Source organism: Lysobacter sp. GCM10012299, assembly GCF_042649405.1.
Classification (GTDB): Bacteria; Pseudomonadota; Gammaproteobacteria; order Xanthomonadales; family Xanthomonadaceae; genus Lysobacter_J.
In genome coordinates this window covers 110029-222143 of the sequence record NZ_JBHRZC010000001.1, presented here as the reverse complement: position 1 = coordinate 222143, position 112115 = coordinate 110029, and the positions used below count along the sequence as shown (strand labels likewise).

Genomic DNA, 112115 nt, shown 5'->3' with positions numbered 1-112115 from the left:
GCAGGCCTCGCCGATATCGCGGGGGGCAAGACCATGTTCGAATCGCAGGTCATCGCCAACAACTCGACGACCTTCAATATCTCCGAGATCGGCCTGCGCGGCTCAAGCGGTCGCTGCTCGTTGATCGACATGGACCCGTCAAACGCAAATGGCTTCATCCGCTGCCGGCTCAAGGGCCACCCGGCAATCAGCGGCAATACCGTGCGACTGAGCCGCAGCAGCTCCGGGGTCTGGACATGCACCGTTGGCGCGGGAATCATCGCGAAATACAGGCCCGTGGGTTGCAGCTAGCCCCGTACAGAGTGCAGGAATTGTGTCGTCGACTCCCCCGCTGAAAGCAACGAACTGGTTCCGTCCCCAGCTGTTTCTGCTCGCTCTGTTGATGGTCACGGCGCTGGTCTACTGGCCAGGCCTGAGTGGTGGCTTCATCTTTGATGACTACCCGACGATCCTGACCAATCCGGCGATCCGCATCGAGGCTTTCAACCTCGAATCGCTTCGAACTGCGGCCAACGGTTTCGCACAAGGCGAATATGGCCGCCCGCTGGCTACGGTCAGTTTTGCTCTCGACTATTCGATCGGCAAGTACAACCCTTGGGGCTACAAGCTGACCAGCCTGCTTGTACATCTGGTCAATGCGCTCCTGGTGTTCGTACTGCTCAAGAACCTGCTCTCACGGGTCTGGCCGCACGCTGTCGGGGCAACGTACACGCTGGCCGCGTTCACTGTCGCGCTGGCATGGGCTACGCATCCACTGCAGGTTTCGACGGTGCTGTACGTCGTGCAGCGCATGGAGACGCTTTCAGCGACCTTCGTCCTGCTCGCCCTGCTTGCCTACTGGCGCGGACGCACCGCTCAATGCAACGGGCAGCGTGGCTGGCCTTGGCTGGTCCTGTCGCCACTGCTGGCTGGCATCGGGATGCTGAGCAAGGAGACTGCGGTTCTCTTCCCGGTTTACGCACTGGCGCTCGAATGGACGATGTTCCGCTTCGAACCACGTGGTTCGCGTGAATCGCGGGGTCTCAAGCTCCTCTACGCGGCAGGCGCTTTCGCGGCATTGCTGGTCTTCGTGGTCTACCTGTTTCCCAAGTACGCAGGTCCGGACGCTTTCATCGGGAGAGAGTTCACCCTGCACGAGCGGCTGCTCACGCAGTTGCGGGTGCTGCCGATGTACATCGGCCAGAGCGTGCTTCCTCTGCCCGGCACCCTGCCCTTCTACTACGACGACTACCTCAAGTCCTCCGGCTGGCTGTCGCCCGTCACCACCTTGCTGGGCGGGGTATTCCTGCTGGCTTTGCTCGTAGCTGCCTGGATGCTGCGCAAGCGCCGGCCGTTGATCACGCTGGGCATTGCCTGGTTCTTCGCCGCGCACCTGCTTACCAGCAACATCTTCAACCTCGAACTCGCATTCGAGCACCGCAACTACCTGGCCCTGCTTGGCCTTCTGCTGGTGTTGGCGGACCTCGTACGCAGCATCCCGACCAGGGATGGCCCTGCCATCAAGCGCGCTGGCATCGCCGCGGTACTGGTCGGCTTCTTCGCGCTGGCCATCATCCGCTCGGCAACCTGGGGCGACCCATTCCTGCTGGCGACCGATCTTGCTGCGAGGAACCCCCGATCTCCGCGTGCGGCCACCGACCTGGGTGAGCAGTACATGATGATGTCGGGGATGGACGCTAACTCGCCCTTCTACGACATGGCCGTCAAGGAGTACGAACGCGCCGCCAGGCTGCCAGGTGCCTCCCCCCTCCCGGAAACCGGCCTGCTGCTCATGGCCGCGGCAAGCAATGCACCTGCCAGGCAGGAGTGGTGGGACAGTCTCATCGAGAAGATCCGCACCCGGCCGCTCGGGCCGCAGGAAAGGACAGCCATGTACGGCCTCCTCCAGCAGCGTTACGACGGCGTCAAACTGGACGACAAACAGCTGACCAGGGCATTGCTGGAGCTGTTCGCAAGGACGAAGGTCCCGCCTCGTGCCTACGCCGATTTTGGCAACTATCTCCTCACATATCCGCATGACGAAGCGCTCGCCGAACAGATGTACGTGCGCGCCATTACTGCCACCCGTGACGCCGACTTCGCTGCGGAGACGTTTGCGACACTGACCGCGGATGGACACACTCGCCAGGCAAAGGCGGTTTACGAGAAAGCGCGCGCGCTTGGACTGATCGGCTCGGCCGGACCGGACCCGAAGACTGTGGGCGCCGACGTGGACAAGACCAGCGCTACCTCGCCGGCTGGCCAGTAAGGAGATCAGGCCATCTGATGGGCCAGGACCATGCACCGCAGAACAGGCGCCGCTCCTTACGCGCGTGGCTGACCTTCGCAGGCGCCTGCCTGCTGGCATGGTTGGCCTGGGCATCGAGACATGAGCTGGCCGGGATGGTCGCGGCCTGCGACCCCGCGCTCCTCTCCATGGCGGTGCTCATGGGCATCGTGTTCACCATCGCCCAGGGCTCCTTGTTAGCGTGGCTGCTGACCAAACAGGGCGCACGGCATTCACGCCGTGAGGCAATTGCGGCATTCCTTGTCTCGCAGCCCGGAAAGTACATCCCCGGCAAGATCTGGTCGCCGCTGATGCAATCGGTCGCACTGAAGGATGGCGCGACTCTCGGCGGGGTCACGATCGCCAACGTGGAACTGGCGGTCATCTCGGTCGTCCAGGTCTTCGCACTGGGACTGGTGTGCCTCCAGGTCAATTCGCCTGCGATCATCGCCACGACCGTGGTCGTCGCGACTGCCGCTTGCGTGCTCATTGGCCTGCTGCCGACGACGAAGGTGGTCAACAGGATTTCGCCCGGGCTGGCGTCGCTTTTGAAGCTGCCCCCCACGGTGGCGCATCAGGCCAGCCCATTGTCTGCAACGCTGATCTGCCTCGCAGGGATGGCAAGCAACTTCGCCGCCTCGTTCCTCGTGCTGAAGGCCGCAGGGACGTCGATTCCCGCCGATGCGCTGCTGCCGGTGCTCGCCGCCCTCTACCTGGGATTCGCCGCCAGCATCCTGGCGATTCCGGTTCCTGCAGGAATCGGCATCCGCGAGTTCGCGGCAGCCGGCCTCGGTCATATCCTCGCACCGGGGATACCGACCACGATGATCGTTTCAGCGGCGCTGCTGTTTCGCTGCTGGCAGATCATCGTCGACCTGGCCTGCCTCGCCGTCGGCCTCATGCTGGCGCGACTGGGTCGAGCCTGATCGACCGGCTTCAGTCCACGTCCGTGCGCAGGATCCTGGCGGGCACACCGCCCACCATCGCCCCGCTGGGGACATCGTCCAGCACGACTGCACCGGCTGCGATGACGGCGCGATCGCCGATGGTTACGCCAGGCCCGATGACGGCATTGGCGAACACAACGACGTCATTGCCGATGACGACTTCCTTGAATACATGGGCGCTTCTCGACCGGTAGTCGGTACGACTGGCAAAGATCCCGACTGCCGGCCCGCAGTCGAAGCGTTCGCCGATCCGGATGCCGCCGGGCCCCGCGCCATAGAGAACGCAGTTGGGTGACAGGACGCTGTCGTCGCCGATCGAAACCGATCCCGCAAATTCGCACCAGGCCATTCCCCCGGCATGGATCACCGTGCCGGACTGGATCACCACCCGCCTGCCCAGTCGCAGGTGCGCCATGCGCCCCTTGAGGATCACGTTACGTTCAATCCGGACGCTGGGGTTGCGCAGCCCGGCAATCAGCGGCCGGAAGTGCGAAAACACATTGTCGAGCAGCCCTGCGAGGAACTGATACGGAATCCAATGCATCTACTGCCTCCCGGGCAGTCAGTCGATCGATGGGACTGGCAGATCAGATCAGTTCTTGCCCGTGCCTTGCAAGCGAGAGTTGCGCCGTACCCAGTACGCCAGCGGACGCCCAAGGAGTCCCCTGCCGACATCATGGGTATTGGTGAACCCCTGGTGGTCGCCCCATTTGCTCTTGTACCGGACAAGGCCTGGCTGGTCCCTCGGCGAGGCCATCAGGCTGAAGCTGAGCGCTCCACCCTTCCTGGCGTTCTCGATCAGCCTGGCGAGCAGGACGTCGCCGTCTCCGCAGGCGCGTGCCGAAGGCTCGACAGCACCGTGCAGATAGTACGCAACCCGTCCGTGCCGGGCGGTCACTGCGAACGCCGATGTCCGCGAGGTTCCGTCCTGCATGGCCGCCGCGGTCAACAACGACGACTGCCCAGCCAGCGCGAGCAGTCGGTGAAAGTATTCGTTCGTGTACCTCAGTCGCCCGCCATGGCCAAGGACGGTCTGCTGGTAGAGCGCGTAAGCCACCGCACCATCGGCGAAGGACTCGACCGGTTGGCGACCACCACCAGCCCTCGCGGCGAAGGCAAGATCCTTGGCGATCCGCTTGCCCCGGCTGCCGGGCCACGCCTGCAGGTCGTCGATCCAGACTTCGGGCAAGGCGCCCGGCCCGGGCTCGAGCGCCTGGGACCTCACGCCACGCACCAGGTCACAGCGCAGATCACCGGCCAGCGCATGCTGCAACGCCTCGAACTGGGCAGCGTTCAGTGCGTCGAAACATTCGCCCGCGATGGGGAAGCCAAGGAAGGCGACCCGCAAGGGACCGCGGCGGAAAACAGGCACCACCACGCCACACTCCAGTTCGTGGTGCCAGGCAAATACTGTCGTGCACCCCAATCCTTCCAGGACATGCGCCCATTGCCGGGACGCAAAGAGGAATTGCCCCTCCTTCGCCCACTGCTCGTGGGCAGCCGAGGGTGTCGTGGAAACCTCCCACGCGCCCATCAGCCCATTCCTCGCCCGCAGTCTTGCGGTTGACGCCCGAAAATGGTCATGCGCTCTTCGAGAGCGCCTTGCGCTGCAGCAGCCAGACGTAGCCGGGGAATGCCCAGTACGCCATTCGCGACATCGCCAGGATCAGCCGTCGCTTCGCTCCCGAACCCACCATGTACCGCACGCCGAAGCGGTCGGGTGCGGCGAGCAGGCGCGCGGTGTAGTCGTCGACTTGGAACTGCGCGACAAGCCGGCGCAGCCCCCACCAGGTCAGGTGCCGCTCGTGGTAGTAGCGGCCCTTGCCGGCAAGTCGCAGGTAAAGATGGGCCAGCGGGACGGGAACGATTGAAAGGAATGGAAGGTGGTAATGCTGCTCCACCACGCACAAGCGGTTGGTCGCGGCGAAATAGCAGACACCGCCGGGGACCAGCACGCGATGGATTTCCGAGATCATCTTCCCGGCGTCCGGGACGTGCTCATAGACCTGCGAACAAATGACCACGTCGAAGCTTTCATCGGCAAAACCGATCGCCATCGCGTCGCCCTGGACGAACCGGCAATTGGCGGGCGTTGGTCGCGCGTTGGCAGCATCGATCGCGACCTGGTCGATATCGATGCCAACGACCTCGGAAGCCTTCTCCGCCAGCACTTCATCGATCAGCCCGGTGGAGCAGCCGAGATTGAGGATGCGCGCGTTCGACAATGCTTCGGCACCCAGGTGTTCGCCCAGGACCGCCAGCATCGTCACGGCTTTTCTTCGACGTCCCTCGGTCGAATGCATCGCTGGATTGTCGACAGAAAAATCGTACTGGTAGCCTCGCTCGCTCATATCGCCACCTCTCCGGGAACGGGCGATTGCCCACCGAGGTTGAAGCGTTCACGCAGGCGCAGCGGATCGACGTTGAACTGTGCGACCGACCCGGCGATGCCGTCGGCATATGCCGTTGGAGGATTGCTGAGTGCCCGTCGCACCGCCGCGGCGAAACTGGCCGCGTCCACTGCCGCCGCCAACTCGCCGGCATGGTGCCTTGCAAGCAATGCCGGCAGATCTCCGACCGGCATCGCCACGACCGGCAGCTGCATCTTCATTGCGTCGGAATATACGACCGGAATGCTCTCGATCCGGGATGGGAGCAACAGGTAATCGGCCTCGGCCAAGGCTTCGCAGGCCGCGGCATTGTCGAGATAGCCGCTCAACCTGACCGGACGACCGTTTCCACGCAGGTCGGCCACCGACGACTTCACTTGCTCGTCCAATGGCCCGCCACCGGCAATGTGCACTTCCGAAATTCGCCCCCAGTCCTCGTCCGGCAGGAGCGACAAGGCCTCGAGGAGGATGTCGGTTCCCTTGTTGGGATGCCAGCGCCCAAGGAAAAGCAGCCGATACGGCGGTCCTGAAGCAAGCGGGCGCTTCCGTCCGATTTCCAGCCGACGCGTGCTGGGCAGGAACTCGAATGGGCGTCCGCCAATTCGTTCCGCATCCTGCCCCAGCTGCAGACCATCGGCGAAGCAATGGGAAGCGTCCTGGATCACGCCCCGCAGCACCGAACGGATCAACGGGAGCCGGCCCAGCGACCAGATGTCGCTACCCAGGGCCCAAACCGAATAGCCGATACCGTACTTGCGCTGCAACTGCCGCGCGGCCCATCCCGAAGGCAACGCCCAGAATGCAAACGTGTGTCCGACCCTGCCATCGCTGGCCGCCGCCATTGCCTGGGCCCGCAGGGAGCGCAGCGTGGCAACGATCGCCGGCCAATCCGCGGGCCTGGAAGGACTCAACAGGGAGAGCGGCCGACCCGGCGCGGCGAAACGGAAAACCGGAATGCCGCGAACAACTTCTTCACCCTCGTTCTGTCCCGGCGCAACGACGCGCACCGGGACGTGCCGGGCCATGGATTCGGCGAAGTCCGCGACGAACGCGCCTGCTGCCTCGCTGCCGTCACCGCGTTGCGGGAACGAGGTCGTGATCAGCAATAGGGAATCCGCGCTCAAGGCTTTGCGACCTCGACTTCGTAGCCGCTGGCGATATGGCTCCAGTCCGGCCAGACCAGGCTTGCCAGGTACGACATCACGTTGACGGCTCCGATCATGACCAGGGCCAATGGCAGCAGGACCACACGCAGCAGGCCCGAGCTGCGGTGCACGCCGCCGGCAATGGCCAGGCTACCCAACAAGCCGGCGGCACGCATGGCGTGCCCACTCTTGCGCAGTTCAAGGACCTTCAGCCCGGCGCGACCGACGTCGCGGCGAAGGCCGTACTCCGTGTAACGCTGGAAGTCGAAAGGCGCGTCATGCAGCGGATACATGAAGGGCATGGACAACCAAGCGCGTCCACCAGGCCGGAGTACGCGCGCCATTTCGGAGATCACGCGCCCCGGATCCGGGACGTGCTCGATCACTTCAAGGCACACGACGCCATCGAAAGTCGCGTCGGCGAAGGGAAGTGCGCCGGCATCGGCGAATACATCCGGCCTTGCTCCGTAAAGGTCGCGCCCGGTCGACGGGTAGTCGAGGGCGACATATACCTGGCCGGCAGAAAGTTCCCGCTCGATCCACCGGTCGCCGGCGCCGATATCAAGAATCTTTCCCGTGACCTCCCGGATCCCGCGCGGCACGACGCGTCCGCCAAGCAACCACTGAGGGTGCAGCGGCGTCTTCGCAAAGAGCGCCGCCAGGCGTCGCAGACGGCTCATGGCTGGGGTTGGCGCGTGTACGTCAACGAAGTGATCTGCTCGGAAATCAGTCCGATCAGGAACACGATTACCGATGCACTGAAGAGCAGCGCGCTCATGTTGGTGAATCGCCCGAACATGGTGAATGTCCAGGCGTAGTAACACATTCCCAACAGGAAGAACGATCCGCCGACTGGTGCAAACAGCTTCAACGGCGAATAGAGCGTCGCGATCTTGAAGATGATCAGCAGGAAGCGGATGCCATCCTTGAGCGGCCGGATATGGCTGCCGCTGCCGACGCGCTTGGCCACTGGTATGGGCACGTATGCCACGGGGTAAGCGCTGCGGAAGAACGCCATGGTGCTGGTCGTCGGATAGCTGAATCCGTTGGGAAGCAGGTGCAGGAACTCCCGGAACCTCTCCGCCCGGACAGCACGGAACCCGGAGGTCAGGTCGAGAATTTCGTGCCCGGTCATCCAGCTGGCAAGGCGGTTGTAGAACGCATTGGCCAGTCCGCGATGGAAGTTCGCCTGGCCCGAGCCGTCGCGGGCACCCACGACCATGTCGTAGCCCTCGCCGAGCTTGTCCAGCAGCTGTCCGATATGGGCTGCGCTGTGTTGCCCGTCGGCGTCCATGAACACGATCACATCGCCAGTGGCGGCCCGGGCACCACGCTTGATGGCCGCCCCATTGCCCATGGAGTACGGGGATGACAGCACCCGGGCCCCGAGGTCGGCGGCAATCGCCGCGGTTCCATCGCTGGACCCGTCATCGACCACGATCAGTTCGGCCTCCGGCCATTGCTCCCGCAGGGCAGGCAGTGTCCTGGCCAGCCCCTCGGCCTCGTTCTTTGCAGGTAGTACTACGGAAACGCGCATCCCCTCCCCCCTTTTGCCTGCACAGAGTAGGCGATAGGGGTTCCCCCCGGAAGGTGCAGGCGTCCCCGTTTTCTTAATGGGGCTGAGGCCACGGGACTGCACAAACGTGCGCCCGGTCCGCTCCCCAGGCAACAGGATTGCGGTACAGTCCGATCGGGGAATTACAGGGGGCTCCATGAGCACCGTTGCCACTGCCAACCTGGTGGGGATCACCGGCATTGCCCGGCGCCTTGTGCTGGACGGCGTGCTGGAAGACACGGTCGCGCGCCAGGCCCTGGCTACCGCCACTGGCTTGAAGCAGCCCATTGCCGCCTACCTGGCGGAAAAGCGCCTGGTGACCCCGGCGCAGATGGCGGCTGCCAACTCGGTCGAGTTTGGCGTGCCGTTGCTTGATGCCTCTGCATTCGACGCCAAGCAGACCGCCATCAAGGTCGTCAGCGAAGCCCTGATCCGCAAGCACTCGGTGCTGCCGCTGTTCAAGCGCGGCAACCGTTTGTTTGTCGGCATCGCCGACCCGACGAACAACCAGGCCCTGGAAGAGATCAAGTTCCAGACCAACTTGGCGATCGAGCCGATCCTGGTCGACGAAGACCGTATCAAGCGCTGCATTGAAACCTGGCTCGAAGCCAGCGATGCCTTGGCAGATTCGGTCGGCGATTCGGAAGGCCTGGAGTCCCTCGACGTCTCCGGCGGCGACGCCGACCTGGCCAACGAAAGCGGCGTGGACGTCAAGACCGACGACACCCCGGTCGTGAAGTTCGTCAACAAGGTACTGGTGGATGCGATCCGCAAGGGTGCCTCGGACATCCACTTCGAGCCCTACGAAACCGAATACCGCGTGCGCCTGCGCATCGACGGCCTGCTCAAGCAGGTCGCCAAGGTGCCGCCGAGCCTGCAGGCCCGCATCGCCGCCCGCGTCAAGGTGATGGCGCAGCTCGACATCGCCGAGAAGCGGGTGCCGCAGGACGGCCGCATCAAGCTCAACATTTCCAAGACCAAGCAGGTCGACTTCCGCGTCAGCACCCTGCCGACCCTGTTCGGCGAAAAGGTGGTGATGCGTATCCTCGACGGCAGCGCGGCCAAGCTGGGCATCGACAAACTCGGCTATGAAGACAACCAGCGCACGCTCTACGAGCAGGCCCTGGCCAAGCCCTACGGCATGGTGCTGGTCACCGGCCCGACCGGCTCGGGCAAGACGGTGTCGCTGTACACCGGCCTGAACATCCTCAACGACGAGCAGCGCAACATCTCCACGGTCGAGGACCCGGTCGAAATCCGCGTACCCGGCATCAACCAGGTGCAGATGAACGTCAAGCGCGGCATGACGTTCGCCGCCGCGCTGCGAAGCTTCCTGCGCCAGGACCCGGACGTGATCATGGTCGGCGAAATCCGCGACCTGGAAACGGCCGAGATCGCCATCAAGGCCGCGCAGACCGGCCACATGGTGCTGTCCACCCTGCACACCAACGACGCGCCGCAGACCATCGCCCGCCTCATGAACATGGGCGTGGCACCGTTCAATATCACCTCGTCGGTGACCCTGGTCATCGCCCAGCGTCTGGCCCGGCGCTTGCACGACTGCAAGCGCGAAGTGCACCTGCCCGAGCATGCGCTGCTGGCCGAAGGCTTCAAGCCCGAGGAGATCGCCGAGGGCCTGAAGATCTACGAGGCGGTCGGCTGTGCCGATTGCACCGAGGGCTACAAGGGCCGTACCGGCATCTACCAGGTCATGCCGATGACCGATGAGATCCAGGCGATCGTGCTGGCCGGCGGCAATGCCATGCAGATCGCCGACGCCGCGCTGCGGTCCGGCGTCAACGACCTTCGCCAGTCGGCGATGCTGAAAGTCAAGAACGGCGTTACCAGCCTCGCCGAAATCAACCGTGTAACCAAGGACTAAACCATGTCCGCGACTCGCATTGCCACCAAGTCCAACCCCGTGCGCCGCGCCGACGCCCTGCCCGTCTTCACCTGGCAGGGCACCGACAAGCGCGGCAAGGTGATGAAGGGCGAGCAGAACGCCAAGAACGCCAATGCCCTGCGCGCCGAATTGCGCAAACAGGGCATCACGCCAAAGGTGGTCAAGCCGAAGGGCACGCCGCTGTTCGGGGCGGCCGGCAAGCGCATCACCCCACTCGACATCGCCGTGTTCAGTCGCCAGATCGCGACCATGATGAAGTCGGGCGTGCCAATCGTCGGAGCGATGGAGATCATCGCCAACGGCAACAAGAACCCGCGCATGGTGAAGCTGGTAAACGCGGTGCGCGCGGACATCGAAAGCGGCTCGTCGCTTTATGAATCCTTGAGCAAGCATCCGGTCCAGTTCGACGAGCTGTATCGCAACCTGGTCAAGGCCGGTGAATCGGCGGGTGTGCTGGAGGTCGTGCTCGACACGGTCGCCACGTACAAGGAAAACCTCGAGGCGCTCAAAGGCAAGATCAAGAAGGCGATGTTCTACCCCGCGATGGTCGTCGCTGTGGCGTTGATCGTCAGCTCGATCCTGCTGGTATTCGTGGTGCCGCAGTTCGAAGAGGTGTTCAAGGGCTTCGGCGCAGACCTTCCGGCGTTCACCAAGCTGATCGTCGCCTTGAGCCGGTTCATGGTCGCCTGGTGGTTCGTCATCCTGATGGGCGTGGTCGGCGCGATAACGGCCTTCATCATGGCCAAGAATCGTTCCGTTGCGTTCTCCCGCCTGCTCGACCGGATGATTCTCAAGATGCCGGTCATCGGCCAGATCATGCACAACTCGGCCATCGCCCGCTTCTCGCGCACCCTGGCGGTCACCTTCAAGGCCGGCGTCCCGCTGGTCGAGGCGCTGGACACGGTCGCCGGTGCCACTGGCAACGTGCTGTACGAGGACGCAGTGCGCAACATCCGCGACGACGTCGCCGTCGGCTACCCGGTCAACGTGGCGATGAAGCAGGTCAACCTGTTCCCGCACATGGTCACCCAGATGACCGCGATCGGCGAAGAGGCCGGCGCGCTCGACACCATGCTGTTCAAGGTCGCCGAGTTCTACGAGCAGGAGGTCAACAACGCGGTGGACGCGCTGGCCAGCCTGCTGGAACCGCTGATCATGGTGTTCCTGGGCGTGATCGTCGGTGGCATGGTGATCGCCATGTACCTGCCGATCTTCAAGCTTGCCGCCACGGTCGGCTGATCGCCACGCGAGCACTACTTAGGCCACAATCCGACGCATGGCATTCCTAGATCAGAACCCCGCCATCGGTTTCCCGCTGGCGGCCGGGCTCGGCCTGTTGGTCGGCAGCTTCCTCAATGTGGTGATCCTGCGCCTGCCCAAGCGGCTGGAATGGCAGTGGCGCCGCGACAGCCGCGAGGTCCTGGGCGAGCCGGAGACCTACGATCCACCGCCCCCGGGCATCGTGATCGAGCGGTCGCATTGCCCGCACTGCAAGCACCAGCTGTCCTGGTACGAGAACATTCCGGTGTTCAGCTACCTGGCGCTGCGGGGCCGTTGCCGCAGTTGCAAGACCCCGATCTCGCCGCAGTACCCGCTGGTCGAGCTGCTGACGATGCTGCTGGTGGTCGCCAGCGTCTGGCGCTTCGGCTTCGGCTGGCAGGGCTTTGGCGCAATCGTCTTCACCTGTTTCCTGATCGTGCTGTCGGGCATCGACCTGCGCACGCAGTTGCTGCCTGACCAGCTGACCCTGCCCTTGATGTGGCTGGGCCTGATCGCCGCGTCGGACAACCTCTATTTCCCGGCCAAGCCGGCCCTGCTCGGCGCGGTGGCGGGTTATTTGAGCCTGTGGATCGTCTGGTGGCTGTTCAAGCAGCTCACGGGCAAGGAAGGCATGGGCCACGGCGACTTCAAGCTGCTGGCGGCCATTGGTGCGTGGACCGGCCTCAAGGGCATCCTGCCGACGATCCTGTTTTCCTCGCTGGTCGGGGCGATCGTCGGTTCGATCTGGTTGGCGATGAAGGGCCGCGACCGCGCCACGCCGATTCCGTTCGGCCCCTACCTGGCCATTGCCGGCTGGACCACCTTCTTCTGGGGTGAGCAGATCGTGGGCACCTACATGCGGATCTCCGGTCTCCGCTGAGTCCTGGCGCCCTGCTCCCGCAGTCGGGACCGGGCCTATATGATCCGCGCATGAGCGATTTCATCATCGGCGTCACCGGCGGTGTCGCCTCCGGCAAGAGCGTCGTCACGCGCCGCTTCGAGGCACTCGGGATCGCCGTGGCCGATGCGGACGTTGCGGCCCGCGCCGCAGTCGCCCCCGAGTCGGAAGGCCTGGCCGAGGTGGTCGCCGCATTCGGCAGCGAGGTCCTTGCGGACGACGGCGGACTGGACCGTGCAGCCATGCGCAAGCGCGTGTTCGGCGACGATGCGGCGCGGCGGCGGCTTGAAGCGATCATCCACCCGCGCGTTCGCATCGCCCTGCACGACGCCTGCCTGGCGGCGGCCGGACCCTACGCGATTGCCGCCATTCCGCTGCTGGCGGAAGGCGGCGGCCGCGAGACCTACCCTTGGCTGGCGCGGATCCTGGTGGTCGATGTGCCCGAAGCTGTGCAGCGCGCGCGCTTGATGGCGCGCGACGGCGCCGATGCGGCGCTGGCGGACAGGATGATCGCGGCACAGGCCACGCGCAGCCAGCGCCTCGCCATTGCCGACGATGTGCTGGTCAACGATGGGGTGCTGGACGCGCTCGAGGCGCCGATCGCGGCGCTGGATCGCAGGTATCGGGCTCTGGCTTCGGTCGGGGTGTAGGGCCTTTCTTCCCGGGTGCGCTTCGCTTACCCGGGCTACGTTCTCAGGTTGGCCAGAGGCTGCGGATGGCGGCGATGCCCTGCGCGCCGTGGGCGCGTGCTTCGTCCAGGTCGCCGGGGGCGAGGCCACCGATCGCGTAGATCGGCAGCGATACCTGCTCGCGCATGGCGGCGAAGGCGTCCCAGCCCATGCCCGCAACGCCGGGGTGGCTCGGCGTCGCCTTCACGCTGCCCAATACGACGAAATCACACGCCAGTGCCTGCGCCGCGGCCAGGTCGTCGACGCCATGGCATGACGCGGCCAGCGGCAACTCCGGCGGTATCGGTCGCTCGCGCTGTGCGTGCAGCAGCACGGACGGCAGGTGCAATCCAATGCCCAGCTCGAGGGCGAGCGCGACGTCGGCGTTGACCAGGACTTCGGCCCCGGCGTGACGGCACAGCTGCACGGCCTGCGCGGCGAGTGCGCGCCAGCGTGCGGGATCCAGGCCCGGGGCTCGCAGCTGCACGCGGCGGACGCCGGCAGCCAGCGCTGCCTCGAGCTCCAGCAGCCATCGCGCATCGTCGTCGGGTGTTGGCGTCACCAGGTAGTGCGGCGGTTGAAGCAGGGCTGCCACCACCGGGCGGTCCGCCGGTGGCATGGCGTAGCTCGCGAGCTTGTGCGGCGGCACCCACACCAGCGCCTGGCCTTCGCGACCGCGAGCGGTGCCGCGCCAGCTGGCGATGATGCGCACGTCCAGGCGCAAACGCTTGTCGGGGTAAACCTGCGGCACCGCGATCAACGGCGCGCCCAGTTCGACGTCGATGCCGAGTTCTTCGTGCAGCTCGCGCGCCAGCGCGGCTTCGGCCGACTCGCCCGGTTCGTGCTTTCCGCCCGGGAACTCCCACAGGCCGGCCAGGTCACGGCCTTCGGTGCGGCGCGTCAGCAGGAAGCGGCCGCGGGCGTCGCGGATCACGCCGGCCACCACTTCAACGATGCGCGCCGGTGTGCCGGCGAGGTGTGCGCCGACGAGGTGCGGTGAGGTTGCTGGCGGAGGGTGACCGGTCATGGTGTCGGCGCAGCAGGTTCGCTGCGGGCTCGCTATTGGCGCCCTGCCCTCATCCGGGCCCTCGCCCGCACGCGGGAGAGGGCTTTCGTGCCATTCGACCAATGGTCAGGCGATCTGCCCATGGCAGTGCTTGTACTTCTTGCCGCTGCCGCACGGGCACGGATCGTTGCGGCCGACATTGGCGAAGGCATCGTTGCCGCCGGCCAGCGCGCGCGCCTGCGCGGCTTCCTCGTCGGCACCGTAGCCGCCGACATCGGCGTGCTGGAACTGCATCTGCCGGGCCTGCGCCTCGGCGGCTGCGCGCTCCTGCGCTTCCAGTGCGGCAACCTCGTCCTCGCTGCGGATGCGCACGCGCGCCAGCAGGATGACGACTTCGCGCTTGACCTTCTCCAGCATCTCGCTGAACAGCTCGAACGCTTCCTTCTTGTACTCCTGCTTGGGCTGCTTCTGCGCGTAACCGCGCAGGTGGATGCCCTGGCGCAGGTAGTCCATGCGCGCGAGATGCTCCTTCCAGTTCTGGTCGAGCACGTTGAGCATGATGTGCTTTTCCAGCATGCGCATCGTCTCGGCGCCGAGCTGCGTCTCGCGCTCGGAGAAGTGGCCGAGCACGGCTTCCTGCACGCGCTCCTCGATGGTCTCGGCGTCGAGCTCTTCGCTCTCCTTCGCCATCGCCACCAGCGGCACGGCCACGCCGAAGTCCTGCTCCAGCGTCGCTTCCAGGCCCGGCAGGTCCCACTGCTCGTCGATCGAGTTGAGCGGCACGTAGCGCGCGACGGTGTCGGCGACCACGTCGCTGCGCAGGCCTTCGATGTTCTCCGAGACGTTCTCGGCTTCGAGCAGCTCGTCGCGCTGGGCGTAGATGACCTTGCGCTGGTCGTTGTTGACGTCGTCGAAGTCGAGCAGGTTCTTGCGGATGTCGAAGTTGTGGGCCTCGACCTTGCGCTGCGCGTTGGCGATCTGCTTGGACACCAGCGGGCTTTCGATGATGTCGTCTTCCTTCAGGCCCATGCGCGCCATCACGCGCTGCACCCAGTCGGCCGCGAAGATGCGCATCAGGTTGTCTTCGAGCGACAGGTAGAAGCGGCTCGAACCCGGGTCGCCCTGGCGACCGGCGCGACCGCGCAGCTGGTTGTCGATGCGGCGGCTCTCGTGGCGCTCGGTGCCGACGATGTGCAGGCCACCGGCGGCCTTGACGGCCTCGTGGCGTGCCTGCCATTCCGACTTCAGGCGCGCGCGGGTGACTTCGTCGAGCTCGCCGCCGTTGCTGGCTTCCAGCTGGGCCACTTCGTTCTCGAGCGAACCGCCGAGCACGATGTCGGTACCGCGGCCGGCCATGTTGGTGGCGATGGTGATCGCGCCCGGGCGACCGGCCTGCGCGACGATGTGCGCTTCGCGCTCGTGCTGCTTGGCGTTGAGCACTTCGTGGTGGATGCCAGCGTCGCGCAGCTGCTGGCTGAGCATTTCCGACACTTCGATCGAGGTGGTGCCGACCAGCACCGGCTGCTTGCGGGCGTTGGCGTCCTTGATCTCGGCCAGTACCGCGCGGTACTTGCCGGCGCGGTTGAGGAACACCGCGTCGGCGTGGTCCTTGCGCTGCACCGGCTTGTGGGTCGGGATCACGATCACTTCCAGGCCGTAGATGCTCTGGAACTCGTAGGCCTCGGTGTCGGCCGTGCCGGTCATGCCGGACAGCTTGTTGTACATGCGGAACAGGTTCTGGAAGGTGATGCTGGCCAGCGTCTGGTTCTCGCGCTGGACCGGCACGCCTTCCTTCGCCTCGACCGCCTGGTGCAGGCCGTCGGACCAGCGACGGCCGGCCAGGGTGCGGCCGGTGAACTCGTCGACGATCACCACTTCGCCGTCGCGGACGATGTAATCGACGTCGCGCTGGTAGATGGCGTGCGCGCGCATGGCGGCATTGAGGTGGTGGACCACGCCCAGGTTCTGCGCGCCGTACAGCGAATCGTCCTCACCCTGCAGGATGCCGGCCTGGCGCAGCAGCGCCTCGGCGTGCTCCTGGCCGGATTCCGACAGGTGCACCTGCTTGCTCTTCTCGTCGACCCAGTAGTCGCCCTCGCCTTCTTCCGTGGCCTGGCGGATCAGGTTCGGGACGAGGCGGTTGACCTTGATGTACAGCTCCGGCGATTCGTCGGCCGGGCCGGAGATGATCAGCGGCGTGCGTGCCTCGTCGATCAGGATCGAGTCGACCTCGTCGACGATCGCGTAGTTCAGGCCGCGCTGGAAACGGTCTTCCTTCGACAGCGCCATGTTGTCGCGCAGGTAGTCGAAGCCGAACTCGTTGTTGGTGCCGTAGGTGATGTCGCTGGCGTAGGCGGCGTGCTTGTCGCTGTGCGGCATGCCCGGGTAGACCACGCCGACGCTCAGGCCGAGCCAGTTGTACACGCGCCCCATCCACGCCGAGTCGCGGCGGGCCAGGTAGTCGTTGACCGTGACCACGTGGACGCCCTTGCCTTCCAGGGCGTTGAGGTAGACCGGCAGCGTTGCCACCAGGGTCTTGCCCTCGCCGGTGCGCATCTCGGCGATCTTGCCCAGGTGCAGGACCATGCCGCCGATCAGCTGGACGTCGTAATGGCGCATGCCCAGGACGCGGCGCGAGGCCTCGCGGCAGACGGCAAACGCCTCGGGCAGCAGCTTGTCGAGCGACTCGCCGTCGGCAATGCGCTTCTGGAATTCGCCGGTCTTGGCCTGCAGCTCAGCATCGCTGAGCTTCTCCATCTGCGGCTCGAGGGCGTTGATCTTGACGACGGAGCGTTGCAGTTGACGCAGCAGGCGATCGTTGCGACTACCGAAAACGCGGGTAAGCAGGCTGTTGAGCATGTACGGGTCCGGAAAGCGGAACAGGGGAACCAGCAGGCGGGACGCACTCAGAGTGCGGGTCCGCCAGCAAGTTCCCCGGAAGGAGGTCGGCTGGAAATGAAATCGGGGCGCCGTGCGCCCCGATCGCATCGAGCCTGAACTGTGGCCAGTCCGATTGTACCGTGGGGGCGAGGTCCGGTGCTTGCAAGGCGCCGGCGGCCCTCATCCCGGCCCACTCCCGCAAGCGGAAGTGGGGGCAGGCGGCATCAGCCCTTGATCTGGACCTTCAGCGGCGACTGCTGGCTGAGGAAGTTGCGCGGATTGACCACACGCCCGTTCTCCCACACCTCGAAGTGCACGTGGGCACCGGTGGAGCGGCCCGTCGAACCGGCCTTGGCGATTTCCTGCCCGGCACGGACCAGCTCGCCGACCTTGTGGGTCAGGCGCGAATTGTGGGCATAGCGGGTGACGTAGCCGTTGCCGTGGTCGACCTCGATCACGTTGCCGTAGCCCGAGCGGACGCCCGAGTAGCTGACCACGCCGTCGGCCACGGCCAGGACCGGGTCGCCGACGTTGGCCTTGAAGTCCAGGCCCTTGTGGTTGGCGTGGCCGCCGTTGAACGGATCGGCGCGACCGCCGAAGCCGGAGGTGATGTAGCTGCCGGCGATCGGCTCGCGGCCCGGGACCGCGTTCATGTCGAGCTGGCGGTTGAACAGCAGCGACTCGAGCACCGAGAGCTGCTCGCCCGAGGCCTTGAACTGCTGGCCCAGGGTGGCCATGCCTTCGTCCAGCTCGGACTTGGTCATGTCGCGGACCGGACCGACACCACCGATGCCGACCGGCTTGTCGAAATCGAACTCGCCGTCCTGGAGCTGGCCGATGCGGGTCAGGCGCTCACCGAGGGCGTTGAGGCGGTTGGCCTCGGCCTGGAGCTCGCCCATGCGGGCGGCCAGGGCATTGATCTCGCGCTGGGCGTCACGGCGGGTGGCCGCGATCAGCGCTTCCTGGTTGTCGGCCTTGCTGCGCAGCAGGGCATTGTCGGCAATGCCGGCGCCTGCACCGATCGCCGCGCCGCCGCCGAGAAGAAGGGCGATGGCCAGGGCGGGTCGCTGCGCTCCCCAGTAACCGGCCTGCTGCAACCAATGCGACAGCTGGGCGCGGGTTTTGTTTACGATGGATGGATAGGTCATGTCTTATGTCTGATTCCAAGCCCAGGAACCCCAAGAGAGGTCCTTCGACTCCGCAAGCCGCGCTGGATGCGCTGCTGGCCGAGCCCGCTGGCGGCCCAATTCGTCGTGCCTTGTGGCTCGAACAACTGGACCTACGGTTACGCCCACACCTGCCTCCGTCACTGGCCGCGCATGCGCGGCTGGCCAATTACGAACGAGGCAGGCTCGTGTTTGTCGTCGACGCCCCGGTATGGCGTGCCAGGTTGCGGCTCGCTGCCCCGGAACTGCTCGACGCGGCCCGTTCCGTCGGGCTGGATGCGGCTGAACTGATCGTCAAAACGACAACTCCGACGACTGCCTCCCCACAATCGGATCGGAAAGCCAAACCCATCTCAGCGACTGCACTGCTAGCATTGCAGGCCGCTTTGGCATCCCTCAAGGATCCGGACGCTGCCGATTCCTAGGGGGTGCCGCCGAACCAGGTGGACCTTGGCAGACTTGTTGCCGGGTCCATCGATTGGCTGCGGTCGGGGCATGCTAAAGGCCCAACCCTTTGAATTTGTTAAAGGGTTAGAAAAAATTTGATAGGTTTCCGTTAAAGAATTGTTAAAGCGTCACGTGATGTTCACGTCTGTGACGCCCTTCCAATTCATGTAAACGTTTGCCGCATCGGGCGGCAAGGCGCAGCCTAGGCGGTGGCGGGCACGCCGTAGGCGACCGGTGCCGGGGTGGCATCGGTTTCACTGAACGTCACTTCATCCCACGCTGAACGCTCGGCGAGCAGCGCGCGGACCAGCTTGTTGTTGAGCGCGTGGCCCGACTTGAAGCCGACGTAGGTGCCAATGACCGGGTGGCCGGCCAGGTAAAGGTCGCCGACCGCGTCGAGGATCTTGTGGCGGACGAACTCGTCGGCGTAGCGCAGGCCGTCGTCGTTGAGGACGCGGAATTCGTCGAGGACGATCGCGTTGTCCATCGAGCCGCCCAGGCCCAGGTTGCGCTCGCGCATGTACTCCAGGTCGCGCATGAAGCCGAAGGTGCGGGCGCGGCTGACTTCCTGGATGTAGTTGGCGGTGGAGAACTCCACCACCGCGCGCGACTGCGAGGCCGGGATGGCCGGGTGGTCGAACTGCACGGTGAAGTCCAGGCGGAAGCCGTCGTACGGCTCGAAACGCGCGACCTTGTCGCCGTCGCGCACTTCCACCGGGCGCTTGATGCGGATGAAACGCTTGGGCGCTTCCTGCTCGGCGATGCCGGCCGACTGCAGCAGGAACACGAACGGGCCCGAGGAGCCGTCCATGATCGGCACTTCGGCCGCGGACAGCTCCACATAGATGTTGTCGATGCCCAGCCCGGCCAGGGCCGACAGCAGGTGCTCGACGGTCTGGATCTTGGCGGGGCCGCAGGTCAGGCCCGTGCACAACGTGGTCTCGGTGACCAGTTCGGCGCTGGCAGGCACTTCCACCACCGGGTCGAGATCGACGCGGCGGAACACGATGCCGGTATCGACGGGAGCCGGACGCAGGGTGAGGAAAACCTTCTCACCGCTGTGCAGGCCGACGCCGGTGGCGCGGATCACGTTCTTGAGGGTGCGCTGGCGCAGCATCTGGGAAAACCTGTCGGGGGCAGACCTGTCAGGGACATCACTGGCAGGGACACAACTTCGCGGACATCGCTATCAGGGACTGGGACGCATGCATCTATGCGCGTCCGGGATATTTAAGGCCACGGGCAGGCAGATGCAATTCATTCCCACCTGAACGGCGCGAAAGAATACCACCGGGCAGCCTGAACCTTAACGGAAATCCGTCACTGTCCGGCCTTGCGGACCGGGCAAGATGGCCGGTCGACCCGCTTTCGCGGAGTCGACCGGCCTAAAGCCTCGATAGAGAGGCCCAAGGGACTGCAGAGACGACGACGTTCTTGCGCCTCCCCCTGCTCGCAGGGGGAGGTTGGGACGGTGTCGCCGGGCTCAGTCCGCCTGGCGGCGCAGGAACGCCGGGATGTCCAGGTAGCTGCTGTCGCTGCCGAAGTCGGCCACGGCCGGCGAGGACGACGGCTCGGCCGAGCGTGCAGACGTGCTGCCGCGCAGGCTGTTGCCGAAGCTCGGACGGACCGGGGCGGCCATGTCTTCCATCGCACCGAATTCCGGCTGGCCGGTGGTGGCATTGCGCACCAGGGTGATCGGGGCGCGCAGGGCTTCCTTCTCGCTGCCGCGGACCGATTGGCGGGAGACGGCGCGGTTGAGGCCGGTGGCGACCACGGTGACCTTGACCTCGTCCTGCATGTCCGGATCGAGCACGGTGCCGATGACGACGGTGGCGTCTTCGGACGCGAAGTTCTCGATGGTGCGACCGACTTCGTCGAACTCGGCCATCGTGAAGTCCGGACCGGCGGTGATGTTGACCAGGATGCCGTTGGCGCCGGACAGGTTGACGTCGTCGAGCAGCGGGTTCTGGATCGCCGACTCGGCGGCGGCCTGCGCGCGGTCGTCGCCGCGTGCCGAGCCGGTGCCCATCATCGCCAGGCCCATCTCGCTCATCACGGTGCGCACGTCGGCGAAGTCGACGTTGATCAGGCCCGGGCGGACGATCAGGTCGGCGATGCCCTGCACGGCGCCGAGCAGCACGTCATTGGCGGCGCGGAAGGCCTGGATCATCGTGGCGTTGCGGCCGAGGACGGTGATCAGCTTTTCGTTGGGAATGGTGATCAGCGAGTCACAGTGGTGGCTCAGTTCCTCGATGCCCTTGAGCGCGACCTGCATGCGGCGGCGACCCTCGAACGGGAACGGCTTGGTGACCACGGCGACGGTCAGGATGCCCATCTCCTTGGCCAGCTGCGCCACCACCGGCGCGGCGCCGGTGCCGGTGCCACCGCCCATGCCGGCGGTGATGAACACCATGTCGGCGCCGGTCAGTGCATCCATGATGCGCTCGCGGTCTTCCAGCGCGGCCTGGCGGCCGACTTCGGGATTGGCGCCAGCACCGAGACCCTTCGTCACGTTGCTGCCGAGCTGCAGCTGCAGCTTGGCGCCGCAGTTCTTGATCGCCTGCGCGTCGGTGTTGGCGGTGATGAATTCAACGCCATCGACATTGCCGCTGACCATGTGCGCAACGGCGTTGCCGCCGCCACCACCCACGCCAACAACCTTGATCACCGCGTTCGGGGCCATCTTTTCAACCAGTTCGAAATGTGCCATGTCGTCGTCCTCGTTATGTGTTGCTAGTTATGTGTCGTGTTGCTTTCGAAATACTGGGTGCTGCCTGCCGCTCTTCGCCTTCGCCTCGCCTGCCCGCTTGTCCAACCCGTGTTTGCCGCGGTCCTGACCATCGTCAGAACTCGCCGCGATACCAGTTCTTGAGCTTGCTGAAGAAGCTGCCGGCGCGACCGGTGGAGATCACCGGGCGACGCGGGTGCTCGATCTGGCTGCCCATCAACAACAGGCCCACGCCGGTGGCATGCACCGGGTTGCCGACCACTTCGCCAAGACCGGTCACGTGCTGCGGGATGCCCACGCGCACCGGCATCTGCAGCATTTCCTCGGCCAGCTCGACCACGCCTTCCATCTTTGCCGCGCCGCCGGTCAGGACCATGCCGGCGCGGACGTGGTGCTCGAAGCCGCTGCGGCGCAGTTCGGCCTGGACCATCTCGAAGATTTCCTCGTAGCGCGCCTGCACCGCCTGCGCCAGCGAGGCGCGCGGCATGCGCCGCGGCGGACGGTCGCCCACGCTGGGCACCTGGATCGACTCCTCGGCGGTCGCCATCTGCGCCAGCGCGCAGGCGTAGCGGACCTTGATCTGCTCCGCCTCCGGCGTCGGCGTGCGCAGCATGTGGGCGATGTCTTCGGTGACCTTGTCGCCGGCGATCGGCAGACTCGCGCTGTGCGCGATCGCACCGCCGACGAACACGGCGATGTCGGTGGTGCCCGCGCCGATGTCGACCAGGATCACGCCGAGCTCGCGCTCGTCGGAGGTCAGCACGGCCTGGCTGGAGGCCAGCACGCTGAGGACGAGGTCATCGATCTGCAGGCCGCAGCGCTGCACGCACTTGCTGATGTTGGCCGCGGCCGACTGCGCGCACACCACCAGGTGCGCATGCACCTCCAGGCGCACGCCGGTCATGCCGACGGGGTTGCGGATGCCGTCCTGCGAATCGTCGAGCACGTAGTCGCGCGGGATCGCGTGCAGGATCTTCTGGTCGGCGGGGATGGCCACGGCCTTGGCGGCTTCGAGCACGCGGTCGAGATCGCCGTAGGTGACCTCGCCGTCGCGGATCGGGGCAATGCCCTGCGAGTTGCGGCACTGCACGTGGTTGCCGGAGATCGAGGCGTAGACCGAGCGGATCTCGCAGCCGGCCATCAGCTCGGCTTCCTCGATCGCGCGCTGGATCGACTGCACGGTCGATTCGATGTCGACGACCACGCCGCGCTTGAGCCCGCGCGACTCGTGCGAACCAATGCCGATCACCTCGATCGGGTTGCCCGGCGAATACTCGCCGACCAGCGCCACCACTTTCGAGGTGCCGATGTCGAGTCCAACGATCAGCGACTTGTCGCCCTTGCGATTCATATTTGTCCTTGCGGTTGCTGCGGCACGGCCGCCGGCGCCGGGACCGGCGCCCACGTCAGTGCAAAACCATTGGTGTAGCGAAGGTCGGCGCGCTTGAGCACCTGCGTCTGCTGCGCCATCAGCTGCGGCATCAGGCGCACGAAGCGTCCGATGCGTGCGCGCGCTTCGCTGCGTCCGACCACGATCTGCGCGCCGTTGTCGAGGCCGAGCGTCCAGCTGCCGCGCGGATCGAGCGCGATTTCCTTCACGTCCAGGCCGATCGGCGCGAACTGCGCGCGCGATTCGTTGTAGAGCTCCACCACTTCCGCCACGCGCGTGTGAGGGCCGCCCAGTTGCGGCAGGCCCGCCGGCACTTCGACGCCCTTGGCCGGGAACAGCTTGCCCTGCTGCGACAGCAACAGGTCCTTGTCCCAGCGCGCGAACGGACGGTGCTCGACCACGATCACTTCCAGCACGTCCGGCCAGCGCTTGCGCACCTGTGCGTGCTCGACCCACGGCAGCTTCGACACCGCGTCCTGCGCCGCGGCTAGGTCGACGGCAAAGAATCCGCGTTGCGCATACGGCATGACCGTGCGGCGCAGCAGCGCCTCGTCGACGCGCTCGAACTGGCCGGTAGCGCGCAGCTTCTGCAGCGGCCACTGGCTCGCACCGATCCAGCCGTTGAGCACGGCCACGATCGGCAGCACGACCAGTGCCAGCGCGAGGATCCAGCCAACGAGGCGAAGCATGGCGTTCACGCCGATGCACCTCCGGCAGCCTGGGCGAGGCTCGACTCGAGCACGCGCCAGCACAGTTCATCGAACTCGATGCCGACCTGGCGCGCAGCCTTGGGCACCAGCGAGTGGCTGGTCATGCCCGGGGCGGTGTTCACTTCGAGCAGATACAGCGCGCCGGTGCCGCGGTCGCGCATGAAGTCGACGCGGCCCCAGCCGTGGCAACCGGCGGAGACGAAGGCCTCCTGCGCCAGGCGGCGGATGGTGTCTTCCTCGGCGCCTTCCAGGCCCGGGCACAGGTACTGCGTGTCGTCGGCGATGTACTTGGCGTGGTAGTCGTACCACTCGCCCTTGGGGACGATGCGGATCGACGGCAGCGCCACGTGGCGGCCACCGATGAGCAGCATCGGCACGGTCAGTTCCTCGCCATCGATCAGCTGCTCCATCAGCAGCTCGCCCGGGTAGTGGGCGGCATGCTCGACGGCGGCATCGAGGTCGGCGTCGGCGAGCACGCGCGACACACCGACGCTGGAGCCTTCGCTCGACGGCTTGATGAACACCGGCAGGCCGAGTTCGCGCGCGGCGGCATGCACGTCGGCACCCGGCGACAGGCGCACGTAGCGCGGCGTCGGCAGGCCTTCGCTCAGCCACACCTGCTTGGTGCGGATCTTGTCCATGGTCAGCGCCGAGCCGAGCACGCTGGAACCGGTGTACGGCACGCCGAGTGCCTCGCACAGGCCCTGCAGGACGCCGTCTTCGCCGCCGCCCTTGTTGCCGTGCAGGATGTTGAACACGCGATCGACACTGCCGGCGCGGATCGCGTCGACCAGGGCCGGAATACCGTCGACCGCGAACGCGTCGATGCCGCGCGAGCGCAGCGCCTCGAGCACGTTGCGACCGGAGTCGAGCGAGACCTCGCGCTCGGCGCTGGTGCCGCCCATGAGCACGGCAACGCGGCCGAACACGGCGGGATCGCTGACCTGGGCCGGACCGATCGGGAACTGCGCGCTCACTTCCTGTCTCCGTTGGTGGATCCATTGGAGGATCCGTTCGAGGTTCCGTTGAATCCGTTGGCTGCGATCTGCTGCGCGGCGTAGCCGATGTCGCCGGCGCCCATCATCAGCAGCAGGTCACCGTCGTTGAGCACGTCCGGCAGCACGCTGGCGAGGGCGCCGGCGCCGCTGACGACGATGGGATCGATGCGGCCGCGCGCGCGGATCGCACGCGCCAGCGACTTGGCATCGGCACCGGCAATCGGTGCTTCGCCGGCCGGATAGACCTCGGTCAGCACCAGCACGTCGACGCTGGACAGCACCGCGGCGAACTCGTCGAACAGGTCGCGGGTGCGGCTATAGCGGTGCGGCTGGAAGGCCACGACCAGGCGCTTGTCGGACCAGCCGCCACGCGCGGCGGCGAACACCGCCTCGAGCTCTTTCGGGTGGTGGCCGTAGTCATCCACCAGTTGCACCTTCGCGCCCTTGGCCGTGGTCGGGCTGCCGAGCAGGTTGAAGCGGCGGCCGACGCCGGCGAACCCGGCCAGCGCGCGCGCGATTGCTTCGGCACTGACGCCCAGCTGCCATGCCACCGAAGCGGCAGCCAGCGCGTTCTGTACGTTGTGCCGGCCCGGCAGCGCCAGCGTCACCGGCGTGCGCGTCGCATCGGGCAGGCACAGGGTGAAGCGCATGTTCGGGCCGTCCTGCTCGACGTCCTCGGCACGCACGTCGGCCACATCGCTGAAGCCGTAGGTCATGACGTGGCGCGGCGTCTTTGCCGCCAGCGCCGCCACTTCCGGGTCGTCGATGCACAGGACCGCCAGGCCGTAGAACGGCAGGCGGTGCATGAATTCCTCGAACGCCGACTGGACGTTGGCGAAGTCGCCGCCGTAGTTCTCCAGATGATCGGCATCGATGTTGGTGACGATGGCGATCTGCGGATTCAGGCGCAGGAAGCTGCCATCGCTTTCATCGGCCTCGGCAACCAGCCAGTCGCCGGTGCCCAGGCGTGCGTTGGCGCCGGCGGCAAGCAGCTGCCCACCGATCACGAAGGTCGGGTCGATGCCGCCCTCGGCGAGCACGCTGGCCGCCAGCGACGTGGTGGTGGTCTTGCCGTGCGTGCCGGCCACCGCGATGCCGCGCTTGAAGCGCATCAGCTCGGCCAGCATCTCCGCGCGCGGCACCACCGGGATGCGCTGTGCGCGCGCTTCCATCAGCTCGGGGTTGTCGGCGCGGATCGCGCTGGACACCACGACGCAGTCGGCACCGAGCACGTTCGCCGCGGCGTGACCGCGCTGCACGTTGATGCCGAGCGCGGCCAGGCGGCGCGTCACGGCGTTGTCGGCGTTGTCCGAACCGGAGACCTGGTAGCCCAGCGTGCCCATCACTTCGGCAATGCCGCTCATGCCGACGCCGCCGATGCCGACGAAGTGCACGCGCGGGAATGCTTTGGCGAGGTCGCCGGTGTGCTGCAGGCGGCGACGCAGGGCGGTACTCATGGCGTGTTTCCGGAGAACTTGATGGGAGTGAACTGAGCCAGTGCGATCACGGCACGACCTCCATGACGGCATCGGCGACGCGCTTGGCGGCGTCGGGCCTGGCGATCGCGTGCGCGCTTTGCGCCAGCTGCAGCAATGCGCCGCGCTCGCCGAGGATTTCGATCGTGGCCGAGATGCGGTCGCCGAGGTCGTTGCCGATGCCCTGCGGCACCAGGAACGCAGCGCCGCGATCGACCAGGTACTGCGCGTTCTTGGTCTGGTGGTCGTCGACCGCCTGCGGGAACGGCACCAGCACGCTGCCGACACCGACCGCGCACAACTCGGCCAGCGTCAGCGCGCCGGCGCGGCAGATCACCAGGTCGGCCCAGCCATAGGCCGCGGCCATGTCGGCGATGAACGGCTCGACCGATGCATTGACGCCGGCCTTGGCGTACGCCTGCTCGGCTTCCTCGCGCATCTTCTCGCCGCTCTGGTGTCGCACTTCGCAGGCCAGGCGCCCGCGCAGGCCGGCGATGGCCTTGGGCATCGCCGTGTTCAATGCGCGCGCACCCTGGCTGCCGCCAAGCACGAGCAGGCGGATCGGGCCAGTGCGCGTGGCGAAGCGACCGCTCGGCGGCATCACCGCGGCGATCTCGCTGCGCACCGGATTGCCGACCACTTCTTCCTTGAGGTTCGGGAACGTGCCCGGGAAACCCGTGAGCACGTGCCGGGCGAAGCGCGCCAGCACGCGGTTGGTCAGGCCGGGCGCGCGGTTCTGTTCGTGCACGAGCAGCGGGATGCCGGCGATGCGCGCGGCGATGCCACCGGGGCCGGCCGCATAGCCGCCAAAGCTGACAACGGCACGCGGCTGGCGCTCGCGCAGCGTCTGCAACGCGGCACGCACGGCGCCGATCAGGCGGAACGGCGTCGCCAGCATCGTGGTGATGCCCTTGCCGCGCATGCCGCTGACCGCGATCGTGTCGATGGCGATGTCGTGCTGCGGCACCAGGCGCGTTTCCATGCCGCCTTCGGCGCCGAGCCACAGCACCGGCACGCCGCGTTCCTTGAGTTCGCGCGCGACGGCCAGGCCCGGGAAGATATGCCCACCGGTGCCGCCGGCGAGGATCATCACCGGATGCAGGTCGGAGTCGGTCGCGGCAACCTTCATGCGATCCTCCCGAGGGTGGGTTCAACGCGCTGGCGCAGGCGGCTGGTGCCGCGCACGTCGCCGCGCTTGGCATGCGCTGCGGCCACGGGCGCCGGAGCAGGCGTCGTCGGCGACGGCGAAGCGACCGGCGGCGGCGTGGTTTCGTTGCGCACGCGGGCGACCTGGCGCTGGGCGCGGTCGAGTTCGTAGGACACGCGCAGCAGCAGGCCCAGTGCGGCGCAGGTCATGATCACGCTCGAGCCGCCGTAGGACACCATCGGCAGCGTCAGGCCCTTGGTCGGCAGCAGGCCGAGGTTGACGCCGATCGAGACGAAGCTCTGCAGGCTCATCCACAGCGCGATGCCGAAAGCGCAGTAGCCAGCGAAATGGCGACGCATCTCGACGCACTTCAGGCCCAGCCAGAACGCGCGGCCGGCCAGGCCGGCGTACAGCGCAACCACCGTGCACACGCCGAGGAAGCCGAACTCTTCGGCGATCACGGCCATGATGAAGTCGGTATGCGCCTCCGGCAGGTACGACAGCTTCTGCACCGATGCGCCGAGGCCGACGCCGATCCATTCGCCGCGACCTACTGCCATCAGGGCGTTGGTCAGCTGGTAGCCGGTCTTGAACGGGTCCTGCCACGGATCGAGGAACGAGGTCAGGCGGGTGACGCGGTAGGGCTCGGCGATGGCCACGATCGCCAGCACCGGCAGGCCGATCAGCACCGGGCCGAACATGCGCGGCATGTTGACGCCACCGAGCACGAGCATGCCGGCGGTGACGGCCAGGATCAGCGACGACGAACCGAAGTCCGGCTGCAGCAGCAACAGCACCACCAGCCCGACGGCGACGCCGATCGGCTTGAGCATCGCGCCCCAGGTAGCGGTGACTTCCTCGCTGTAACGCTTGAGGTAGCTGGCCAGCCAGACGATGTAGAGCAGCTTCACCGCCTCGACCGCCTGGAAGTTCGACACGCCCAGGTTCAACCAGCGGCGCGCGCCGTTGACGCTGCGGCCGATGCCGGGCACGAACACCGCGATCAGCAGCACGAAGCAGACCAGCAGCAGCCACTGGTTGTGCTGCTCGATGGTCTTGAGCTCGGTGCGCATCACCCAAAGCGCCATGACCAGGCCGATGGCGAGGAACACGACGTGGCGGCTCAGGAAGTAGAACGGACCGACGTCGTGACCGTCGGCGACGCCGATCGATGCCGAGCCGACCATGACCACGCCCAGGCAGGCGAGCGCGCACGAGATGCCCAGCAGCCACGGATCGAAGTGGCCGCCGATGGCGTCGAGGCGGGTTGCCTGGCGAGTGGTCGAGAGGTCGGTCATCAGCGCACCTTCAACGTCGCCAGGCCGACCAGGACGAGGACCACCGAGATGATCCAGAAGCGCACGATCACGCGCGGCTCCGGCCAGCCCTTGAGCTCGAAGTGATGGTGGATCGGCGCCATGCGGAACACGCGCTTGCCGGTGAGCTTGAACGAGCCCACCTGGATCATCACCGACAGCGTCTCGATGACGAAGATGCCGCCCATGATCACCAGCACCAGTTCCTGGCGCACGATGACCGCGATCGTGCCGAGTACGGCGCCCAGCGCGAGCGCGCCGATGTCGCCCATGAACACCATGGCCGGGTAGGTGTTGAACCACAGGAAGCCCAGGCCGGCGCCGGCAATGGCCGCGCAGATGATCACCAGCTCACCGGCACCCGGCACCGCCGGAATCTGCAGGTACTTGGAGAACTCGGCATGGCCCGACGCGTAGGCGAAGATGCCCAGCGCGCAGGCGACCAGCACCGTGGGCATGATCGCCAGGCCGTCGAGACCGTCGGTCAGGTTGACCGCGTTGGAGAAGCCGACGATCCAGAAGTAGGCGATGGCCACGAAGCCGATGCCGGCCAGCGGCAGCGCGATCGACTTGAAGAACGGCACATAGAAGGTCGTCGCCGCCGGCACGTCGGCATACAGATAGAGGTACAGGCCGGCGGCAAGGCCGAACACCGACTGCGCCAGGTACTTCCAGCGCGACTTCAGTCCGTTCGGGTCGCGGCGCACGATCTTGATCCAGTCGTCGTACCAGCCGATCGCGCCGAAGGCGAGCATCACCAGCAGCACGGTCCAGACGTACTTGTTGCGCAGGTCGCCCCACAGCAGCACCGAGGCCATCACCGTGATCAGGATCAGCGCACCGCCCATGGTCGGCGTGCCGGCCTTGGAGAAGTGCGACTGCGGGCCGTCCTTGCGGATCGGCTGGCCGCCCTTGAGCTGGCCGAGGCGACGGATCACCGCCGGGCCCCACCACAGCGACAGCGCCAGCGCGGTCAGCGCGCTGAGAATGCCGCGGAAGGTCAGGTAACTGAAAAGACCGAACAGGCTCTGCAGTTGTTCCAGCCAGCGAGTGAGTTCAAGCAGCATCGGGATTCCCCTTCTTGTCCGTGCCGGCCAACGCCGTCACGATCCGATCCATCGCGCTGCCGCGCGAACCCTTCACCAGCACGCGAACTCCTTGGTGCAACTGCGCGCGCAGGGCGTCGGCCAGCGCGTCGTGGCTTTCGAAATGCATGGCGCCCTCGCCGAAGGCCGCGGCGGCGGCCGCGCTGTACGGGCCCAGCGTGAACAGCCGGGCAATGCGCGCGCTCTTGGCGCGGCGGCCGGCTTCGGCATGCATCGCCTCGGCATCGACGCCCAGCTCGCGCATGTCGCCGAGCACCAGCCAGGCTTCGCCACCGCCTTCAGACAACGTGTCGATGGCGGCGGCAAGCGAACCGGGATTGGCGTTGTAGCTGTCGTCGATCAGCACCGCGCCGTTGTCGAGGTGGCGCGTGATCAGGCGACCGGGCACCGACCGGGCGGCGCTGAGGCCATCGATGACGGCCTGCAGCGGCGCACCCACGCCCAGCGCGAGCGCGGCCGCGGCCATCGCATTGCGGACGTTGTGGCGGCCGGGCAGCGCCAGCGTGATCGTGCCCTCGCCTTCCGGCGTCACCAGGGTGAAGCGAGAGCCATCGCCCTGCGGCTGGATGTTGAGTGCGGTGATGTCGGCGCTGGCATCCAGGCCGAAGCGAACCAGCCGGCGACCGTGTGCGCGCTCGGCGAAGTACGGCGCGAAAGCATCGTCGGCGTTGATCACGGCCACGCCAGTGGGCGGCAGTGCGTCGTAGATCGCGGCCTTGGTGTCGGCAACGCCGAGCAGGCTGCCCATGCGCTCCAGATGGCCCGGCGCGACGTTGTTGACCACCGAGACGTCGGGGCGGACGACCGCGGTCAGGTAAGCGATGTCGCCCGGCTGGCCGGCGCCCATCTCGTAGATCGAGAACTGCACGCCCTCGGGCGCATCGAGCACGGCCAGCGGCAGGCCGATCTCGTTGTTGCGGTTGCCCGGCGTGGCGTAGGTCGGGCCGACGCGCTCCAGGATCGCCAGCGTCAGTGCCTTGACGCTGGTCTTGCCGTTGCTGCCGGTGATGGCGACGATCTTCTCGCCGTTGCCGCTCTCGATGCGGGCGCGCTGCACGGCCGCGGCCAGGTCGGCCAGCGCACGCTGGGTATCGGCGACGATCACCTGCGGAATCGCCGTGTCGATCTGGCGCGACACCAGCACCGCGGCGACCTTGTCGGCCGGCAGCGATGCCACGTGGTCGTGCCCATCGAAGCGCTCGCCCTTGAGTGCGATGAACAGCACCGCGCCGCCCTGCGGCAACGCGCGCGTGTCGGTGGCGACAGTCGCCACCACCGCGTCGGCGCCATGCAGGCGGCCACCGGTCATGCGCGCGACCTCGGACAGATGCAGCGGCTTCATGCCCGGGCCTCCAGGGCCGCACGCGCGACCTGGGTATCGTCGAAGGGGTACTGCACGCCCTGGATGTCCTGGTAAGGCTCATGGCCCTTTCCGGCCACCAGCACGATGTCGTTGGGGCCGGCCATGCCGACCGCGCGCGCGATCGCCGCGGCGCGGTCGCGCTGCACGCTGACCAGCGCGGGATTGTCGAAGCCGGCCATGATGTCGTCGACGATGATGTCGCCGTTCTCGAAACGCGGGTTGTCGTCGGTGACGATCACCACGTCGGCATGGCGCTCGGCGATGGCGGCCATCTGCGGGCGCTTGCCGCGATCGCGATCACCACCGCAGCCGAACACGCACAGCAGGCGTTCCTGCACGTGGGCGCGCAAGGAGGTCAGCGCCTGCTCGAGGGCATCGGGCGTGTGCGCGTAATCGATCACCACCAGCGGCAGCACGCCATCGCCGCCGAGGCGGTTCATGCGACCGTGGATCGGCTGCAGCTGCGACAGCACCTGCGCGATCCGTGCCGGCTGCTCGCCCAGTGCCAGCAGCGTGCCGGCGACCGCCAGCAGGTTGTCGACATTGAAACGGCCCAGCAGCGGCGAGCTCACCGGGTGGGCCTCGCCTTCGTGCACCAGTTCGAAACCGATGCCGGCATTGTCGAAGCGCAGCGACTGCGCCAGCAGCGTCGCGTCTTGCGCGCCGCGCGAGCTCAGGCCGATGGCGCGCACGCCTTGCGGCAGTGTCGCGATCAGCTCGCGGCCGAACTCGTCGTCGAGGTTGATCACCGCCGCCGACAGGCCCGGCCACGCGAACAGGCGTGCCTTGGCGGCGCCGTAGCTGGCCATGTCGCCGTGGTAGTCGAGGTGGTCGCGCGTGAGGTTGGTGAACACTGCGACATCGAAGTGCACGCCATCGACGCGGCCCTGGTCGAGCGCGTGCGAGCTGGCTTCCATGGCGATGGCCTGCGCGCCCTGGTCGCGCATCTGCGCCAGCAGCTCGTGCGTCTGCAGCACCAGCGGCGTGGTGAAGCCGGTCGGCACGACCGCGCCGAACAGGCCGGCGCCGAGCGTGCCGACGCTGCCGCTGCGGATGCCGAGCAGGTGCCAGGCCTGCGTGAGCAGCTGCACCGTGGAGGTCTTGCCATTGGTGCCGGTGACGCCGACCACGTCCATGGCGGCAGTAGCGCGGCCGTGGAAGGCATCGCCCATCTCGCCCAGGCGCGAACGCAGGCCCGGCACGGCGATGGTATCGGCAGGCGCCGGCAGGTCTTCCGGCGCCGGCGGCTCGAACAGGATCGCGCTGGCACCGGCCGCGCGCGCCTGGTCGACGAAGCGCAGGCCATGCGCGCCGAAACCGGCGATGGCGACGAATGCGTAACCCGGCAGGACCGCGCGCGAATCCAGCACCAGTCCGCTGATCTGCAGCTGCGGAGGTATGCCGGCGACATCGGGCAGCAGTTCGGCCAGCTTCATCAGGCCGCTCATCGGCCACCTCCCGGCGTGGCCACGACGCCCGTCGAGACGGGCAATGCGGCCACCTGCGCCGGTGCCGGCAGCACCGCGCCGGACGGCTTGCCGCCGTTGGCCTTGGCGCGCTTGGCCTCGGCTTCGGCCTGCGCCGCCATCCAGGTGTCGATGTCGTCGGGTGCGACGTCCATCAGGCGCAGCGCGCCTTCCATGACGTTCTTGAACACCGGGCCGGAGACGAAACCGCCGTAGTAGCCCTTCGCCGGATCGGGATCGTTGACGACCACCACCATCGAGAAGCGCGGGTTGTTGACCGGAACCACGCCGGCGAAGAACGACACGTAGCGGCGCGAATAACCGCCGGTGTCGTTGAACTTGCGCGCGGTGCCGGTCTTGCCTGCGACGTGGTAGCCCAGGATCGCCGCCTGCGTGGCGGTGCCGCCCGGTTCGGTCACGGTCTGCATCATCCGCATGATCTGGCCGGAGATCGCCGGATCGAGCACCTGCACCGGCTCGTGCTGCTCGCCGCCCTTCACGAACGTCGGCGCAATCAGGCGGCCGCCATTGCCGAGCGCCGCATAGGCCTGGGCGATCTGCAGCGGCGTGGCCGACAGGCCGTAACCGTAGGACATGGTCTGCTTGGTCGTACCGCTCCAGCGCGACGGCGGCGCGAGCACGCCCGACGACTCGCCGGGGAAGCCACTGTTGGTCTTGCGGCCGTAGCCGAAGCGGTGCAGGAAGTCGTAGTACCGCTGGCTCGGGATCCGCGCCACGATCTTGGCTGCGCCGATGTTGGAGCTCTTGGTGATCACGCCGGTCGTGTCGAGCACACCGTAGTTGCGGTGGTCGGTGGTGCGATAGCGACCGTTCGGCATCCAGCCCGGGTTGGTGTCGAAGGTCGAATGCGCGGTGATCACGCCGGCCTCGAGCGCGGCGGCGACGGTCAGCGGCTTCATCGTCGAGCCCGGCTCGATCACGTCGGTGACGGCGCGGTTGCGATGCGTGTCGGGGTTGCCGACGCTGAGCGCATTGGGGTTGTAGGTCGGCAGGTTGGCCATCGCCAGCACTTCGCCGGTGGCGATGTCGAGCACCACCACCGAGCCACTGCTCGCGCCGGTGCGCTGCAGCGTGCCGCGCAGCTCGCGGAAGGCCAGGTACTGGATGCGGCGATCGATGGTCAGGGTCAGGTCGTGGCCCGGCTCGGCCGGCTTGACCAGGTCGACGCTCTCGACAATCCGGCCGGCACCGTCGCGGATCACGCGCTTGGCGCCGGGCTTGCCGCGCAGCCAATCGTCGAACGCCAGCTCCAGGCCTTCCTGGCCCAGGTCGTCGATGTTGGTGAAACCCAGGATGTGCGACATCGCCTCACCCTGCGGGTAGAAGCGACGGAACTCGCGCTGCGAGAACACGCCCGGGGTCTTGTGCGCGAGGATCCGACGCGCCTCGTCCGGATTGATCCGGCGCTTGAGGTAGACGAATTCCTTGTCGGCGCGCTGGCTGAGCTTGCGCGTCAGCGCTTCGGTCGAAACGCCCAGCGCCTTGGCCAGCTGCGGGATGCGGGTCGGATTGGCCAGCAGTTCCTGCGGGTTCGCCCAGATCGACTCGACCGGCGTCGACACCGCCAGCGGCTCGCCGTTGCGGTCGGTGATCATGCCGCGCGAGGTCGGGATCGGAATCTCGCGCAGCGAACGGGCATCGCCCTGCTGGCGGTAGAAGTCGTTGCTGATGACCTGCAGGTCGAGCGCACGCGCGACCAGCGCGATCGAGCACACGCCCAGCGCGCTGCCGACGATCAGCAGGCGGTTGCGCAGGTTGAACGAGGCGCGGCCGCGGCCCTTGCCGGCGACACGGTCGCGATCGCCGCCGCCGAACTTCTCGCGCAGCGCGAGCAGCCGCTCGAGCGGGCTGGTGCGGCCGGCGGGCTTGGCGTTGCGACCGGTCATGGGCGGATCACCACGGTTTCGGCGCCTTCCGGAAACTTCATGCCGAGGCGATCGCGCGCGACCTGGTCGATGCGGTTGCTTTCCGCCCAGGTGGCCTGCTCGAGCTGCAACCGGCCGAACTCGATGTTGAGTTCGTCACGCGCACGCTCCAGGCGGCTGAGCTGGACGAACAGCTGGCGGTGCTGGTGACGCGCTTCCACGACCGCCAGGGCCGAGACGACGTTGGCCACCACCAGCACGCTCACCAGCAGGCGGGTGATGCTCATGCCGCCTCCTTGCCATCGACCGGCAGCATCTCGGCCACGCGCAGCACCGCACTGCGGGCGCGCGGATTGACCGAGGTTTCCTCGTCGAAGGCCTTCTGCGCGCCACCGATCGCCATCAGCACCGGCGTGAACGCCACTTCCACCGGCATGCGGCGATTGGCCGGCGGCGCCTTGCTGTGGCGCAGGATGAACTGCTTGACGATGCGGTCTTCGAGCGAGTGGAAGCTGATCACCGCCAGGCGGCCACCGGGCTTGAGGCGCGCCAACGCCGCGTCGAGGCCGATCTCGAGATCGGCCAGCTCGCGGTTGATGAAGATGCGGATCGCCTGGAAGCTGCGCGTGGCCGGATGGATCTTGCTGTCGCCGCGCGGCATCACCGAGGCGATCAGGTCGGCCAGCTGCGCGGTGCGCAGCAGCGGCTGTTCGCTGCGACGAGCGACGATGGTGCGGGCGATCTTGCGGCTCATGCGCTCTTCGCCGTAGGTCCACAGCACGTCGGCGATCTCGCGCTCGTCGGCCTGGGCCAGCCATTGCGCTGCACTGAGCCCGCTGTCGGGATCCATGCGCATGTCGAGCGGGCCGTCCTTGCCGAAGCTGAAGCCGCGCTCGGCGACATCGAGCTGCGGCGACGACACGCCCAGGTCGAACAGGATGCCGTCGAGGCCGGCAGCGGTTTCATTCCACTGCGCCAGTTCGGCGAAGCTGCCACGGTAGATCGCCACGCGCGGGTCCGCGGCGAACTCGCGTTCGGCAACGGCAATCGCTTCGGGATCCTTGTCCATGACCAGCAGCCGGCCTCCGGGGCCGAGTTGTTCCAGCACGCCACGCGCATGGCCGCCGCGCCCGAACGTGCCATCCAGGTACGTTCCGTTCCCGCGCACGTTCAGGCCGTCCAGCACCTGCGCGTACATCACGGGAAGGTGGCCGGAAAGCGCGCCGCGCCCCATGCCACCCACCGTCACAGCTGCAGGTCGAGAAGCTCCTCGCTCAGATCGTCGTCAGAAATGGTCTGACGGATCTGCGCGTGGTGCGCTTGCTCGCTCCACAGTTCGAACTTGTCGCCCATGCCCAGCAGCACGGCCTTCTTCTCGATGCCCACGGCAGCGCGATGGCTGGCGGGAATGCTGATGCGGCCATTGCCGTCGAGCTCGACGAAGGTCGCTGCGCCGACCAGCTTCAACTGCATGCTGCGGTTGACCTTCTTGGCCTTGGGCAGGGCGTTGACCTGGTCGCGGACGCGTTCCCAGATGGCCAGCGGATAGACGTACAGCGAGCCGGACTCGAAGGGGTTGTAGGTGATGACCAGGCGGTTGCCGCATTCGCGCGCGACGGCGTCACGGTAGACGGTGGGCACCGCCAGCCGGCCCTTGTCGTCGATCGTGATGGCGGTCTCACCCTGGAACATTCAGCACCTGGTTGGGGCCACCTCTAAGCGGGCGGCTTGGTCACTGAAAAACCACAAAAAACCCGGTTTTCCCTCAGATGCCCACCTTAGGCACGCCCCACAGGGTTGTCAACAAGTTTGGAGAGACAATTTCGCCAGTCGCATCAAGGGCTTGCAGCGAACTTCACAGTCTTATTCAAGACTTATCCACTAGCCTTTGTTTAGTCTCATTTTTTGAAACTGGAAGGGCCCCAGGCGCCACCCCGCGCAAAGCCGACCCCAGGCACTTTGCCGATGCTGCTCCGCAGCACCACCGGCCCCATTTGCGACACCGATCACATCCCCAGGATGAATCGACGATGTCTATGGGCCCGAAAAGCCATCCCCTCATCCGCCCTTCGGGCACCTTCTCCCACAAGGGGAGAAGGGAGCGATCCGGCCAGCGTCCCGGACACGAGCAGCGAAGCCACAGCCCCCTTTAGTAAAGGGGGCGCCGCGGCAGCGGCAGGGAATTGGAGGCAAAAAGCCCGGGGCCCGAGTTGCGCAGCAACTTGGGGCTCTTTTCGCGCAATGCGCGAAAAGAGCGGCGGAGCCGGCCTGTAAGCCGGGTTCTGTCTAGGACAGTCATTCCTCTAGGCGCAGCGTCGCCGCTACGCTCAAGCAACCTACCCGGAGACACCGCGGGCCGCGGCATTGCCTCCCTATTTGGTCTTGCTCCCGGTGGGGTTTGCCGTGCCGGTCTGTTGCCAGACTCGCGGTGCGCTCTTACCGCACCGTTTCACCCTTACCACGCACGTCTTGCGACGCCGTTCGGCGGTCTGCTCTCTGTTGCACTTTCCGTCGGCTTGCGCCGCCCAGGCGTTACCTGGCACCGTGCCCTGTGGAGCCCGGACTTTCCTCGGCACCCCCGAAAGGATGACGCGACTGCCTGGCCGACTCCGCCGTGCTTATTCTAACGCTTCGCGTTTGAATAAACCCCAAGATTTGCTGCGCAAACCTTGGGCCCCGACTCAGTTGACCTCCAATTCCCTGCCGCTGCCGCGGCGCCCCCTTTACTAAAGGGGGCTGTGGTTTCGTCTTTGGCACCGGCGCATCACTGCACTCACGTCATTCCCGCGAAGGCGGGAATCCATGGACGTTGCCAGTCATCAGCCTTCGTCGGAGTTGTAGAGCGCCTTGCGCGGGGCACCGCTCAGTTCGGCGGCCAGTTTGGCGGCCTGCGAGGGCTTGAGGTGCTCGCTGAGCTTGGCGTACAGGCGCCGGCCCTCGGCGATGCTGGCATCGGCGTCGTCGCCGGCGCCCTCCACGATCACCACGAATTCGCCCTTGCGCTGGTTGGGGTCGGCCGCCACGCGTGCCTTCAATTCGCCCAGGCTGCCGTCGAGGACCGTTTCAAACAGTTTGGTCAGCTCGCGCCCCACCACCGCTGCGCGCGCTTCGCCGAATGCCGCGGCCAGGTCCTCGAGGGACTCCTCGATGCGGTGCGCCGACTCGTAGAAGATCAACGTGCGCGGCTCACCCGCCAGTCGCGACAGCCGCTCGCGCCTCGCCGAACCCTTGGCCGGCAGGAATCCCTCGAAGACGAATCGATCGCTCGGCACGCCGGCAACGCTCAGCGCGGCGATCGCCGCGCAGGCCCCCGGCACCGGCGACACGCGAATCCCGGCCGCGCGCGCGGCACGGACCAGGCGAAAACCGGGGTCGCTCACCAGCGGCGTGCCCGCATCGGACACCAGCGCCAGCGATTCCCCTGCACGCAGGCGCGCCACCAGCTGCTCCACCTGGGCGTCCTCGTTGTGCTGGTGCAAGGCCAGCAATGGGCGCTCCAGGCCGAAATGCGACAACAGCTGGCGGGTGTGGCGGGTGTCCTCGGCGCAGATCGCGCTCACCGTCTTCAGGGTCTCCAGCGCGCGCGCCGAAAGATCGCCAAGGTTGCCGATCGGCGTAGCCACGACATGGAGGATTCCCGGAGGTGGGAGATTTGCTGCTTGGGACGTAGGCATCGTGCGTCTGCGGTGGGGCCGGGTAGAATCCTAACCGGTCCCTCAGGAACGCCGCGTCGCGGCGAAAGCATGCCGATGAGCCTAGCTTCGAATCGATGGGCGATGAAATGGATCTTCGCCGCGGCAATCAGCACCGCACTGCTCGGCGGTTGCGCCACGGTCAGCCACACCGGCACGACGTCGCAGGCCAGCCGCAATGCCACGATCATGCAGGCCGGGGAACTGGCCCGCAGCGGCGCCGCCCTGGCCGGACCGGCGCGCACCGCCAACGACCGCCAGATCGAGCGCCTCTTGGCACAGCTCGACAACCCCACCCTCAGTCGCGAAGCTGCGGCCCTGGCCGCTGGCGACCCGCTCTATAACTATGTCGGCCAGGCGCTGCTGCGCCGCGGCCTGCCGCTGCCGCGCCCGTTCGACCGCAGCGCCTGGCAGTTCGATGCCGCCAACCGCCCGCCGGCCGACAGCGATGGCTACCGTCCGCCGGTGAAGCTCGCGGTGCTGCTGCCGATGTCGGGCACCCTCGCCGTCCCGGCCACGCCGGTGCGCGATGGCCTCCTCGCCGGCTACTACGGCGAAACGCGCCGCCGCCCCGACATCAGCTTCTACGACACCGCCGGCACCACCGGCGGCGCCCTCGCGGCGTACGACCTGGCCGCGTCGCAGGGCAATGATTTTGTCATCGGCCCGCTCGGCCGCGACGAAGTCAATGCATTGTTCGGCAAGGCCGCGCTGCCGGTGCCGGTGCTCGCGCTCAATCGCGGCGATGTCTCGCCGCCTGCGGGCAACGCCAGCTTCTCGCTGTCGCCGGAAGACGAAGGCATTGCCGCAGCCGAATACCTGCTCGGCCGCGGCGCGCGCCGCGTCCTGGTGATCGGCGGCAGCGACGACACCCAGCAGCGTGCCGTCACCAGCCTGCGCGATCGCCTGGTCGAACGCGGCGGCGAAGTCACCGACGTGGTCAGCGAAGGCATCGCCGACCTCACGCCGTATGCACAGAAAGCCGGCGGCGTCGACGCGGTGTTCCTCGCCATCAAGGGCAGCAACGCACGCACGCTGATGCCGAAGCTGGCGCTGGCCGGTCTCGCCGGCAAGCCGCGCGTCGCCACCTCGCAGGTGCTGTCGGGCACGGGCAAGCCGGAAGAAGATCGCATCCTCGACGGCATCGTCTTCCCGAGCGACGTGTGGACCACGCGCGGCGTCGCCGGCCTGCCGCCGGCAAGCAACGTCGGCGCGCAGCTGTCGAGCGCGAAGGGAGCCGCCGCGCGGCTGTTCGCGTTCGGCTTCGATGCCTGGCAGATCACTGCCTACCTGCAGCGACTGGCCACCGGTGCCGACGGCAAGATCGACGGCGCCACCGGCACGCTGCGGCTGGATGGTTTTGGCAACGTGCTGCGCACGCCGGCCTGGTCGACCTTCAGCGCCGGCGTCGCCACGCCACTGCTGAACGCCTCCCAGCGCTGACATGCGCAGCCGTGGCGCAGCGGTGGAAGCCGCCGCGCGCCAGTACCTCATCGATGCCGGACTGCGCGATGTAGCCGCCAACGCCAACTACCGCGTTGGCGAGCTCGACCTGGTGATGCTCGATGGCGCCACGCTGGTGTTCGTCGAGGTCCGCTTCCGGCGCAGTTCGCGCTTCGGCGGCGGCGCCGATTCGATTGACGTGCACAAGCGCCGCAAGCTCGTTCGCGCCGCCATGGCCTTCCTCGCCAGGAACCGGCGCTTTGCCAATGGTGCCTGCCGCTTCGACGTGATCGAAGCCGAGGGCGATCCGGACGCGCCGCGCTTCAACTGGCTGCGCGATGCGTTCCGGGCCGACGATTGCTGAAATGCGTCCTAGTTCTCGAGGGCCGGACGCTCGTGCGCGGCAGCAGCTTCCCGGCACGACGGTGACATCCGCGGTGCCTGCCTGACGGCGTGCAGCAAGCCGGCCACGTCTTCCTTCAAGTGATAGGCCTGCACGCGCAAGGCGGCAGCGCGTGCGGCCACATCGTCTTCATGCGCGCCCGACACCAGCACGAACGGAATCGCCGGATCGAACTCGCGCACGATGGCCAGTGCATCGAAGCCGCTGAACGCCGGCATCGATACGTCGGACACGACCATATCCGCGCCAACCTGCAGCGCCGTGCGCAATTCCGACGGCGACTGCACGTGCACGAACCGGGCACGCAGGCCGGCGTCGGTCAGCTGCAGCGATATCAGCTCGGCGTCGTCGGCATCGTCCTCCACCAGGACGATGCGCATTGCATCCGCATTGGGATCCGCGGCCGATCCCATGTCAGTCCATCACCGGCGGTTCGTTGATCACCGCCCAGAACTTGCCCAGCACCTTCACGGCCTGGAAGAACTGGTCGCCGTCTACCGGCTTGACCACGTAGGCGTTGACGCCAAGGTTCCAGCCGGCCGCGAGGTCGGTTTCCTCGCGCGAGGACGACAGGATCACCACCGGCATGTGCTTGAGCTTCTCGTCGGCACGGATCTGCTGCAGCACTTCCAGGCCGTCCATGCGCGGCATCTTGATGTCCAGCAGCAGCACCGCCGGATGGCCGTCGGCGCGGTCGGCGAAGCGGCCGCGCCGATGCAGGTAGTCCATCGCCTCGACACCGTCTTCGACGTGGACGATGGGATTGACCAGCTTGGCGTCGCGCAGCGCGTCGATGGCCATTTCGGCATCGGCGTGGCTGTCTTCTGCGAGCAGGATGGTGCGGAATTCGGTCATTGCATGTGTCCGGTTGTGGACGGAAGCGCATCGAGCGCGGCCGGCAGGGTGAATCGGAAAATGGCGCCCTGGTCGGGCTCGGATGCCGCACTGATGGTGCCGCCATGCCGCGCGAGCACGCGCTTGACGCTGGCCAGGCCAATGCCCGTGCCGGGAAAGTCGCTGGCCTTGTGGAGCCGCTGGAACACGCCGAACAACTTGCCGGCATAGGCCATGTCGAAGCCGGCACCGTTGTCGCGCACGCTGAACTCGTGGCTGCCATCGTCAAGGCGCTGGTGCGATACCTCCACCTCGCTGCGCTCGCGGTGGCCGCTGTACTTGACCGCGTTGCCGAGCAGGTTGAGCCAGACCTGGCGCATCATGTTCTCGTCGGCAACCACGATCGGGAGTGGCTGGATCTTCCACGAGACCTGCTGCGTACTGCCGTCCGCGGCCAGGTTCGCATCGAGCATCGCCCGCGTCTCGTCCACCGCCGACTGCATGTCGACCGGCTGCAGTCGCAAGGCGCTTCGGCCCAGACGCGAGTACACCAGCAGGTCATCGATCAGCTGCGACATGCGCTTGGCCGAATTGCCGATGATGCCCAGGTAATGCAGGCTCTTTTCGTCGGCGTCATCGCCGAGATGGCGCGCCAGCTTGTCCGAGAAGCCGGCCACGTGGCGCAGCGGCGCGCGCAGGTCGTGCGAAACCGAATAGCTGAAGGCCTCCAGCTCGCGGTTCACTTCCGACACCTGGTCGACCTTGCCTTCGAGCTGGCGGTTGAGCTCGTTGATCTTCCGCTGCGTCGCCTTCTGTGCCGATACGTCGCTGACGGTCAACAGCGCGACTTCGTCGCCGCGGTCGGGCAGCGACATCCGGCTGGCGTTGATCAACACGGTGCGCTGGATGCCGTCGGTCGTGGTCTGCAGCTGCTCGAAATCCCACAGCTCGCGACCGCGCGAAAGCACATCGCCCAGGCGCTGCTGCAGCATGACGTCGGACCATGCGGCATTGGTCGCCAGGGGCTGGCCGTCGCCGGTCCTGCCATAGAGCTGCTCGAATGCGACGTTGTGCATGACCACGCGCTGGTCCGCATCGATCAATGCAATGGGTTCGCGGACGGTCTGCAGCACCGCCAGTGCGCGCGCACTGGCCTGGCGCGACTGCCGCTCGGCGGTCAAACGCTTCGCCACCTGCCGCCCGAGCAACCACGTCACCAGGCTCAGCAGCAGCACCTGGACCAGCATGGCGGCCCAGCCCAGCCAGCGCGCCCAGGCGCGTTGGCGCTGTGCGTCCTCGATGCGTTTGTCGAGCAGCACGTGCTCGTTGGCGAGCATCTCGCGAATGGTGCCGCGGATGGGGAAACGCGTGACCAGGGGCGTGACCACCGGCCCGGCGCTGGCGGCTTCGGTGAGGAGCAACTGGTCGACCACTTCCAGGCGGCGCTGGATCAATTCGCCCAGGCGGCCCAGCAGCAGCTGCTGGCGCGGATTGTCGGCGGTGAGCGCGGCCAGCTTCTGCAACTGTCCGGGGATCTGCTCGCGTCCCTGGACGATGCGCTGCCGCGCCAACGGCAGGTCGCCACCGAGCACCACCACCATCGACGCCGATTCGACTTCACGGACGTTGAGCGCCAGGCCGCTGAGGGCGGACTCCACTTCATGCGTGTGCGCGACCGCATCGGCCGCTGCGAGGTTGTCCCGCGACAGGTTCTGCAGGAACAGGGACGGCACGACGACGATCAGAAGAATGCCTGCGGCGATGGCAGGCACCCGCCATCGTCCCAAGTTTTCCCGGGTATCGGAAACGTCCATTTGCCCCCTGGCCAGTGCCGCGATGGCTGGCGAAAACCAGCCATGGCCGGGGACAGCTGCCCCGGTCCGCGGCCGATGCTATCCGATTTGCCATCGAAGCGAGCGCTATCACCAACGTGAACGATTCAGGCAAAGCCGGGAGCTGTTGTCGACGCCAGCAGACGCGCATAGGCTCCACGGCACGCCCTCCCCTCACGCCCGCAGGCCTCCGCATGATCCGCATCCCGCTTGCCGCCCTTGCCGCCGCGCTTACGTGCGCCTTGCTGTTTGCCGGATGCTCCAAGCCGCAGCCAGCCACGACCGACACCGCTGCCGCGCCAGCACCGGCCGCATCTGCTCCGGCTGCAACGCCGGCGCCGGCGGCGAATCCGGATGCCTTCCGCTTCAGGATCGGCACGCTCGACGCGGTCGCATTGAAGGACGGTGACATCGACGTCGCCAACGACGGCAAGACCTTCGCCGTCGGCCAGCCGGCGGCAGACGTCGCCGCACTGCTGACCGCGGCGGGCCAGCCGACCGACGTGCTGCACCTGAGCATCCAGCCGCTACTGGTTCGCAGCGACGCGCGGATCCTGCTGTTCGACACTGGCGCCGGCGATGTGTCCTGGGCACGCGCCGGACGCCTGCAGGCGTCGCTGCGCGCCGCTGTCGTGGAGCCGGCGCAGGTCACCGACATCTTCCTTTCGCACCAGCACCAGGACCACACCGGCGGCCTGCTGGCACGTGACGGAACACTGGCGTTCCCCAACGCCACCATCCACCTCTCGGCGCCCGAATGGGAATCGCTGAAGAAGGACAAGGATGCCGCCGCGCTCGTGGCCGCGATGACGCCGAAGGTCGAGGCCTTCAAGCCGGGTGCCGCCGTGGTGCCGGGCGTGGTCACGGCCGTCGACGTCGCCGGCCACACGCCCGGGCACAGCGGATACGAGATCCAGTCGGGCAGCGAGCGCCTGCTCTATATCGGCGATGCGGCGCACCACCACGTGATCTCGGTGCAGCGTCCGGAATGGACCGTGCAGTACGACCAGGATGCGCCGGTGGCGCAGGCCAGCCGCCGCGCGCTGATGCAGCGCGCTGCCGCCGGCAACCTGCGGATCTACGCGGTGCATTTCCCGTTCCCGGGCCTGGGACACTTCAAGGCCCAGGGCGACAGCTTCGTGTGGGTGCCGGAAGGCTGACACCCCATCACCCTGGCTGAATGAAACTCCGCTCGCCCCTCTTTGGCCGCACCGGCGACACCAGTCCTTCGCCGACACCCCGGTCGCGCGTGGACGGCGGGAAGCGCCTGCTCGAGCCGGAGCCTGCTTCGCTCCGCGGCCGCCACTTCTTCCTGACCCACGTCTGGCTCCCGTTCCTCGCCTTCGCCGTGCTGGTGGTGCTGCTGATGGTCCTCGGCGGAGACCAGTGGGTCGCCGACCATGTCTATGCCTGGCAGGGCCACGCGTGGACGCTGCGCCGCGGCTTCATCACCGACCGACTCATCCACCAGGCCGGACGCAATCTCAGCTTCGCGGCCTGGTTGGGCGTAGCGGTCACCTGGCTGGTGATCCGCAAGCGACCAGGATGGTCGGCGTGGCGGCGGCCGCTGGCCTACCTGCTGCTCTGTGTGGCTGCGACGGCAGCGCTGGTCGCCTGGGTCAAGAGTTTTTCCAACATGGATTGCCCGTGGGACCTGATCCGCTACGGCGGCGCGCGCGAGTACGTGCGCCTGCTGGAATTGCGGCCGATCGGCCTGACCCGCGGCACCTGCTTCCCCGCCGGCGGAGCGAGCGGTGGCTACGCCTGGGTGGCGCTGTACTTCTTCTTCGCCGCGGTTCGCCCGCGGTGGCGTTGGGCGGGGCTCGTCGTGGGGCTTGCCGCCGGGCTGGCCTTCGGCATCGCGCAGCAACTGCGCGGTGCGCACTTCCTGTCGCACGATGTGTGGACGCTGGCGATCAGCTGGTCGGTGGCACTCGCCCTCTACCTGGCCTTCCTGGACCGCGACCCGGCCGGCACCGGCACTGACTGGTAGCAGCTAGCGTCGAAAAACCAGGACCGCCAACCCTGCAGTGACCAGGCCGATGCCCATCCATTCGCGCGGCGCGTGGACGCGCCCACTGTGTTCGCCATGTGAACGTCGCCGTCGGCGCGAAGCCTATGATGCGCCCGAAGCGCCCCGCGCCGACATTCATTGCCGACCGTCATGGCCGGCGGCGAACCCGGACGTCCTTGCGGTTGGAGAATCCCAATGCGCATTTCCGCACGTCACTTGCCGATGGCATTGCTGCTGTTCGTCGCCGCTGCCGGGGCCACGCCCCAGGCCGTTGCGCCCGTCGCGCTGCAGGCTGCATCGACGCCATCGACGCCATCCTCCGACGCCTTCAGCGCCGAACAGCTCGACCAGATGATGGCGCCACTGGCGCTGTATCCGGATTCGCTGCTCGCGCAGGTGCTGATGGCGTCCACCTACCCCGGCGACGTGGCCGATGCGGTGAAGTGGTCCAAGGCGCATCCCGACGCCAAGGGCGACGACGCCGTGCGCCAGGTCGGCAGCCAGTCATGGGATCCGAGCGTGCAGTCGCTGGTGGCGTTCCCGCAGGTGCTCGACACGCTCGGCAAGGATCCGGCCTGGGTGCAGCGGATGGGCGACGCGTTCCTGGCCCAGCCCGATGAAGTGATGGACTCGGTGCAGCGGCTTCGGCGCCAGGCGCAGGCCGCCGGCAACCTGAAGTCGACCGAACAGCTCAAGGTCAGCACCGAACCGGCCGCAGCGACGACGACGACGACCACCACGACGGCACCGGCCTCGTCGACGATCATCATCGAACCGGCCGACCCGCAGGTCGTCTACGTGCCGGCCTACAACTCGACCACGGTCTACGGCACCTGGCCGTATCCGTCATACCCGCCGTACTACTACCCGCCTTCGCCGTACTACTACCCCGGCAGCGCGTTGTGGGCGGGGCTGGCGTTCGGCACCGGCGTGGCGATCACCGCTTCGTTGTGGGGCAACTTCAACTGGGGCCACGGCGACATCGACATCGACGTCAACCGCTACAACAACATCAACAGCAACCGCCAGATCAACCGCGGCGACAACACGTGGCGCCATAACTCGGCCAACCGCGACGGCGTGCCCTACCGCGACCGCAACAGCCGCGAGCAATTCGGCCGGCAGAAGGATGGCGCCGCGCAGCGCGACAACTTCCGCGGCCACGATCCGGCACGCTCCGCCGACCGCGAACGCGCGCGCCAATCGATGTCGCAGCGCGGCTTCGATACTCCCGCCGCGAGCAACCGCGAGGCACGCGATCGCGCCGGCCAGGCCTCGCGGCAGATGGACCGGCAACAGGCAGGCACGCGCGATGCCGCGTCGCGCCAGGGCGCGCAGAACCGCGCCACGCAAGGCAGTACGCAGCGCAACGCGCAGGCCCGCCAGGGTACGCGCCAGCAATACCAGGGCAACCGCGGTGGCCAGAACAACGCGTTTTCCGGCGCCAGCAATCCGGGCCAGGCGCGCGCATCGTCCAATCGCGGCCACGGCAGTTATTCCGCATCCCAGCGGCCATCCAGCGCACGTGGCGGCGGCCGGCAGATGTCGCGCCCGGCGCGCTCGGGTGGCGGTGCACGGCGTCGTTGAGAGGAGACGAAGATGATCACCGCCGTCCGCTGTGTCGCGATGACATTCGCGATGACCTGCCTGGCCCTGTTCGCTCCGCTGGCGAGCGCGCAGGAAGCATTCCCGACCAAGGAAGCCGCCGCGGAAGCGCTGGTGGCCGCGCTGGGCACGACCAAGGCCGACGAGGCGCGCCTGGGCGCCATCCTCGGGCCCGACTGGCAAACGTTCGTGCCCACCGGCAGCGTCGACCGCAGCGACGTCGATGCCTTCCTCGCCCGCTACCGCGAAAAGCATTCGTTCCAGACGCCAGCGGCGAACCGCGCCATCCTTGCCGTCGGCAACGACACCTGGACCCTGCCGGTGCCGATCGAGAAGAAGCCGGAGGGTTGGGCATTCAACGTCAAGGCAGGCGAACCGGAAATCCGCGCACGCAGGATCGGCCGCAACGAACTCGATGCGGTCCAGGCCGTCCTCGCCTATCACGACGCGCAGATGGACTACGCCTCGGTCGACCGCGACGGCGACGGCGTGCTCGCGTACGCGCAGAAGTTCCTCAGCACCGATGGCGAGCACGATGGCCTGTACTGGCCCGAGGAAAACGGCGTCGACGACAGTCCGCTGGGGCCGCTGTTCGGTGACGACACGCCCGACGGCGTGTGGCACGGATACAAGTACCGGATCCTCACCGCGCAGGGCCCGTCCGCGCCGGGCGGCGAATACGACTACATGCTGGGCAAGGCGATGAGCCGCGGCTTCGCGGTGATCGCATGGCCGGCCAAGTACGCCGACACCGGCGTGATGAGCTTCATGATCAGCCACGAGGGCGACGTGTTCGAAAAGGACATGGGGCCCGAGAGCGAGAAGCTGGCCGAGGCGATGACGCGCTTCGACCCCGACAGCAGCTGGAAGGAAGTGCCGACGGACGCGGCGGCCGACGCGCCGAAGCCCAAGCCAAAGGCAAAATGAAGGGCGCGTAGCGCGCGGCCAGGAGGGTCGCGATGACAGTGGCGATAAGGGCCGCGGTTGCCGTCGCGGTGTTGCTGTTCGCCGGATGCAGCTCCACGCCGTCGAAGGTGGAGCCGCCGCCCGCGACGCAATCGGAGGCCGACGAGGCCGTCGATGCCGGCCGCGGCGAGTTCACCGTCGCCGCCGGCATGAACGACACATGGAACGCGGTGGGACAGATCCTGATCCGCCTCGAGGGTGTCAGTTACGAAATGCGCGCGCAGATGCTGGGCATCTACACCGTGCGCTACCGTGGCGAGCGTTTCATCATCCTCACACGTGCGCTGCTGGCAACGAACGATCGCAAGAGCCTGGCCACCGAAGTCGGCGCGCTGTGGCTGGACGGCAAACCCAACAACAGTGCCGCAGCGCGTGACCTGCTCAAGCAGTTGCAGCAGCGACTGCCTGCCGAGCTGGCCCTGATCGCGGCCGGTGGCCGCGGCAAGCCGAAGCACTGAACGCCACCGTGCCGGCCAGGCAGCCGCGTTATCCTTCGCAGCGATGAGCACCCTCCCGACGAGCCTTGCCAGCCTCGATGCCGAGATGACGGCGCTGCTGGGCGATGGCTGGCGCACCGATCCCAGCGAACGCCTTGCGTACGCCTACGACAATTCGCGGCGGCAGTCGCTGCCCGATGCCGTGGCGCTGCCGACGACACGCGAGCAGGTCGTCGCGCTGGTGCGTGCCTGTCGCGCCCAACGCGTTCCCATCGTTGCGCGCGGGCGCGGCACCAACACCACGGGCGCGGCGGTACCGGTTGCCGCCGGCGTGGTGGTTTCGTTCGAACGCATGAACCGCATCATCGACATCCGTCCCGGCGATCGCTGCGCGGTGGTCGAACCCGGCGTCCTCAACGGCGACCTGCAGGCGGCTTTGAAGCCGCACGGCCTGTTCTGGCCGCCCGACCCCACCAGCGCCGGTTACAGCACGGTCGGCGGCAACCTCGCATGCAATGCCGGCGGTCCGCGCGCGGTGAAGTACGGCGCCAGTCGCGACAACGTGCTGGCACTCACCGCGGTGACCGGCACGGGCGAACTGATCCACTGCGGCACGGCCACCACCAAGGGCGCGACCGGCTACGACCTGCAACGGCTGCTGGTCGGCAGTGAAGGCACGCTGGCGCTGATCGTCGAGGCGAGCCTGCGACTGACGCCGGCGGCGAAGTCGCGGCGGGCACTGCGCGCGATCTACCGTGACGTGTCGAGCGCGGCACAGGCGGTGGCGCGGCTGATGGCACAGCCGCTGACGCCCTCGATGCTGGAGTTCATGGATGCCGATGCGGTGCGGCTGGCACGCGACGTCGGCGGCGCCGACCTGCCGCACGATGCCGGCGCGCTGTTGATGATCGAAGCCGACGGCGATGCACAGACGTTGCCGCATGACATCGAGGCCCTGATGCGCGCCGCCGAAGGCGAAGGCCTGATCGCGATCGACGATGCCGCTGACGAGGCCGCGCGCGAGCAACTGTGGGCCGCGCGGAAGGCGCTCTCGCCGTCGTTGCGCACGCTGGCGCCGGGCAAGATCAACGAGGACGTCGTGGTGCCGGTGTCGCGCATCCCACAGCTGGTCGATGGCGTGCAGGCGCTGTCGCGCGAGTTTTCCCTTCCGATCGTCTGCTTCGGCCATGCCGGCAACGGCAACCTGCACGTCAACCTGCTCTACGATCCTGCCGACGCCGCGCAGAACGAACGCGCGCATGCGGCGATGGGGCGCGTGTTCGCGCTGACGATTTCGCTGGGCGGTACGTTGTCGGGTGAGCACGGCATCGGCCTGGCCAAGCGCGAGTTCATGCCGCAGGCGATCGATGCGCCGACACTGGCGATGATGCGGGCGGTGAAGGCGGCGTTCGATCCGGACGGGATACTCAATCCGGGGAAGTTGCTGCCGGACGCGTGAGTTTGCCTCACCGTCATCCCGGCGAACGCCGGGATCCAGGCCAACAACATCAAATGGATCCCGGCTTTCGCCGGGATGACGAGGTGGAAAGGATAGGTTGCGGGCCTGGGTCCCGGCTTTCGCCGGGACGACGGGCTATACGAAGTGCTCGTAGCCCTTGTGCGGCGGCTGCCATTCCAGTGCGTCCGCGTCGAAGGCGCGCACGCCTTGCTTGGCGGTGATGCGGCCGACCCAGCTGAGTTGCACGCCGACGCTGTCGGCCAGGCGCTGGACGTCGTCGAGGCGATCGGACGGCGCGGTGAAGCACAGCTCGTAGTCGTCGCCACCGGCCACCTGCAGCGCCCTGCGTGCGTCGCCGTCGGCGAATGCCATCAGCGCATCGGAGGCAGGCAGCGAATCCAGGTCGAGGTCGGAACCGGTGCCGCTGCCGCGACACACGTGGCCCAGATCGGCCAGCAGTCCGTCGGACAGATCGATGCAGGCATGCGCCATGCCGACCAGCGCCTGGCCCAACACGACGCGCGGCGTCGGCCGGTCGAGCCGGGTGCGCAGTCGCGCATCGCCGGCGTCGCCCGCGCGCCATTGCGCCAGTGCTGCGGCCGCATCACCGAGCGTGCCGCTGACCCACACATCGTCACCGACCCGCGCAGCGTCACGGCGCAGTGCGCTTCCCGGCGCGACGAAGCCGTGCACCGTCACGCTGATCGAGAGCGGCCCGCGCGTGGTGTCGCCGCCGACGAGCGCGATGCGGTGCTGCGACGCGAGGTCGAGGAAACCGTCGAGGAAACCGTCGAGCCAGGCTTCATCGTTGTCGGGCAGCGACAGCGACAGCGTGCACCACGCCGGCTCCGCGCCCATCGCCGCCAGGTCGGAGAGATTGACGGCGAGCGCCTTCCAGCCGATGTCGGCTGGGGCGGTTTCCGGCGGGAAATGCACGCCGGCATTGAGCGTGTCCGTGGCAACGACCAGGTGCATGCCGGCCGGGACCTGCAGCACTGCCGCATCGTCGCCGATGCCGACGATCACGTCGCTGCGATCAGCGACGCGAGCCTTGATGCGGGCAATCAGGTCGAACTCGGCCATGGTGTTGTCCCTGCCTGCCCTCACCCCGGCCCTCTCCCGCAGGCGGGAGAGGGAGCAAAACCCTACTTGCGCGGCGCCTGCACTTCAGTCGCACGCCAGGCCGCGGCGGCATGGTCGAGCACGCCGTTGACGTAGGTGTGGCCGTGTTCGGCGCCAAAGCGCTTGACCGACTCGATGGCCTCGTTGATCACCACCCGATACGGCACGTCCGGACGCAGGCGCAGCTCGTAGGCGGCGATGCGCAGCGCGGCGCGCTCGATCGCGTCGACCTGGTCGATCTCGCGATCGAGGAACGGCTGCAGCGCTTCATCGAGATCGTTGCAGTGCTGGTCGACGCCGCGCACCAGGTCCTCGAAGTACTCCAGGTCGGCGACTTCGTGCGCCTGCTCGTGGGCGAACTGCGAGATCACGTCCGGCGCGGTGGCGCCCGACATCTGCCAGGCATACACGGCCTGCAGCGCGCGACGACGCGCACGCGAGCGGGCTACGGGATCGATTCCATCGTTGCGACGGCGGTTCATGGCAGTTGTCCCAGCAGGTGACTCATTTCCAACGCGGCCAGTGCCGCCTCTTCGCCCTTGTTGCCGTGGCTGCCGCCTGCGCGGGCCTCGGCATCTTCGTGGCGCTCGACCGCGAGCACGCCGTTGGCCACGGGCAGGCCGTAGTCCAGCGATACCCGCATCAGGCCGTCCGAACAACCGTCGGCGACCTGTTCGTAATGACGCGTGTCGCCGCGCACGACGCAACCCAGCGCGACCACGGCGGCATGCTGCCCGGCGGCGCCCAGGCGGGCGGCCACCAGCGGGATTTCCCAGGCACCGGGGACGCGGATCACGTCGACGGCCGCCTCGGCGACGCCGTTGTCGACGAACGTCTTGCGCGCGCCGGCCACCAGGGTGTCGGTGATGCGCGGGTTCCAGCGACTGGCGATGATCGCGAAGCGCGCGCCCTCGGGGCTGCGCAGGTCGCCTTCGTAGTGGGGCATGGGGGATTGTCCGGAGTGGGCGGGCATTTTAGCGCGTTAAGGGAGATGGGCCGTCGTCAGTGCGGCAGCTCGACGTACTCGACCACTTCCAGACCGAAGCCGGCCAGGCCGACCTGCCGGCGCGGGGTGCCCAGCACGCGAAGCTTGCCCAAGCCGAGATCGGCGAGGATCTGGCCGCCAGCACCATTCCGGCGCCACTCGGCCAGGGCATGGCCGGGGGTCGCCGCCGCCGGGGTGACGTCGGCATCGGCGTGCAGCGGCGCGCGCACGCGTGCCAGCAATGCGTCGGCATCGGCGCCGTCGGCCAGCAGCACCAGCGCGCCGCTGCCCTGGCGGGCGATCGCCTTGAGCACGTCGCCGACCGCCGGACCGAAATCCGCACGGCGCCAGTGCAGCGCATCGGCCAGCGGATTGAGCATGTGCACGCGCACCAGCGTCGGCTCCGCCGGGTCGGGCTGGCCGCGGCGCAACGCGAAATGCAGGCCGTGGCTGAGACGGTCGCGGTAGGTGAACAACTGGAACGGGCCGTGCTCGGTCTCGATCTCGCGCTCGTCGATGCGCTCGACGGTGTGCTCGGTTTCGAGGCGGTAGCGGATCAGTTCCTCGATCGAGCCGATCTTGAGGCCGTGCTCGGCGGCGAATTCCTCCAACTGCGGACGACGCGCCATGCCGCCATCCGGGTTGAGGATCTCCACCAGCACGCCGGCCGGCTCCATGCCGGCCAGCAGCGCCAGGTCGGCGGCCGCTTCGGTATGGCCGGCGCGGTTGAGCACGCCGCCGGGCTGGGCCTGCAGCGGGAAGATGTGGCCGGGCTGCGAGAGATCGCTCGCCGCCGCGTCCGGGCGCACCGCGGTGCGGATGGTGTGGGCGCGGTCGTAGGCGGAGATGCCGGTGGTGACCCCTTCGGCCGCTTCGATGCTGACGGTGAAGTTGGTGTGGTGCGGCGAGGTGTTGTCGCGGACCATCGGCGGCAGGCCGAGCTGGCGGCAGCGCTCGCGCGTGAGCGACAGGCAGACCAGGCCGCGCGCGTGCGTGACCATGAAGTTGATGTCCTGCGGGCGCACCAGTTCGGCGGCCATGATCAGGTCGCCTTCGTTCTCGCGGTCCTCGTCATCGACGATGACGACCATGCGGCCGTTGCGGATCTCTTCGAGCAGTTCGGGGATGGGGCTGAAAGGCATGGGGGTTTCTTTCCTTATTTCGCCAGCAGGCGCTCGACGTAGCGCGCGACCAGGTCGATCTCGAGATTGACGGCATCGCCGACGGCGGTTTTCGCGAAGGCGGTGTTGGCGACCGTGTGCGGGATCAGCGCGACTTCGAAGCCATCGGCATCGACTTCGTTGACGGTCAGGCTGACGCCGTCGACGCAGATCGATCCCTTCTTGGCGATGTAGCGCAGCAGCGGCGCCGGTGCGTTGAAACGCCAGCGCTGCGCGCGCGCGTCCTCGGTGACGGAAGCAACGCTGCCGAGCCCGTCGACGTGGCCACTGACCAGGTGACCGCCGAGGCGATCGGTCGGGCGCATCGCCCGCTCCAGGTTCAGCACCGCACCGGTCTTGAGTGCGCCCAACGTGGTCAATGAGAGGGTTTCGTTCGACGCGTCCGCAGCGAACGAGGTCGCGTCGAACTCGACCACGGTCAGGCACACGCCGTTGACGGCGATGCTCTCGCCGAGCTTGACCGAATCGAACGCGAGCGTGCCTACGTCGACGGTCAGGCGAACGTCGCCGCCACGGCGCTCGGTATGTGCGAGGCGGCCTACGCCTTCGATGATGCCGGTGAACATCAGCGCACCCCCGGCAGGGAGGCGACGCAAGCAGAAATGACGATGGACATGAAACGTTTCCCGCAAAGGTGAGCGAAAAACGCCTCAAGGCATGAGGCAGGCACACGACCGCGAGGCCGTGCGCAGCTGTCTTCTTTCATCCGGACTATGGGCGGCACCATCGCTGGTTCCGCCGGACCGTCGGCTCCGGCATCTGACCGGATCTGCTGACCCTCCGGCGTGGCCGGAGGCGCTCGCGGGCTCGTGCAGACTGGCCTGGGGCTGGCCTGCACCTACCGCCGGTGGGGAATTCCACCCCGCCCTGAAGACGTCGTGTTGTGGTTGCCGATGGAATGGCGCGGGGATTCTAGCATCCGGGTACGGAGCGGCTTTCAGGCCGGCCTGCGGACGCAGTGTTCCACCGTTCCGGGTTGGGTCTAGGGCTTGCGGCGCAGGTGCAGGAACAGCGGCCACTGGATCTGGCGGGTGTCGCCCTCCCCGCCCCAGGCCGCGGCCAGCGCCGGGCCGTGGCGGGCGACGGGGTCCTCGCCGGTGTCGGCGGTGCAACGGGCCACGGCCGACATGCTCGACAGGTAGCGCAGGAACTGGCCCAGGCTCCATTCGACCTCCAGCCACAGCTCCGGCGCCGGCAGCGCCGGGAACGGCCAGTCGTAACCGGCGTAGCGGGCATCGATCTGCGCGCGCTCGGGCGGCCAGTACGGTTCGATGCGCGAGCGGAAGGCTTCGACCGCATCGATCATGCCCTCCGGCGCGATGAAGTCGCCGTAGCCCCAGGCCGCGAGCACGCCGCCGGGCGTGAGCACGCGCTGGCACTCGCGAAAGAACGGCTCGCGATCGAACCAGTGCAGTGCCTGCGCCACGGCCACCAGTTGCACGCTGCCGTCTTCGAGGGTGGTGCGCTCGCCGGGTTCGACGGCGAGGGTGACATTGCCGTGCGTACCCTGTGCCCAATGCTGGGCCAGCTGTTTTGCACTGGGTTCGGTGGCATGGACGTGGGCGAAGCGGGCCGCCAGCCCGCGCGTGGCCTGGCCGCTGCCGCAACCCGGTTCCCAGACGCTGGCGTGGGCGGGAACCACCGCGGCGATCGCGTCGAACAACGCGTCGGGGTACTCCGGGCGTGCCTGCGCGTACGCGTCGGCGATCGTGGAAAAGTGGTCCTTGAAGCTGGATTGGGTCGATGCCGGGTCCGTGGCCATGACTGCCTCCTTGGTGACGGTGATTGCTAGCGGCCTGCTGTCGTCGCTTGCGGCCGCAACAGCAGCCGCACGTCCTGGCCAATGTAACGCGACTCGACGATGGCCATGTCGAGCTTCTGTGACATCGAATCGATGGCCAGGCCGTCGAACATCGGTCGCCCGCGCTCGCCCAGCAACACCGGTGCGACGTACAGCAGCACTTCGTCGACGAGGCCCGCGGCGAGGAAGGCACCGGCGAGCGTGGCCCCGGCTTCCAGCTGGATCTCGTTGACGCCACGTTCTGCAAGCAGGCGCAGCACTGCTTCGAGGTCAAAGCGACCTTCGCGCACGGTGATGGCCGCCAACTGCGCCTGGAGGCCGCGCGGCGGTTTGGCATCGGGTGCGTGGATGTAGAGCGTCGGCGCATCGCCTTCACGCACGCGGCCGCGCGCGACCGTGGCCAGGCCCGGATCGAGCACGACACGCAGCGGTGCGACGAAAGGCGCGTCGTTTTCCAGGCGCACCGTCAGCGACGGGTCGTCCGCGAGCACCGTGCCGGCGCCGGTCACGATCGCGCCGGCGCGTGCACGCCAGTGCTGCACGTCCAGGCGCGAGGCCTCGCCACTGATCCACTTCGACTCGCCGCTGGCCAGCGCGCTGCGGCCGTCGAGGCTGGTCGCCAGCTTCACGCGCAGCCACGGCCTGCCGCGTTCCACCCGCGACAGAAAGCCGCGGTTGAGCGCGCGCGCCTGGGCTTCCATCAACCCCGATTCAACCGTGATGCCGGCAGCCTTCAGGCGCTCGAAACCGGCGCCGTCGACCTGCGGGAACGGATCGCGCATCGCCGCCACCACGCGCGCGACGCCCGCGGCAATCAGGGCATCGGCGCACGGGCCGGTACGTCCGGTGTGAGCGCACGGCTCCAGCGTCACGTAGGCGGTCGCACCGCGGGCGCGCTCGCCTGCGGCACGCAGGGCGAACACTTCGGCATGCGGCTCGCCGGCGCGCTGGTGCCAGCCTTCGCCGACGATTTCGTCGCCGTGCGCGATCACGCAGCCCACCATCGGGTTGGGCCTAGTGGTGTAGGCACCGCGTTCGGCCAGGCGCAGGGCCTGGGCCATCATCGCGTGGTCGGTCGCGGTGAATGCCATCAGCGTTTCCTGCCGCGTGGCGCCGGCTCCGGCTCGCCGTCGAGCAACGGCAACTGACCCTCGGCGGAGCTGTCGCTTTCGAGACGGTCGAGCTCTTCGCGGAAATCCGCCACGTCCTGGAACGCGCGGTAGACCGAGGCGAATCGCACGTAGGCGACGTGGTCGAGCTTGCGCATCTCTGCCATGACGAACTCGCCCACCCGGCGCGACTGCAGCTCGCGCTCGGCGGTCATGCGCAGCTGGTGCACGACCGCGCGCACCGCCGCTTCGATCTGCTCCTCCGCCACCGGTCGCTTCTGCAGCGCGCGGTCGAAACTGGCGCGCAGCTTGCGTGCATCGAACGCCTCGCGGCGGCCGTCGCTCTTGATGATCAGCGGCAGCTTGAGTTCGATGGTCTCGAGCGTGCTGAAACGCTCGCCGCAAGCCTCACACACGCGACGCCTGCGGATCGTGGCGCCATCATCGGACACGCGCGAGTCGATCACGCGGGTATCGAGATGCTGGCAGAAGGGGCAATGCATCGGTTGTCTCGCAGGCTGCGCGGTAAACGGCGGTCGCCCCTGGCATCAGGGGAAGGTGTAGTCGAGCGGAAGCAGGAACGCGATCCGGGTCGGCGTACCGGCGCAGCGCATCGGCGAAAAACCGATCTTGGCGACGGTTGCCTCGGCGGCCTGGCCAAACGAGGGCGCGGTCGCGCAGACGGCACGCGCGGATTCGACCTCGCCGTCGGCGGTCAGGCGGACCAGCACTTGCGCGGAACCCGACTGTTGCGTCCTCTGGAACGACAATGGGTAGTCACCGTACCCCGGCAAACGAAGCTTGCCTGGACCTTCACACCCGGTCGCGGGCGGTTCCCAGCCCGCGGTCAGGGCCTTTACTTCGTCGCTCGGCAGCAGCTGCACCGAACCGGCGCTGCATGCCTTTGTCTCGAAACTGTAACGGGCTCGCGGCGTGTCGGCCGGCAACGGCAGTGCCGGCGATGAATTGACGATATCGGCCCGTCCGAGCGTCTTCGCTGCCGGCGCCGGCAGCGTGCTGACGCAACCGGCCGCCGCGAGCGTTGCCGCGGCGGCCACGATCATTGCCAGGCGAAACGCCATGCGGTCAGCCGTAGACCGGGTACTTGCGGCACTGCGCGGTGACCTTCTCGCGCACTGCAGCAATGACCTTGTCGTCGCCCGGTGCATCGAGCACGTCGCAGATCCAGTTGGCCAGTTCGACGCAGTCGCCTTCCTGGTAGCCGCGGGTGGTGACGGCCGGGGTGCCGATGCGCAGGCCCGAGGTCACGAACGGCTTCTGCGGGTCGTTCGGCACGGCGTTCTTGTTGACCGTGATGTGGGCCTTGCCGAGCGCGGCCTCCGCGTCCTTGCCGGTGACGCCCTTGCCGATCATGTCGATCAGCATCAGGTGGTTCTGGGTGCCGCCGGAGACGATCTTGTAGCCGCGCTTGATGATGGTTTCGGCCATCGCCTGGGCGTTCTTCACCACCTGCTGCTGGTAGGTGGTGAACTCCGGTTCCAGCGCTTCCTTGAAGGCCACGGCCTTGGCCGCGATCACGTGCATCAGCGGACCGCCCTGGATGCCCGGGAAGACGATGCTCTGCAGCTTCTTCACCAGGTCTTCGGACGGATCCTTGGCAACGATGATCCCGCCGCGCGGGCCGCGCAGCGTCTTGTGCGTCGTCGAGGTGACCACGTGCGCGTGCGGCAGCGGGTTCGGATAGACGCCGGCGGCGACCAGGCCGGCAACGTGGGCCATGTCGACGAACAGGAACGCACCGACCTTGTCGGCGATCGCGCGGAAGCGCGCCCAGTCGATGTGCTGCGAATACGCCGAGAAGCCGGCGACGACCATCTTCGGCTTGTGCTCGAGCGCGAGCTTCTCGACTTCGTCGTAGTCGATCATGCCCTGGTCGTTGACGCCGTACTGGACGGCGTTGAACAGCTTGCCGCTCGCATTGACCTTTGCGCCGTGGGTGAGGTGGCCGCCGTGGGCCAGCGACATGCCCAGGATGGTGTCGCCCGGATTGAGCAGGGCGAAGTACACGGCCTGGTTGGCCTGCGAGCCCGAATGCGGCTGGACGTTGGCATAGTCGGCGCCAAAGAGCTGCTTGAGGCGGTCGATGGCCAGCTGCTCGGCGATGTCGACGTACTCGCAGCCGCCGTAATAGCGCTTGCCCGGGTAACCCTCGGCGTACTTGTTGGTCAGCACGCTGCCCTGGGCCTCCATGACGCGCGGGCTGGCGTAGTTCTCCGAGGCGATCAGCTCGACGTGGTCTTCCTGGCGGCGAGCCTCATTGGCGATGGCCTGGGCCAGTTCATCGTCGTAACCGGCGATACGGGCAGAGCTGGGGAACATTCGCGAAACCTCGAACGGTGGGCTGGAGATAGGGGTCATGGAGCCGGGGGGGCAATGGGGCCACTGGCAATGGCCCGGTCAGACCCCGGATGGTAGCCCAGGCCTTAAAATGCGGCCAGCAATGTGCCGCCCCCTCCCGGGGAGCGGCCGATTCCCCACCCCACAGGGAACCTCGATCGTGAAATGGGTTTTTGTCTTCCTGTTCCTTGCCAGCGCGGTGTACGTGCACTTCCGCGGCAGGGTACGGCACCGCCTGGGCCGGCAGCTGCTGGACCACTCCACCTTCATGGCACCGGTCAACGTGCTCATGTACGCGTTCTCGCGCGTGCCGACCACCGCCTTCATCCCCGAGCCCGGCGAGCACTTTCCCGAGCTGGAACCGCTGCGCGCCAACTGGCAGACGATCCGCGAGGAGGCCCGCCGCCTGCGCGAGCTGCAGCACATCAAGGCCGCCGAGGGCTACAACGACGTCGGCTTCAACTCGTTCTTCCGCCGTGGCTGGAAGCGCTTCTACCTGAAGTGGTACGACGACGCCCACCCGTCCGCGGCCGAACTGTGCCCCCGGACCACGGCCCTGCTGCGCCAGATCCCCAGCGTCAAGGCGGCGATGTTCACCGAGCTGCCGCCCGGCGGCGAGCTGCGCCCGCACCGCGACCCCTTCGCCGGCTCCTTGCGCCTGCACCTGGGGCTGGAGACGCCCAACGATGACGCCTGCTTCATCGAGGTCGACGGCAACCGCTACAGCTGGCGCGACGGCCAGTGGACGATGTTCGACGAGACCTTCATCCACAGCGCCCGCAACGACACCGAGAGCAACCGGATCATCCTGTTCTGCGACGTCGAGCGGCCGATGAAGTACCGCTGGGCGCAGGCGCTGAACCGCTTCATCGCCCGCAACCTGATCGCCGCCGGCGCCTCGCCGAACATGGAGGGCGACAAGACCGGCGGGATCAACCGGCTGTTCAAGTACTTCTACGTCCTGCGGCTCAAGGCCAAGGCGCTGCGGGAGCGCAACAAGGGCCTGTATTACGGGCTGAAGTACCTGGCGGTGGTGCTGGTGGCGGCGTTCATCATCTGGCTCTGAGCCGCCGTCGGAGCAGCCGCCCCGGCCGCCCCGAACCCGTATAATCACCGCTTCCCCGCCCTGCCCCAGGCCTCCCGGCCCGGCTCGGCGCGTCCCGCGTTCCGGAGTGCCCATGTCGCAATACATCTACACCATGAACGGTGTCAGCAAGACCGTTCCGCCGAAGCGCCAGATCATCAAGGACATCTCGTTGTCCTTCTTCCCCGGCGCGAAGATCGGCCTGCTCGGCCTCAACGGCGCGGGCAAGTCGACGGTGCTCAAGATCATGGCCGGCGTCGACACCGACTTCGTCGGCGAAGCGCGCCCGCAGCCGGGCATCAAGGTCGGCTACCTCGCCCAGGAGCCGCAGCTCGATCCGACGCACACCGTGCGCCAGGCCGTCGAAGTCGGCGTCGGTGACGTGCTCAGCGCGCAGGCCGCGCTCGATGCGGTCTATGCCGCCTACGCCGAAGAAGGCGCCGATTTCGACAAGCTCGCCGCCGAGCAGCAGCGCCTGGAGGCGATCCTCGCCACCGGCGACGCACACATGCTCGAGCAGCAGCTGGAAGTGGCCGCCGACGCGCTGCGCCTGCCGCCGTGGGACGCGGTGGTCGGCAAGCTGTCGGGCGGTGAAAAGCGCCGCGTCGCGCTGTGCCAGCTGCTGCTGCAGAAGCCGGACATGCTGCTGCTCGACGAACCGACCAACCACCTCGACGCCGAGTCGGTGGAATGGCTGGAGCAGTTCCTCGCGCGCTACACCGGCACCGTGGTGGCCGTCACCCACGATCGCTACTTCCTCGACAACGCCGCCGAGTGGATCCTCGAACTCGACCGCGGCCGCGGCATTCCGTGGAAGGGCAACTACACCGACTGGCTGACCCAGAAGGAAGAGCGCCTCAAGCAGGAAGAAGGCCAGGAGAAGGCCCGCCAGAAGGCGATCCACAAGGAACTCGAGTGGGCCCGCCAGAACGCCAAGGGCGGCCGCTCCAAGGGCAAGGCGCGTCTCGCCCGCCTCGATGAGCTGCAGTCGGTCGACTACCAGCGCCGCAACGAGACCAACGAGATCTTCATCCCGCCGGGCGAGCGCCTGGGCAACTCGGTGGTCGAGTTCAAGAACGTCAGCAAGAAGTTCGGCGACCGCCTGCTGATCGACAACCTCAGCTTCCTCGTGCCGGCCGGCGCGATCGTCGGCATCATCGGCCCCAACGGCGCCGGCAAGTCGACGCTGTTCAAGATGATCACCGGCCAGGAAAAGCCGGACTCCGGCGAGATCACGATGGGCTCGACGGTCAAGCTGGCCTACGTCGACCAGAGCCGCGACAAGCTCGAAGGCAACCACAACGTCTTCCAGGAAGTCTCCGGCGGCCTCGACATCCTCAACATCAACGGCGTCGAGATCCAGTCGCGCGCGTACATCGGCCGCTTCAACTTCAAGGGCCAGGACCAGCAGAAGCTGGTCGGCACGCTGTCGGGTGGTGAGCGCGGTCGCCTGCACATGGCCAAGACCCTGCTGCAGGGCGGCAACGTGCTGCTGCTCGACGAACCGTCCAACGACCTCGACATCGAGACCCTGCGTGCGCTGGAAGATGCGCTGCTGGAGTTCCCGGGCAACACCTTCGTCATCTCGCATGACCGCTGGTTCCTGGACCGCATCGCCACGCACATCCTCGCCTTCGAAGGCGACTCGCACGTGGAGTTCTTCCAGGGCAACTACCGCGAGTACGAGGAAGACAAGAAGCGTCGCCTCGGTGCAGAAGGCGCGCAGCCGCACCGCCTGAGGTTCAAGGCGCTGAAGTGACGATCTGGCCCGCGCCCGCTTTGCGGGCGCGGCTTTGCCAGATCGTCATCCCGGCGAAAGCCGGGATCCATTTTGCAGTTGAAGTCCATGGATTCCCGCCTACGCGGGAATGACGGCTTGAAGACGCTGGGTTCCCGCCTGCGCGGGAATGACGGGTTGAGACGGAGAAACACGTGACCTTCATTACGTCCCTGAAGCAACGCTGGACCCAGGCCGACTCCCTCGTCTGCGTCGGACTCGATCCGGAGCCGGCGAAGTTCCCGGCGCGCTTCCAGGGTGACGCGGACGCGGTGTTCAACTTCTGCCGCGCGATCGTCGACGCCACCGCGCAGTACGCCTGCGCGTTCAAGCCGCAGATTGCCCACTTCGCCGCACTGGCTGCCGAAGACGCGCTGCAGCGGCTGGTCGCGCACATCCATGCGTCGCACCCGGGCATCCCGGTGATCCTCGACAGCAAGCGCGGTGACATCGGCAGCACGGCGCAGCACTACGCGACCGAAGCCTTCGACCGCTACGGCGCCGATGCCGTCACCGCAAACCCCTATCTCGGCCGCGATTCCCTGCAGCCGTTCCTCGACCGCGCCGATCGCGGCGTGGTGATCCTGTGCCGCACGTCCAACCCGGGCGCCGCCGACCTGCAGGACCTGGCCATCGCCGACGGCCGGCCGCTCTACCAGCACGTGGCCGAGACGCTCGCGCGCGAGTGGAACAGCCATGGCAACTGCGCGCTGGTCGTCGGCGCGACCTGGCCGGAACAGCTGCGCGAAGTGCGCGCGATCGTGGGTGACGCCGTGCCGTTCCTGGTGCCGGGTGTCGGCGCCCAGGGCGGCGATGTCGAGGCGGTGGTGACCAATGCCAAGACCGCCGACGGCACCGGCCTGATGGTCAGCAGCTCGCGCGCGATCCTGTATGCCTCGTCCGGCGATGACTTCGCCGAGGCCGCAGCGCGCGCGGCGCGTGAGCTGCGCGACGAGATCAACCGCCACCGCTGAGGCCGCGACACTGCCTCCACACCCGGCGGTGGCACCCTAGGACCCGCCATGTCCATCCGCGCGCCACAGGCCAACGTTCTCCAGTCCCTCTTCAAGCTGCGCGAGCACGGCAGCGACGTCCGCACCGAACTGATCGCCGGCGTGACGACCTTCCTGACGATGTCGTACATCGTCTTCGTCAATCCGAGCATCCTCGGCGACACCGGCATGGACGTCGGCGCGGTGTTCGTCGCCACCTGCCTGGCCGCGGCGATCGGCACGCTGGTGATGGCCTTCGCCGCCAACTACCCGGTCGGCATGGCGCCGGGCATGGGCCTCAATGCCTTCTTCGCCTTCACCGTGGTCGGCGCGATGGGCTACAGCTGGCAGCAGGCATTGGGCGCGGTGTTCATCTCCGGCATCGTGTTCCTGCTGCTCACCATCACCGGTGCGCGCGCCTGGCTGATCGCCGGCATCCCGCATTCGCTGCGCAGTGCGATCACCGCCGGCATTGGTCTGTTCCTGGCGATCATCGCGCTTCAGAAATCGGGTGTGATTGTCGGCGACCCCGACACGCTGGTATCACTCGGCGACCTGCGCGAACCCGAACCGCTGCTGGCCGTGGCCGGTTTCCTCCTGATCGCGGTGCTGGAAGCCTGGCGCGTGCGCGGCGCGATCCTGATCGGCGTGCTGGCGGTCACCGCTGCTGCATTGCTGCTTGGGCTGGTGCAGTACCGCGGCCTCATCGACCTGCCACCCAGCCTGGCGCCTACCTTCCTGCAGCTCGACATCCGCGGCGCACTCGGCGGCGGCGCGGGGATGTCGCTGTCGGCGATGCTGCACGTGGTCATCGTGTTCGTGCTGGTCGAAGTCTTCGATGCCACCGGCACGCTGATGGGCGTGGCGCGTCGCGCCGGCCTGCTGCCGACCGACGATGCGTCGCCGGCGCAGCAGAAGCGGTTCGGGCGCGCATTGTTCGCCGACAGCACGGCAATTCTGGCCGGCTCGTTGCTGGGCACCAGCAGCACCACGGCCTACATCGAAAGCGCGTCGGGCGTGCAGGCCGGCGGTCGCACCGGGCTGACGGCACTGGTGATCGCGGCGCTGTTCCTGCTGGCGCTGCTGTTCTCGCCGCTGGCGGCGATGGTGCCGCCGTACGCGACCGCGCCGGCGCTGCTGTTCGTCGCCGGGCTGATGCTGCGCGAGCTCGGCGACGTGCATTGGGACGACCTCACCGAAGCGGTGCCGGCGGCGCTGTGCACGCTGGCGATGCCGTTCACCTATTCGATCGCCAACGGCCTGGCGTTCGGCTTCATCGCCTACGCGGTGTTGAAGCTCGCCACCGGCCACGCCCGCCAGGTGCACTCGGCGGTGTGGGTGGTGGCGGTGTTGTTCGTGCTGAGGTTCGCGCTCGCGTGAGCTGACTTGGAGCGCTACAGCGTGCGCAGGCGCGCGCGCAGGTAGGCCAGCGGGAACCGCAGCCAGATCGCCGCGAACACGCCCAGGCTGACCCACACGCTGCGCCGTGGTGCCTCGAACTTGCGGAAGTAGCGCCACAGGCCGCGATGCTTGTGCCATTCGACGAACAGCGGTCGCGAGCGGCTCGACACACCGCGCACGTGCAGCACGCGGATGTGGTTGGCAACCGCGATCATCGCGCCGGCCTCGCGCGCGCGCCGGCACAGGTCCAGGTCCTCGGCATGCAACCGGTAGCCTTCGTCGAAGCCGTCGATGCGCTTGAACAGCGCGCGCGGCATCAGCATCAGCGCACCTGAGATCGCCTCGACCGGCTGCAATGCCTGCGCGTCGTCGATCGGAAGTTCGAGTTTCGCCGCCGGCTTGCCGCCCAGTGCGCCGGCCAGCATTGCCGAGAAGTCGGGATCGCGGCGGCGCGCGGCACCGTCGCGATGGCCCTGCTCGTCGATCAGGTCGGCGCCCAGCAGGATGTCGCCACGATCCCGGGCCAGCGCGCGCAGTTGCGACAGCGTGTCGCGCTCCACCAGGCAATCGGGATTGACGAACGCAAGCCAGCCGGCATCGCCATTGGCATCGCGCGCGCCCTGGTTGCAGGCGACGGCAAAGCCGGGGTTGTCGGGGTTGGCGATGAAGCGCACGCGCGCGTCGGCCATGGCGTGGCGCTGGACGATCTCCAGGGTGTCGTCATCGGACTGGTTGTCGACCACGCGGATCGCCGCCACGCCTTCGGCCGCGCGCAGGCGCTGCAGGCAGTCATCGATGGTCTCGGCGCTGCGGTAGGTCACCACCACGACGGCGATGCCGTCCTGGCCGGTTGCGGCGGCGGGGTTGTCAGACGAAGAGATCACGTTGCGGTTCCGGGGGTCCAATGCTGTCGAGCAGTACGGCCAGTTGCGTGCGCGACGCCCGAAGCGGGTCCTGCATGAGGAAGTTTGCCAGCCGCGGATGCCAGTCGGGCCAGCGCGCCGCCAATGCATCCATGTCGCCGTCGAACGGAATGCCTTCGCCGCGGCGGCCGACGAAGGCGGTGTCGCACAGGACGTTCCGCCAGCCCAGTCCGGCCAGGCGCAACGACAGGTCGATCAGCGCCGCATACCACGAACCGTAACTGGTGGCATCGAGGCCACCGGCGCGGCGGCGGGCACTGCCGCGCAGCAGCACGGCGTGGGTCACCGCGGCCGGCAGCTCCGGATGCAGCGCCGGCATTCCGGCGGCGGCACGGGACAGGCGCTCGAGGTCGTGCGGCACGTGGTCGATCTCGCCGATGCGCGGCCACGACGCCGCCTCGCCGGCGTTGCTCCATGGCGTCGCGGTGGCGATTGCACCGTCGCTGGCGAGACCGGCGGACAGGCGCACCAGCCAGCCGGGCGCAGGGACCGCATCGGCCGACAGCACCGCGACATCGGCGTCGCCACAGGCCGACAGCACCTCGTCGAGATGCGCGACTTCGCCGACGCTGCGTTGGCGGCGGGTGTAGTCGGCCTTCAGCGCAGTACGCGCGATCCAGCGTTCGATGATCGCGAAGGCACGCGGGCCGGCCTGTGCATCGTCGGCCAGCCACACCTGCGTGCCAGGTGCAGTGGCGGCATCCAGTGCGGCCAGGCAACCATCGAGCGCCTCGTCGTCGCTGCCTACCGGCACGACGACGATGGGCCTCGCAAACGCTGCCGTCACTGCTGTCCCGGCCGGCGGGGTTTGTTCTGCAGCGGTTCCATCGCGCGGAAACGGCGACCGTACTCGTCGGTGAGGTCGCGTGCTTCCTGCGGGTTCTGCACGATGGTCGGCGTCAGCAGGATGATGACTTCGTTGCGGGTCGTCTTTGAACCCTGGGTGCCGAACAGCGCGCCGATCACCGGGATGCGGCTCAATCCCGGCAGCCCGGTGGCGCCGCGCGTGACACCGTCGCTGATCAGGCCGGCCAGCATCACCGTGTCGCCGCTCTGCACCGCGGCTTCGGTCTTGAGCTTGCGTGTATCGATGCGCACGTTGCCGTTCGGATCGGCGGTGTCCTGGCTGCCGGGCGTGCTGACTTCCTGGACGATGTCGAGGAAGACGACGCCGTCCTTGGCCACGCGCGGACGCACCTTGAGGATGGTGCCGGTGTCGAGGTACTGGACCTGGCTGTAGGTGTTCTCGGTGCCAACGCCCGGATTGACCGTCACCGACGAGATCGGGATGCGGCTACCCACGTTGAGCGTGGCTTCGGCGTTGTTGCGCACCATCACCGACGGCGTCTGCAGCAGCTGCAGGTCGGTGATGCTGTCGAGCGCGCTGATCACGGCGGCGGCATCGTTCTTGAACAGCGACCAGACCAGGCCGCTGCCGCTGACGCCGCCGATGCTCGCGCCCAGGGTGCTCCACTTCGCCGGGATGCCGGTGCCGCGGGACGTCACGTCGGGGAAGCCGTTCTCGAGCGCTGCGTTCTCGAGGAACCAGCTCACGCCGTACTTCAGCTCGCCCTGCAGCTGCACCTCGACCACCTGCGCTTCGATGTGCACCTGCAGCGGCATCACGTCGAGCCGCTCGATGACGTCGCGGATCGACTTCCACGCCGACGGGCTGCTGCGGACGATCAGCGAGTTGGTTTCCTCGACCGCGGAAACACCGACGCGATCGCCGTCGACTTCGAGGGTGAGGCTGGCGTTGCCGGCCTGGCGCGCATTGAGCGACAGCGAGCCTTCGTTGCCGCCGGACGTCCCGGTGTCGCCATAGTCACCACCACCGCCCAAGGTCGCCGTGCTGCCATCGCCGCTGTCCTTGAGCTCCACCGACTCCAGCCCCGGCATCAGCGACGGTGCGCCATTGCCGTTGCCGCCGCTGCTTCCGCGGCCACTGCCGAAGACATCGCCGAGGCGATCCGCGAGGTCCTTGGCCTTGATGTACTTCAATTCGTAGGAATACAGCTGCACGCTGCCGCCGGCGTTGTCGATCCGGTCGAGCCACTGCTGGATGTCGTCGAGGTAGTTGGCCTGCGAGGTGATCACCAGCACCGCGTTGGCGCCTTCCAGCGGCATGAAGCGGAACATGCCCGCCACCGGCGACTTGCTCTGCTCGCCGAACACCTTCTCCAGGTCGGCCACGACCTTGGTCGCCTTGCCCGACTGCAGCGGGAACACGCCCACCGACATGCCCGACAGCCAGTCGACGTCGAACACCTGGATGGTGCGCAGGTAATTCTCGAGCTCGGCACGGCTGCCGCCGACGGTGATGATGTTGCGCGAGTTGTCGACGTTCACTATCGCGTTGGGACGCGCATAGGGCTTAAGGATCTTTTCCATCTCGGTGGCCGAGACGTACTTCAGTGGCACCGTGCGCACTTCGAAGCCGCGCGCGTTGCTGGCGCCGCCGGTGCGGGCCGCGACATTGCCGGCCAGGGCCTGGTCCGACGCCACCACGTTGTAGCGACCGCCGCTGTAGACCAGCCGCGCGTTGTTCCAGCCCAGCACCATCTCCAGCAGGTTCAGCGCTTCGGCCGGACTGACCGGCTTGGGCGTGGCCAGGGTGACGGTGCCTTGCACGCCCGGTGCGATCACGTAGTTCTGGCCGAGCATGTCACCGAGGATGGCCTTGACCACCGCGTGCAGCGATTCGCCTTCGAAGTTGAAGGTGGCCGAGCCGCTGGTCGCGCCCAGGTTCGGCGGCGGCGCGGAACCGGCGCCCTGGTTGATGACCACGCCGGTGCCACGGCGGATCTGCGGACGCGCGTCACCGCCGGTGGTCGATTCGGGCAACGGCTCCGACGTCGGGCCGGCGCCAGGCTCGCTGGAGCCGGTCGCGTGTTGCGCGGGAGGAGTCTGGCCGTCGCGCCTGACGTTGGGCACCGGCGCACTCGCGCAGGCGGCCAGCAGGCTGGCGATGGTGGTCGATACGATCGCCTGGGTGGCGAACTGGCGAGCGGCGGGCTTCCGGGCGCTGGGCTTCATGCTTTCACTCTAAGGCGTCTTGGCCGGGGGTTGCGCGGCCTGCTGCTGCCGCATCTGCGCACGTCGCGCTTCGATCCGCTTGCGGATCGCTTCCATCTGCGCCTCGGGGGTCGCCGGCGCATCGTCGTTTTGTTCCACTACAGGCCGCGCATTGGCCGCGGCGGCGGTGCCCGCGCCGGGCGCGCGTGCCGCGTGTGGCACCTTCGGCTGTGGTGCTGCCTGCACCGGGGTACCGACGCCCGCCGGCAGGGGCGAAGGAGGCAGTGCGTTGAGCGCCGTCGGCGGTTGCCCGCCCTGGCCATCGAACACGCGCAGGGTCATCTCGCGTCGCCCGTCGGGCCCTTCGAACACGGCACTGCGCGCGTCGAGCGCGGTCAGGCGCCAGGACGGATGCGACTCCGGCACTTCGCCCAGTTTCACCCGCACCGACTCGCTGCCATCGGCCGGCTGCAGGATCGCCATGTGCAGGTTGGGCGTGATCAGCACGCTCGTCAGCAGGTAGTCGAATGCGTTGCTCTTGCTGTCGCCTTCGCCCTGCCCCTGCAGGAAGAATGGTTTGGGCTGGCGATCCTGCGAGAACAGCGGGCGCGTGCCGATCTGCGCGTACTGCGACAACGGACCCAGGCGTTCGGCCGCCGGCGCGCGGGTCGTCGGCAACGGCCGCAACTGGGTCGGATCGGCTTCCAGGGCCGGCGCGTGCCGGCCCATGCCGGCCACGGCCAGCAGCCAGGCCAGCAATGCCCAACCGGCAACGGTGGCGAGCAGCCAGGTGCGCGGGCCGGCGTCGTCAAGGCGCACGCGTCACCTCCGTCGCCGCCGCGCCGGGGCGCAGGTAACCGGACAGGTCGAAGCTGACGTCGAGCCCGCCGTCGCCGCCGGGCTGCGTGTTGCCCGGCAGGAAATAGCCGCGCGACGACAGGATGTTGAGGTTGCCGACGAACAGTCGCGGCGCACCGCTTTCCAAGGCATGCAGGACCGCGGCCAGCTCCGGGCTGCCGCAGCGCATGCGCACCTGCACCACGACGCGCGCGTAGCGCTCGCGCCTGGGCTCGCTCAGCGGCGAACGATTGCTGATGGCGCAGCTGCGGTTGCCGGGACTGGCCTGTGCGACGACGGCTTCGAGCCGCTGCACCAGTCCGGCCGTCGCCAGTTCGGCACTGCTTTCAGGCAGGAAACCCGGCTGCTGCGCCTGCTGCGCGCGCAGTTGCTGCAGGCGCTGCGCCACCAGCGGTGCCTGCTGCAGTTGCATGCGCTGGCGCAGCTCGCGCTCCTGCAACGTCTGCAACCGCTCGCTGGCTTCGATCATCGGCGCGGTGAACCACGGGTGGACCAGGACCAGGTAGGCCAGCGCCACCGCCACCAGGAACAGTCCCAGCGCCAGCCAGCGATCGCGATCGATGCGGCGGTTGGCGCTTTGCGCGGTAGCCACCACCGGTGTGTCCGGACTACTGGCCATCGTCGGCTCCCGGTCGCGGTGCGGCGGCAGGGCGCGGCGGCGTCGCCGGGCCCAGTTCGGCCGTCAGCGTGAAGCGGTCGCGCCCGCTGCTCGGGTCGGGCATCAGCGCACCGGTCAAGGCCGGCGCGCGCCACAGCGGCGAGCCCTGCAGTCGCTGGATCAGCGACGGCGCCTCGCGGCTGAGGCCGATCATCGTCAGCGTGGTGTCCTCGATTGCGAGCTTTTCCAGGTAGGTGCTGTCGGGCAGGCGCCGGGTCAGCTCGTCGATCACTTCCAGCGTGGTCGGGCGTTGCGCGCGGGTGCGGTCGAGGAATGCCTGGCCTTCGGTGAGGTCGATCAGGGCCTGGCGCTGCGTCGCCGCGGCGCGTGCGGCGGCGGCGTGGCGGGCAATGGTCTGTTCCAGTTCGTCGGCGGCGGCACGGCGATTGGCCAGCAGTTGCCACATGGTCCCGGCGACTGCCAGCAGGGCAACGGCGACCAGTGCCAGGTTCCAGAAGCGGAACGGATCGCCGTGCTGGCGACGCTGCGCCGGCGGCAGCAGGTTGACTCCGAGCGGCACGCCACCGCTGCCGGCAACATCTATTCCGGCCAGCGTCTGCGCCAGCGGTCCAAGCGCCGACAACTGCGGGTCGAGTCCTTGCTGGCCCTGGCGCGGCACGACCACCAGTTCGGTATCGAGCATGCCGTCGCTGTCGCGACGGCCGAGCACGCGCGCGTCGAAGGCGACGGCGTCGGCGGAGAAAGGCGTTTGGCGGTCGATCTCGAAACCGACCACGTCGCGCAGGCGATCGGCGGCGGCGGCCGGCAGCGCCAGGCGGCGACGCAGTCCGGCCGTGGCCGGCAGCAGCAGCCAGCGCGGCAGGTCGGCCAGTCGCGGCGGCAGCAGCGGTGCCAGCGGGTCGACTGTCGAAGGCCCGCCACCCGGTTCGAGCGCAAGCGACGGCACCGACCCCAGATCATGCAGCTGGCCGCCCTGTTGCAGGCGCAGTTGCAGGCTGTGCTCATGCAGTTGCAGCAGCAGGCGACCACGGTCGAACCCGAGCACGCGGCGCACGCGCTGCGGCAACCAGGCGGCGAGGTTGCGTCCCCACCAGCCCAGAAAGCCGCCCGCGCCCGGGGCCAGGCGCGCGCCGATACGCCGCAACCTGTCCTGCGCCCAGTCGGCTCCCTGCCGTGTCTGGCTGCTTGCATTCATCGTGGTGAAGCTCCCTCCTCCCAGCGCAGCGGAGTGTAGGCCATGCCGGGCAAAGCCCCACCCCCGACGCGGACAACGACCCGCAACAACGACTCGCGGCCATCGGCGAGGCGTGCACGGCTGTCGATACTATAGGTGCCGCTGCCGCCGCCGGCCACGCCGACGATATCTCCCGGCGCAGCCTGCGGCAGGCCGTTGGCGTCGGTCCGGCCGCGCTGGGCGACCAGATCGGCGCCGTTGAGGCCCATCGCATCGAGCACCGGTCCCGCCGCGTAGGCCGGATCCGGCCGGGGGCGGCCGCTGTAGATCGTCAGGAAGGGCTGCAGGCGCGCATACAGCGGCGGGGTGAAGCCGATCACCTGCTCGAGCTCGGCGACGCTTTCGAAGTCGCCGTCCTTGGCGCCATAGGGCAACCCGGCGGAGGCGTAGTCGGGGTCTTCGCCGCCGCCCGCCGGTTGCGTCAGCGGGTCGCTGTCGCGCCAGTCGATGATCGCGCCGGCCAGCCGCGCAGCCTGGGTCGCGTCCATCCGTGCGCCGCCCTCGCCGCGCCCGCTGCCCTGGATCAGTGCGGTCAGCAGTTGCGCGTCGGCCTGGTTGAGGTCGACCTTGCCGCTCTCGTCGGTCATCTTCACTTCGACATCGGCATCGCCGTAGCGCCAGCGATAGGCGGTTCCGTCGGGGCGCCACTTCAAGCGCGGATCGCTCAGGGCGACCCGGGTCAATGCGTATTCGACGCCGGCGCGGGCCGCGCCGGAGGCGACCAGTCCGCGCACCAGCACGCGTCCCTGCAGGCTCTCGATGCGCGCCATCAGCGCGAACGCGCCGATCACCGACGTCAGCAGCACGATCAGCCACAGCACCAGGATCAGTGCGGTGCCGTGCATGCGCGCTCCAGTCGCTGTCATCACGGCGCCGCTCACAACTGCTGCACCGGCAGGCCGGCGGCATCGAGCTGCACCGCCAGCGGCAACGACACGATCAGCGGTGGCCATGCCTTGCCGTCGCGATCGACCAGGGTCACTTCGACCAGCAGGGGCAGCCGTTCGCTGTTTTCCCATTCGTCCTGCCAGTCGCCGAGCCGCCCATCCTCGTTCAGGGCCCGATAGCGGAAGCGCGCTTCGCGCAGCCCCTCCACCAGCCGTTCCGGCGGCCGCGGCGGGTTCTCTTCGATGGTCTGCCCGGCCAGCACCATGCTGAGCGTCAGCGAGATGCGTGCATCGTCGCCCTCGCCTTCGATCGTGAGGTCGTGCAGGTACGGCCCGCCACGACCGAGGTAGTCGGGCAGGTCGGCGACGAAGCGAAGGCGGTCGCGCTCGCCGACGAAACGGATCGGCGTGCCCTTGCCTTCATCGAAGGCGAACGCCACCGGCCGCGTCGCGGTCAGCCGGCTGCGCAGGAAGCCGGCGACCGCGCGCATGTGTTCGCTGCGATCGGCCATCGCCTCGCCGCGGATGGCGGTGCGGTTGGCGGCGCCGAGCGTGGTGAACGCCAGGGCAAGGCCGGCCACCAGCAGCACGGTCGCCAGCAGCACTTCGATCAGGGTGAAGCCGTGTTGCCTTGTCATGGCAGCCCTGCCTCGCCACCCGCGGCGACGGTGCGCAGGGACCGCAGTTGCAGGCGCTGAGCCGGCCCGGCATCGCCCCACTGCACCGCCAGCGTGATCTCGAACAACCCCGCGGCATTGGGATCGACCTGCTGCCTGGCGGCAGCGATGGTGCGATCGCGCCACGGCGCGATGCGCATCTGCCAGCGATAGCGTCCATCTTCGAAGTCACCGTCGCGCTGCCCGGCGACGATCGCCTCGCCGGTGCCGACCTGGGCCAGCAGCGACTGCGCATAGAGCGCGGCGCGTGCGGCATCGCTCGAACCGCGCACCTGCCGCGCGGCACCGGACAGAATGCCCAGCAGCAACGTCAGCGCCAGCGCCAGCAGGGCAAAGGCGACGATGACCTCGAGCAGTGTGTAGCCACGCTGCCGCTTCATTGCGCCGCCCCGGCCGCGCGCCGCATCCGGACTTCGCCGGTGAGCCAGGCCACGTCGATGTTCCAGACCGCGCTGCGGGCACTGAGCTGGACCCGTCCGCCGGTGCTGGCGCCATCGGCGAAAAACACGATCGCGCCTTCGCCGCGGGTCGGCTGCACTTCGCGTGCACCGGTGAAGGTCACGCGCAGGGCCGGTGGGATCTCGCCCTTGCGGCCATTGGGGGCGGTCCAGGCGTGCGCCTGCGGATCAAGCGTGAAGCGCTGCGGCGTGCCGGTGGCGATGGCCTGGGTGCGCGTGTAGCGCAACTGCGCCGCCACCGACTTGGCGGCGGATCGCAACTGCATGCCCTGGATGCCACCGCCCAGCGCCGCCGCGGCCAGCACGCTGATCGCGGCGATCAGCGCGATCACCAGCAGCATCTCCAGCAACGATGCGCCGCGGGCAGGATGCTGCATTCGCCAGGTCCCCGATGGCTGCCGTGTGTGCTGCGCTGCTCAGGCCATCACTCGTACTTGATGTCGGCGTCGACGCTGGTGCCGCCGACCTTGCCGTCCTTGCCGAGGATGACCAGGTCGAATGGCCCGCCCTCGCCCGGTGCGCGGTATTCGATCGGATGGCCCCACGGGTCCTTCAGCTCGGCCGCCTTGGCGTACGGGCCGAGCCAGCCGTTGACGTCGGTGGGCTGGGTGACCAGTTCCTCGAGCGAGGTCGGCAGGCGGCCGGTGTCCATCTGGAACGCCTCGACCTTGCCGGCCATCGTCTGCACCTGTGCCTTGGCGATGTTGTAGTCGCCGCGGTCCTTGCCGCCGAGCACGCGACTGCCGACGAAGGCCAGCACCGCGCCGATGAGCACGATCACGATGATGATCTCGATCAGGCTCATGCCGCGCTGGCGGGCCGCGGACGGGGACTTGCTCAGCGAGCGACGGTTCAACGAGCGACGATTGCGCATCTGGGGGATCCTTGTCGAAGTGGCCAGGTTGTCGAAGTGCCTGGGCCAGGCAGGTCTGAAGCGGAACACATATGGAACGGATGTTTACCCGAAATCGGTTGCCAATGGGCTGACTGCGCACGGCGGCATTCAGTTCCCCGGCGCCTAGCCAATCGCGTTGGTCAGGTCATACAACGGCGTGAGCACGGCCAGCACGACAATGCCCACGACCGTGGCCAGCACCACCGTCACCAGCGGCACCAGCGCCGCCAGCATCCGGTCCAGCGCCAGCGCGGTCTCCTGCTCGAAGGTCTCGGCGGTCTTGACCAGCATGGCGTCGAGCGCGCCCGACTCCTCGCCGACCTGGATCATCTGCAATGCGAGCCGTGGGAAACGCTTGCCGCGCCCCAGTGCGGTCGACAGCGCCACGCCGTTCTTGACCTCCTCGGCGGCAGCGGCGACATCGGCGGCGAGCACGCGGTTGCCGAGCACGTTGCGGCCGATGCCGAGCGCAGCCATCAACGGCACGCCGTTGCGGACGAGCGTACCCAGCGTGCGTGCCAGGCGCGCGGTTTCGACCTTGGCCACCAGCGCACCGGCGAAGCGCCGCTGCAGCAGCCATGCGTCGAAGGCCTCGCGGAACGCCGGGTCGCGGCGCTTGCGGTCGAACCACCACAGCGCCAGCGCCGGCACGACCAGCAGCACGATCCACCAGTCGCGCACGAACAGGCCCAGGCCCAGCACGATCTGGGTGAACAGCGGCAGCTGCGCGTCGAGGCTTTCGTACATCGCCGCGAACTGCGGCACCACGTAACCGAGCAGGAACAGCAGGCTCAGGCCGACCATCACCAGCAGGATCGCCGGGTAGATCAGCGCATTGATCACGCGGCCCTGCAACGCGCGCGTGCGCTCCATGTAATCGGCCAGACGCGACAGCGTTTCGTGCAGGCTGCCCCCGACCTCGCCGGCGCGGACCATGTTGACGTACAGGCGCGAGAACGTGCCGTGCTGGCGCTCAAGCGCTGACGACAGGGAACTGCCGCCGCGCACGGCGTCGCGCACGTCGCCTATCGTGCGGCGCGCGCGTTCGTCTTCGGGCAGCTCGAGCAGGATGGTCAGCGCCCGGTCGAGCGGCTGGCCGGCGCCGAGCAGGGTGGCCAGCTGCTGGGTGAACTGCACCAGGCGCGCGCCGGCGAAGGGACTGCTCTTGAACAGCCCTTTCCACACCGAGGCCCCGGACGCCTCGCTGGCCAGCTTGGCCTCGACCGGCAGGTGCCCCTGTTCCTGCAGGCGCGCAACCACCTCGGCATTGCTGGCGGCCTCCATCTGGCCGTCGAGCAGCTCACCGCGGGGGTTGAGGGCTTTGTAGTAGTAGAGGGGCATCAGGGTTACCCGTCATTCCCGCGAAGGCGGGAATCCAAGGACGTCGCTGTTGGCTTCAGTTCCGCAATGTCGGGCCACAAATCCCTCCACGAAGGGTTCAAATCGTCGATCAGCCGCAGTTTCCACGCGCGATTCCACTTCTTCACGCGTTTCTCCCTCTGGATGGCCGACTCCATCGTCACATGCAGTTCGTACCAGACCAGCCGGGTGACATCGTATCGGTTGCTGAAGCCTTCGATGATGTGTTCACGATGCTGCCAAGTGCGTGCAAGGAGGTTGCTGGTCACGCCGAGGTATAGCGTTCCGTTACGGTGGCTGGCAAGCAGGTAGACACAAGGTTGCTTGGTCACTGTCCTCATCCTTGAGGGCGTACGTCCATGGATTCCCGCCTTCGCGGGAATGACGGTTGCTACTTACGCATCCTCCGTCACCCGCAGCACTTCCTCTATCGTCGTTTCACCCGCCAGCGCCTTGATGATGCCGTCCTCGTACATCGTGCGCATGCCCGACTGGCGCGCGATCTGCTCGATCTCGCCCATGCCGGCGTGGCGCATCACCGCACGGCGCAGTTCGTCGTTCATCACCAGGAACTCGACGATCGTGGTGCGTCCCAGGTAGCCGTTCGGCGCGATCGCCGACGGTCGCGGGTGGTAGAGGTAGATGTCGCCCGATGGCTGGTAGCGGCGCAGGTGGAACTTCTCGATTTCCTCCGGCGATGCCAGGTACTTCTCGGCGTGCGTCAGCTCCAGCTTGCGCACCAGGCGCTGGCCGAGGATGCCGTTGATGGTGGAGGTCAGCAGGTAGTCCTCCACGCCCATGTCGAGCAGGCGGGTGATGCCGCCGGCGGCGTTGTTGGTGTGCAGCGTCGACAGCACCAGGTGGCCGGTCAGCGCCGACTGGATCGCGATGCGGCAGGTCTCCAGGTCGCGCATTTCGCCGATCATGATGATGTCGGGGTCCTGGCGGACGATGCTGCGCAACGCGTGGGCGAAGTCCAGGCCGATCTGCGGCTTGGCCTGGATCTGGTTGATGCCTTCGATCTGGTATTCGACCGGGTCTTCGACGGTGATGATCTTGACGTCGGTGGTGTTGAGCTTGCTCAGCGCGGTGTACAGCGTGGTGGTCTTGCCCGAGCCGGTGGGACCGGTCACCAGCAGGATGCCGTGCGGCTGGTCGAGCACCTTCTGGAACTGCGGCAGGAAGGCGTCGGTGAAGCCCAGGCGCTTGAAGTCGAACACCACCGTTTCGCGGTCGAGCAATCGCATCACCACGCTCTCGCCGTGCGCGGTCGGCACCGTGCTCACGCGCAGGTCGAGCTCCTTGCCCTGCACGCGCAGCATGATGCGGCCGTCCTGCGGCAGGCGGCGCTCGGCGATGTTGAGCTTGGCCATGATCTTGACGCGGCTGATCACCGCGGCGGTGAGGTTGGCCGGCGGGCTCTCGCCTTCGGTGAGCACGCCGTCGACGCGATAGCGCACCTTCAGGCGGGTCTCGAAGGGCTCGATGTGGATGTCGGACGCGCGCAGCTCGACGGCGCGCTGGATGACCAGGTTGACCAGGCGGATGACCGGCGCTTCCGAGGCCAGGTCGCGCAGGTGTTCGACATCGTCCAGGTCGCCGGCACTGCCCTCGCCCTCGGCGGTTTCGACGATCGCGCCCATCGCGCTGCGGCCCTGGCCGTACCAGCGTTCGACCAGGTCGCCGATCTCCGAACGCAGCGCCACCGCCGGACGGATGTCGCGGCCGGTGGCCAGGCGCAATGCGTCGATGGTGTAGAGGTCCTGCGGGTCGGCCATCAGCACGTCGACCGCGCTGTCGCTTTCGCCGATCGGGCAGACCGCGAACTGCTTCATGAAGCGCGCCGACATCGCCACGCCTTCCGGCGGCAGCTCCGGTGCGTCCTTGACGCTGACCAGCGGCAGGCCGAGCACTTCGGCGCAGGTTTCGGCGTGGTCGCGTTCGGACACCAGGCCCAGGCGCGCCAGCAGGCCGAGCAGGCCGCCGCCGGTTTCTTCCTGCAGGCGCCGCGCACGCGCCAGGTCGGCGTCCTTCAGCCGCCCTTTGGCGAGGAGGGCCGCGACGATGCGGTCATCGAGACTGGCTTGGCCGGTGTCGTTGGCGACTGCGTTCACGCCGTCCTCCGTGGCTGTCAGGCCATGGACTTTAGCAGCTTGGCCATGGCCTTTCGGCAACCCCGGCGACCTCCCCTCCCCGCCGTGAAGGCAAAGGGAGGGGTGTCACATCAGCCCACCCAGACCCGCGCGTTGCGGAACATCCGCAGCCACGGCGAATCCTCGCCCCATTCGGCCGGCGCCCAGCTCAGGTTGGCGCTGCGCAGGGTGCGCTCGGGATGCGGCATCAGGATCGTGGCGCGGCCGTCGTCGCTGGTCAGGCCGGTGATGCCGTCGGGCGAGCCGTTCGGGTTGAGCGGGTAGCGCGTGGCGACCGCACCGTTGCCGTCGACATAACGCAGCGAGACGTGCGCGGCACTCTGGTCGAGCGCGCTGTCGAACTCGGCGCGGCCTTCGCCGTGCGCGACTGCCACCGGAATGCGCGAGCCGGCCATGCCGCGGAAGAACAGCGACGGCGACTCGACCACTTCCAGCAGGCCCAGGCGCGCTTCGAACTGCTCGCTGGCGTTGCGCAGGAACTTCGGCCAGTGGGTCGCACCGGGGATGATCGGCTTGAGCTGCGACAGCATCTGGCAGCCGTTGCACACGCCCAGCGAGAAGCTGTCCTCGCGGGCGAAGAACTGCGCGAAGGCATCACGCAGCGCGCTGCGTTCCAGCACCGAGGTCGCCCAGCCGCGGCCGGCACCGAGCACGTCGCCGTAGCTGAAGCCACCGCAGGCGGCGATGCCCTTGAAGTCGGCCAGCGAGATGCGGCCGGCGATGAGGTCGCTCATGTGCACGTCGAAGGCTTCGAAGCCGGCGCGGTCGAACGCCGCCGCCATTTCGATCTGGCCGTTGACGCCCTGCTCGCGCAGGATCGCCACCTTCGGCCGCACGCCCGTGTTGATGAACGGCGCGGCGACATCCTCGGACGGATCGAACGACAGGCGCGGCTTCAGGCCCGGCGCGTTGAAGTCACGCGCCAGCGCGCGCTCCTGGTCGGCGCATTCGGGGTTGTCGCGCAGCTTCTGCAGGGCGTGACTCGTGGACCACCAGGCGTCGAAGAGTTCGTCCCAGCGCCATTCGGCCAGGGTCTGGCCTTCGTCGCGGACGCGGATCGCCGGCGCCGTGGTCGGGCGGGCGATGCGCTGCGCGCAGTCGATCAGGCCGTGGCGCGAGACCATGTCCGCGAAGATCGCGCGGTCCTCGTCGGCGACCTGCACGATCGCGCCCAGTTCCTCGTTGAACAACGTGCGGAACGGATCGTGGCCCCAACCGTCGAGGGTGATGTCCAGGCCCAGCCGCGAGCAGAACGCCATCTCGCACAACGCCGCCAGTGCGCCGCCGTCGGAACGGTCGTGGTAGGCGCGCAGCAGGCCTGCCTCGCGCGCATCGCGGATGAGCTCGAAGAAATCGCGCAGGCGCTGCGGGTTGTCGAGATCGGGCACGCCGAGCGAACCGGCGAACGCCGGCAGCTGCGTGTCGTTGTTCTTCGAAACGGCATCCGGATGGCACTGCGCCAGCACCGAACCGCCGAGGCGCTGCTTGCCGGCGCCCAGGCCGATCAGCCACAGCTCCGATTCCTCGTTGCGATCCAGCAGCGGGGTCAGCTGCTTGCGCACGTCGACCACCGGTGCGAACGCAGACACGATCAGCGACACCGGCGACACCGACTTCGATGCGACACCGTCGCTGTGCCACTGCGCCTGCATCGACAGCGAATCCTTGCCGACCGGGATGCTCAGCTCCAGCTCCGGGCACAGCTCCAGGCCGACGGCCTTGACCGCGTCGAACAGGCGCGCGTCCTCGCCCGGATGACCGGCGGCGGCCATCCAGTTGGCCGACAGCTTGATGCGGTTGAGCGACTCGACCGGTGCGGCGCACAGGTTGGTGATCGCTTCGCCCACGGCCATGCGCGCGGCGGCGGCGGCATCGATCAGCGCCAGCGGCGTGCGCTCGCCGAGCGACATCGCCTCGCCGACGAATCCGTCGAAGCCCGACAACGTGATCGCGCAGTCGGACATCGGCAGCTGCCACGGACCGATCATCTGGTCGCGCGCGGTCAGGCCGCCGACGGTGCGGTCACCGATGGTGACCAGGAAGTTCTTCGACGCGACCGACGGATGCGCCAGCACGCGCAGCGCGGCCTCGCGCAGGTCCAGGCCGTTCCATTCCAGCGACGGCCACGGTGCCGGCGGCGGACGGCGTGCGTCGCGGTGCATCTTCGGCGGCTTGCCGAACAGCACGTCCATCGGCAGGTCGATCGGCCAGTCGTGGCCGCCTTGGCGCGCGTTGTCGAGCGTGGCGCCGTAACCGACGACCAGGTGTTCTTCGGCGGTGGCGTAACCGACCACCGCGAACGGGCAACGCTCGCGCGCGCAGATCTGCGCGAATTCCTCGACGCGGTCGGCCGGCAGGCCGAGCACGTAACGCTCCTGCGATTCGTTGCACCACAGCTGCATCGGCGACAACGACGGGTCGTCGCTGGGCACCTTGGCCAGGTCGATGACGCCGCCCAGGCCGGAGTCGTGCAGCAACTCGGGGATGGCATTGGACAGGCCGCCGGCGCCGACGTCATGCGCGGTCGCGATCGGGTTGTCGAGGCCGCGGGCGACGCAGCGGTCGATCACTTCCTGGCAGCGACGCTCCATCTCCGGGTTGTCGCGCTGGACGCTGGCGAAATCGAGTTCTTCGTGGCTGTCGCCAGACGCGACCGAGCTGGCGGCGCCGCCGCCCAGGCCGATCAGCATCGCCGGACCGCCGAGCACGATCACCGCGTCGCCGGGCTTCATGCCCAACTTGGTGACCTGGACGCGATCGATCGCGCCGAGGCCGCCGGCAAGCATGATCGGCTTGTCGTAGGCACGCGCAAGCATGCTGTTCGAGCTGGTACCTTCGTCGAGCTCGAAACTGCGGAAGTAACCGGTCAGGTTGGGGCGACCGAATTCGTTGTTGAACGCGGCCGCGCCGATCGGGCCGTCGAGCATGATTTCCAGCGCCGAAGCCATGCGCGGGTTGAGCGAACGCTCGCGCTCCCACGGCTGCGGCAAGGTCGGGATGCGCAGGTGCGAAACGCTGAAGCCGCACAGGCCGGCCTTGGGGCGGCCGCCGCGGCCGGTCGCACCTTCGTCGCGGATTTCACCGCCGTTGCCGGTGGAAGCGCCCGGGAACGGCGCGATCGCGGTCGGGTGGTTGTGCGTCTCGACCTTGATCGCGAACGCCGAGTCGACCTGCGCTTCGGCGCGATAGCCACGCGTCACCGGGTCCGGGCGGAAGCGACGGCTGGCATAGCCTTCGACCACCGCCGCGTTGTCGCTGTACGCCGAGAGCGTGTGCTCGGGCGTGGTGGCGTGGGTGTGCTTGATCATCTTGAACAGCGAGTTCTGCTGTTCGGTGCCATCGAGCGTCCACGAGGCGTTGAAGATCTTGTGGCGGCAATGCTCGGAGTTGGCCTGGGCGAACATCATCAGTTCGACGTCGGCCGGCTCGCGGCCGAGCACGCCGAAACGCTCGCGCAGATAGGCGATCTCGTCTTCGGCCAGGGCCAGGCCAAGGCGGACGTTGACGTTTTCGAGGTCGGCCAGCGGGATGCGCTCAAGCTGTCCACGCGCAGGCGTGGCGAACAGCGCCGCGGCGTCGTCGCGCGCGTCCAGCAGCGATTGCGTCATCGGATCGTGCAGGACCTTGGCCAGCGCGCCCTGCGCAGGGGCATCGGCCGGCCATCCGGCCAGGTCGTAACGGGTGCCGCGCTCGACGCGCTTGACCGGCAGGCCGGCGCCGCGCAGCAGCTCGGTCGCCTTGCTCGCCCACGGCGACAGCGTGCCCAGTCGCGGCGTGACGAATCGGGAGGTGGCGCCGTCCGCGCGCGCAGCCTCGCCCGGCTCGGCCTGGAGGATGCGGCGCAGTGCGTCCGGGTCCGGGGTTGCACCAGTCTCGGGCTCGACCCAGTAGACGGGCCAGGCGCCAAGGACTCGGACAGACGGATGGAGGGCTTGCAGGCGGGCTTGGAGCCGCTCGCGGCGGAACGGCGACAGGGCGGATGCGCCCTCGAGGACGATCATGTCCGGGGAACCGTGCAACGTCGGGCCCGACATTGTAGCCGAGCCGCGCCCCCCCTGCCCGTACCCCTACTGGCCCTGATGCGGTGTGGGCGCCATCAGGCGCCCGGCTTCACCGCAGCCGTCGGGGCGTGTTCGGCCGCCAGCTTGTCCAGTGCCTCGCGCAGTGCCGCCGGCGGGATGTAGCCGCCAAGCTGGGTGCCATCGGCGCTGAGGATCATCGGCGTGCCGGTCAGGCCGACGCGCTGGCCGATGTCGTACTGCTGGTTCACCGAGCTCTTGCAGTTGGTGTACTTGGGCGTGCGGTCGTTCTTGGCGTCGGTCAGCGCCTTGCGCCGGTCCGGCGAGCACCACACCGCCACCATCTTCTTGTAGTCGTCGCTGCCCAGACCCATGCGCGGGAAGGCCAGGTACTCGATGGCGATGCCCTGGCGGTTGTACTCGGCGATCTCGCTGTGCAGCTTGCGGCAGTAGCCGCACTCGACGTCGGTGAAGACGGTGACCGTGTACTTGGGCTTGGCCGGGGCGAAAACGATGCGCTCGCTGACCGGGATCGTGTCGATCAGCTGCTTGCGCACGGCCGCCATCGCGTCTTCGCTGAGGTTCTTCTTGGCGTTGACGTCGAACAGGGCGCCGCCGGACCCGGGCAGGAACAGGTAGCGGCCATCGTCGCTGACATAGACCACCTGCCCGGCCACGATCGCCTCGCGGAAGCCCGGCATCGGTGCCGCGCCGACGCGGTCCACCCGGACCTGCGGGTTGAGCAGGCGTACCGCCTCCACTGCGCGCGCGTCGGCAGTGCCGGCCTTGGGCGCGACGGCGGCCAGGGCGGCGGCCGGTCTGGCGCTGCCTTGCGCCCGCGCGGCGCTGTCGGGCGCTTGCGCACAGGCGGAAAGGCTGATCGCACCGAGCGCGGCGAGGAGGATTCGCTTCATCTGGGGTTCCTGACAGGGGCCGCCGTGAGGTGGCCCATAGTTTGGGGGGATGCCCGATTGTGGCACGAGACCCCTTTACGGCCAGTGCCCTTGGTCCCGGACGGATTCACCCGGCGTTGTTGCAGCGCCCGGCCCGCACCCGCTTCCAGCCCCGCGTCCCGCTAGCCGCGCGGGTGGTGCTTCGTGTGCAACTGCTTGAGCTGTTCGCGCGCGACCAGGGTGTAGATCTGCGTGGTCGACAGCGAACTGTGGCCCAGCAGCATCTGCAGCGCGCGCAGGTCGGCGCCGTGGTTGAGCAGGTGGGTGGCGAAACTGTGGCGCAGGCCGTGCGGGCTGATCCGGGCCGGGTCGATCCCGGCGAATCCGGCGTAACGCTTCACCAGCGCCCAGAACTGCTGGCGACTGGGCGCCTCGCCGCCGGCGGTGATGAACAATGGCGCCAGTGCGCGCTTTCCCGCCAGTTGCGGGCGCGCGGCGGCAAGGTACCGCTCCAGCCAGTGCTGTGCCTCCTCGCCCAATGGCACCAGCCGTTCCTTGCTGCCCTTGCCCGTCACCCGCAGCACGCCCTGGCGAAGGTTGACCGCGGTCGAAGGCAGATTGACCAGCTCGCTGACGCGCAAGCCCGCCGCGTACATCAGCTCGAGCATGGCGCGGTCGCGCAGGCCGTTGGGGTCATCGATGTCGGGGGCCTTCAGCAGTGCCTCTATCTGGCTTTCGGCCAGGGCCTTGGGCAGCGACCGCGGCAGCTTCGGCGGTTCCAGCAATGCGGTCGGGTCGTCGTCGCGCTGGCCACGCCGCACCTGCCAGGCGTAGAACGCCCGCAGCGCCGACAGCAGGCGCGCGTTGCTGCGTGGCGAATAGCCCTGCTGCGAGCGCCAGGCCAGGTAGTCGAACAGGGTGGCGCGGTCGGCGCCGGCCAGTCCGCCGCCGCGTCCATCGCGCCAGCGCGCGAGCAGTTCAAGGTCGCTGCGATAACTGTCGAGCGTGGGCTGGGCGAGGCCGTTCTCTGCCCAGATCGCATCCAGGAACGCGGCAATGACGCTGCCGTCGGCGTCGCGCAGTTCCGGCAAGGCCATGGCCACGCTGCGCCGGTGCGCGGGTGTGGATGCAGAAGGTCGTGCACTCATGCTTGCAGCTTAGCGATCGCGCACCCGAGCGGCTATCCTGATGCGATGGCATCGCCCTCGCCCACTCCCCGACCCGCCGCACTCATCGGCTGGCGCCTGCTCGCGCTGCTCTACGACCTGTGGCCGGTGGTTGCGCTGTGGATGCTCGCGTCGGCGATCTTCACGTTTGCGTACACCTTCAGTGGCCACGACAGCCACGAGAACATACCGCCCTTCAGCCTGCTGCAGTGGCTGCTGTGGCTGGTGTGCTGGCTGATCGGCGCCGGCTACGCGGTGCTGAGCTGGCGCCGCGGCGGACAGACGCTGGGCATGCGCCCGTGGCGCCTGCAGGTGACCGCTGCCGACGGCACCGCGCCGGACTGGCGCACGCTGCTGGTCCGCTACGCCGTGGGCTCGGCCTCGCTGCTGCTGGCCGGCCTGGGGTTCTGGTGGGCCTGGTTCGATCGCGACCGGCTGACGTGGCACGACCGCGCCAGCGGGACGCGCATGGTGCGGCTGCCGAAGCGGGCGAAGTAAGGGCCGAAGGCAACGTCCATGGATCCCCGCCTTCGCGGGGATGACGAGGCGAGCGCTAGCCGCTGCGTTTCTTGAACAGGAACGCCGACACGCCCAGCATGATCAGCGTCGGCAACAGGTACGCGATGCGGTAGTCGAACTTGTACACCGTCGCCAGCTTCACGAACTGCGTCTGCAGCAACCAGAAGCCCAGTGCGAACACGATGCCGATGAACAACCGCTTGCCCATGCCGCCGCTGCGCAGCGTGCCGAAGGCGAACGGCACTGCCGCCAGGCACAACGCCAGCACGTTGATCGAATAGAACCAGCGGCCCCAGTAGTGCTCCTCGAACTCCGAGGCATCCAGGCCATTGCGCTGGCGGTACTTGATCGCGGTGCGCAGGTCCATGGCCGACAGGTAGCGCGGCCGCTCGGTGCCGGCCGACAACGCCGCCGAGTCGAGCTGCGAATCCCAGCGCTCCTGCGCGATCTGCTCGCGGCGCACGGAGCGGTTGTCGAAATAGGTCCGCGTCACGTCGCGCAGCAACCAGCCACCGGGCCGATGCTCGGCGCGCCTCACGAACGACATCGACTTCAGGCGGCCGTCGTCGGCGAACTGGTACAGCGTGACGTCATGCAGTTCCAGCCAGCGGTCGCCGTTGCGCTCGCGCTCCTGGCCGCCCTGCGCGTTGAGGATCGTTTCGCCCTCCCGCGCCCACAGTCCGGTGTATTGCGCGACCACCGCGTTGCCGGACTTCGCCGCCGACTTGAGCGCATCGGCGCGCTGCTGCGTCCACGGCGAAAGGCTCTCGCCACTCAGCACCATCAATGCGGTCAGGATCGCCAGCGCACCGGCGACGGCAATGCCGAGGCGACGGCGCGACAGGCCGACGGCGCGCAGGGCGGTGAGCTCCGAGGTTGCCGCCAGCTGCCCGAGGGCCATCAGCGAGCCGATCACCGCCGCATACGGGAACAGGTAATACACCCGCCGCGGAACGCTCAGGCCGATATAGGCGAAGGCCTCGACCAGGCCGTACTTGCCCTTGCCGATGTCGCCGAACTCGCTCACCAGCGCCAGCATGACGTCGAGGCCGCCCAGCACCGCCCAGGTCAGCAGCACGGTGGCCAGGACGGTCTTGCCTACATATATGTCGTGGATCTTGGGCATCAGCCTCATGACCGGATCCTCGCGGTCGCGAAGGCCTGCTTCGGCCGCCCGAGGCGGCCGTCGCTGAAATACATCCAGAAGGACACCGCCATCACCGGCAGCACCAGCCACCACAGCCCCAGCCAGAGGGCGATCTTGCCGCTCTCCAGCCAGCCCAGGCCGGCGGTCATCAGGTTCTGGCCGATCAGGTAGGCCAGGAAGCCGACCAGGATCCGGCCATAGCGCGCCTGCCGCGGCATGCTGCGCGCCAGCGGCACCGCCATCAGGGCGAAGGCCAGCGCCAGCAGCGGCGGCGCCAGGCGGTAGTGCAGCTGGGCCCGGGCCTCGCGCCGGTCATCGCCGAGCAGCTTCATCGTCGTCTGCATCTCCGGCGCGTCGGGGTCGAACTTGAGTTCGTTCGCCGGCAGCAGGATCTGGTTGCGGGCATAGCGCAGCAGGCGGAAATCCTTGTCGCCGGAGCGCGCGCCCTCGATCTGGAAGCCGCCGGAGAGGGTCAGGTAGCGGTTCCCGGCCCCGTCGACGGTCAGCTCGCCGGTGTTGGAGGTGGTCACGTCGATCCGGCCCTCGCCGGCATCGCGGTACAGGAACACCCGCTGCAGCTGGCTGCCGTCCTTGGACATGTTGGCCACGTAGACCACGCCGCCGCCGTTGGGGATGCCGACGAAGGCCCCCGGCTCCAGGCCGGCCATCAGCAGGTTGCGGTTGGCCTCGTTGATCATCTCCTTGGACAGCCGGTCCGCCCACGGCCCCAGCCACAGCGAGCAGGCCGCCACCACCAGCACCAGCGGCCCGACGATCAGCATCAGCGGCTTGAGCATGCGCCGGGGCCCCACGCCAATGGAGGAGATCACGGGCATTTCCGAGTCCCGGTACAGGCGCCCGACGCCCATCATCAGCCCCAGCATCAGCGCCAGGGGCAGGATCAGCGGCAGCCACTTGATCAGCACCAGGCCCAGCTGGGCCAGCATCAGGCCGGCCGGGACCCGGCCCCGGGCGATGTCCTGGAGCACGTCGGTGAAGGCGCCGCCCACCATGACGATCAGCAGCACCACCAGGGTGGCGAAGATCGACTGGGCGAATTCGCTCAGCAGGTATCGGTCAAGCTTGGGCATCGATTTAGGCTTCGGGGCGGCTTGATCTGGGAAGTTGATCTAAAATCGGGGGAATTCGTCCGAGGGCGTGAGGTGGCTGCGCGATGCGCGGCCGGGGACATTGCATCCCCCTCACAGCCACTCGATTGTACGGAGTTTGGTTGGACGTCTGCCCACTGTTTCTCACAGGCGATCCTGACCGGCTCCTTTTTGGACTGCTCTGGGAATCTGTTGGATGGCCCTCGAATTCGACCTGAACCGCGACGCGCCTGCCGCCGCCCTTACTGATTGCATTGTCGTCGGCGCCTTTGCCGACAACAGCCTCACGCCCGCGGGCAAGGCCCTGGACGACGCCAGCGGCGGACGCCTGGCGGCCCTGCTCGAGCGCGGCGATGCCAGCGGCAAGACCGGCAAGACCGCCCTGCTTTACGACGTGCCAGGCGTCAGCGCGCCGCGCGTGCTGGTCATCGGCCTGGGCGACGCCGCCAAGTTCGGCGTGCCGCAGTACCTCAAGGCGGTCGGTGATGCCGCCCGTGCGCTGCGCAACGGCCCGGTGGCCAATGCAGTGTTCACCCTGTCGGAAGTGCCGGTCGCCGGCCGCGACAGCGCCTGGGCGATCCGCCAGGCCGCCATTGCCGCCGACCACGCCTGCTACCGCTACACCGCCACGCTCGGCACCAGCAAGAAGAAGGAAGAGCCGGGCCTGCGCAAGCTGAGCATCGTCGGCGACGACGCTGTTGCATTGGCCCGCGGCCAGGCCATCGCTGCCGGCGTGCAGTTCTCGCGCGAGCTGGGCAACCTGCCGCCGAACGTCTGCAACCCGGCTTACCTGGCGCAGCAGGCGCAGGAATTCGCCGGCCGCTTCGACACCACCTCGTGCGACGTGCTCGACGTCGCGCAGATGACCGAACTGGGCATGGGCTCGCTGCTCGCGGTCGGCCGCGGCTCGGCCAACCCGCCCAAGCTGATCGTCCTGAAGTACAGCAACGGCGGCGACGCCAAGCCGTACGTGCTGGTCGGCAAGGGCATCACCTTCGACACCGGCGGCATCAACCTCAAGACCCAGGGCGGCATCGAGGAGATGAAGTACGACATGTGCGGTGGTGCCACCGTCATGGGCACGTTCGTCGCCGCCGTCGGCATGCAGTTGCCGGTCAACCTCGTCGTCATCGTGCCGGCCGTGGAAAACATGCCCGACGCCGATGCCTACCGCCCGTCCGACGTGCTGACCAGCATGTCCGGCAAGACCATCGAAGTCGGCAACACCGACGCCGAAGGCCGCCTGATCCTGTGCGACGCGCTGACCTATGCGCAGCGTTTCGAGCCGCAGGCACTGGTCGACGTGGCCACGCTCACCGGCGCCTGCATGGTCGCCCTGGGCAAGTTCGCCTCGGGCCTGATGAGCAAGCACGACGACCTCGCCGCCGAGCTGCTCGACGCTGGCGAGAACGTGTTCGACCGCGCCTGGCGCCTGCCGCTGTGGGACGAATACCAGACCCTGCTGGAATCGAGCTTCGCCGACGTCTACAACATCGGCGGCCGCTGGGCCGGCGCGATCACCGCTGGCTGCTTCCTCGGCCGCTTCGCCGAAGGCCAGCGCTGGGCGCACCTGGACATCGCCGGCAGCGCCTCGGACGAAGGCAAGCGCGGCATGGCCACCGGTCGTCCGGTCGGCCTGCTGAGCCAGTGGCTGCTGGACCGGGCGGCCTGAGCGCGTGGCGCGCGCTGACTTTTACCTGATCCAGAAAGAGCGGTTCCGCGAGGAACCGCTGCTGCTGGTATGCGAGCTCGCGCGCAAGGCGCACGACGCCAACCTGTGGACGCTGGTGCTGGTGCGCGACGAGGACCAGGCGCAACGCCTGGACGAGTTGCTGTGGGAGTTCGACGAGAACGCCTACATCCCGCACCAGATCGCCGGCGACGACGAGGACGAGCTGGCGCCGGTGCTGATCGCCACGCCCGAGTCGGACACGCCATTGCGACCGGTGGTGATCAACCTGCGCGACGCGCCGGTGGCGGGCAGCTTCGAGCGCGTGCTCGAAGTGGTCCCGGCCGACGACTCGGCGCGCGGCCCGCTGCGCGAGCGCTGGAAGCAGTACCAGGCGCGCGGGCTGGACCTGAAAAAGCACGACATGTAACTGCGCCCGTCATCCCGGCGAAAGCCGGGACCCATTTTGACGTTGACGCCTGCGTCGACGTCACCGGCAACATCAAGGTGGATCCCGGCTTTCGCCGGGATGACGCCAAGACGCCAATTCGAAGACACGAACCATGACCGACACCCTCGCCTCCAGCTACGACCCCAAGCAGTTCGAAACCCGCCTGTACGAAGCGTGGGAGCGCAGCGGTGTATTCAAGCCCAGCGGCAAGGGCGAGCCCTATACCATCCTGCTGCCGCCGCCGAACGTCACCGGCACGCTGCACATGGGCCACGCGTTCCAGCACACGCTGCAGGATGCGCTGATCCGCTACCACCGCATGCGTGGCTACGACACGCTGTGGCAGATGGGTACCGACCACGCCGGCATCGCCACCGAAATGGTGGTCGCGCGCAACCTCGGTCGCGACGGACTGACCCGCGACGACCTCGGCCGCGACGGTTTCATCGAGAAGGTGTGGGAGTGGAAGCAGCACTCCGGTGACACCATCGAGCGGCAGATGCGCCGCCTGGGCACGTCCGGTGACTGGTCGCGCAGCGTCTTCACGATGGACCCGATGGCCGCGCAGGCGGTGATCGAGGCGTTCGTGCGCCTGCACGAGGAAGGCCTGATCTACCGCGGCCAGCGCCTGGTCAACTGGGACCCGGTGCTGAAGACCGCGATCTCCGACCTGGAAGTGGTCAATGAGGAAGAAGACGGCTTCCTGTGGTCGATCAGCTATCCGCTGAGCGACGGCAGCGGTGAGCTGACCGTGGCGACGACGCGTCCGGAGACGATGCTCGGCGACGTCGCGGTGATGGTGCATCCGCTCGACGAGCGTTACACCCACCTGATCGGCAAGACGGTCACGCTGCCGCTGAGCGAGCGCGAGATCCCGATCATCGCCGACGATTACGTCGATCGCGAGTTCGGCACCGGCGTGGTCAAGGTCACGCCCGCGCACGACTTCAACGACTACGCCGTCGGCCAGCGCCACGGCCTGCCGCTGATCAACATCTTCACCCACGTCGCCGCGGTCAACGGCAACGCGCCGGAGAAGTACCGCGGCCTGGACCGTTACGAAGCGCGCAAGGTCGTGCTGGCGGATCTTGAAGCCGCCGGCCGCCTGGTCGAGACCAAGCCGCACAAGCTGCAGGTGCCGCGCGGCGACCGCACCGGCCAGGTGATCGAGCCGTACCTGACCGACCAGTGGTTCGTGAAGATGGACACGCTGGCCGCGCGCGGCCTGGAACTCGTTGAGCAAGGTGACGTCAAACTCGTTCCTTCCAACTGGATCAGCACCTACCGCCACTGGATGGAGAACATCCAGGACTGGTGCATCAGCCGCCAGCTGTGGTGGGGCCACCGCATCCCGGCGTGGTACGACGACGACGGCAATATCTTCGTCGGCCGCAACGAGGACGAAGTGCGCGCGCGCCATTCGCTCGACCACACCGTCAAGCTGTCGCAGGACAGCGACGTGCTCGAGACCTGGTTCTCTTCGCAGCTGTGGCCATTCAGCACCATGGGCTGGCCCGACCAACAGGCGATGGCCGAGCGCGGCTTCGACCGCTACGTGCCGTCGAGCGTGCTGGTCACCGGCTTCGACATCATCTTCTTCTGGGTCGCGCGCATGATCATGGCGACCGACCACTTCACCGGCCGCGTGCCGTTCAAGGACGTCTACATCACTGGTCTTGTCCGCGACAAGGACGGCCAGAAGATGTCGAAGTCGAAGGGCAACATCCTCGACCCGCTCGACCTGATCGACGGCATCTCGCTCGACGACCTGCTGGCCAAGCGCACCGCCGGCCTGATGCAACCGAAGATGGCCGAGAAGATCGAGAAGGCCACGCGCAAGGAATTCCCCGAAGGCATCCCGGCGTTCGGCGCGGACGCGCTGCGGTTCACCATCGCCGCACTCGCGACCCACGGCCGCGACATCCGCTTCGACCTCGGCCGCGCCGAGGGCTACAAGAACTTCTGCAACAAGCTGTGGAACGCCACGCGCTTCGTGCTGATGAACACCGAGGGTTTCGAGCCCTCCCCTTCAAGGGGAGGGTTGGGTGGGGATGGGTCTACGCACCAGCCGCAGCCAGCCACAGATGCCGAGCGCTGGATCCTCTCGCGCCTGGCCAAGGTTTCCGCCGAAGCCGAGACGCACTTCGCCAGCTACCGCTTCGACCTGCTCGCGCAGGCGCTGTACGAGTTCGCCTGGAACGAGTTCTGCGACTGGTTCGTCGAGCTGGCCAAGCCGGCGCTGCAGGGCGATGACGCAGCCGCGGCGCAGAGCACGCGTCACACGCTGCTGTTCGTGCTCGAGCGCCTGCTGTCGCTGCTGCACCCGCTGGTGCCGTTCGTGAGCGAGGAGCTGTGGCAGCAGGTCGCTGCGAAGCTCGGCCTGGCCGATACCACCATCATGCTGCGCCCGTACCCGCAGGCATCGGACTTCGCCGCACAGGACTACACCGCCGCCGAAGCCGACGTCGAATGGCTCAAGGCGATGGTCAGCGCGCTGCGCAGGATCCGCAGCGAGCTCAACGTCGCGCCGTCGAAGACGATTCCGTTGCTGCTGGCCGGCTGCACCGCGGCCGATCGCGACCGCGCTACGCGCTTCGACTCGCAGCTGCGCTTCCTGACCCGCCTGGACGCCATCGACATCCTCGACGACGCCGCTGCCGCGCCTGCCGCGGCGACCGCGCTGGTCGGCGAACTGAAGCTGCTGGTGCCGCTGGAAGGCCTGGTCGACCTGGGTGCCGAGCGCACGCGCCTGGACAAGGAAATCAAGCGCGTCGAAGGCGAGATCGGCAAGTGCCACAACAAGCTGGCCAGCGAGACCTTCGTGGCCAACGCGCCGCCGGCAGTCGTCGAGCAGGAGCGCAAGCGCCTGGCTGACTGGAACCTGCAGCGCGAAGCGCTGGCCAGCCAGCGCGCCAAGCTCGGCTGACCACGCGTAGCCCGGGTAAGGCGCAGCCGCACCCGGGATGCACGCACGACCCGGGTGCGGCTGCGCCTTACCCGGGCTACTCGGGCGGCAGCAGTTCTATCGCCATCACCAGCGCATCTTCGCGGCCGTCGCGGGCCGGGTAGTAGCGCGGCCGGCGGCCGATCTCGTTGAAGCCTTCGGAGTGGTAAAGCGCGATCGCGCCGGCATTGGACGGGCGCACTTCCAGGAACACGCGCTCGGCACCACGCCCGCGGGCGACATGCATCATCGCCCGCAGCAGATGGCGACCGTGGCCGCGGCCTTGTTGTTCCGGATCGATGCAGATGTTGAGCACGTGCGCCTCGCCGGCGGCGATGCTCATCAGGAAATAGCCGATGACCTCGCCGCCCTGGTGCAGCAGCCAGGCCGGGTAATCGGCACGCAGGCAGTCGCGGAAGATGCCGACCGTCCACGGAAACTCGTAAGCGCGGATCTCGACCGCGTGCACCGCGTCGAGGTCGTCCTCGCGCATGGGCCGCAGTGCGCCGGCGGGCGACACCTGGCCGCTATCGACGGCCAGCGCACTCACCTGTCACCACCCCGTCGGCGCAGTGCGCGCAGGCTGGGCCACAGCGCGCGCTTTGCCGTGGCATCTCCGCGCAGTGCCGCCAGGTCGGGAACCAGTGCGAGCACGTCGGCATCGCCACTGCTGCGTCCGGCGGCGCGGAACACGGCCATGAGCAGGCGCTCGGTCGTGGCCGCCACGCGTGGCGCCGGTGCTGGCGCGGACGGTCGCGCGCGCGGCGCAGTCTCGCCCTTGAGCAGTGCCGCGGCTTCGCGCCTGGCCTGTGCGGACGAGTCTTCGTTGCCGGCATCAGGCGTCGACGCCGCCTCGATCGATTGCGCCCCGCCCAGCGCCCACACCTGGTGGCCCATCGCCTGCAGCCACTCGCGCTGCTGCGGACTCCACAACGCGCTCATGTGACGGCCTCCGAGCCTGCCGGGCGCCGCATGCGCCGGTATATCGCATAGCCCGGGCCGGACAACGCGTACAGGGCGCCAATCGCCAGCAACACCCGCGGCGGATCGATGGCGATGGCGACCAGCACGGCCAGCACCACCACGATCGCCAGGAACGGCACGCGGTCGTGGCGCGGCCCGCCGCCCTTGAAGCTGAAATAGCGCATCCGGCTGACCATCAGCAGGCCCGCGCCCACCGTCACCGCCAGCGCGACATAGCGCAACTGCTCGCCGCTGTAGCCCATGTCGTCGCAGGTCCAGACGAAGCTGGCCACCAGTCCGGCCGCGGCCGGACTGGCCAGGCCGATGAACCAGCGCTTGTCGACCTGGCCCACCTGGGAGTTGAACCGGGCCAACCGCAGCGCCGCGCAGGCGGCATACAGGAAGGCCCCGACCCAGCCGATCTTGCCGGGGATGGGCCCATCGAGCAGGGTCGACGACAACGCCCAGTGGTACATCACCAGCGCTGGCGCCAGGCCGAAGCTGACCAGATCGGCCAGCGAGTCGTATTGCACGCCGAATTCGCTCTGGGTGTTGGTCAGGCGCGCCACGCGGCCATCGAGGCCGTCGAGGATGCCGGCGACGAACACGGCGATGCAGGCGTCGTCGAAACGGCCCTGGGTCGCGGCGATGATCGCGTAGAAGCCGGCAAACAGGCCGCCGGTGGTGAAAAGGTTCGGCAGCAGGTAGATGCCGCGGCCGCGCGGCCGCGGGGTTTGTTGCAATTCGTCCATGTTTGGAAGTGTAGCGCTTGCTTGCGCCCCGGCGCGGTGATGCAATCGGACCTTCTCCCGCTCCCAACCGCCTGGAGCCACCATGTCCCGCCACTCGTTCCGCCTGCTGCCCGGCCTTGTCGCCGGCCTGTGCCTGGTCATTGCCTTGCCGGTTTGCGCGGCCAAGGTCTACCAGTGGAAGGATGCCCAGGGCGTCACCCACTACTCGGATGCGCCACCGGCGGGACAGGAAGTCAAGAATCGCGGCGTTCGCGACGACTCCGGCCGGGCGCCGGCAGCCGCCGCCACTGCCGCCAAGCCGGTGGTCAATGCCAACTGCAGCAACGCCCGCAGCAACCTCGCGGTGCTCCAGGGCACGAACCCGGTCAGCATCGACGAGGACAAGGACGGCAAGCCCGACCGCAACCTCAACGACACCGAGCGCGCCAACCGCACCCAGCTTGCGGAAGCGCAGATCAAGACCTATTGCGAAGGCGGAGCCGTCGCCAGCGGCGGCTGAGGCCCGGAGTCGATCGAACCGCCGGTGTGCCGGACCCTGCCCGGCACTGGCCCGGCGCGTGGCAAAATGGCCGCTTCCCTACGTCCGAAGCCGAGCCGATGCGCCTGTCGCAGTTCCATCTCCACACCAGCAAGGAAACGCCCGCCGAGGCCGAAATCGTCAGCCACAAGCTGATGCTCAAGGCCGGCATGATCCGCAAGCTGGCCGCGGGCCTGTACACGTGGTCGCCGCTGGGCCTGCGCGTGCTGCGCAAGGTCGAGCGCGCCGTGCGCGAGGAAATGAACGCCAGCGGTGCGATCGAAGTGCTGATGCCGTCGGTGCAGCCGAAGGAACTGTGGGAGGAAACCGGGCGCTGGGAGAAGTTCGGCGGCCAGCTGCTGAAGATCCAGGACCGCAAGGAAGCCTGGTACTGCTACGGCCCGACGCACGAGGAGGTCATCACCGACTTCGCCCGCCAGGAGCTGTCGAGCTACAAGCAGCTGCCGGTCAACTTCTACCAGATCCAGACCAAGTTCCGCGACGAGATCCGCCCGCGCTTCGGCGTGATGCGTGCGCGCGAGTTCCTGATGAAGGACGCCTACTCCTTCCACCTCAGCGATGAGGACCTGGGCGTCGAGTACAAGAACATGTACGACACGTACGGCCGCATCTTCACCCGCCTGGGCCTGAAGTTCCGCGCCGTCTCGGCCGACTCCGGCGCCATCGGCGGCGCGGTCTCGCACGAGTTCCACGTACTGGCCGATTCGGGCGAGGACGCGCTCGCATTCCACAGCGGCTCGGACTATGCCGCCAATGTCGAACTCGCCGCGGCCGCGGCACCGGGCCCGCGCGCGGACGCAAGCGAAGCGATGCGCAAGGTCGACACGCCGACGCAGAAGACCTGCGAGGACGTCGCCGCGCTGATGGGCATCGCGCTGCAGCGCACGGTCAAGTCGGTGGCGATCATCGGCGCCGATGCCGACGGCAACGCCCAGTTCGTGCTGGCGCTGGTGCGCGGCGACCACGTGGTCAACGAGATCAAGCTGTCGAAGCTGGCCGGCCTGGGCGAGTACCGCCTGGCCACGGAAGCCGAGATCGTCGCCCATCTGGGCAGCGAGCCGGGTTTCCTCGGACCGGTCGCGCCGCGCAAGGCCATCCGCGTGATCGCCGACCGCAGCGTCGCGGCGATGGCTGACTTCGTCGTGGGCGCCAACGAGTCCGGGTATCACCTGGCCGGCGTCAACTGGGGCCGCGACCTGGCCGAGCCGGACGTCGTCGCCGACATCCGCAACGTGGTCGAGGGCGACATCGCCCCGGACGGCGAAGGCACGATTGGCCTGGCCCGCGGCATCGAGGTGGGCCATGTGTTCCAGCTCGGCCGCAAGTACGCCGAAGCGATGAAGCTGACCGTGCTGGACGCCAACGGCAAGGCGGCGACACCGGCGATGGGCTGCTACGGCATCGGCGTGTCGCGGATCGTGGCCGCCGCGATCGAACAGAACAACGACGACAACGGCATCATCTGGCCCGAGGCGATGGCGCCGTGGCAGGCCGTCGTGTGCATGATCAACCCCAAGGGCGACGCCGCCGTCACCCAGGCCGCGCAGGACCTGTACGCCGAGCTCAACGCCGCCGGCATCGAGACCGCGCTCGACGACCGCGGCCTGCGCCCGGGCGCGATGTTCGCCGACATGGAGCTGATCGGCATCCCGCACCGGATCGTCGTCTCCGAGCGCGGCCTGACGGCCGGCACCTTCGAATACCGCCACCGTCGCGCCAGCGAAGCCGAGAACCTCGACCGCAGCGGCGTGTTCGCCAAGTTCGGCAAATAGTCCGGCACTTCCGGCGCGGTGCCTTTCGGCCGCGCCGGATAATCCCCGATATTCAGGCGATTTACTCGGCGGGCACCGCGGGATTATGATCCTGCGCTGCCTGCACGGATCCGGCTGCCTGGCATTTACCCGGCCGGTTTTTATCCTGCACCCGATTTTCAAGGGCATGCTTGAAGGGCATGCTCGAAGGGCATGCTTGAAGGACATTCTGCCCGGTAATCCCCGGATAACTCCCGCCGCATTCCTGCCCGCAAATCCCGCCCACTCGGAGGTTTCATGTCGATCGATATCACCTCGCTGTCCGCGAAAGAACTCGACGCCCTGATCAACCAGGCCAAGAAACGCAAGACCACCCTGAACAAGCGCAAGCCGATCGCCACCGTGCGCAGCCGGCTGACCCAGCTGGCCAGGGCCGAGGGTTACACCATCGCCGAACTGTTCGGCGGCACCGCGCCTGCGCGCAGCACCAAGCCTGCAGCCAAGGCCGCGCCGAAGAAGACGCGCAAGCCGATGGGCAAGGTCGCCCCCAAGTACCGCAACCCGGCCAACCCGGCCGAAACCTGGACCGGTCGTGGCAAGCAGCCGCGCTGGCTGGCCGCCCACACCGCGTCCGGCCGGGGCCTTGACGAGTTTCTGATTCGATAACCGGGTGGGTAATCGACCGTGGCCGGGACGGGTTTCCCGGCCATATTCGCGGCCGCGCTGCGGCTAGAGGTTTCGACGGGCGGGCAACAGCAGGTTGCCGAACAACAGCCCCGCCACCAGGGCCAGCAGGATATTCAGGACCGCCAGCAGCGCGGCCTGGCCGGCGTCGATGTCCTGCTGCTGGATCAGGGTCAGGAAGCCGCGCAGGCTGGCACTGCCGGGCACCAGCATGATGATGCCGGGCACGCGCAGGATCGCGCCGGGACGGTTCCACCAGCGCGCGTAGGCATTGCCGGCCGAGGTCAGCACCAGTGCCGCCAGGAAGATGCCGGCGGGGCTGCCGAATGCCTGCCCGCCAAAGCGAGAAATCAGGTAACCGCTAGCCGCCGCCGCCATCACCTTGGGGTAATCGCGACGGTTGGCGCGGAACAGCACCGCGAACGCGAACGACGCCAGCGCCAGCGCCGCCCACTCCACCCATTCCGGCTGCGGCCGCGATGCGCGCACCTGCGCGTCCAGCCCGATCATCTCGGCCAGGTACAACGCGATCACGGTGCCGATGGCGAGTTTGAGCACCGTCGTCAGCGCGCCGGCAAAGCGCGCGGTGCCCGACACCAGGTGCTGGCTGGTCAGTTCGTTCACGGCATTGGTCAGGGCCATGCCGGGCAGCAGCACGATGAGCGAGGCGATGATCACGGTGTTCTGGTTCAACGGTGCCACGTAGGTCGCCACCAGCAACGTCACGCTCGCGGCGAACATCGCGGCCACCGCTTCCAGCGGCTCCTTGAATCGCGGCTGCGCTTCCGACACCTGCACGAACAGGCCGATCAGCAATCCGTTGGCCCCGGCAACCGCGATGTCCAGCCACGGCAGGCGCAGCACGCCGGCGATGGCGGTCGCCGCCAGGCAGTAGCCGAGCACCTGCATCGCGCGCGAGCGCCACGTCGGCGGTTTGTCGAGCGCGCTCATCTGCGCGTGCGCCTCGGCCAGGCCAAGGCGACCGGCGACGACGTCTTCGGCGATGCGATCGGTCTCGGCCAGCCGGTACAGGTCGTTCTCACCCGGCGGCAGGCGGATCACGCGCGTGGTGTCGCTGTCGCCCGGCGGCCGCTGCGGGTCGCTGAAGGTCAGGATCATGCCGGTCGGATTCGACCAGGGTTCGCACTCCAGCCGCAGCTGCTGCGCGACCGCGCTGATCGCACCCTCTAGCCTTTGCGCGGTGGTGCCGTAGGCATGCAGCCGCTCGGCCAGCTCGATCACGAAATTGATCCGGGCGGCGTAGCTGGCAGCGCTCAGGGGAGACGGATTCGACATGGCGCGAAGGATGGCATGCGAGGGCCGGATAAGGGGAGCGCCAGCGAGAGCCTGGTCGCCTTCGCCAACCGCCGCCTCCGACTCAGGTATCCTCGCGCCGAGGCTCCATGACCGATACGACCGCGCACCCGCCGCTGATCGCCGCCGATGGCCAAGAGCCGTCGCGTCTTCGCCTGAGCGGCAGTTGGACCCTGGACTACGCAACCCAGATCGGCGAAGCGCTGTCGGATGCGCCCGACACCATCGACGCCGTCGATGCCACCGGCGTCGATCGCATGGACTCGGTGGGCGTGCTGCAGCTGTTGCGCTTTGCCCGTCGCCACGGCATCGAGTTCGATGTCTTCACCTTCCACGACGATCACCAGGCACTGGTGACGGCGATCGAGGACGTCGCCGACGACCGTCCGCGCCGCAAGCGCGAGTACGGCGTCAGCGCGGCGCTGGCCCGACTGGGTTTTGCAGTCACCGACAACTACCGCGAAGCGCGCGCGCTGGTCGGCTTCTTCGGCGAGACCCAGCTGAAGCTGCTGCGCATGTTCAAGGAGCCTTCGCGCTTTCGCCCGACGGCGACCGTGTTCCATATGGAGCAGGTCGGCCTCGACGCGGTGCCGCTGATCGCCCTGCTCTGCTTCCTGGTCGGCGCGGTGGTGGCCTTCCTGGGTGCCAACATCCTGGCCGACTTCGGCGCGCAGATTTACGTGGTGGAGCTGGTCAGCATCTCGTTCCTGCGCGAGTTCGGCGTACTGCTCACCGCTATAGTCCTGGCCGGCCGCACCGCCAGCGCCTTCACCGCGCAGATCGGCGCGATGGTCAGCCGCGAGGAAGTCGATGCGATCCGCACGCTCGGCATGGACCCGATCGACCTGCTGGTGATCCCGCGCATGCTGGCGCTGCTGGTGATGCTGCCGCTGCTGACTTTCATCGCGATGGTCTTCGGCCTCCTCGGCGGCCTTACCGTCGGCGCCTACAACCTGGACATCCCGCCGCAGCAATACCTGGCGCGCATGCACGAGACGATGGAACTGCGGCATTTCCTGGTCGGCCTGGCCAAGGCGCCGGTGTTCGCGCTGCTGATCAGCCTGATCGGTTGCCTGGAAGGCCTGCAGGTCGAAGGCACCGCGCAGTCGGTCGGCGAACGCACCACCTCGAGCGTGGTCCAGTCGATCTCGATGGTGATCATCCTGGACGCGTTCTTCGCGATCTGGTTCATGGAAATGGGCATCTGAGCATGGGCCAGACCATCCACTGCCTGCCCGAACGTGAAGAACCAATCGTGCGCGTGCGCGGGCTGACCAACCGCTTCGGCGAGCAGGTCGTGCACGAGGGCCTGGACCTGGACGTGCTGCCCGGCGAGATCCTCGGCGTGGTTGGCGGCTCCGGTGCCGGCAAGTCGGTGCTGATGCGGTCGATCCTGGCCCTGCGCAAACCCGATGCCGGCGAGATCGAAGTGCTCGGCCTGGACGCGCGCAGCGACGACCCGGACGTGCGTCGTGCGATCGAGCGCAACACCGGCGTGCTGTTCCAGGACGGCGCGCTGTTCTCGTCGCTGACCGTGGGCGAAAACGTGCAGGTGCCGCTGAAGGAGTACCACAGCGACCTGCCCGACTCGCTCCGCTACGAACTGGCGCTGCTCAAGATCAAGCTCGCCGGCCTGCCTGCGGACGCGCTGAACAAATTGCCGTCGCAACTGTCGGGTGGCATGCGCAAGCGCGCCGGCCTGGCGCGGGCGCTGGCGCTGGATCCGCCGCTGTTGTTCCTCGACGAACCCACGGCCGGCCTGGATCCGATTGGCGCCGCCGCGTTCGACCGTCTCATCCGCACGCTGCAGCAGGCGCTGGGCCTGACCGTGTTCCTGATCACACACGACCTCGACACCCTTTACGCTATCTGTGACCGCATCGCGGTGATCGCCGATCGCAAGGTGATCGCCTGCGCACCGCTCGCGGAGGTCGAACAGATGGATCACCCATGGGTGAAGGACTATTTCCATGGTCCGCGCGCGCGCGCCGCGCAGCAGACCCGGCAACGCGACCTGGAGGTCGGGGCACGATGACCACGCACTTGAACACAACCTTGCATACAGCCCTTCGGTCCTGACATGGAAACCAAGGCCAACTACGTCCTCATCGGCGCGTTCACCATCGTGGTGACGTTGCTGTTGCTGTTGTTCGCCCTGTGGGCGGCCAAGTACACCTCGGAGAAGGACTGGCGCAACTACGCCGTGCTCTTCACCGAACCAGTGACCGGCCTGACCGAAGGCAGCTCGGTGCAGTACAACGGCATTTCGGTCGGCACGGTCGAAACCCTGCGCCTGGCACCGGATGACCCGCGCCGCGTGATCGCACTGCTGCGCCTGCAGGCCAGTGCGCCGATCAAGACCGACACGCGCGCCAAGCTGTCGATCCAGGGCATCACCGGCAGCCCCTTCATCCAGCTCACCGGCGGCAACCCGGGCAGCCCGGCACTGGCCGACGTCGACCGGCGTGAAACGCCGGTGATCCAGACCGAGGCCTCGGCGCTGCAGAACATCGCCGACACCGCCAACCGACTGGTCGCGCGCATGGACCAGGTGCTGAGCGACGAGAACGTCAAGCGCGTGTCCAACACGCTGGCGAATATCGAAGCGGCCACCGGCGCGATCGCCGACCAGCGCGAAGACCTGCGCACGCTGATCACCAGCGCGCGCAAGTCCAGCGAACAGTTGTCGGTCACCCTGACGACCACCCACCGCGCCGTCGAGAGCGTCGATCGCGAGCTGGTCGCCAAGTTGCCCACGCTCATCGCCAAGCTCGACAGCACGCTCACGCGCCTGGACTCGGCCGCCAACAATGCCAACGGCGTTCTCGCCGACAACCGCAGCGCGATCAACAGCTTCGCCAACGACGGCCTCGCCCAGCTCGGCCCGACCCTGGCCGAACTGCGCCTGCTGGTGCGCGACCTGCGCCGCATCTCCGACCGCCTCGACGGCAACCCGACCCGCTACCTGCTTGGCCGCGACGCGCCCAAGGAGTTCGAACCCAAATGACGACGCGAGCGAACCTGGCTCCTGCCCTGGGACTGTCCCTGGTCCTGGCCCTGCTTACCGGCTGCTCGATCCTGAGTGACAAGCCGAAGAGCACCGCGACCATCTACGCCCCCGAGCCGCGCGTGCAGCCCGACCCGAGCTGGCCCACGGTGACCTGGCAGCTTGCGCTGACGCCGCCGCTGGGCGCGCGCGTGATCGACAGCCTGCGCATCGCGGTGCGGCCGACACCGGGCGAAATCGAGGTCTACAGCGGCGCGCAATGGGCGCGGCCGCCTTCGGAGATGCTGCAGGACACGCTGCTGCGGACCTTCGAGGATTCCGGGCGCATCGCCGCCGTCGCCCGCCAGGGCAGCGGCATCGCGGCAGACTTCAAGCTGGTGCTGGAGATTCGCCGCTTCGAATCGGACTACGCCGGGCAGGCCGTGCCGGCCGCAACGATCGAGGTTGCCGCCAAGCTCCTGCACACCCGCGACCAGAAGATCGTCGCGGCGCGCACGTTCCTGCAGGCACAACCGGCGGCGAGCACCGCCGTCGCCGACGTCGCCCGTGCGTTCGAGCAGTCGCTGGTCGTGGTGGGTCACGACATCGCCGGCTGGACGCTGGTCAGCGGCCAGAACTACAAGCCGCTCAACCGCTCCTGAACCAGAACCGGTGCGAACGCTCAGAACCCGCGGATCTGCCGGAACGTCAGGTTGATTCGCGCGCCGATCGGCCGCGCCGTGCGTGGCAGCGCGTGCCGGTAATTGCGCTGGGTCGCGCCGGACATCACCAGAAGGCTGCCATGGGGCAGTTCCAGCGCCAGCCGCTGGTGCGGCTGCGCGCGTGACTTGAGGGCAAAGCGCCGCACCGCCCCCAGGCTGACCGAAGCGATAACCGGGGCCGGACCGAGCTCGGGCTCGGCATCGCTGTGCCAGCCCATGGCGTCGTGGCCGTCGCGGTAGAGGTTGGCCAGCACGCTGTTGAAGTCCAGGCCCAGTTCCCCGCTCAGCCGCTCGCGCACGGGCTTCAGCGCCGCCGGCCACGGCCGGGGCTCGAAGCGGACGCCCGAGTAGCGGTAGCCGGTGCCGGGGTCGCCGATCCAGCAGCTCAGCCGCGGCGAATCGACCTCGCGGCCGAACAGGCGGATCCGGTGGACTTCCCAGGCCACCTGCTCGTGCAGCGCCGCGAACAGCGCATCGGCCTGGCCGAGGTCCAGCCACTGCCGGTCCAGGCGAATTTCGGCATCGGCCAGCGGCAACGGCGACAGGGGCATGCCGCGAACGCTACCACGGCCGATTTGCCCGTCCCTGCGCAAAACCGCGACAATCCACGGTTGTAAAGCCAGCCGCACGCGGAGCCGCCAGCATGAGCCAAGACGACACCACTGCCGACACGGTCAGCGATCCCATAGTGGAGCGCGACGTCATGGAGTACGACGTCGTCACCGTCGGCGCCGGTCCGTCCGGCCTGGCGTTCGCGATCCGCCTCAAGCAGCTCAATCCCGACATCTCGGTATGCGTGATCGAGAAGGCTTCGACGATTGGCGCCCAGATCCTCTCCGGCGCCGTGATCGAGCCCGGCCCGCTCGACGCGCTGCTGCCGGGCTGGCGCGACAACCCGCCGCCGGTCTGCGTGCCGGCGGTCAAGGACGAGTTCTGGCTGCTGAGCAAGACCGGCCACACGCCGCTGCCGATCCCGCCGGGCATGCACAACCGCGGCAATTTCATCGTCAGCCTCGGCGCGATGTGCGCCTGGCTGGCGCCGCAGGCCGAAGCGCTCGGTGTGGAGATCTACCCCGGCTTCGCCGCCTCCGAGACCCTGCATGACGCCGACGGCACCGTCGTCGGCGTGCGCATCGGCGACATGGGCGTGGCCAAGGACGGATCGCACAAGCCCGGCTACACCGCCGGCATCGATATCCGCGCCAAGGTCACCGTGCTGGCCGAGGGTGCGCGCGGGCACCTGACCAAGCGCCTGGTCAAGCAGTTCAAGCTCGACGCCGACAGCGACCCGCAGTGCTATTCGATCGGCCTGAAGGAACTGTGGCAGGTGCCGGAAGACCGCGTCGAGCCGGGCAAGATCGTCCACAGCTTCGGCTGGCCGGCCGACAGCAAGACGTACGGCGGCAGCTTCCTGTACCACCTGGACAAGGGTCGGATCGCCCTGGGTTACGTCAGCGGCCTCGACTACCAGGACCCGGAATACAAGCCGTGGGAGGCCTTCCAGCAATGGAAGAACCATCCTTCGGTGAAACCGCTGCTGGAAGGCGGCAGCATCCTTTCGGCCGGCGCGCGCGCGATCGTGTGCGGTGGCTGGCAGTCGCTGCCGAAGGTCGAGATGCCGGGCGCATTGCTGATCGGGGACACCGCCGGCCTGCTCAACGTGCCCAAGATCAAGGGCACCCACCAGGCGATCCGCTCGGGCATGCTCGCCGCCGAGCACCTGGCCGCCTCGCAGCTTGCGCCGCAGGGTTTCGACGCCAAATTGCGCGCCTCCGAAGCGATGGCCGAGCTGAAGAAAGTCCGCAACATCAAGCCGGGCTTCAAGCGCGGCCTGTGGTTCGGCATCCTCAACTCCGCGTGGGAGACGATCACCGCCGGCCTGTCGCCGTGGACCTTGAAGGTCAAGCCGGACTGGTCGTCGCTGGACAAGGTCGGCGAGCACGAATCGCCCAAGCGCGATTACGTCAACCGCGACCTCGCCCCACGCGATCGCCTGCAGAGCGTGTACTACGCCGCGACCGAGCACGACGAGGACCAGCCGGTGCACCTGAAGGTGCGCGACACCTCGATCTGCGTCACCCGTTGCGTCGAGGAGTACGACAACCCGTGCACGCGGTTCTGCCCGGCGAACGTCTACGAAATCGTCAACGACGAGGCCGGCAAGCGCCTGCAGATCAACGCCGCCAACTGCGTGCACTGCAAGACCTGCGACATCAAGGACCCGTACGAGATCATCGACTGGGTGACGCCGGAAGGCGGCTCCGGGCCCAACTACCAGAACCTTTGAACCAGTCCGCAAGGTTCGACAGAGAAAGTTTTCCGTCATGACAAATGCCCTCGTTGCATCCCGCGTCGACGTCTCCATCGTGTCGCCGGTCTATGGCTGTGCCGGTTGCCTGGAGGAGCTGGCCGAGCGTGTCCGGCTTGCGATGACACCGCTGGGACTCACGTTCGAACTGTTGCTGGTCGACGATGGCAGCCCTGACGGCGCATGGGCGCGGATCTGCGAGATTTCCGCGATCCACCTATGGGTGAAGGGCGTGCGGCTGTCGCGCAACTTCGGCCAGCATTACGCCATCTCCGCAGGCATCGTCGAAGCCGCCGGTGACCGGATCGTGGTGATGGATTGCGACCTGCAGGATCGACCGGAGGAAATACCGGCGCTGCTGGCGGCGATACACCCAGGCGTCGACACGGTCCTTGCACAGCGCGTGGAGCGCCAGGACGGTGCGCTCAAGCGGCTGGGCTCGTGGTCGTTCTACCGGGCGCTGAGCTGGTTGACCGGTGTGCCCCATGACCACACCACCGCCAACTTCGGTGTCTACAGCCGCAGGATCATCGATCTGATCAATTCGATGCCCGAGTCGGACCGCTTCTTCCCCCTGATGGTGAAGTGGACGGGCCTGCCGCACGCGCTGGTCGAGGTCGACCACGGCCGCCGCACCGAAGGCAAGAGCACCTATTCGCTCCGGCGCCTGGTGCGGCTGGCTGTCAACGTGGCGCTGTCGTACTCGGACAAGCCCCTGCGAATGGTCGTCATCACGGGACTCGCGTTTGCATCGCTGTCGCTGGTGGTCGTGGCGTACAGCCTCTACCGCTATCTCAGTGGCGACATCCAGGTGGCCGGCTATACGAGCCTGATCGCTTCGGTCTGGTTGATGGGCAGCCTGGTGTTGTCCAGCATCGGCATCGTCGGACTTTACCTGGGCCGGCTTTTCATCGATGCCAAGCGCCGCCCCCATTTCGTGGTGGCTGAACGCACATGGTCCAACGCGTGACTGCCAGTTCGCGGTACTTCACTCCCTCGGATATCGAATCAGCGAGGTTCGGGCTGACCGTTGCCAGGGCGCGCCTGGACGAATCGTCCTTCGCGACTGCGGCCACCCTGCACGAGGAACTGCGCGGGCTGCGAGCAGACGTCGGCATACTTCGCGTCCCTGCAGGCAGTACGGCAATCGTGCATGCGCTGGCGCGCGAGGGCTTGCCGATCGTCCACGCCGACACGCTGGTGTATTACACACGCGATCTGTCCTCCTACACGCCTCCCGCCGCCGCACCTGCGGGGGTGGAGTTCGGTGAGGCTCGCAGCGACGAAATCGATGCAATCGCAGCGCTCGCTCGGCGCAGCTTTGGCGATTACCGCAGCCACTACCACGCCAATCCGCGCTTCGACCCCGTACTGGTTTCGGAGGGTTACGCTCAATGGGCGTGCGCCCACCTGGAAGTGGCCGCGGACGGTCGCCACACGCATGTCGCCCGGATCGACTCGAAGGTGATCGCTTTCCTGACAAGCACCGAGTCGGACACGGACAGCTCGGTTGAGATCCTGCTCAACGCTGTCTGCCCCGCCCATGCGCGCATGGGCGTTTACTCGGCCCTGTTCGGGTCCGTGCTCGAACACTTCCGCGACCGTGGCCTGGCGACGGTGCGCATTTCCACGCAGATCTGGAACTATGCCGTCCAGCGCGTATGGGCGCGCCACGGCCTCGCGATCGAGCGGGCGTACGACACGTTCCACATCAACCTCACCTGACCGCGCGACCCGCGCATTGATCCACGACAGCAGCCACCACACCCGGCGGCGGCAACGGAAAACCGAAAACAATGGCTTACTTCTTCATCGCGCTGATGCTCGTGCTGACCTGTTACGGACAGCTGGTCATCAAATGGCGGGTCAACCTTGCCGGTCCGCTGCCGGCCGACCTCCCCGGCCAGGCCGGCTTCATGTTCCACCTGCTGACCTCACCCTGGATCATCAGTGGATTGCTCGCGGCGTTCCTGGCGTCGGTGTGCTGGATGGCCGCGTTGACCAAGCTCGACCTCAGTCGCGCCTATCCCTTCACTGCGCTGAGTTTCATCCTGATCCTGGTCTTCAGCGCAGTGTTCTTCAATGACGCGATAACGACCGGCAAGCTGATCGGTACGGCGCTGATCATCGGTGGCGTGTGCGTCATCGCCATGGCCTCCTGAGTGCACTGAGCACTCGCTTGCGAGCGGCGTGCAACCGCTCGCAAGGACGCGGCTTCAGCTGGCCAACGCGACGCCGGTCTTCTCGCGCAGCTCGGCTTCGCTGACATCGGGCGCCAGCTCGACCAGCTTCAACCCATCGGGCGTCACATCCATCACCGCCAGCTCGGTGATGATGCGATTGACCACGCCGACACCGGTCAGCGGCAGCGTGCATTCGGGCAGGATCTTGTGCTCGCCGCTCTTGGCGGTGTGCTCCATCAGCACCACCACGCGCTTCACGCCGGCGACCAGGTCCATCGCGCCGCCCATGCCCTTGACCATCTTGCCGGGCACCATCCAGTTGGCGAGGTCGCCCTGGTCGGTGACCTGCATCGCGCCGAGGATGGCCAGGTCGATGTGGCCGCCGCGGATCATCGCGAACGAGTCGTGGCTGCCGAAATAGCTCGCGCCCGGACGCGCGGTCACGGTCTGCTTGCCGGCGTTGATCAGGTCGGCGTCGACTTCGGCCTCGGTCGGGAACGGGCCGATGCCGAGCAGGCCGTTCTCGCTCTGCAGCCATACGTCCATTCCGTCGGGAATGAAGTTGGCCACCAGCGTCGGCAAGCCGATGCCGAGGTTGACGTACGCACCGTCGGTGAGTTCCTGCGCGGCGCGCTGCGCCATCTGGTCGCGGGTCCAGGCCATGGTCTATATCCTCTGAATTCGTGGTGTCAGCCGGCGCGCACGGTGCGCTGCTCGATCCGCTTTTCGGGCGTCGGGTTGTGGACGATGCGGTCCACGTAGATGCCCGGCAGGTGCACCTGGTCGGGATCGATCTCACCCACTTCCACCAGCTGCTCGACCTCGACGATGCAGACCTTGCCTGCCATCGCGCACGCCGGGTTGAAGTTGCGCGCGGTCTTGCGGAAGACCAGGTTGCCGGACTTGTCGGCCTTCCACGCCTTCACCAGCGACACGTCCGCCTTGAGCGCGGTTTCCATCACGTAGTGCTGGCCGTCGAACTCGCGCGTTTCCTTGCCCTCGGCGACGATCGTGCCGTAGCCGGTGCGGGTGAAGAACGCGGGAATGCCGGCGCCGCCCGCACGCAGGCGTTCGGCCAGCGTGCCCTGCGGGTTGAACTCGAGCTCCAGTTCGCCGGAGAGGAACTGGCGCTCGAATTCCTTGTTCTCGCCGACGTACGACGAAATCATCTTTTTGATCTGTCGCGTCGTCAGCAGCAGGCCGAGGCCGAAACCGTCCACGCCGGCATTGTTCGAGATCGCGGTCAGGCCTTTTACGCCGCTGTCGCGCAACGCTTCGATCAGCGCCTCGGGAATGCCGCACAGGCCAAAGCCGCCGACCGCGAGGGTCTGGCCATCGGCGACGACACCCGCCAGTGCAGTCCTGGCGTCGGGGAAAACCTTGCTCTTGTTGCTGGCGCCGGCTTGCGTCGCGGCCATGAGGGACTCCGGTTCGGGTCTGCGAATCTCCGCAGTTTACCCCGCCGCAACCGGGGGGCCACCGTACCTTCGGGCATGGAGAGCCATTAGACTCTGGCCATGCTACGCCTCGCCCTCGTTACCGCGATTGCCGCCGCCGCCCTGGACGATGACCTCGTACCGCTGCTCGATGCCTGCGCACGTGCCGGCATCGCCACGCAGGTCCGCGCCTGGGACGATCCATCCGTCGCCTGGTCGCGTTTCGATGCGGTCCTGCTGCGCTCGCCCTGGGACTACACCGAGCGGCTGGGCGAGTTCCTCGACTGGTGCGGACACGTGTCCACGCGCAGCCGCCTGCTCAATCCGCTGCCGGTGGTTAGATGGAACACCGACAAGCACTATCTTGCGGCACTCGCAGCGCAATCGGTGCCCGTGGTGGCCACCCGCTTCGTCGAGCCGGACATGGATCCGCTGCCGACGCTGCAGGCGTTCCTGGCGGAACACCCGCAGGCGGCCGAGTTCGTGGTGAAACCAGCCGTCGGCGCCGGTTCACGCGACGCGCAGCGTTATTCGCGTGACCAGGAGTTCGCCGCTGCCAACCACATGGCACGCCTGCTCGAGGCAGATCGCAGCGCAATGCTGCAGCCGTACCTGGCGTCGGTGGATCGCGACGGCGAGACCGCACTGATGTTCTTCGAGGGCAACTTCAGCCACGCCATCCGCAAGGGACCGCTGCTGCAACGCGACGAGGGCCCGACCGAGCACCTGTTCGCGGCCGAGGAGATCACCGCACGCATCCCGGGCCAGGACGAACTGGCGCTGGCCGCGCGCGTGCTCGCCTCCGCAGGCGAATGCCTGCACCTGCAGTCACCGCTGACGTATGCGCGGGTCGACCTGATCCGCGACGACGATGGCAGCCCGCGCCTGCTCGAACTGGAGCTGTGCGAGCCATCGTTGTTCTTCCTGCACGCGCCCGGCAGCGCCGATCGCTTTGCCGCGCTGATGGCAGGCACGCTTCACGGCGTGCCTGCCACCTGAGCCTCAGGAACGTCCGTAGACGTCTTCGAGGCGGACGATGTCGTCCTCCCCGAGATAGCTGCCCGACTGCACCTCGATCAGTTCGACCGGCTCGGTACCGCGATTGCGCAGGCGGTGGACACTGCCGAGCGGGATGTAGGTGCTCTCGTTCTCGTGCAGGTCGAACACCTTGTCGTCGCAGGTGACTTCGGCGACGCCGGAGACGACGATCCAGTGTTCGGCACGCTTGTGGTGCTTCTGCAGGCTCAATGCCGCGCCGGGCTTGACCACGATGCGCTTGACCTGGAACCGCTCGCCCATGTCGATCGAGTCGTAGCTGCCCCACGGGCGATAGACCTTGCGGTGGAACAGGTGCTCCTGGCGACCGGCGGCCTTGAGGCGGTCGACGATCGACTTGACGTCCTGGACCCGGTCCTTGCGCGCGACCAGGGTGGCATCGGGCGTATCGATGATGACCAGGTCCTCGACGCCGATCGTGGCGATCATGCGGCGATCCGAAGCGCGCACGAGGCTGCCCTTGGTGTCGATGGAAATGACATCGCCGTCGTGGCGGTTGTCGTCTTCGTCGCGCTGGGCGACCGACCACAGCGACGACCACGAACCGATGTCGCTCCAGCCGCAGCTCACCGGCACCACCGCGGCGCGGGCGGTGCGCTCCATCACGGCATAGTCGATCGAGTCATTCGGGCTGGCCGCAAACTCGTCCTTGCCGACGCGAATGAAATCCAGGTCGGACTCCGACGCCTCGTAGGACGCCTTGGCGGCGGCAAAGATCGCCGGCGCATGCTTTGAGAGCTCGTCGAGGTAGCTGCTGGCCTTGAACAGGAACATGCCCGAGTTCCAGGCGTAGTTGCCCTCGGCGACATAACGCTCGGCCGTGGGCAGGTCCGGCTTTTCGACGAAGCGCTCGACCTTGAAGCCCTCGTCGCTCAGCGCTTCGCCGCGCAGGATGTAGCCGTAGCCGGTTTCGGCGTAGTCCGGCGTGATGCCGAACGTGACCAGCCAGCCGGCATCGGCCAGGCCGGTGGCCGCAGCCACGGCATGGCGGAATGCGGTTTCATCCTCGATCAGGTGGTCGGCCGGCATCACCAGCAGCGACGCGTCGGCATCGTCGGCAATCACGTGCAGCGCCGCCAGCGCGATGGCAGGCGCGGTGTTGCGGGCGATCGGCTCCAGCAGGATCCCGCCGTTGTCGATGCCGATTTCACTCAGCTGCTCGCCGACCATGAAGCGGTGGTCGGCGCTGCACACCGTTACCGGCGCCTGGGCGCCCGGCAGCTTCGAGGCGCGGGCGACGGTCTCCTGGTACAGGGAGCGGTCACCGATCAGGGCCAGGAACTGCTTGGGCTGGTTCTGGCGGGACAGCGGCCACAGGCGGGAACCGCTACCGCCGCTAAGGACTACGGGATGAAGCATCCTGGCTCCGAACTACTGATATTACGGCCCCCAAGAATAACGGACTGCCTGCCCCCCGGGCCAAACACCCCATCGCGACAATTTCGCAGTTGCCCCGGCCCGTTCAGGTCCCGGGCCGTCCTGACCCGCCGGCTCCTCTCGCCATGCGTCGACGTAGGGACGCCCCAGTCCGCTAGAATCGCTGTTTCTCGGCCCAGCGGCCGCGCAACCCCACAGGAATCCCCGAACGATGAAGATCCTCGTCGGTTACAAGCGCGTGGTGGACTTCAATGTCCGCATCCAGGTCAAGCCGGACGGCTCCGGCGTGGTCACCGACGGCGTCAAGCTGTCGCCCAACCCGTTCGACGAAATCGCCCTGGAAGAGGCCTTGCGCCTGCGCGACAAGGGCATCGCCACCGAGGTCGTGGTCGCCACGATCGCCCCGGCCGACGCCCAGGCGCACCTGCGCAACGGCCTGGCCATGGGCGCGAACCGCGCCATCCACGTGGTCAGCGATGCCCCGATCCAGCCCCTGACCGCCGCCCGCGCCCTGCTCAAGCTGATCGAGAAGGAGCAGCCGGACCTGGTGATCCTGGGCAAGCAGGCCATCGACGACGATGCCAACCAGACCGGCCAGATGCTGGCCACGCTGTGGGGTCGCCCGCAGGCCACGTTCGCCTCCAAGCTGGAAGTTGCCGCCGGCAAGGCCACGGTCACCCGTGAGGTCGATGCCGGCCTGGAAACGCTGGAAGTCGACCTGCCGGCCGTGGTCACGACCGACCTGCGCCTCAACGAGCCGCGCTTCATCAAGCTGCCCGACATCATGAAGGCCAAGAGCAAGCCGATGGAAACCATCGCCTTCGCCGACCTCGGTGTCGACACCGGCGACACCCTCAAGACCACCCACTACGCCGCGCCGGCCAAGCGCAGCAAGGGCGTGATGGTGAAGGACGCGGCCGAACTGGTCGCCGCACTCAAGCAAAAGGGGCTGCTGTAATGAGCAAGGTACTCATCGTCGCCGAACACCTGGACGGCAAGCTCAACGCATCGACCGCCAAGTGCGTGTCCGCCGCGCAGGCGCTCAAGCCCGAAACCATCGACATCGTGGTGCTGGCCGCCGATCCGGCTGCCGTCGCCGCGCAGGCCGCGCAGATCGCCGGCGTCGGCAAGGTTCTCACCGTCGCCAACGCCGCCAACGCCAATGCGATCGCCCAGGTGCAGGCACCGCAGGTGGCCAAGGCCGCCGCAGGCTACAGCCACGTGTTCGGCCCGAGCACCACCTTCGGCAAGGACCTGATGCCGTGCGTCGCCGCCCTGCTCGGCGTGGCCCAGGTGTCGGACGTGATGGCGGTGGAAAGCAGCCATACCTTCAAGCGCCCGATCTACGCCGGCAACGCGATCATCACCGTCGAAGCGCCGAGTGACCACGCCGTGGTCGCCACCGTGCGCACCGCCTCGTGGCCGGAAGCGGCGAAGGGTGGCAGCGCCGCGGTCGAGTCGCTGGCTGTCGAGGTGACGCTGCCGGGCCACACCCGCTTCGTCGGCCTGGCCGCCGGCAAATCCGACCGTCCCGACCTGCAGAGTGCCAAGCGCGTCGTCTCCGGTGGTCGCGGCGTCGGTTCGGCCGAGAACTTCAAGATCGTCTACGACCTGGCCGACAAGCTTGGCGCCGCGGTCGGCGCGTCGCGTGCCGCCGTCGACGCGGGCTACGTGCCGAATGAACTCCAGGTCGGCCAGACCGGCAAGATCATCGCGCCCGAGCTGTACATCGCCGTCGGCATCTCCGGCGCGATCCAGCACCTGACCGGCATCAAGGACGCCGGTACGATCGTGGCGATCAACAAGGACGGCGATGCGCCGATCTTCGAGATTGCCGATATCGGCCTGGTCGGAGACCTGTTTGCGTTGCTGCCAGAACTCGAGCGGGCACTGGCCTGATCCGGACGGGAACACAAATGGAATTGCGCTGCTTCAAGGCATATGACGTCCGCGGCCGGGTTCCGGATGAACTGAACGAGGACATTGCCCGACGCATCGGCCACGCCACGGCCGACGTGCTCGGCCCGGGTCCGGTGGTATTGGGCCGCGACGTCCGCCTCAGCAGTCCCGCGCTGCAGGCTGCGCTCGCGGAGGGCCTGATGGCCGCGGGCCGTGACGTCATCGACATCGGTCTTTGTGGAACCGAGGAAGTGTATTTCCAGACGTTCCACCTCGGTGCGGCCGGTGGAATCATGGTCACCGCCAGCCACAACCCGATGGACTACAACGGGCTCAAGCTGGTGCGCGAAGGCTCGCGTCCGATCAGTGGCGATTCGGGGCTTTTCACCATTCGCGATGCCGCGGCGCGCGGCGAGTTCACCGATGCTCCCGTGCGCGGGACCCTGCGCACGAATGAAGACAAGTCGGCCTACATCGAGCACCTGCTGGGCTATGTCGACCGCCCGTCGCTCAAGCCGCTGAAGATCGTCGTCAACTCCGGCAACGGTGGTGCGGGCATGGTCGTCGACCAGCTGGCGCCGCACCTGCCCTTCGAGTTCATCCGCATCCAGCACGAGCCGGACGGCCGCTTTCCCAACGGCATCCCGAATCCGCTGCTGCCGGAGAACCGCGAAGCGACGGCCGTCGCCGTGCGCGAGCATGGCGCCGACTTCGGCATTGCCTGGGACGGCGATTTCGACCGCTGCTTCTTCTTCGATGCGCAAGGCGACTTCATCGAGGGGTACTACCTGGTCGGCCTGCTGGCAACGGCGTTGCTGGCCCGCAGCCCGGGCGGAAAGATCATCCACGACCCGCGCCTGACCTGGAACACCATCGAAATGGTGCAGCAGGCCGGGGGGATTCCAGTAGAAAGCAAGACCGGCCATGCCTTCATCAAGGAGCGCATGCGCGTCGAAGATGCGATCTATGGCGGGGAGATGAGCGCCCACCATTACTTCCGCGATTTCGCATACTGCGATTCGGGGATGATCCCGTGGCTGCTGGTGGCGCAACTGGTTTCCAGCACGGGCAAGTCGCTCGCCAGCCTGGTGGCGGAGCGCGTGGACCGTTTCCCATGCAGCGGCGAGATCAACTTCAAGGTCAAGGATGCTGCCGAATCCATTGCCCGCGTGCTTGGCCACTTTTCCGCTATGAATCCCAGGCTGGACCACACCGACGGTGTCAGCGCGGAATTCGATGACTGGCGCTTCAACCTGCGCAGCTCCAACACCGAGCCGCTGTTGCGCCTCAACGTGGAAACCCGGGGCGACCGTGCACTGCTGGCGCTGCGCACCGGGGAGATTTCGGCATTGATTGGCGCGCCCGCAGCCCACTAGCGGCGGCGCGAGATCTCAGTATTCTGCTCTGCAACCGGGGGGTGAAATGTGGCACAGATTACACACGGCGTTCGCTCGATTCTTTCGCATCCGACTGCGTACAACTTCACCCAACGCGTCCTTGGTGCTGAACGCGCTCGTAGCGGCCTGATGCGCGACCACATCGGCGCCAAGGCCGGCGACGTTGTTTTCGATATCGGATGTGGCACCGCCGAGCTGCTGGCGCATATGCCGGAAGGCGTCCGCTATGTCGGCTTCGACCTCTCGCCCGAGTACATCGAAGCGGCAAAGGCGCGCTACGGTGACCGCGGCACGTTCGAATGCATGGACGTCGCGAACTACCATGACACCACTTTCGCCGGCGGCGCCGACATTGCCCTGGCGATCGGCATCCTGCATCACCTCGACGACAGCCAGGCCGAAGCGTTGATGCAGGCGGCCTGGGACAAACTGCGCCCCGGCGGAAGACTCATCACGATGGACGGAACGCTGATTCCGGACCAGTCGTGGATGGCGCGCTCGATCATCCTGCGCGATCGCGGCCAGAACATCCGCCCCCCCGAAGAGTACGAGAGGCTCGCCTCGGCGGTGTTCGGCTCGGTGAAGCGCACGATCAGGCACGACCTGCTGTTTGTCCCCTATACCCACTGCGTTCTCGAATGCACCCGTTGAGTAGTTTCAGGACCCCATTTTCCAGGAGCATTGCGTGATTCCGTTCAACAAGCCCTTCATGACTGGCCGCGAGCTGTCGAACATTGCGCAAGCCCATGCCAACGGCCACCTGTCGGGTGATGGAATCTTCACCAAGCGCTGCCACAAGTGGCTTGAGCAGCGTACGCAGGCGCACCGCGCGCTACTGACCCACTCGTGCACAGCGGCGCTGGAAATGAGCGCGCTGCTGCTGGACCTGGAACCCGGCGACGAAGTGATCATGCCTTCGTTCACCTTCGTGTCGACCGCCAACGCGTTCGTCCTGCGAGGCGCGGTCCCGGTGTTCGTCGACATCCGCGCCGATACGCTCAATCTCGACGAGCGCCTGATCGAGGCGGCGATCACGCCGCGAACGAAGGCCATCTGCGTGGTCCACTACGCCGGCGTGTCGTGCGAGATGGACCCGATCCTCGAGATTGCCCGCCGCCACGGCCTGAAGGTCATCGAGGATGC

Annotated in this window: 105 protein-coding genes, 1 other RNA gene, 1 pseudogene and 1 riboswitch (2 of these 108 only partly in view); of the genes and pseudogenes, 41 read left to right on the top strand and 66 right to left on the bottom strand. The window is 67.6% G+C overall.

The genetic code is table 11. The annotated features are described in order from the left end of the window. The 3 genes in view from ACFOPO_RS01115 to ACFOPO_RS01105 are tightly spaced (at most 22 nt apart) and all read left to right on the top strand, a layout consistent with a single transcriptional unit that may run on beyond the window. On the top strand, positions 1 to 291 hold the 3' portion of the coding sequence (locus tag ACFOPO_RS01115; protein WP_386700068.1) for a pilin. Its footprint begins 120 nt before the window's first position; the window shows 291 of its 411 coding nt (coding positions 121-411); the start codon falls outside the window, past its left edge; its stop codon occupies positions 289 to 291. 22 nt (positions 292 to 313) lie between these two features. After that, the gene (locus ACFOPO_RS01110; protein WP_386700066.1) at positions 314 to 2248 is read left to right on the top strand and encodes an ArnT family glycosyltransferase; all 1935 of its coding nucleotides are present in this window, start codon (positions 314 to 316) and stop codon (positions 2246 to 2248) included. A gap of 17 nt (positions 2249 to 2265) precedes the next feature. Beyond that, positions 2266 to 3192, top strand: a complete 927-nt coding sequence (locus tag ACFOPO_RS01105) for a lysylphosphatidylglycerol synthase domain-containing protein (RefSeq protein ID WP_386700064.1) — start codon at positions 2266 to 2268, stop codon at positions 3190 to 3192. A 10-nt stretch (positions 3193 to 3202) separates the two neighbouring features. Here the strand turns inward: ACFOPO_RS01105 and ACFOPO_RS01100 are convergent, their stop codons facing one another. Genes ACFOPO_RS01100 through ACFOPO_RS01075 form a run of 6 tightly spaced genes read right to left on the bottom strand, consistent with a single transcriptional unit; the run spans position 3203 to position 8285 of the window. Beyond that, positions 3203 to 3757 (bottom strand): acyltransferase, encoded by a 555-nt coding sequence (locus tag ACFOPO_RS01100; RefSeq protein WP_386700062.1) that lies wholly within the window; start codon positions 3755 to 3757, stop codon positions 3203 to 3205. Positions 3758 to 3805: 48 nt separating this feature from the next. After that, on the bottom strand, positions 3806 to 4747 hold the full coding sequence (locus ACFOPO_RS01095) for a GNAT family N-acetyltransferase (protein WP_386700060.1): 942 nt from the start codon (positions 4745 to 4747) through the stop codon (positions 3806 to 3808). A gap of 46 nt (positions 4748 to 4793) precedes the next feature. Further along, positions 4794 to 5564, bottom strand: a complete 771-nt coding sequence (locus tag ACFOPO_RS01090) for a class I SAM-dependent methyltransferase (protein WP_386700058.1) — start codon at positions 5562 to 5564, stop codon at positions 4794 to 4796. Further along, positions 5561 to 6709: a glycosyltransferase gene (locus ACFOPO_RS01085; RefSeq protein ID WP_386700056.1), complete on the bottom strand. Its 1149-nt coding sequence runs from the start codon at positions 6707 to 6709 to the stop codon at positions 5561 to 5563. The genes ACFOPO_RS01090 and ACFOPO_RS01085 overlap by 4 nt, the downstream gene beginning before the upstream one ends. Positions 6710 to 6723: 14 nt before the next feature. Beyond that, positions 6724 to 7428 (bottom strand): class I SAM-dependent methyltransferase, encoded by a 705-nt coding sequence (locus ACFOPO_RS01080; RefSeq protein ID WP_386700055.1) that lies wholly within the window; start codon positions 7426 to 7428, stop codon positions 6724 to 6726. Then, positions 7425 to 8285: a glycosyltransferase family 2 protein gene (locus tag ACFOPO_RS01075; RefSeq protein ID WP_386700053.1), complete on the bottom strand. Its 861-nt coding sequence runs from the start codon at positions 8283 to 8285 to the stop codon at positions 7425 to 7427. The genes ACFOPO_RS01080 and ACFOPO_RS01075 overlap by 4 nt, the downstream gene beginning before the upstream one ends. Positions 8286 to 8460: 175 nt before the next feature. Here ACFOPO_RS01075 and pilB point away from each other — a divergent pair, with 175 nt between their 5' ends. Genes pilB through coaE form a run of 4 tightly spaced genes read left to right on the top strand, consistent with a single transcriptional unit; the run spans position 8461 to position 13014 of the window. After that, positions 8461 to 10185, top strand: a complete 1725-nt coding sequence (pilB, locus tag ACFOPO_RS01070) for a type IV-A pilus assembly ATPase PilB (protein ID WP_386700051.1) — start codon at positions 8461 to 8463, stop codon at positions 10183 to 10185. A gap of 3 nt (positions 10186 to 10188) precedes the next feature. Further along, entirely contained in the window at positions 10189 to 11445 is a 1257-nt protein-coding gene (locus tag ACFOPO_RS01065) for a type II secretion system F family protein (RefSeq protein ID WP_386700050.1), read from the top strand. A gap of 37 nt (positions 11446 to 11482) precedes the next feature. Further along, positions 11483 to 12346, top strand: a complete 864-nt coding sequence (locus ACFOPO_RS01060; RefSeq protein WP_386700048.1) for a prepilin peptidase — start codon at positions 11483 to 11485, stop codon at positions 12344 to 12346. A gap of 50 nt (positions 12347 to 12396) precedes the next feature. Further along, complete coding sequence (gene coaE, locus ACFOPO_RS01055) at positions 12397 to 13014, top strand: dephospho-CoA kinase (RefSeq protein ID WP_386700046.1); 618 nt, start codon at positions 12397 to 12399, stop codon at positions 13012 to 13014. Positions 13015 to 13057: 43 nt separating this feature from the next. On the opposite strand, the gene ACFOPO_RS01050 is transcribed toward coaE, so the two are convergent. The 3 genes from ACFOPO_RS01050 to ACFOPO_RS01040 form a co-directional block, all read right to left on the bottom strand. Then, positions 13058 to 14059 carry a Nudix family hydrolase gene (locus ACFOPO_RS01050; RefSeq protein WP_386700045.1) on the bottom strand — a complete coding sequence of 334 codons (1002 nt, stop codon included), beginning with the start codon at positions 14057 to 14059 and terminating at the stop codon, positions 13058 to 13060. Positions 14060 to 14164: 105 nt separating this feature from the next. Next, positions 14165 to 16897 carry a preprotein translocase subunit SecA gene (gene secA / locus ACFOPO_RS01045; RefSeq protein WP_386700043.1) on the bottom strand — a complete coding sequence of 911 codons (2733 nt, stop codon included), beginning with the start codon at positions 16895 to 16897 and terminating at the stop codon, positions 14165 to 14167. A 245-nt stretch (positions 16898 to 17142) separates the two neighbouring features. Continuing rightward, entirely contained in the window at positions 17143 to 18066 is a 924-nt protein-coding gene (locus ACFOPO_RS01040) for a M23 family metallopeptidase (protein ID WP_386700041.1), read from the bottom strand. A 5-nt stretch (positions 18067 to 18071) separates the two neighbouring features. Between ACFOPO_RS01040 and ACFOPO_RS01035 the strand changes: the two genes are divergently transcribed. Continuing rightward, positions 18072 to 18509, top strand: a complete 438-nt coding sequence (locus ACFOPO_RS01035) for a DUF721 domain-containing protein (protein ID WP_386700039.1) — start codon at positions 18072 to 18074, stop codon at positions 18507 to 18509. Between the two features lie 224 nt (positions 18510 to 18733). Here ACFOPO_RS01035 and lpxC read toward each other — a convergent pair whose 3' ends face one another. The 17 genes from lpxC to rsmI form a co-directional block, all read right to left on the bottom strand. Beyond that, the gene (gene lpxC, locus ACFOPO_RS01030) at positions 18734 to 19648 is read right to left on the bottom strand and encodes a UDP-3-O-acyl-N-acetylglucosamine deacetylase (protein WP_386700038.1); all 915 of its coding nucleotides are present in this window, start codon (positions 19646 to 19648) and stop codon (positions 18734 to 18736) included. 366 nt (positions 19649 to 20014) lie between these two features. After that, complete coding sequence (gene ftsZ / locus ACFOPO_RS01025) at positions 20015 to 21241, bottom strand: cell division protein FtsZ (RefSeq protein WP_241918499.1); 1227 nt, start codon at positions 21239 to 21241, stop codon at positions 20015 to 20017. A gap of 133 nt (positions 21242 to 21374) precedes the next feature. After that, positions 21375 to 22610, bottom strand: coding sequence for a cell division protein FtsA (gene ftsA / locus ACFOPO_RS01020; RefSeq protein ID WP_386700036.1), 1236 nt, complete (start codon positions 22608 to 22610; stop codon positions 21375 to 21377). After that, the gene (locus ACFOPO_RS01015; RefSeq protein ID WP_386700034.1) at positions 22607 to 23347 is read right to left on the bottom strand and encodes a cell division protein FtsQ/DivIB; all 741 of its coding nucleotides are present in this window, start codon (positions 23345 to 23347) and stop codon (positions 22607 to 22609) included. Before ACFOPO_RS01015 ends, ftsA begins: the two co-directional genes overlap by 4 nt. Then, on the bottom strand, positions 23344 to 24336 hold the full coding sequence (locus tag ACFOPO_RS01010) for a D-alanine--D-alanine ligase (protein WP_386700033.1): 993 nt from the start codon (positions 24334 to 24336) through the stop codon (positions 23344 to 23346). The genes ACFOPO_RS01015 and ACFOPO_RS01010 overlap by 4 nt, the downstream gene beginning before the upstream one ends. Continuing rightward, positions 24333 to 25814, bottom strand: a complete 1482-nt coding sequence (gene murC, locus ACFOPO_RS01005) for a UDP-N-acetylmuramate--L-alanine ligase (RefSeq protein WP_386700032.1) — start codon at positions 25812 to 25814, stop codon at positions 24333 to 24335. The genes ACFOPO_RS01010 and murC overlap by 4 nt, the downstream gene beginning before the upstream one ends. Before the next feature lie 46 nt (positions 25815 to 25860). After that, a complete protein-coding gene (murG, locus tag ACFOPO_RS01000) occupies positions 25861 to 26961 on the bottom strand; it encodes an undecaprenyldiphospho-muramoylpentapeptide beta-N-acetylglucosaminyltransferase (protein ID WP_386700030.1) in 1101 nt (366 codons plus the stop codon). After that, complete coding sequence (ftsW, locus tag ACFOPO_RS00995; RefSeq protein WP_386700028.1) at positions 26958 to 28277, bottom strand: putative lipid II flippase FtsW; 1320 nt, start codon at positions 28275 to 28277, stop codon at positions 26958 to 26960. The genes murG and ftsW overlap by 4 nt, the downstream gene beginning before the upstream one ends. Continuing rightward, positions 28277 to 29362, bottom strand: a complete 1086-nt coding sequence (gene mraY, locus ACFOPO_RS00990; protein ID WP_386700027.1) for a phospho-N-acetylmuramoyl-pentapeptide-transferase — start codon at positions 29360 to 29362, stop codon at positions 28277 to 28279. The genes ftsW and mraY overlap by 1 nt, the downstream gene beginning before the upstream one ends. Continuing rightward, on the bottom strand, positions 29352 to 30743 hold the full coding sequence (murF, locus tag ACFOPO_RS00985) for a UDP-N-acetylmuramoyl-tripeptide--D-alanyl-D-alanine ligase (RefSeq protein WP_386700026.1): 1392 nt from the start codon (positions 30741 to 30743) through the stop codon (positions 29352 to 29354). Before murF ends, mraY begins: the two co-directional genes overlap by 11 nt. Continuing rightward, a complete protein-coding gene (locus ACFOPO_RS00980) occupies positions 30740 to 32212 on the bottom strand; it encodes a UDP-N-acetylmuramoyl-L-alanyl-D-glutamate--2,6-diaminopimelate ligase (protein ID WP_386700024.1) in 1473 nt (490 codons plus the stop codon). The genes murF and ACFOPO_RS00980 overlap by 4 nt, the downstream gene beginning before the upstream one ends. Next, positions 32209 to 34137, bottom strand: a complete 1929-nt coding sequence (locus tag ACFOPO_RS00975) for a peptidoglycan D,D-transpeptidase FtsI family protein (protein WP_386700023.1) — start codon at positions 34135 to 34137, stop codon at positions 32209 to 32211. The genes ACFOPO_RS00980 and ACFOPO_RS00975 overlap by 4 nt, the downstream gene beginning before the upstream one ends. After that, a complete protein-coding gene (gene ftsL, locus ACFOPO_RS00970; RefSeq protein ID WP_386701221.1) occupies positions 34134 to 34397 on the bottom strand; it encodes a cell division protein FtsL in 264 nt (87 codons plus the stop codon). The genes ACFOPO_RS00975 and ftsL overlap by 4 nt, the downstream gene beginning before the upstream one ends. A 2-nt stretch (positions 34398 to 34399) precedes the next feature. Beyond that, on the bottom strand, positions 34400 to 35350 hold the full coding sequence (rsmH, locus tag ACFOPO_RS00965) for a 16S rRNA (cytosine(1402)-N(4))-methyltransferase RsmH (protein ID WP_386700022.1): 951 nt from the start codon (positions 35348 to 35350) through the stop codon (positions 34400 to 34402). A gap of 11 nt (positions 35351 to 35361) precedes the next feature. After that, the gene (gene mraZ, locus ACFOPO_RS00960; protein WP_241918490.1) at positions 35362 to 35808 is read right to left on the bottom strand and encodes a division/cell wall cluster transcriptional repressor MraZ; all 447 of its coding nucleotides are present in this window, start codon (positions 35806 to 35808) and stop codon (positions 35362 to 35364) included. A 563-nt stretch (positions 35809 to 36371) separates the two neighbouring features. Beyond that, an RNA gene (gene rnpB, locus ACFOPO_RS00955) (RNase P RNA component class A) lies at positions 36372 to 36727 on the bottom strand. A gap of 208 nt (positions 36728 to 36935) precedes the next feature. Beyond that, positions 36936 to 37790: a 16S rRNA (cytidine(1402)-2'-O)-methyltransferase gene (rsmI, locus tag ACFOPO_RS00950; protein WP_386700021.1), complete on the bottom strand. Its 855-nt coding sequence runs from the start codon at positions 37788 to 37790 to the stop codon at positions 36936 to 36938. Between the two features lie 213 nt (positions 37791 to 38003). Between rsmI and ACFOPO_RS00945 the strand changes: the two are divergent. Both ACFOPO_RS00945 and ACFOPO_RS00940 read left to right on the top strand, forming a co-directional pair. Then, positions 38004 to 39251: pseudogene (locus tag ACFOPO_RS00945) on the top strand (penicillin-binding protein activator); the annotation flags it as partial. Between the two features lies 1 nt (position 39252). Continuing rightward, entirely contained in the window at positions 39253 to 39615 is a 363-nt protein-coding gene (locus ACFOPO_RS00940; RefSeq protein ID WP_386700019.1) for a YraN family protein, read from the top strand. Positions 39616 to 39623: 8 nt separating this feature from the next. Here ACFOPO_RS00940 and ACFOPO_RS00935 read toward each other — a convergent pair whose 3' ends face one another. Genes ACFOPO_RS00935 through ACFOPO_RS00925 form a run of 3 tightly spaced genes read right to left on the bottom strand, consistent with a single transcriptional unit; the run spans position 39624 to position 42302 of the window. After that, complete coding sequence (locus ACFOPO_RS00935) at positions 39624 to 40034, bottom strand: response regulator (protein ID WP_386700017.1); 411 nt, start codon at positions 40032 to 40034, stop codon at positions 39624 to 39626. 34 nt (positions 40035 to 40068) lie between these two features. Then, positions 40069 to 40509, bottom strand: coding sequence for a response regulator (locus tag ACFOPO_RS00930; protein ID WP_386700015.1), 441 nt, complete (start codon positions 40507 to 40509; stop codon positions 40069 to 40071). Next, entirely contained in the window at positions 40506 to 42302 is a 1797-nt protein-coding gene (locus ACFOPO_RS00925) for an ATP-binding protein (protein ID WP_386700014.1), read from the bottom strand. Before ACFOPO_RS00925 ends, ACFOPO_RS00930 begins: the two co-directional genes overlap by 4 nt. 212 nt (positions 42303 to 42514) lie before the next feature. On the opposite strand from ACFOPO_RS00925, the gene ACFOPO_RS00920 reads away from it, so the two are divergent. From ACFOPO_RS00920 to ACFOPO_RS00895, 6 genes are all read left to right on the top strand, one after another. Continuing rightward, positions 42515 to 43480 carry an MBL fold metallo-hydrolase gene (locus ACFOPO_RS00920; protein WP_386700013.1) on the top strand — a complete coding sequence of 322 codons (966 nt, stop codon included), beginning with the start codon at positions 42515 to 42517 and terminating at the stop codon, positions 43478 to 43480. 20 nt (positions 43481 to 43500) lie between these two features. Beyond that, complete coding sequence (locus ACFOPO_RS00915) at positions 43501 to 44313, top strand: phosphatase PAP2 family protein (protein WP_386700012.1); 813 nt, start codon at positions 43501 to 43503, stop codon at positions 44311 to 44313. Positions 44314 to 44529: 216 nt separating this feature from the next. Further along, positions 44530 to 45921, top strand: coding sequence for a DUF3300 domain-containing protein (locus ACFOPO_RS00910; RefSeq protein WP_386700010.1), 1392 nt, complete (start codon positions 44530 to 44532; stop codon positions 45919 to 45921). 12 nt (positions 45922 to 45933) lie between these two features. Further along, the gene (locus ACFOPO_RS00905; protein ID WP_386700008.1) at positions 45934 to 46866 is read left to right on the top strand and encodes a DUF2950 domain-containing protein; all 933 of its coding nucleotides are present in this window, start codon (positions 45934 to 45936) and stop codon (positions 46864 to 46866) included. Between the two features lie 32 nt (positions 46867 to 46898). Further along, positions 46899 to 47363, top strand: coding sequence for a hypothetical protein (locus tag ACFOPO_RS00900; protein ID WP_386700007.1), 465 nt, complete (start codon positions 46899 to 46901; stop codon positions 47361 to 47363). Between the two features lie 43 nt (positions 47364 to 47406). After that, positions 47407 to 48801, top strand: coding sequence for an FAD-binding oxidoreductase (locus tag ACFOPO_RS00895; protein WP_386700005.1), 1395 nt, complete (start codon positions 47407 to 47409; stop codon positions 48799 to 48801). Positions 48802 to 48936: 135 nt separating this feature from the next. Here the strand turns inward: ACFOPO_RS00895 and thiL are convergent, their stop codons facing one another. From thiL to glyA, 10 genes are all read right to left on the bottom strand, one after another. Continuing rightward, the gene (thiL, locus tag ACFOPO_RS00890) at positions 48937 to 49884 is read right to left on the bottom strand and encodes a thiamine-phosphate kinase (RefSeq protein ID WP_386700004.1); all 948 of its coding nucleotides are present in this window, start codon (positions 49882 to 49884) and stop codon (positions 48937 to 48939) included. Positions 49885 to 49946: 62 nt separating this feature from the next. Beyond that, the gene (gene nusB / locus ACFOPO_RS00885) at positions 49947 to 50405 is read right to left on the bottom strand and encodes a transcription antitermination factor NusB (RefSeq protein ID WP_386700002.1); all 459 of its coding nucleotides are present in this window, start codon (positions 50403 to 50405) and stop codon (positions 49947 to 49949) included. After that, positions 50402 to 50869: a 6,7-dimethyl-8-ribityllumazine synthase gene (ribH, locus tag ACFOPO_RS00880; RefSeq protein WP_386700001.1), complete on the bottom strand. Its 468-nt coding sequence runs from the start codon at positions 50867 to 50869 to the stop codon at positions 50402 to 50404. The genes nusB and ribH overlap by 4 nt, the downstream gene beginning before the upstream one ends. Positions 50870 to 50925: 56 nt before the next feature. Continuing rightward, on the bottom strand, positions 50926 to 52050 hold the full coding sequence (ribB, locus tag ACFOPO_RS00875) for a 3,4-dihydroxy-2-butanone-4-phosphate synthase (protein WP_386699999.1): 1125 nt from the start codon (positions 52048 to 52050) through the stop codon (positions 50926 to 50928). Between the two features lie 14 nt (positions 52051 to 52064). Beyond that, positions 52065 to 52655, bottom strand: coding sequence for a riboflavin synthase (locus ACFOPO_RS00870; RefSeq protein ID WP_386699997.1), 591 nt, complete (start codon positions 52653 to 52655; stop codon positions 52065 to 52067). A gap of 124 nt (positions 52656 to 52779) precedes the next feature. Next, a riboswitch (FMN riboswitch) is annotated at positions 52780 to 52968 on the bottom strand. Positions 52969 to 53071: 103 nt separating this feature from the next. Then, positions 53072 to 53851: a class I SAM-dependent methyltransferase gene (locus tag ACFOPO_RS00865; RefSeq protein ID WP_386699995.1), complete on the bottom strand. Its 780-nt coding sequence runs from the start codon at positions 53849 to 53851 to the stop codon at positions 53072 to 53074. A 26-nt stretch (positions 53852 to 53877) separates the two neighbouring features. Then, positions 53878 to 54981 carry a bifunctional diaminohydroxyphosphoribosylaminopyrimidine deaminase/5-amino-6-(5-phosphoribosylamino)uracil reductase RibD gene (gene ribD / locus ACFOPO_RS00860; protein WP_386699993.1) on the bottom strand — a complete coding sequence of 368 codons (1104 nt, stop codon included), beginning with the start codon at positions 54979 to 54981 and terminating at the stop codon, positions 53878 to 53880. Beyond that, entirely contained in the window at positions 54981 to 55502 is a 522-nt protein-coding gene (nrdR, locus tag ACFOPO_RS00855; RefSeq protein ID WP_386699991.1) for a transcriptional regulator NrdR, read from the bottom strand. The genes ribD and nrdR overlap by 1 nt, the downstream gene beginning before the upstream one ends. 45 nt (positions 55503 to 55547) lie before the next feature. Beyond that, entirely contained in the window at positions 55548 to 56081 is a 534-nt protein-coding gene (locus ACFOPO_RS00850) for an energy transducer TonB (RefSeq protein ID WP_386699989.1), read from the bottom strand. A gap of 4 nt (positions 56082 to 56085) precedes the next feature. Further along, positions 56086 to 57339: a serine hydroxymethyltransferase gene (gene glyA / locus ACFOPO_RS00845; protein ID WP_386699987.1), complete on the bottom strand. Its 1254-nt coding sequence runs from the start codon at positions 57337 to 57339 to the stop codon at positions 56086 to 56088. 121 nt (positions 57340 to 57460) lie between these two features. Here glyA and lpxO point away from each other — a divergent pair, with 121 nt between their 5' ends. The 4 genes from lpxO (at position 57461) to ACFOPO_RS00825 (ending at position 62590) form a co-directional block, all read left to right on the top strand. Then, positions 57461 to 58423, top strand: coding sequence for a lipid A hydroxylase LpxO (gene lpxO, locus ACFOPO_RS00840; RefSeq protein WP_386699985.1), 963 nt, complete (start codon positions 57461 to 57463; stop codon positions 58421 to 58423). 112 nt (positions 58424 to 58535) lie between these two features. Continuing rightward, a complete protein-coding gene (gene ettA, locus ACFOPO_RS00835) occupies positions 58536 to 60200 on the top strand; it encodes an energy-dependent translational throttle protein EttA (RefSeq protein WP_200606829.1) in 1665 nt (554 codons plus the stop codon). A gap of 173 nt (positions 60201 to 60373) precedes the next feature. Beyond that, a complete protein-coding gene (gene pyrF / locus ACFOPO_RS00830) occupies positions 60374 to 61192 on the top strand; it encodes an orotidine-5'-phosphate decarboxylase (protein ID WP_386699983.1) in 819 nt (272 codons plus the stop codon). Between the two features lie 48 nt (positions 61193 to 61240). Further along, positions 61241 to 62590, top strand: coding sequence for an NCS2 family permease (locus ACFOPO_RS00825; RefSeq protein WP_386699981.1), 1350 nt, complete (start codon positions 61241 to 61243; stop codon positions 62588 to 62590). 14 nt (positions 62591 to 62604) lie between these two features. On the opposite strand, the gene ACFOPO_RS00820 is transcribed toward ACFOPO_RS00825, so the two are convergent. The 17 genes from ACFOPO_RS00820 to xerD all read right to left on the bottom strand — a co-directional run bounded on the left by ACFOPO_RS00820 (position 62605) and on the right by xerD (position 81749). Continuing rightward, the gene (locus tag ACFOPO_RS00820) at positions 62605 to 63447 is read right to left on the bottom strand and encodes a glycosyltransferase family 2 protein (protein WP_386701219.1); all 843 of its coding nucleotides are present in this window, start codon (positions 63445 to 63447) and stop codon (positions 62605 to 62607) included. 31 nt (positions 63448 to 63478) lie between these two features. After that, positions 63479 to 64321, bottom strand: coding sequence for a glycosyltransferase family 2 protein (locus ACFOPO_RS00815; RefSeq protein ID WP_386699979.1), 843 nt, complete (start codon positions 64319 to 64321; stop codon positions 63479 to 63481). Further along, entirely contained in the window at positions 64318 to 66570 is a 2253-nt protein-coding gene (gene gspD / locus ACFOPO_RS00810) for a type II secretion system secretin GspD (protein WP_386699978.1), read from the bottom strand. Before gspD ends, ACFOPO_RS00815 begins: the two co-directional genes overlap by 4 nt. 9 nt (positions 66571 to 66579) lie before the next feature. Continuing rightward, on the bottom strand, positions 66580 to 67368 hold the full coding sequence (locus tag ACFOPO_RS00805; protein WP_386699976.1) for a hypothetical protein: 789 nt from the start codon (positions 67366 to 67368) through the stop codon (positions 66580 to 66582). Next, a complete protein-coding gene (gene gspM, locus ACFOPO_RS00800) occupies positions 67358 to 68026 on the bottom strand; it encodes a type II secretion system protein GspM (RefSeq protein ID WP_386699974.1) in 669 nt (222 codons plus the stop codon). Before gspM ends, ACFOPO_RS00805 begins: the two co-directional genes overlap by 11 nt. Next, positions 68016 to 69221 carry a PilN domain-containing protein gene (locus ACFOPO_RS00795; RefSeq protein WP_386699972.1) on the bottom strand — a complete coding sequence of 402 codons (1206 nt, stop codon included), beginning with the start codon at positions 69219 to 69221 and terminating at the stop codon, positions 68016 to 68018. Before ACFOPO_RS00795 ends, gspM begins: the two co-directional genes overlap by 11 nt. Continuing rightward, positions 69218 to 70126: a general secretion pathway protein GspK gene (locus tag ACFOPO_RS00790; RefSeq protein WP_386699971.1), complete on the bottom strand. Its 909-nt coding sequence runs from the start codon at positions 70124 to 70126 to the stop codon at positions 69218 to 69220. The genes ACFOPO_RS00795 and ACFOPO_RS00790 overlap by 4 nt, the downstream gene beginning before the upstream one ends. An 11-nt stretch (positions 70127 to 70137) precedes the next feature. Next, a complete protein-coding gene (locus ACFOPO_RS00785) occupies positions 70138 to 70785 on the bottom strand; it encodes a prepilin-type N-terminal cleavage/methylation domain-containing protein (RefSeq protein WP_386699969.1) in 648 nt (215 codons plus the stop codon). Next, complete coding sequence (locus ACFOPO_RS00780; RefSeq protein ID WP_386699968.1) at positions 70782 to 71204, bottom strand: prepilin-type N-terminal cleavage/methylation domain-containing protein; 423 nt, start codon at positions 71202 to 71204, stop codon at positions 70782 to 70784. Before ACFOPO_RS00780 ends, ACFOPO_RS00785 begins: the two co-directional genes overlap by 4 nt. Further along, positions 71201 to 71659 (bottom strand): GspH/FimT family pseudopilin, encoded by a 459-nt coding sequence (locus ACFOPO_RS00775; RefSeq protein WP_386699966.1) that lies wholly within the window; start codon positions 71657 to 71659, stop codon positions 71201 to 71203. Before ACFOPO_RS00775 ends, ACFOPO_RS00780 begins: the two co-directional genes overlap by 4 nt. A gap of 47 nt (positions 71660 to 71706) precedes the next feature. Next, the gene (gene gspG, locus ACFOPO_RS00770) at positions 71707 to 72156 is read right to left on the bottom strand and encodes a type II secretion system major pseudopilin GspG (protein WP_386699964.1); all 450 of its coding nucleotides are present in this window, start codon (positions 72154 to 72156) and stop codon (positions 71707 to 71709) included. 144 nt (positions 72157 to 72300) lie between these two features. Then, entirely contained in the window at positions 72301 to 73518 is a 1218-nt protein-coding gene (locus ACFOPO_RS00765; RefSeq protein WP_386699963.1) for a type II secretion system F family protein, read from the bottom strand. Positions 73519 to 73523: 5 nt separating this feature from the next. Beyond that, positions 73524 to 73868, bottom strand: a complete 345-nt coding sequence (locus tag ACFOPO_RS00760) for a GIY-YIG nuclease family protein (protein WP_386699961.1) — start codon at positions 73866 to 73868, stop codon at positions 73524 to 73526. A gap of 63 nt (positions 73869 to 73931) precedes the next feature. Continuing rightward, on the bottom strand, positions 73932 to 75650 hold the full coding sequence (gspE, locus tag ACFOPO_RS00755; RefSeq protein ID WP_386699959.1) for a type II secretion system ATPase GspE: 1719 nt from the start codon (positions 75648 to 75650) through the stop codon (positions 73932 to 73934). A gap of 110 nt (positions 75651 to 75760) precedes the next feature. Further along, positions 75761 to 79690 carry a phosphoribosylformylglycinamidine synthase gene (purL, locus tag ACFOPO_RS00750; protein WP_386699957.1) on the bottom strand — a complete coding sequence of 1310 codons (3930 nt, stop codon included), beginning with the start codon at positions 79688 to 79690 and terminating at the stop codon, positions 75761 to 75763. A gap of 95 nt (positions 79691 to 79785) precedes the next feature. After that, entirely contained in the window at positions 79786 to 80622 is an 837-nt protein-coding gene (locus tag ACFOPO_RS00745) for a DsbC family protein (RefSeq protein WP_386699956.1), read from the bottom strand. A gap of 161 nt (positions 80623 to 80783) precedes the next feature. Then, positions 80784 to 81749 carry a site-specific tyrosine recombinase XerD gene (gene xerD / locus ACFOPO_RS00740; protein WP_386699954.1) on the bottom strand — a complete coding sequence of 322 codons (966 nt, stop codon included), beginning with the start codon at positions 81747 to 81749 and terminating at the stop codon, positions 80784 to 80786. Between the two features lie 45 nt (positions 81750 to 81794). Between xerD and ACFOPO_RS00735 the strand changes: the two genes are divergently transcribed. Further along, on the top strand, positions 81795 to 82265 hold the full coding sequence (locus ACFOPO_RS00735) for an RDD family protein (RefSeq protein ID WP_386699952.1): 471 nt from the start codon (positions 81795 to 81797) through the stop codon (positions 82263 to 82265). 55 nt (positions 82266 to 82320) lie between these two features. Here the strand turns inward: ACFOPO_RS00735 and lptG are convergent, their stop codons facing one another. Together lptG and lptF are read right to left on the bottom strand one after the other, a co-directional pair. Beyond that, complete coding sequence (gene lptG / locus ACFOPO_RS00730; protein ID WP_386699951.1) at positions 82321 to 83421, bottom strand: LPS export ABC transporter permease LptG; 1101 nt, start codon at positions 83419 to 83421, stop codon at positions 82321 to 82323. Next, entirely contained in the window at positions 83418 to 84524 is a 1107-nt protein-coding gene (gene lptF / locus ACFOPO_RS00725; RefSeq protein WP_386699949.1) for an LPS export ABC transporter permease LptF, read from the bottom strand. Before lptF ends, lptG begins: the two co-directional genes overlap by 4 nt. A 214-nt stretch (positions 84525 to 84738) precedes the next feature. Here lptF and ACFOPO_RS00720 point away from each other — a divergent pair, with 214 nt between their 5' ends. From ACFOPO_RS00720 to ACFOPO_RS00710, 3 genes are all read left to right on the top strand, one after another. After that, positions 84739 to 86214 carry a leucyl aminopeptidase gene (locus ACFOPO_RS00720; RefSeq protein WP_386699947.1) on the top strand — a complete coding sequence of 492 codons (1476 nt, stop codon included), beginning with the start codon at positions 84739 to 84741 and terminating at the stop codon, positions 86212 to 86214. A 4-nt stretch (positions 86215 to 86218) separates the two neighbouring features. Continuing rightward, a complete protein-coding gene (locus ACFOPO_RS00715) occupies positions 86219 to 86641 on the top strand; it encodes a DNA polymerase III subunit chi (RefSeq protein ID WP_386699945.1) in 423 nt (140 codons plus the stop codon). A gap of 133 nt (positions 86642 to 86774) precedes the next feature. After that, positions 86775 to 89588 carry a valine--tRNA ligase gene (locus ACFOPO_RS00710; RefSeq protein WP_386699943.1) on the top strand — a complete coding sequence of 938 codons (2814 nt, stop codon included), beginning with the start codon at positions 86775 to 86777 and terminating at the stop codon, positions 89586 to 89588. A gap of 76 nt (positions 89589 to 89664) precedes the next feature. Here the strand turns inward: ACFOPO_RS00710 and rimI are convergent, their stop codons facing one another. The 3 genes from rimI to pssA are packed head-to-tail and all read right to left on the bottom strand — an operon-like array spanning position 89665 to position 91321. Next, complete coding sequence (rimI, locus tag ACFOPO_RS00705) at positions 89665 to 90099, bottom strand: ribosomal protein S18-alanine N-acetyltransferase (RefSeq protein ID WP_386701217.1); 435 nt, start codon at positions 90097 to 90099, stop codon at positions 89665 to 89667. 53 nt (positions 90100 to 90152) lie between these two features. Beyond that, complete coding sequence (locus tag ACFOPO_RS00700; RefSeq protein ID WP_386699941.1) at positions 90153 to 90548, bottom strand: alanine acetyltransferase; 396 nt, start codon at positions 90546 to 90548, stop codon at positions 90153 to 90155. Beyond that, positions 90545 to 91321, bottom strand: coding sequence for a CDP-diacylglycerol--serine O-phosphatidyltransferase (gene pssA, locus ACFOPO_RS00695; protein WP_386699939.1), 777 nt, complete (start codon positions 91319 to 91321; stop codon positions 90545 to 90547). The genes ACFOPO_RS00700 and pssA overlap by 4 nt, the downstream gene beginning before the upstream one ends. A gap of 82 nt (positions 91322 to 91403) precedes the next feature. Here pssA and ACFOPO_RS00690 point away from each other — a divergent pair, with 82 nt between their 5' ends. The 3 genes from ACFOPO_RS00690 (at position 91404) to ACFOPO_RS00680 (ending at position 94276) form a co-directional block, all read left to right on the top strand. Further along, on the top strand, positions 91404 to 91820 hold the full coding sequence (locus ACFOPO_RS00690) for a DUF4124 domain-containing protein (RefSeq protein ID WP_386699937.1): 417 nt from the start codon (positions 91404 to 91406) through the stop codon (positions 91818 to 91820). Positions 91821 to 91918: 98 nt separating this feature from the next. Next, positions 91919 to 93631: a proline--tRNA ligase gene (locus ACFOPO_RS00685; RefSeq protein ID WP_386699935.1), complete on the top strand. Its 1713-nt coding sequence runs from the start codon at positions 91919 to 91921 to the stop codon at positions 93629 to 93631. Positions 93632 to 93907: 276 nt separating this feature from the next. Then, entirely contained in the window at positions 93908 to 94276 is a 369-nt protein-coding gene (locus ACFOPO_RS00680; protein ID WP_386699933.1) for an H-NS family nucleoid-associated regulatory protein, read from the top strand. Positions 94277 to 94339: 63 nt separating this feature from the next. Here the strand turns inward: ACFOPO_RS00680 and ACFOPO_RS00675 are convergent, their stop codons facing one another. Then, a complete protein-coding gene (locus tag ACFOPO_RS00675; RefSeq protein WP_386699931.1) occupies positions 94340 to 95590 on the bottom strand; it encodes a threonine/serine exporter ThrE family protein in 1251 nt (416 codons plus the stop codon). 107 nt (positions 95591 to 95697) lie between these two features. Between ACFOPO_RS00675 and ACFOPO_RS00670 the strand changes: the two genes are divergently transcribed. The 4 genes from ACFOPO_RS00670 to ACFOPO_RS00655 are packed head-to-tail and all read left to right on the top strand — an operon-like array spanning position 95698 to position 99256. Next, positions 95698 to 96816, top strand: coding sequence for an ABC transporter permease (locus ACFOPO_RS00670; RefSeq protein WP_386699929.1), 1119 nt, complete (start codon positions 95698 to 95700; stop codon positions 96814 to 96816). Between the two features lie 2 nt (positions 96817 to 96818). Beyond that, on the top strand, positions 96819 to 97643 hold the full coding sequence (locus ACFOPO_RS00665; RefSeq protein WP_386699928.1) for an ABC transporter ATP-binding protein: 825 nt from the start codon (positions 96819 to 96821) through the stop codon (positions 97641 to 97643). 45 nt (positions 97644 to 97688) lie between these two features. Further along, positions 97689 to 98615, top strand: a complete 927-nt coding sequence (locus ACFOPO_RS00660) for an MlaD family protein (RefSeq protein ID WP_386699926.1) — start codon at positions 97689 to 97691, stop codon at positions 98613 to 98615. Then, a complete protein-coding gene (locus ACFOPO_RS00655) occupies positions 98612 to 99256 on the top strand; it encodes an ABC-type transport auxiliary lipoprotein family protein (RefSeq protein WP_386699924.1) in 645 nt (214 codons plus the stop codon). The genes ACFOPO_RS00660 and ACFOPO_RS00655 overlap by 4 nt, the downstream gene beginning before the upstream one ends. A 20-nt stretch (positions 99257 to 99276) precedes the next feature. Here the strand turns inward: ACFOPO_RS00655 and ACFOPO_RS00650 are convergent, their stop codons facing one another. After that, positions 99277 to 99867 carry an alpha-ketoglutarate-dependent dioxygenase AlkB family protein gene (locus ACFOPO_RS00650; RefSeq protein WP_386699923.1) on the bottom strand — a complete coding sequence of 197 codons (591 nt, stop codon included), beginning with the start codon at positions 99865 to 99867 and terminating at the stop codon, positions 99277 to 99279. A gap of 92 nt (positions 99868 to 99959) precedes the next feature. Here ACFOPO_RS00650 and ACFOPO_RS00645 point away from each other — a divergent pair, with 92 nt between their 5' ends. From ACFOPO_RS00645 to ACFOPO_RS00630, 4 genes are all read left to right on the top strand, one after another. Then, complete coding sequence (locus ACFOPO_RS00645) at positions 99960 to 101603, top strand: electron transfer flavoprotein-ubiquinone oxidoreductase (RefSeq protein WP_386699921.1); 1644 nt, start codon at positions 99960 to 99962, stop codon at positions 101601 to 101603. Positions 101604 to 101640: 37 nt separating this feature from the next. Further along, positions 101641 to 102594 carry a glycosyltransferase family 2 protein gene (locus ACFOPO_RS00640; RefSeq protein ID WP_386699920.1) on the top strand — a complete coding sequence of 318 codons (954 nt, stop codon included), beginning with the start codon at positions 101641 to 101643 and terminating at the stop codon, positions 102592 to 102594. Next, positions 102579 to 103349: a GNAT family N-acetyltransferase gene (locus ACFOPO_RS00635; RefSeq protein WP_386699918.1), complete on the top strand. Its 771-nt coding sequence runs from the start codon at positions 102579 to 102581 to the stop codon at positions 103347 to 103349. Before ACFOPO_RS00640 ends, ACFOPO_RS00635 begins: the two co-directional genes overlap by 16 nt. A gap of 71 nt (positions 103350 to 103420) precedes the next feature. Beyond that, entirely contained in the window at positions 103421 to 103786 is a 366-nt protein-coding gene (locus ACFOPO_RS00630) for an EamA family transporter (RefSeq protein ID WP_386699916.1), read from the top strand. 54 nt (positions 103787 to 103840) lie between these two features. Here ACFOPO_RS00630 and ACFOPO_RS00625 read toward each other — a convergent pair whose 3' ends face one another. Together ACFOPO_RS00625 and ACFOPO_RS00620 are read right to left on the bottom strand one after the other, a co-directional pair. Then, positions 103841 to 104470 (bottom strand): CoA transferase subunit B, encoded by a 630-nt coding sequence (locus tag ACFOPO_RS00625; protein ID WP_386699914.1) that lies wholly within the window; start codon positions 104468 to 104470, stop codon positions 103841 to 103843. Positions 104471 to 104496: 26 nt separating this feature from the next. Continuing rightward, on the bottom strand, positions 104497 to 105225 hold the full coding sequence (locus tag ACFOPO_RS00620) for a CoA transferase subunit A (protein WP_386699912.1): 729 nt from the start codon (positions 105223 to 105225) through the stop codon (positions 104497 to 104499). Positions 105226 to 105324: 99 nt separating this feature from the next. Here ACFOPO_RS00620 and ACFOPO_RS00615 point away from each other — a divergent pair, with 99 nt between their 5' ends. Beyond that, positions 105325 to 106242, top strand: a complete 918-nt coding sequence (locus tag ACFOPO_RS00615; protein WP_386699910.1) for a RimK family alpha-L-glutamate ligase — start codon at positions 105325 to 105327, stop codon at positions 106240 to 106242. A gap of 3 nt (positions 106243 to 106245) precedes the next feature. On the opposite strand, the gene ACFOPO_RS00610 is transcribed toward ACFOPO_RS00615, so the two are convergent. Beyond that, a complete protein-coding gene (locus tag ACFOPO_RS00610; protein ID WP_386699908.1) occupies positions 106246 to 107658 on the bottom strand; it encodes a mannose-1-phosphate guanylyltransferase/mannose-6-phosphate isomerase in 1413 nt (470 codons plus the stop codon). Positions 107659 to 107887: 229 nt separating this feature from the next. Between ACFOPO_RS00610 and ACFOPO_RS00605 the strand changes: the two genes are divergently transcribed. The 5 genes in view from ACFOPO_RS00605 to rffA are tightly spaced (at most 48 nt apart) and all read left to right on the top strand, a layout consistent with a single transcriptional unit that may run on beyond the window. After that, the gene (locus ACFOPO_RS00605) at positions 107888 to 108634 is read left to right on the top strand and encodes an electron transfer flavoprotein subunit beta/FixA family protein (RefSeq protein WP_308847769.1); all 747 of its coding nucleotides are present in this window, start codon (positions 107888 to 107890) and stop codon (positions 108632 to 108634) included. Continuing rightward, positions 108634 to 109575: an electron transfer flavoprotein subunit alpha/FixB family protein gene (locus tag ACFOPO_RS00600; protein ID WP_386699906.1), complete on the top strand. Its 942-nt coding sequence runs from the start codon at positions 108634 to 108636 to the stop codon at positions 109573 to 109575. Before ACFOPO_RS00605 ends, ACFOPO_RS00600 begins: the two co-directional genes overlap by 1 nt. A gap of 17 nt (positions 109576 to 109592) precedes the next feature. Further along, the gene (locus tag ACFOPO_RS00595; protein ID WP_386699905.1) at positions 109593 to 110951 is read left to right on the top strand and encodes a phosphomannomutase; all 1359 of its coding nucleotides are present in this window, start codon (positions 109593 to 109595) and stop codon (positions 110949 to 110951) included. A gap of 48 nt (positions 110952 to 110999) precedes the next feature. Further along, complete coding sequence (locus tag ACFOPO_RS00590) at positions 111000 to 111623, top strand: class I SAM-dependent methyltransferase (RefSeq protein WP_386699903.1); 624 nt, start codon at positions 111000 to 111002, stop codon at positions 111621 to 111623. Between the two features lie 34 nt (positions 111624 to 111657). Continuing rightward, positions 111658 to 112115, top strand: the beginning of a protein-coding gene (gene rffA, locus ACFOPO_RS00585; RefSeq protein WP_386699901.1) for a dTDP-4-amino-4,6-dideoxygalactose transaminase. The gene runs 673 nt beyond the window's last position; the window shows 458 of its 1131 coding nt (coding positions 1-458); the start codon lies at positions 111658 to 111660; the stop codon falls past the right edge of the window.

What these genes read in the sequence shown, in the direction of transcription:
- ACFOPO_RS01105 (WP_386700064.1), top strand. Translation starts at nt 2,266, where the DNA reads ATGGGCCAGGACCATGCACCGCAGAACAGGCGCCGCTCCTTACGCGCG.
- ACFOPO_RS01100 (WP_386700062.1), bottom strand. Translation starts at nt 3,757, where the DNA reads ATGCATTGGATTCCGTATCAGTTCCTCGCAGGGCTGCTCGACAATGTG.
- ACFOPO_RS01095 (WP_386700060.1), bottom strand. Translation starts at nt 4,747, where the DNA reads ATGGGCGCGTGGGAGGTTTCCACGACACCCTCGGCTGCCCACGAGCAG.
- ACFOPO_RS01090 (WP_386700058.1), bottom strand. Translation starts at nt 5,564, where the DNA reads ATGAGCGAGCGAGGCTACCAGTACGATTTTTCTGTCGACAATCCAGCG.
- ACFOPO_RS01080 (WP_386700055.1), bottom strand. Translation starts at nt 7,428, where the DNA reads ATGAGCCGTCTGCGACGCCTGGCGGCGCTCTTTGCGAAGACGCCGCTG.
- ACFOPO_RS01075 (WP_386700053.1), bottom strand. Translation starts at nt 8,285, where the DNA reads ATGCGCGTTTCCGTAGTACTACCTGCAAAGAACGAGGCCGAGGGGCTG.
- pilB (WP_386700051.1), top strand. Translation starts at nt 8,461, where the DNA reads ATGAGCACCGTTGCCACTGCCAACCTGGTGGGGATCACCGGCATTGCC.
- ACFOPO_RS01065 (WP_386700050.1), top strand. Translation starts at nt 10,189, where the DNA reads ATGTCCGCGACTCGCATTGCCACCAAGTCCAACCCCGTGCGCCGCGCC.
- ACFOPO_RS01060 (WP_386700048.1), top strand. Translation starts at nt 11,483, where the DNA reads ATGGCATTCCTAGATCAGAACCCCGCCATCGGTTTCCCGCTGGCGGCC.
- coaE (WP_386700046.1), top strand. Translation starts at nt 12,397, where the DNA reads ATGAGCGATTTCATCATCGGCGTCACCGGCGGTGTCGCCTCCGGCAAG.
- ACFOPO_RS01050 (WP_386700045.1), bottom strand. Translation starts at nt 14,059, where the DNA reads ATGACCGGTCACCCTCCGCCAGCAACCTCACCGCACCTCGTCGGCGCA.
- secA (WP_386700043.1), bottom strand. Translation starts at nt 16,897, where the DNA reads ATGCTCAACAGCCTGCTTACCCGCGTTTTCGGTAGTCGCAACGATCGC.
- ACFOPO_RS01040 (WP_386700041.1), bottom strand. Translation starts at nt 18,066, where the DNA reads ATGACCTATCCATCCATCGTAAACAAAACCCGCGCCCAGCTGTCGCAT.
- ACFOPO_RS01035 (WP_386700039.1), top strand. Translation starts at nt 18,072, where the DNA reads ATGTCTGATTCCAAGCCCAGGAACCCCAAGAGAGGTCCTTCGACTCCG.
- lpxC (WP_386700038.1), bottom strand. Translation starts at nt 19,648, where the DNA reads ATGCTGCGCCAGCGCACCCTCAAGAACGTGATCCGCGCCACCGGCGTC.
- ftsZ (WP_241918499.1), bottom strand. Translation starts at nt 21,241, where the DNA reads ATGGCACATTTCGAACTGGTTGAAAAGATGGCCCCGAACGCGGTGATC.
- ftsA (WP_386700036.1), bottom strand. Translation starts at nt 22,610, where the DNA reads ATGAATCGCAAGGGCGACAAGTCGCTGATCGTTGGACTCGACATCGGC.
- murC (WP_386700032.1), bottom strand. Translation starts at nt 25,814, where the DNA reads ATGAGTACCGCCCTGCGTCGCCGCCTGCAGCACACCGGCGACCTCGCC.
- murG (WP_386700030.1), bottom strand. Translation starts at nt 26,961, where the DNA reads ATGAAGGTTGCCGCGACCGACTCCGACCTGCATCCGGTGATGATCCTC.
- ftsW (WP_386700028.1), bottom strand. Translation starts at nt 28,277, where the DNA reads ATGACCGACCTCTCGACCACTCGCCAGGCAACCCGCCTCGACGCCATC.
- mraY (WP_386700027.1), bottom strand. Translation starts at nt 29,362, where the DNA reads ATGCTGCTTGAACTCACTCGCTGGCTGGAACAACTGCAGAGCCTGTTC.
- murF (WP_386700026.1), bottom strand. Translation starts at nt 30,743, where the DNA reads ATGAAGCCGCTGCATCTGTCCGAGGTCGCGCGCATGACCGGTGGCCGC.
- ACFOPO_RS00980 (WP_386700024.1), bottom strand. Translation starts at nt 32,212, where the DNA reads ATGAGCGGCCTGATGAAGCTGGCCGAACTGCTGCCCGATGTCGCCGGC.
- ACFOPO_RS00975 (WP_386700023.1), bottom strand. Translation starts at nt 34,137, where the DNA reads ATGACCGGTCGCAACGCCAAGCCCGCCGGCCGCACCAGCCCGCTCGAG.
- rsmH (WP_386700022.1), bottom strand. Translation starts at nt 35,350, where the DNA reads ATGGGGCGCGGCGCGCTTTCCGGCCACCTTCCCGTGATGTACGCGCAG.
- mraZ (WP_241918490.1), bottom strand. Translation starts at nt 35,808, where the DNA reads ATGTTCCAGGGTGAGACCGCCATCACGATCGACGACAAGGGCCGGCTG.
- rsmI (WP_386700021.1), bottom strand. Translation starts at nt 37,790, where the DNA reads ATGCCTACGTCCCAAGCAGCAAATCTCCCACCTCCGGGAATCCTCCAT.
- ACFOPO_RS00940 (WP_386700019.1), top strand. Translation starts at nt 39,253, where the DNA reads ATGCGCAGCCGTGGCGCAGCGGTGGAAGCCGCCGCGCGCCAGTACCTC.
- ACFOPO_RS00935 (WP_386700017.1), bottom strand. Translation starts at nt 40,034, where the DNA reads ATGCGCATCGTCCTGGTGGAGGACGATGCCGACGACGCCGAGCTGATA.
- ACFOPO_RS00930 (WP_386700015.1), bottom strand. Translation starts at nt 40,509, where the DNA reads ATGACCGAATTCCGCACCATCCTGCTCGCAGAAGACAGCCACGCCGAT.
- ACFOPO_RS00925 (WP_386700014.1), bottom strand. Translation starts at nt 42,302, where the DNA reads ATGGACGTTTCCGATACCCGGGAAAACTTGGGACGATGGCGGGTGCCT.
- ACFOPO_RS00920 (WP_386700013.1), top strand. Translation starts at nt 42,515, where the DNA reads ATGATCCGCATCCCGCTTGCCGCCCTTGCCGCCGCGCTTACGTGCGCC.
- ACFOPO_RS00915 (WP_386700012.1), top strand. Translation starts at nt 43,501, where the DNA reads ATGAAACTCCGCTCGCCCCTCTTTGGCCGCACCGGCGACACCAGTCCT.
- ACFOPO_RS00910 (WP_386700010.1), top strand. Translation starts at nt 44,530, where the DNA reads ATGCGCATTTCCGCACGTCACTTGCCGATGGCATTGCTGCTGTTCGTC.
- ACFOPO_RS00905 (WP_386700008.1), top strand. Translation starts at nt 45,934, where the DNA reads ATGATCACCGCCGTCCGCTGTGTCGCGATGACATTCGCGATGACCTGC.
- ACFOPO_RS00900 (WP_386700007.1), top strand. Translation starts at nt 46,899, where the DNA reads ATGACAGTGGCGATAAGGGCCGCGGTTGCCGTCGCGGTGTTGCTGTTC.
- ACFOPO_RS00895 (WP_386700005.1), top strand. Translation starts at nt 47,407, where the DNA reads ATGAGCACCCTCCCGACGAGCCTTGCCAGCCTCGATGCCGAGATGACG.
- thiL (WP_386700004.1), bottom strand. Translation starts at nt 49,884, where the DNA reads ATGGCCGAGTTCGACCTGATTGCCCGCATCAAGGCTCGCGTCGCTGAT.
- nusB (WP_386700002.1), bottom strand. Translation starts at nt 50,405, where the DNA reads ATGAACCGCCGTCGCAACGATGGAATCGATCCCGTAGCCCGCTCGCGT.
- ribH (WP_386700001.1), bottom strand. Translation starts at nt 50,869, where the DNA reads ATGCCCCACTACGAAGGCGACCTGCGCAGCCCCGAGGGCGCGCGCTTC.
- ribB (WP_386699999.1), bottom strand. Translation starts at nt 52,050, where the DNA reads ATGCCTTTCAGCCCCATCCCCGAACTGCTCGAAGAGATCCGCAACGGC.
- ACFOPO_RS00870 (WP_386699997.1), bottom strand. Translation starts at nt 52,655, where the DNA reads ATGTTCACCGGCATCATCGAAGGCGTAGGCCGCCTCGCACATACCGAG.
- ACFOPO_RS00865 (WP_386699995.1), bottom strand. Translation starts at nt 53,851, where the DNA reads ATGGCCACGGACCCGGCATCGACCCAATCCAGCTTCAAGGACCACTTT.
- ribD (WP_386699993.1), bottom strand. Translation starts at nt 54,981, where the DNA reads ATGGCATTCACCGCGACCGACCACGCGATGATGGCCCAGGCCCTGCGC.
- nrdR (WP_386699991.1), bottom strand. Translation starts at nt 55,502, where the DNA reads ATGCATTGCCCCTTCTGCCAGCATCTCGATACCCGCGTGATCGACTCG.
- ACFOPO_RS00850 (WP_386699989.1), bottom strand. Translation starts at nt 56,081, where the DNA reads ATGGCGTTTCGCCTGGCAATGATCGTGGCCGCCGCGGCAACGCTCGCG.
- glyA (WP_386699987.1), bottom strand. Translation starts at nt 57,339, where the DNA reads ATGTTCCCCAGCTCTGCCCGTATCGCCGGTTACGACGATGAACTGGCC.
- lpxO (WP_386699985.1), top strand. Translation starts at nt 57,461, where the DNA reads ATGTGCCGCCCCCTCCCGGGGAGCGGCCGATTCCCCACCCCACAGGGA.
- ettA (WP_200606829.1), top strand. Translation starts at nt 58,536, where the DNA reads ATGTCGCAATACATCTACACCATGAACGGTGTCAGCAAGACCGTTCCG.
- ACFOPO_RS00825 (WP_386699981.1), top strand. Translation starts at nt 61,241, where the DNA reads ATGTCCATCCGCGCGCCACAGGCCAACGTTCTCCAGTCCCTCTTCAAG.
- gspD (WP_386699978.1), bottom strand. Translation starts at nt 66,570, where the DNA reads ATGAAGCCCAGCGCCCGGAAGCCCGCCGCTCGCCAGTTCGCCACCCAG.
- gspM (WP_386699974.1), bottom strand. Translation starts at nt 68,026, where the DNA reads ATGGCCAGTAGTCCGGACACACCGGTGGTGGCTACCGCGCAAAGCGCC.
- ACFOPO_RS00795 (WP_386699972.1), bottom strand. Translation starts at nt 69,221, where the DNA reads ATGAATGCAAGCAGCCAGACACGGCAGGGAGCCGACTGGGCGCAGGAC.
- ACFOPO_RS00790 (WP_386699971.1), bottom strand. Translation starts at nt 70,126, where the DNA reads ATGACAGCGACTGGAGCGCGCATGCACGGCACCGCACTGATCCTGGTG.
- ACFOPO_RS00785 (WP_386699969.1), bottom strand. Translation starts at nt 70,785, where the DNA reads ATGACAAGGCAACACGGCTTCACCCTGATCGAAGTGCTGCTGGCGACC.
- ACFOPO_RS00780 (WP_386699968.1), bottom strand. Translation starts at nt 71,204, where the DNA reads ATGAAGCGGCAGCGTGGCTACACACTGCTCGAGGTCATCGTCGCCTTT.
- ACFOPO_RS00775 (WP_386699966.1), bottom strand. Translation starts at nt 71,659, where the DNA reads ATGCAGCATCCTGCCCGCGGCGCATCGTTGCTGGAGATGCTGCTGGTG.
- gspG (WP_386699964.1), bottom strand. Translation starts at nt 72,156, where the DNA reads ATGCGCAATCGTCGCTCGTTGAACCGTCGCTCGCTGAGCAAGTCCCCG.
- ACFOPO_RS00765 (WP_386699963.1), bottom strand. Translation starts at nt 73,518, where the DNA reads ATGCCCCTCTACTACTACAAAGCCCTCAACCCCCGCGGTGAGCTGCTC.
- purL (WP_386699957.1), bottom strand. Translation starts at nt 79,690, where the DNA reads ATGATCGTCCTCGAGGGCGCATCCGCCCTGTCGCCGTTCCGCCGCGAG.
- ACFOPO_RS00745 (WP_386699956.1), bottom strand. Translation starts at nt 80,622, where the DNA reads ATGAAGCGAATCCTCCTCGCCGCGCTCGGTGCGATCAGCCTTTCCGCC.
- xerD (WP_386699954.1), bottom strand. Translation starts at nt 81,749, where the DNA reads ATGAGTGCACGACCTTCTGCATCCACACCCGCGCACCGGCGCAGCGTG.
- ACFOPO_RS00735 (WP_386699952.1), top strand. Translation starts at nt 81,795, where the DNA reads ATGGCATCGCCCTCGCCCACTCCCCGACCCGCCGCACTCATCGGCTGG.
- lptG (WP_386699951.1), bottom strand. Translation starts at nt 83,421, where the DNA reads ATGAGGCTGATGCCCAAGATCCACGACATATATGTAGGCAAGACCGTC.
- lptF (WP_386699949.1), bottom strand. Translation starts at nt 84,524, where the DNA reads ATGCCCAAGCTTGACCGATACCTGCTGAGCGAATTCGCCCAGTCGATC.
- ACFOPO_RS00720 (WP_386699947.1), top strand. Translation starts at nt 84,739, where the DNA reads ATGGCCCTCGAATTCGACCTGAACCGCGACGCGCCTGCCGCCGCCCTT.
- ACFOPO_RS00710 (WP_386699943.1), top strand. Translation starts at nt 86,775, where the DNA reads ATGACCGACACCCTCGCCTCCAGCTACGACCCCAAGCAGTTCGAAACC.
- rimI (WP_386701217.1), bottom strand. Translation starts at nt 90,099, where the DNA reads ATGCGCGAGGACGACCTCGACGCGGTGCACGCGGTCGAGATCCGCGCT.
- ACFOPO_RS00700 (WP_386699941.1), bottom strand. Translation starts at nt 90,548, where the DNA reads ATGAGCGCGTTGTGGAGTCCGCAGCAGCGCGAGTGGCTGCAGGCGATG.
- pssA (WP_386699939.1), bottom strand. Translation starts at nt 91,321, where the DNA reads ATGGACGAATTGCAACAAACCCCGCGGCCGCGCGGCCGCGGCATCTAC.
- ACFOPO_RS00690 (WP_386699937.1), top strand. Translation starts at nt 91,404, where the DNA reads ATGTCCCGCCACTCGTTCCGCCTGCTGCCCGGCCTTGTCGCCGGCCTG.
- ACFOPO_RS00685 (WP_386699935.1), top strand. Translation starts at nt 91,919, where the DNA reads ATGCGCCTGTCGCAGTTCCATCTCCACACCAGCAAGGAAACGCCCGCC.
- ACFOPO_RS00680 (WP_386699933.1), top strand. Translation starts at nt 93,908, where the DNA reads ATGTCGATCGATATCACCTCGCTGTCCGCGAAAGAACTCGACGCCCTG.
- ACFOPO_RS00675 (WP_386699931.1), bottom strand. Translation starts at nt 95,590, where the DNA reads ATGTCGAATCCGTCTCCCCTGAGCGCTGCCAGCTACGCCGCCCGGATC.
- ACFOPO_RS00670 (WP_386699929.1), top strand. Translation starts at nt 95,698, where the DNA reads ATGACCGATACGACCGCGCACCCGCCGCTGATCGCCGCCGATGGCCAA.
- ACFOPO_RS00665 (WP_386699928.1), top strand. Translation starts at nt 96,819, where the DNA reads ATGGGCCAGACCATCCACTGCCTGCCCGAACGTGAAGAACCAATCGTG.
- ACFOPO_RS00660 (WP_386699926.1), top strand. Translation starts at nt 97,689, where the DNA reads ATGGAAACCAAGGCCAACTACGTCCTCATCGGCGCGTTCACCATCGTG.
- ACFOPO_RS00655 (WP_386699924.1), top strand. Translation starts at nt 98,612, where the DNA reads ATGACGACGCGAGCGAACCTGGCTCCTGCCCTGGGACTGTCCCTGGTC.
- ACFOPO_RS00650 (WP_386699923.1), bottom strand. Translation starts at nt 99,867, where the DNA reads ATGCCCCTGTCGCCGTTGCCGCTGGCCGATGCCGAAATTCGCCTGGAC.
- ACFOPO_RS00645 (WP_386699921.1), top strand. Translation starts at nt 99,960, where the DNA reads ATGAGCCAAGACGACACCACTGCCGACACGGTCAGCGATCCCATAGTG.
- ACFOPO_RS00640 (WP_386699920.1), top strand. Translation starts at nt 101,641, where the DNA reads ATGACAAATGCCCTCGTTGCATCCCGCGTCGACGTCTCCATCGTGTCG.
- ACFOPO_RS00635 (WP_386699918.1), top strand. Translation starts at nt 102,579, where the DNA reads ATGGTCCAACGCGTGACTGCCAGTTCGCGGTACTTCACTCCCTCGGAT.
- ACFOPO_RS00630 (WP_386699916.1), top strand. Translation starts at nt 103,421, where the DNA reads ATGGCTTACTTCTTCATCGCGCTGATGCTCGTGCTGACCTGTTACGGA.
- ACFOPO_RS00625 (WP_386699914.1), bottom strand. Translation starts at nt 104,470, where the DNA reads ATGGCCTGGACCCGCGACCAGATGGCGCAGCGCGCCGCGCAGGAACTC.
- ACFOPO_RS00620 (WP_386699912.1), bottom strand. Translation starts at nt 105,225, where the DNA reads ATGGCCGCGACGCAAGCCGGCGCCAGCAACAAGAGCAAGGTTTTCCCC.
- ACFOPO_RS00615 (WP_386699910.1), top strand. Translation starts at nt 105,325, where the DNA reads ATGCTACGCCTCGCCCTCGTTACCGCGATTGCCGCCGCCGCCCTGGAC.
- ACFOPO_RS00610 (WP_386699908.1), bottom strand. Translation starts at nt 107,658, where the DNA reads ATGCTTCATCCCGTAGTCCTTAGCGGCGGTAGCGGTTCCCGCCTGTGG.
- ACFOPO_RS00605 (WP_308847769.1), top strand. Translation starts at nt 107,888, where the DNA reads ATGAAGATCCTCGTCGGTTACAAGCGCGTGGTGGACTTCAATGTCCGC.
- ACFOPO_RS00600 (WP_386699906.1), top strand. Translation starts at nt 108,634, where the DNA reads ATGAGCAAGGTACTCATCGTCGCCGAACACCTGGACGGCAAGCTCAAC.
- ACFOPO_RS00595 (WP_386699905.1), top strand. Translation starts at nt 109,593, where the DNA reads ATGGAATTGCGCTGCTTCAAGGCATATGACGTCCGCGGCCGGGTTCCG.